The sequence below is a fragment of the Pannonibacter phragmitetus genome (assembly GCF_050510895.1).
In the GTDB taxonomy this organism is placed as follows: domain Bacteria; phylum Pseudomonadota; class Alphaproteobacteria; order Rhizobiales; family Stappiaceae; genus Pannonibacter; species Pannonibacter phragmitetus_B.
This window is the reverse complement of the sequence record NZ_JBNINT010000001.1, coordinates 3595071-3707940: the sequence shown is the minus strand read 5'-3', so window position 1 is coordinate 3707940 and position 112870 is coordinate 3595071. Positions and strand designations below refer to the sequence as shown.

98 protein-coding genes, 2 tRNA genes and 16 pseudogenes (1 of these 116 running past the window's edge) are annotated in these 112870 nt (G+C 62.9%); 42 read left to right on the top strand and 74 right to left on the bottom strand.

Features of this window, described 5'->3' with window-relative positions:
• The 3 genes from rpsA to aroA form a co-directional block, all read right to left on the bottom strand.
• Positions 1 to 1679: the 5' portion of a 30S ribosomal protein S1 gene (rpsA, locus tag ACQB61_RS17795; RefSeq protein ID WP_430513704.1), read on the bottom strand. 19 nt of this gene lie to the left of the window's left edge; only the first 1679 of its 1698 coding nucleotides appear in the window; the start codon lies at positions 1677 to 1679; the stop codon falls past the left edge of the window.
• 332 nt (positions 1680 to 2011) lie between these two features.
• A complete protein-coding gene (cmk, locus tag ACQB61_RS17790) occupies positions 2012 to 2638 on the bottom strand; it encodes a (d)CMP kinase (RefSeq protein ID WP_430513703.1) in 627 nt (208 codons plus the stop codon).
• Complete coding sequence (gene aroA / locus ACQB61_RS17785; protein ID WP_430513702.1) at positions 2635 to 3990, bottom strand: 3-phosphoshikimate 1-carboxyvinyltransferase; 1356 nt, start codon at positions 3988 to 3990, stop codon at positions 2635 to 2637. The genes cmk and aroA overlap by 4 nt, the downstream gene beginning before the upstream one ends.
• 293 nt (positions 3991 to 4283) lie before the next feature.
• Here aroA and ACQB61_RS17780 point away from each other — a divergent pair, with 293 nt between their 5' ends.
• The 3 genes from ACQB61_RS17780 to ACQB61_RS17770 all read left to right on the top strand — a co-directional run bounded on the left by ACQB61_RS17780 (position 4284) and on the right by ACQB61_RS17770 (position 5498).
• A complete protein-coding gene (locus tag ACQB61_RS17780; RefSeq protein ID WP_430513701.1) occupies positions 4284 to 4667 on the top strand; it encodes a TIGR02300 family protein in 384 nt (127 codons plus the stop codon).
• A 298-nt stretch (positions 4668 to 4965) separates the two neighbouring features.
• Positions 4966 to 5041, top strand: a tRNA-Ala gene (locus ACQB61_RS17775).
• A gap of 109 nt (positions 5042 to 5150) precedes the next feature.
• A complete protein-coding gene (locus ACQB61_RS17770) occupies positions 5151 to 5498 on the top strand; it encodes a cupin domain-containing protein (RefSeq protein WP_430513700.1) in 348 nt (115 codons plus the stop codon).
• Between the two features lie 13 nt (positions 5499 to 5511).
• On the opposite strand, the gene ACQB61_RS17765 is transcribed toward ACQB61_RS17770, so the two are convergent.
• The 7 genes and pseudogenes from ACQB61_RS17765 to ACQB61_RS17735 all read right to left on the bottom strand — a co-directional run bounded on the left by ACQB61_RS17765 (position 5512) and on the right by ACQB61_RS17735 (position 13091).
• On the bottom strand, positions 5512 to 6252 hold the full coding sequence (locus tag ACQB61_RS17765; RefSeq protein ID WP_430514405.1) for a FadR/GntR family transcriptional regulator: 741 nt from the start codon (positions 6250 to 6252) through the stop codon (positions 5512 to 5514).
• Positions 6253 to 6293: 41 nt separating this feature from the next.
• Complete coding sequence (yjfF, locus tag ACQB61_RS17760) at positions 6294 to 7274, bottom strand: galactofuranose ABC transporter, permease protein YjfF (RefSeq protein ID WP_430513699.1); 981 nt, start codon at positions 7272 to 7274, stop codon at positions 6294 to 6296.
• Positions 7275 to 7329: 55 nt separating this feature from the next.
• A pseudogene (locus ACQB61_RS17755) lies at positions 7330 to 8304 on the bottom strand (ABC transporter permease); the annotation flags it as partial.
• Positions 8301 to 9875, bottom strand: a pseudogene (gene ytfR, locus ACQB61_RS17750) (galactofuranose ABC transporter, ATP-binding protein YtfR). The pseudogenes ytfR and ACQB61_RS17755, both read right to left, overlap by 4 nt.
• A 94-nt stretch (positions 9876 to 9969) precedes the next feature.
• On the bottom strand, positions 9970 to 10932 hold the full coding sequence (ytfQ, locus tag ACQB61_RS17745) for a galactofuranose ABC transporter, galactofuranose-binding protein YtfQ (RefSeq protein ID WP_430513698.1): 963 nt from the start codon (positions 10930 to 10932) through the stop codon (positions 9970 to 9972).
• Between the two features lie 152 nt (positions 10933 to 11084).
• Positions 11085 to 12813 (bottom strand): annotated as a pseudogene (locus tag ACQB61_RS17740) (Na/Pi cotransporter family protein).
• Between the two features lie 20 nt (positions 12814 to 12833).
• Positions 12834 to 13091 (bottom strand): hypothetical protein, encoded by a 258-nt coding sequence (locus tag ACQB61_RS17735; RefSeq protein ID WP_430513697.1) that lies wholly within the window; start codon positions 13089 to 13091, stop codon positions 12834 to 12836.
• 184 nt (positions 13092 to 13275) lie between these two features.
• Here ACQB61_RS17735 and ugpB point away from each other — a divergent pair, with 184 nt between their 5' ends.
• From ugpB to ACQB61_RS17715, 4 genes are all read left to right on the top strand, one after another.
• Positions 13276 to 14607 carry a sn-glycerol-3-phosphate ABC transporter substrate-binding protein UgpB gene (gene ugpB, locus ACQB61_RS17730; RefSeq protein ID WP_430513696.1) on the top strand — a complete coding sequence of 444 codons (1332 nt, stop codon included), beginning with the start codon at positions 13276 to 13278 and terminating at the stop codon, positions 14605 to 14607.
• Between the two features lie 67 nt (positions 14608 to 14674).
• Complete coding sequence (gene ugpA / locus ACQB61_RS17725) at positions 14675 to 15559, top strand: sn-glycerol-3-phosphate ABC transporter permease UgpA (RefSeq protein ID WP_430513695.1); 885 nt, start codon at positions 14675 to 14677, stop codon at positions 15557 to 15559.
• A gap of 11 nt (positions 15560 to 15570) precedes the next feature.
• A complete protein-coding gene (gene ugpE / locus ACQB61_RS17720) occupies positions 15571 to 16419 on the top strand; it encodes a sn-glycerol-3-phosphate ABC transporter permease UgpE (protein WP_430513694.1) in 849 nt (282 codons plus the stop codon).
• Positions 16419 to 17504, top strand: a complete 1086-nt coding sequence (locus ACQB61_RS17715) for a sn-glycerol-3-phosphate import ATP-binding protein UgpC (protein WP_430513693.1) — start codon at positions 16419 to 16421, stop codon at positions 17502 to 17504. The genes ugpE and ACQB61_RS17715 overlap by 1 nt, the downstream gene beginning before the upstream one ends.
• A 60-nt stretch (positions 17505 to 17564) precedes the next feature.
• Here the strand turns inward: ACQB61_RS17715 and ACQB61_RS17710 are convergent, their stop codons facing one another.
• Positions 17565 to 18191 carry a glycoside hydrolase family 25 protein gene (locus tag ACQB61_RS17710; protein WP_430513692.1) on the bottom strand — a complete coding sequence of 209 codons (627 nt, stop codon included), beginning with the start codon at positions 18189 to 18191 and terminating at the stop codon, positions 17565 to 17567.
• A gap of 176 nt (positions 18192 to 18367) precedes the next feature.
• Positions 18368 to 19159 carry a DUF4394 domain-containing protein gene (locus ACQB61_RS17705; protein ID WP_430513691.1) on the bottom strand — a complete coding sequence of 264 codons (792 nt, stop codon included), beginning with the start codon at positions 19157 to 19159 and terminating at the stop codon, positions 18368 to 18370.
• A 206-nt stretch (positions 19160 to 19365) separates the two neighbouring features.
• Between ACQB61_RS17705 and ACQB61_RS17700 the strand changes: the two genes are divergently transcribed.
• Positions 19366 to 19917 carry a sigma-70 family RNA polymerase sigma factor gene (locus ACQB61_RS17700; protein WP_430513690.1) on the top strand — a complete coding sequence of 184 codons (552 nt, stop codon included), beginning with the start codon at positions 19366 to 19368 and terminating at the stop codon, positions 19915 to 19917.
• The gene (locus ACQB61_RS17695) at positions 19914 to 20636 is read left to right on the top strand and encodes an anti-sigma factor (RefSeq protein WP_430513689.1); all 723 of its coding nucleotides are present in this window, start codon (positions 19914 to 19916) and stop codon (positions 20634 to 20636) included. Before ACQB61_RS17700 ends, ACQB61_RS17695 begins: the two co-directional genes overlap by 4 nt.
• A gap of 8 nt (positions 20637 to 20644) precedes the next feature.
• Here the strand turns inward: ACQB61_RS17695 and ACQB61_RS17690 are convergent, their stop codons facing one another.
• On the bottom strand, positions 20645 to 21049 hold the full coding sequence (locus ACQB61_RS17690; RefSeq protein WP_430513688.1) for an MmcQ/YjbR family DNA-binding protein: 405 nt from the start codon (positions 21047 to 21049) through the stop codon (positions 20645 to 20647).
• Between the two features lie 154 nt (positions 21050 to 21203).
• Here ACQB61_RS17690 and ACQB61_RS17685 point away from each other — a divergent pair, with 154 nt between their 5' ends.
• Positions 21204 to 21632, top strand: a complete 429-nt coding sequence (locus tag ACQB61_RS17685) for an Hsp20 family protein (protein ID WP_430513687.1) — start codon at positions 21204 to 21206, stop codon at positions 21630 to 21632.
• A 42-nt stretch (positions 21633 to 21674) separates the two neighbouring features.
• The gene (locus ACQB61_RS17680) at positions 21675 to 21947 is read left to right on the top strand and encodes a DUF1150 family protein (protein WP_430513686.1); all 273 of its coding nucleotides are present in this window, start codon (positions 21675 to 21677) and stop codon (positions 21945 to 21947) included.
• On the opposite strand, the gene ACQB61_RS17675 is transcribed toward ACQB61_RS17680, so the two are convergent.
• Positions 21911 to 23293: an OpgC family protein gene (locus tag ACQB61_RS17675; RefSeq protein WP_430513685.1), complete on the bottom strand. Its 1383-nt coding sequence runs from the start codon at positions 23291 to 23293 to the stop codon at positions 21911 to 21913. The genes ACQB61_RS17680 and ACQB61_RS17675 overlap by 37 nt on opposite strands.
• 525 nt (positions 23294 to 23818) lie before the next feature.
• On the opposite strand from ACQB61_RS17675, the gene ACQB61_RS17670 reads away from it, so the two are divergent.
• Positions 23819 to 24199, top strand: coding sequence for a hypothetical protein (locus ACQB61_RS17670; RefSeq protein ID WP_430513684.1), 381 nt, complete (start codon positions 23819 to 23821; stop codon positions 24197 to 24199).
• Between the two features lie 75 nt (positions 24200 to 24274).
• Here the strand turns inward: ACQB61_RS17670 and ACQB61_RS17665 are convergent, their stop codons facing one another.
• A complete protein-coding gene (locus tag ACQB61_RS17665) occupies positions 24275 to 24862 on the bottom strand; it encodes an N-acetyltransferase family protein (protein WP_430513683.1) in 588 nt (195 codons plus the stop codon).
• A gap of 191 nt (positions 24863 to 25053) precedes the next feature.
• Here ACQB61_RS17665 and ACQB61_RS17660 point away from each other — a divergent pair, with 191 nt between their 5' ends.
• The 10 genes and pseudogenes from ACQB61_RS17660 (at position 25054) to lpdA (ending at position 38147) form a co-directional block, all read left to right on the top strand.
• Positions 25054 to 25707, top strand: a complete 654-nt coding sequence (locus ACQB61_RS17660; protein ID WP_430513682.1) for a protease inhibitor Inh/omp19 family protein — start codon at positions 25054 to 25056, stop codon at positions 25705 to 25707.
• A gap of 30 nt (positions 25708 to 25737) precedes the next feature.
• Entirely contained in the window at positions 25738 to 26502 is a 765-nt protein-coding gene (locus ACQB61_RS17655; RefSeq protein WP_430513681.1) for a DUF7662 domain-containing protein, read from the top strand.
• 478 nt (positions 26503 to 26980) lie between these two features.
• Positions 26981 to 28156 carry a cell division protein ZapE gene (gene zapE, locus ACQB61_RS17650; RefSeq protein ID WP_430514404.1) on the top strand — a complete coding sequence of 392 codons (1176 nt, stop codon included), beginning with the start codon at positions 26981 to 26983 and terminating at the stop codon, positions 28154 to 28156.
• A gap of 160 nt (positions 28157 to 28316) precedes the next feature.
• Positions 28317 to 29279, top strand: coding sequence for a malate dehydrogenase (gene mdh / locus ACQB61_RS17645; protein WP_430513680.1), 963 nt, complete (start codon positions 28317 to 28319; stop codon positions 29277 to 29279).
• 77 nt (positions 29280 to 29356) lie between these two features.
• Positions 29357 to 30556, top strand: coding sequence for an ADP-forming succinate--CoA ligase subunit beta (sucC, locus tag ACQB61_RS17640; protein ID WP_430513679.1), 1200 nt, complete (start codon positions 29357 to 29359; stop codon positions 30554 to 30556).
• On the top strand, positions 30556 to 31458 hold the full coding sequence (gene sucD / locus ACQB61_RS17635) for a succinate--CoA ligase subunit alpha (protein ID WP_019963709.1): 903 nt from the start codon (positions 30556 to 30558) through the stop codon (positions 31456 to 31458). The genes sucC and sucD overlap by 1 nt, the downstream gene beginning before the upstream one ends.
• A gap of 295 nt (positions 31459 to 31753) precedes the next feature.
• A pseudogene (locus ACQB61_RS17630) lies at positions 31754 to 34740 on the top strand (2-oxoglutarate dehydrogenase E1 component).
• Positions 34741 to 34823: 83 nt separating this feature from the next.
• A complete protein-coding gene (gene odhB / locus ACQB61_RS17625; RefSeq protein ID WP_430513678.1) occupies positions 34824 to 36062 on the top strand; it encodes a 2-oxoglutarate dehydrogenase complex dihydrolipoyllysine-residue succinyltransferase in 1239 nt (412 codons plus the stop codon).
• 62 nt (positions 36063 to 36124) lie between these two features.
• Positions 36125 to 36724, top strand: coding sequence for an HXXEE domain-containing protein (locus ACQB61_RS17620; protein ID WP_430513677.1), 600 nt, complete (start codon positions 36125 to 36127; stop codon positions 36722 to 36724).
• Positions 36725 to 36743: 19 nt separating this feature from the next.
• Positions 36744 to 38147 carry a dihydrolipoyl dehydrogenase gene (lpdA, locus tag ACQB61_RS17615; RefSeq protein ID WP_430513676.1) on the top strand — a complete coding sequence of 468 codons (1404 nt, stop codon included), beginning with the start codon at positions 36744 to 36746 and terminating at the stop codon, positions 38145 to 38147.
• A gap of 117 nt (positions 38148 to 38264) precedes the next feature.
• Here the strand turns inward: lpdA and ACQB61_RS17610 are convergent, their stop codons facing one another.
• The 22 genes and pseudogenes from ACQB61_RS17610 to ACQB61_RS17505 form a co-directional block, all read right to left on the bottom strand.
• Complete coding sequence (locus ACQB61_RS17610) at positions 38265 to 38972, bottom strand: phosphoribosyltransferase (protein WP_430513675.1); 708 nt, start codon at positions 38970 to 38972, stop codon at positions 38265 to 38267.
• Entirely contained in the window at positions 38965 to 40143 is a 1179-nt protein-coding gene (locus ACQB61_RS17605) for a M20 aminoacylase family protein (RefSeq protein WP_430513674.1), read from the bottom strand. The genes ACQB61_RS17610 and ACQB61_RS17605 overlap by 8 nt, the downstream gene beginning before the upstream one ends.
• A gap of 11 nt (positions 40144 to 40154) precedes the next feature.
• A pseudogene (locus ACQB61_RS17600) lies at positions 40155 to 41944 on the bottom strand (adenine deaminase).
• Positions 41941 to 42866 (bottom strand): annotated as a pseudogene (locus ACQB61_RS17595) (nucleoside hydrolase). The pseudogenes ACQB61_RS17600 and ACQB61_RS17595 overlap by 4 nt, the downstream one beginning before the upstream one ends.
• 3 nt (positions 42867 to 42869) lie before the next feature.
• Positions 42870 to 43895: an ABC transporter ATP-binding protein gene (locus tag ACQB61_RS17590; protein WP_430513673.1), complete on the bottom strand. Its 1026-nt coding sequence runs from the start codon at positions 43893 to 43895 to the stop codon at positions 42870 to 42872.
• Positions 43888 to 44667 (bottom strand): ABC transporter permease, encoded by a 780-nt coding sequence (locus ACQB61_RS17585; protein WP_430513672.1) that lies wholly within the window; start codon positions 44665 to 44667, stop codon positions 43888 to 43890. Before ACQB61_RS17585 ends, ACQB61_RS17590 begins: the two co-directional genes overlap by 8 nt.
• On the bottom strand, positions 44664 to 45491 hold the full coding sequence (locus tag ACQB61_RS17580) for an ABC transporter permease (protein ID WP_430513671.1): 828 nt from the start codon (positions 45489 to 45491) through the stop codon (positions 44664 to 44666). Before ACQB61_RS17580 ends, ACQB61_RS17585 begins: the two co-directional genes overlap by 4 nt.
• A gap of 136 nt (positions 45492 to 45627) precedes the next feature.
• Positions 45628 to 46653 carry a polyamine ABC transporter substrate-binding protein gene (locus ACQB61_RS17575; RefSeq protein ID WP_430513670.1) on the bottom strand — a complete coding sequence of 342 codons (1026 nt, stop codon included), beginning with the start codon at positions 46651 to 46653 and terminating at the stop codon, positions 45628 to 45630.
• The gene (locus tag ACQB61_RS17570; RefSeq protein WP_430513669.1) at positions 46643 to 47647 is read right to left on the bottom strand and encodes a LacI family DNA-binding transcriptional regulator; all 1005 of its coding nucleotides are present in this window, start codon (positions 47645 to 47647) and stop codon (positions 46643 to 46645) included. The genes ACQB61_RS17575 and ACQB61_RS17570 overlap by 11 nt, the downstream gene beginning before the upstream one ends.
• 220 nt (positions 47648 to 47867) lie before the next feature.
• Positions 47868 to 48286, bottom strand: a pseudogene (locus ACQB61_RS17565) (MerR family transcriptional regulator).
• Positions 48287 to 48380: 94 nt separating this feature from the next.
• Positions 48381 to 48812, bottom strand: a complete 432-nt coding sequence (locus ACQB61_RS17560; RefSeq protein WP_430513668.1) for a hypothetical protein — start codon at positions 48810 to 48812, stop codon at positions 48381 to 48383.
• A gap of 190 nt (positions 48813 to 49002) precedes the next feature.
• Complete coding sequence (rpsU, locus tag ACQB61_RS17555) at positions 49003 to 49248, bottom strand: 30S ribosomal protein S21 (protein WP_019963693.1); 246 nt, start codon at positions 49246 to 49248, stop codon at positions 49003 to 49005.
• A 422-nt stretch (positions 49249 to 49670) separates the two neighbouring features.
• Positions 49671 to 49877: a cold-shock protein gene (locus ACQB61_RS17550; protein WP_019963692.1), complete on the bottom strand. Its 207-nt coding sequence runs from the start codon at positions 49875 to 49877 to the stop codon at positions 49671 to 49673.
• A gap of 189 nt (positions 49878 to 50066) precedes the next feature.
• Positions 50067 to 51012: pseudogene (locus ACQB61_RS17545) on the bottom strand (tyrosine recombinase XerC).
• Positions 51013 to 51112: 100 nt separating this feature from the next.
• Positions 51113 to 51718, bottom strand: coding sequence for a nucleotide exchange factor GrpE (gene grpE / locus ACQB61_RS17540; RefSeq protein ID WP_430513667.1), 606 nt, complete (start codon positions 51716 to 51718; stop codon positions 51113 to 51115).
• Between the two features lie 203 nt (positions 51719 to 51921).
• Positions 51922 to 52242, bottom strand: coding sequence for a thioredoxin (trxA, locus tag ACQB61_RS17535; protein ID WP_430513666.1), 321 nt, complete (start codon positions 52240 to 52242; stop codon positions 51922 to 51924).
• 96 nt (positions 52243 to 52338) lie between these two features.
• Positions 52339 to 52662 (bottom strand): PD-(D/E)XK nuclease family protein, encoded by a 324-nt coding sequence (locus ACQB61_RS17530; protein ID WP_430513665.1) that lies wholly within the window; start codon positions 52660 to 52662, stop codon positions 52339 to 52341.
• A complete protein-coding gene (locus ACQB61_RS17525; protein WP_430513664.1) occupies positions 52638 to 54203 on the bottom strand; it encodes a 3'-5' exonuclease in 1566 nt (521 codons plus the stop codon). Before ACQB61_RS17525 ends, ACQB61_RS17530 begins: the two co-directional genes overlap by 25 nt.
• Entirely contained in the window at positions 54098 to 55780 is a 1683-nt protein-coding gene (locus ACQB61_RS17520) for a UvrD-helicase domain-containing protein (protein WP_430513663.1), read from the bottom strand. Before ACQB61_RS17520 ends, ACQB61_RS17525 begins: the two co-directional genes overlap by 106 nt.
• A gap of 70 nt (positions 55781 to 55850) precedes the next feature.
• On the bottom strand, positions 55851 to 57554 hold the full coding sequence (addB, locus tag ACQB61_RS17515; RefSeq protein WP_430513662.1) for a double-strand break repair protein AddB: 1704 nt from the start codon (positions 57552 to 57554) through the stop codon (positions 55851 to 55853).
• Positions 57555 to 57624: 70 nt separating this feature from the next.
• On the bottom strand, positions 57625 to 58992 hold the full coding sequence (locus ACQB61_RS17510; protein ID WP_430513661.1) for a hypothetical protein: 1368 nt from the start codon (positions 58990 to 58992) through the stop codon (positions 57625 to 57627).
• Positions 58993 to 59021: 29 nt separating this feature from the next.
• Positions 59022 to 59756: a nucleotidyltransferase family protein gene (locus ACQB61_RS17505; protein WP_430513660.1), complete on the bottom strand. Its 735-nt coding sequence runs from the start codon at positions 59754 to 59756 to the stop codon at positions 59022 to 59024.
• A 295-nt stretch (positions 59757 to 60051) separates the two neighbouring features.
• Here ACQB61_RS17505 and ACQB61_RS17500 point away from each other — a divergent pair, with 295 nt between their 5' ends.
• Complete coding sequence (locus ACQB61_RS17500; RefSeq protein WP_430513659.1) at positions 60052 to 60405, top strand: gamma-glutamylcyclotransferase family protein; 354 nt, start codon at positions 60052 to 60054, stop codon at positions 60403 to 60405.
• Between the two features lie 53 nt (positions 60406 to 60458).
• On the opposite strand, the gene ACQB61_RS17495 is transcribed toward ACQB61_RS17500, so the two are convergent.
• From ACQB61_RS17495 to ACQB61_RS17450, 10 genes and pseudogenes are all read right to left on the bottom strand, one after another.
• Complete coding sequence (locus ACQB61_RS17495) at positions 60459 to 61010, bottom strand: aminoglycoside phosphotransferase family protein (protein ID WP_430513658.1); 552 nt, start codon at positions 61008 to 61010, stop codon at positions 60459 to 60461.
• Between the two features lie 638 nt (positions 61011 to 61648).
• Positions 61649 to 61948, bottom strand: a pseudogene (tsaE, locus tag ACQB61_RS17490) (tRNA (adenosine(37)-N6)-threonylcarbamoyltransferase complex ATPase subunit type 1 TsaE); the annotation flags it as partial.
• An 85-nt stretch (positions 61949 to 62033) separates the two neighbouring features.
• Complete coding sequence (locus ACQB61_RS17485) at positions 62034 to 64556, bottom strand: ATP-binding protein (protein ID WP_430513657.1); 2523 nt, start codon at positions 64554 to 64556, stop codon at positions 62034 to 62036.
• A gap of 226 nt (positions 64557 to 64782) precedes the next feature.
• A complete protein-coding gene (gene ahcY / locus ACQB61_RS17480) occupies positions 64783 to 66171 on the bottom strand; it encodes an adenosylhomocysteinase (RefSeq protein ID WP_430513656.1) in 1389 nt (462 codons plus the stop codon).
• 306 nt (positions 66172 to 66477) lie between these two features.
• On the bottom strand, positions 66478 to 66771 hold the full coding sequence (locus ACQB61_RS17475; RefSeq protein ID WP_430513655.1) for an HPr family phosphocarrier protein: 294 nt from the start codon (positions 66769 to 66771) through the stop codon (positions 66478 to 66480).
• Positions 66772 to 66803: 32 nt separating this feature from the next.
• Positions 66804 to 67208: a PTS sugar transporter subunit IIA gene (locus tag ACQB61_RS17470; RefSeq protein WP_019963681.1), complete on the bottom strand. Its 405-nt coding sequence runs from the start codon at positions 67206 to 67208 to the stop codon at positions 66804 to 66806.
• Between the two features lie 134 nt (positions 67209 to 67342).
• A complete protein-coding gene (locus tag ACQB61_RS17465) occupies positions 67343 to 67525 on the bottom strand; it encodes a hypothetical protein (RefSeq protein WP_430513654.1) in 183 nt (60 codons plus the stop codon).
• Between the two features lie 8 nt (positions 67526 to 67533).
• A complete protein-coding gene (locus ACQB61_RS17460; RefSeq protein ID WP_430513653.1) occupies positions 67534 to 67827 on the bottom strand; it encodes an HPr kinase/phosphorylase in 294 nt (97 codons plus the stop codon).
• Positions 67824 to 69708 (bottom strand): annotated as a pseudogene (locus ACQB61_RS17455) (stimulus-sensing domain-containing protein). Before ACQB61_RS17455 ends, ACQB61_RS17460 begins: the two are co-directional and overlap by 4 nt.
• A 40-nt stretch (positions 69709 to 69748) precedes the next feature.
• On the bottom strand, positions 69749 to 70447 hold the full coding sequence (locus ACQB61_RS17450) for a response regulator transcription factor (protein WP_430513652.1): 699 nt from the start codon (positions 70445 to 70447) through the stop codon (positions 69749 to 69751).
• A 421-nt stretch (positions 70448 to 70868) separates the two neighbouring features.
• Here ACQB61_RS17450 and ACQB61_RS17445 point away from each other — a divergent pair, with 421 nt between their 5' ends.
• The 5 genes and pseudogenes from ACQB61_RS17445 (at position 70869) to ACQB61_RS17425 (ending at position 75819) form a co-directional block, all read left to right on the top strand.
• On the top strand, positions 70869 to 72479 hold the full coding sequence (locus ACQB61_RS17445; protein ID WP_430513651.1) for a phosphoenolpyruvate carboxykinase: 1611 nt from the start codon (positions 70869 to 70871) through the stop codon (positions 72477 to 72479).
• A gap of 261 nt (positions 72480 to 72740) precedes the next feature.
• A complete protein-coding gene (locus tag ACQB61_RS17440) occupies positions 72741 to 73061 on the top strand; it encodes an XdhC family protein (RefSeq protein ID WP_334250518.1) in 321 nt (106 codons plus the stop codon).
• Entirely contained in the window at positions 73051 to 73746 is a 696-nt protein-coding gene (locus tag ACQB61_RS17435; protein ID WP_430513650.1) for an XdhC family protein, read from the top strand. Before ACQB61_RS17440 ends, ACQB61_RS17435 begins: the two co-directional genes overlap by 11 nt.
• Positions 73746 to 75370, top strand: a pseudogene (locus tag ACQB61_RS17430) (NTP transferase domain-containing protein). The gene ACQB61_RS17435 and the pseudogene ACQB61_RS17430 overlap by 1 nt, the downstream one beginning before the upstream one ends.
• 242 nt (positions 75371 to 75612) lie before the next feature.
• On the top strand, positions 75613 to 75819 hold the full coding sequence (locus ACQB61_RS17425) for a hypothetical protein (RefSeq protein ID WP_026355509.1): 207 nt from the start codon (positions 75613 to 75615) through the stop codon (positions 75817 to 75819).
• 187 nt (positions 75820 to 76006) lie between these two features.
• Here the strand turns inward: ACQB61_RS17425 and ACQB61_RS17420 are convergent.
• The 6 genes and pseudogenes from ACQB61_RS17420 to ACQB61_RS17395 all read right to left on the bottom strand — a co-directional run bounded on the left by ACQB61_RS17420 (position 76007) and on the right by ACQB61_RS17395 (position 83397).
• Positions 76007 to 76413: pseudogene (locus ACQB61_RS17420) on the bottom strand (F0F1 ATP synthase subunit epsilon).
• Positions 76414 to 76530: 117 nt separating this feature from the next.
• Positions 76531 to 77954, bottom strand: a pseudogene (atpD, locus tag ACQB61_RS17415) (F0F1 ATP synthase subunit beta).
• A 19-nt stretch (positions 77955 to 77973) separates the two neighbouring features.
• Positions 77974 to 78855, bottom strand: coding sequence for a F0F1 ATP synthase subunit gamma (locus tag ACQB61_RS17410; protein ID WP_430513649.1), 882 nt, complete (start codon positions 78853 to 78855; stop codon positions 77974 to 77976).
• A 37-nt stretch (positions 78856 to 78892) separates the two neighbouring features.
• Positions 78893 to 80422 (bottom strand): F0F1 ATP synthase subunit alpha, encoded by a 1530-nt coding sequence (atpA, locus tag ACQB61_RS17405; RefSeq protein WP_430513648.1) that lies wholly within the window; start codon positions 80420 to 80422, stop codon positions 78893 to 78895.
• A complete protein-coding gene (locus tag ACQB61_RS17400; RefSeq protein WP_430513647.1) occupies positions 80422 to 80982 on the bottom strand; it encodes a F0F1 ATP synthase subunit delta in 561 nt (186 codons plus the stop codon). The genes atpA and ACQB61_RS17400 overlap by 1 nt, the downstream gene beginning before the upstream one ends.
• A gap of 219 nt (positions 80983 to 81201) precedes the next feature.
• On the bottom strand, positions 81202 to 83397 hold the full coding sequence (locus ACQB61_RS17395; RefSeq protein ID WP_430513646.1) for a primosomal protein N': 2196 nt from the start codon (positions 83395 to 83397) through the stop codon (positions 81202 to 81204).
• 231 nt (positions 83398 to 83628) lie between these two features.
• Between ACQB61_RS17395 and fsa the strand changes: the two genes are divergently transcribed.
• The 3 genes from fsa (at position 83629) to ACQB61_RS17380 (ending at position 85828) form a co-directional block, all read left to right on the top strand.
• Positions 83629 to 84282 (top strand): fructose-6-phosphate aldolase, encoded by a 654-nt coding sequence (gene fsa / locus ACQB61_RS17390; protein WP_050473346.1) that lies wholly within the window; start codon positions 83629 to 83631, stop codon positions 84280 to 84282.
• Positions 84283 to 84518: 236 nt separating this feature from the next.
• On the top strand, positions 84519 to 85013 hold the full coding sequence (locus tag ACQB61_RS17385) for a hypothetical protein (RefSeq protein WP_430513645.1): 495 nt from the start codon (positions 84519 to 84521) through the stop codon (positions 85011 to 85013).
• On the top strand, positions 84953 to 85828 hold the full coding sequence (locus ACQB61_RS17380) for a hypothetical protein (RefSeq protein WP_430513644.1): 876 nt from the start codon (positions 84953 to 84955) through the stop codon (positions 85826 to 85828). Before ACQB61_RS17385 ends, ACQB61_RS17380 begins: the two co-directional genes overlap by 61 nt.
• Here ACQB61_RS17380 and maiA read toward each other — a convergent pair.
• From maiA to ACQB61_RS17365, 3 genes and pseudogenes are all read right to left on the bottom strand, one after another.
• Positions 85788 to 86438, bottom strand: a complete 651-nt coding sequence (gene maiA / locus ACQB61_RS17375; RefSeq protein WP_430513643.1) for a maleylacetoacetate isomerase — start codon at positions 86436 to 86438, stop codon at positions 85788 to 85790. The genes ACQB61_RS17380 and maiA overlap by 41 nt on opposite strands.
• A gap of 195 nt (positions 86439 to 86633) precedes the next feature.
• Positions 86634 to 87862, bottom strand: a pseudogene (locus ACQB61_RS17370) (alpha/beta hydrolase family protein).
• Between the two features lie 107 nt (positions 87863 to 87969).
• The gene (locus tag ACQB61_RS17365; protein ID WP_430513642.1) at positions 87970 to 88530 is read right to left on the bottom strand and encodes a helix-turn-helix domain-containing protein; all 561 of its coding nucleotides are present in this window, start codon (positions 88528 to 88530) and stop codon (positions 87970 to 87972) included.
• 69 nt (positions 88531 to 88599) lie between these two features.
• Between ACQB61_RS17365 and ACQB61_RS17360 the strand changes: the two genes are divergently transcribed.
• Together ACQB61_RS17360 and ACQB61_RS17355 are read left to right on the top strand one after the other, a co-directional pair.
• A complete protein-coding gene (locus tag ACQB61_RS17360) occupies positions 88600 to 89334 on the top strand; it encodes an AzlC family ABC transporter permease (protein ID WP_430513641.1) in 735 nt (244 codons plus the stop codon).
• Positions 89327 to 89650 carry an AzlD domain-containing protein gene (locus ACQB61_RS17355; protein WP_430513640.1) on the top strand — a complete coding sequence of 108 codons (324 nt, stop codon included), beginning with the start codon at positions 89327 to 89329 and terminating at the stop codon, positions 89648 to 89650. The genes ACQB61_RS17360 and ACQB61_RS17355 overlap by 8 nt, the downstream gene beginning before the upstream one ends.
• A gap of 115 nt (positions 89651 to 89765) precedes the next feature.
• Here the strand turns inward: ACQB61_RS17355 and ACQB61_RS17350 are convergent, their stop codons facing one another.
• Positions 89766 to 90572, bottom strand: coding sequence for an undecaprenyl-diphosphate phosphatase (locus ACQB61_RS17350; RefSeq protein ID WP_430513639.1), 807 nt, complete (start codon positions 90570 to 90572; stop codon positions 89766 to 89768).
• A gap of 180 nt (positions 90573 to 90752) precedes the next feature.
• On the opposite strand from ACQB61_RS17350, the pseudogene ACQB61_RS17345 reads away from it, so the two are divergent.
• Positions 90753 to 91444 (top strand): annotated as a pseudogene (locus ACQB61_RS17345) (glutathione S-transferase family protein).
• 23 nt (positions 91445 to 91467) lie between these two features.
• Positions 91468 to 92640: a tRNA epoxyqueuosine(34) reductase QueG gene (queG, locus tag ACQB61_RS17340; RefSeq protein WP_430513638.1), complete on the top strand. Its 1173-nt coding sequence runs from the start codon at positions 91468 to 91470 to the stop codon at positions 92638 to 92640.
• Between the two features lie 7 nt (positions 92641 to 92647).
• Here the strand turns inward: queG and ACQB61_RS17335 are convergent, their stop codons facing one another.
• The 16 genes and pseudogenes from ACQB61_RS17335 to rplU form a co-directional block, all read right to left on the bottom strand.
• Positions 92648 to 93199 (bottom strand): RNA pyrophosphohydrolase, encoded by a 552-nt coding sequence (locus ACQB61_RS17335; protein ID WP_430513637.1) that lies wholly within the window; start codon positions 93197 to 93199, stop codon positions 92648 to 92650.
• A complete protein-coding gene (locus ACQB61_RS17330) occupies positions 93180 to 94424 on the bottom strand; it encodes a divergent polysaccharide deacetylase family protein (RefSeq protein WP_430513636.1) in 1245 nt (414 codons plus the stop codon). The genes ACQB61_RS17335 and ACQB61_RS17330 overlap by 20 nt, the downstream gene beginning before the upstream one ends.
• A 122-nt stretch (positions 94425 to 94546) precedes the next feature.
• Positions 94547 to 95899, bottom strand: coding sequence for a S41 family peptidase (locus ACQB61_RS17325; protein WP_430513635.1), 1353 nt, complete (start codon positions 95897 to 95899; stop codon positions 94547 to 94549).
• Positions 95805 to 96878: a murein hydrolase activator EnvC family protein gene (locus ACQB61_RS17320; protein ID WP_430513634.1), complete on the bottom strand. Its 1074-nt coding sequence runs from the start codon at positions 96876 to 96878 to the stop codon at positions 95805 to 95807. The genes ACQB61_RS17325 and ACQB61_RS17320 overlap by 95 nt, the downstream gene beginning before the upstream one ends.
• A 58-nt stretch (positions 96879 to 96936) precedes the next feature.
• Positions 96937 to 97188 carry a hypothetical protein gene (locus tag ACQB61_RS17315; RefSeq protein WP_430513633.1) on the bottom strand — a complete coding sequence of 84 codons (252 nt, stop codon included), beginning with the start codon at positions 97186 to 97188 and terminating at the stop codon, positions 96937 to 96939.
• A 325-nt stretch (positions 97189 to 97513) separates the two neighbouring features.
• The gene (rlmH, locus tag ACQB61_RS17310; protein WP_430513632.1) at positions 97514 to 97996 is read right to left on the bottom strand and encodes a 23S rRNA (pseudouridine(1915)-N(3))-methyltransferase RlmH; all 483 of its coding nucleotides are present in this window, start codon (positions 97994 to 97996) and stop codon (positions 97514 to 97516) included.
• Positions 97997 to 98086: 90 nt separating this feature from the next.
• Complete coding sequence (gene rsfS / locus ACQB61_RS17305) at positions 98087 to 98485, bottom strand: ribosome silencing factor (protein ID WP_430513631.1); 399 nt, start codon at positions 98483 to 98485, stop codon at positions 98087 to 98089.
• A gap of 174 nt (positions 98486 to 98659) precedes the next feature.
• Positions 98660 to 99304 carry a nicotinate-nucleotide adenylyltransferase gene (locus tag ACQB61_RS17300; RefSeq protein ID WP_430513630.1) on the bottom strand — a complete coding sequence of 215 codons (645 nt, stop codon included), beginning with the start codon at positions 99302 to 99304 and terminating at the stop codon, positions 98660 to 98662.
• A 12-nt stretch (positions 99305 to 99316) separates the two neighbouring features.
• Positions 99317 to 100597 (bottom strand): glutamate-5-semialdehyde dehydrogenase, encoded by a 1281-nt coding sequence (locus tag ACQB61_RS17295; RefSeq protein ID WP_430513629.1) that lies wholly within the window; start codon positions 100595 to 100597, stop codon positions 99317 to 99319.
• Between the two features lie 10 nt (positions 100598 to 100607).
• A complete protein-coding gene (proB, locus tag ACQB61_RS17290) occupies positions 100608 to 101759 on the bottom strand; it encodes a glutamate 5-kinase (protein ID WP_430513628.1) in 1152 nt (383 codons plus the stop codon).
• Entirely contained in the window at positions 101747 to 102793 is a 1047-nt protein-coding gene (obgE, locus tag ACQB61_RS17285) for a GTPase ObgE (protein WP_430513627.1), read from the bottom strand. The genes proB and obgE overlap by 13 nt, the downstream gene beginning before the upstream one ends.
• Before the next feature lie 27 nt (positions 102794 to 102820).
• On the bottom strand, positions 102821 to 103387 hold the full coding sequence (locus tag ACQB61_RS17280) for a GNAT family N-acetyltransferase (RefSeq protein WP_430513626.1): 567 nt from the start codon (positions 103385 to 103387) through the stop codon (positions 102821 to 102823).
• On the bottom strand, positions 103387 to 103956 hold the full coding sequence (locus ACQB61_RS17275; RefSeq protein WP_430513625.1) for a GNAT family N-acetyltransferase: 570 nt from the start codon (positions 103954 to 103956) through the stop codon (positions 103387 to 103389). The genes ACQB61_RS17280 and ACQB61_RS17275 overlap by 1 nt, the downstream gene beginning before the upstream one ends.
• The gene (locus tag ACQB61_RS17270; RefSeq protein WP_430513624.1) at positions 103953 to 104558 is read right to left on the bottom strand and encodes a GNAT family N-acetyltransferase; all 606 of its coding nucleotides are present in this window, start codon (positions 104556 to 104558) and stop codon (positions 103953 to 103955) included. The genes ACQB61_RS17275 and ACQB61_RS17270 overlap by 4 nt, the downstream gene beginning before the upstream one ends.
• Before the next feature lie 122 nt (positions 104559 to 104680).
• A pseudogene (rpmA, locus tag ACQB61_RS17265) lies at positions 104681 to 104941 on the bottom strand (50S ribosomal protein L27); the annotation flags it as partial.
• A gap of 58 nt (positions 104942 to 104999) precedes the next feature.
• A complete protein-coding gene (gene rplU, locus ACQB61_RS17260) occupies positions 105000 to 105374 on the bottom strand; it encodes a 50S ribosomal protein L21 (RefSeq protein WP_430513623.1) in 375 nt (124 codons plus the stop codon).
• Positions 105375 to 106162: 788 nt separating this feature from the next.
• Here rplU and ACQB61_RS17255 point away from each other — a divergent pair.
• The 7 genes from ACQB61_RS17255 (at position 106163) to ACQB61_RS17225 (ending at position 112065) form a co-directional block, all read left to right on the top strand.
• A tRNA-Ser gene (locus ACQB61_RS17255) sits at positions 106163 to 106252 on the top strand.
• Positions 106253 to 106817: 565 nt separating this feature from the next.
• On the top strand, positions 106818 to 107801 hold the full coding sequence (locus ACQB61_RS17250; protein WP_430513622.1) for a type I restriction enzyme HsdR N-terminal domain-containing protein: 984 nt from the start codon (positions 106818 to 106820) through the stop codon (positions 107799 to 107801).
• A gap of 5 nt (positions 107802 to 107806) precedes the next feature.
• Positions 107807 to 108877, top strand: a complete 1071-nt coding sequence (locus tag ACQB61_RS17245; protein WP_430513621.1) for an HsdM family class I SAM-dependent methyltransferase — start codon at positions 107807 to 107809, stop codon at positions 108875 to 108877.
• Between the two features lie 46 nt (positions 108878 to 108923).
• On the top strand, positions 108924 to 110255 hold the full coding sequence (locus tag ACQB61_RS17240; protein WP_430513620.1) for a hypothetical protein: 1332 nt from the start codon (positions 108924 to 108926) through the stop codon (positions 110253 to 110255).
• The gene (locus tag ACQB61_RS17235) at positions 110255 to 111046 is read left to right on the top strand and encodes a hypothetical protein (RefSeq protein WP_430513619.1); all 792 of its coding nucleotides are present in this window, start codon (positions 110255 to 110257) and stop codon (positions 111044 to 111046) included. Before ACQB61_RS17240 ends, ACQB61_RS17235 begins: the two co-directional genes overlap by 1 nt.
• A gap of 3 nt (positions 111047 to 111049) precedes the next feature.
• Positions 111050 to 111802: a hypothetical protein gene (locus tag ACQB61_RS17230; protein WP_430513618.1), complete on the top strand. Its 753-nt coding sequence runs from the start codon at positions 111050 to 111052 to the stop codon at positions 111800 to 111802.
• On the top strand, positions 111685 to 112065 hold the full coding sequence (locus ACQB61_RS17225; RefSeq protein ID WP_430514403.1) for a DUF4268 domain-containing protein: 381 nt from the start codon (positions 111685 to 111687) through the stop codon (positions 112063 to 112065). Before ACQB61_RS17230 ends, ACQB61_RS17225 begins: the two co-directional genes overlap by 118 nt.
• A 154-nt stretch (positions 112066 to 112219) precedes the next feature.
• On the opposite strand, the gene ACQB61_RS17220 is transcribed toward ACQB61_RS17225, so the two are convergent.
• Positions 112220 to 112837 (bottom strand): TetR/AcrR family transcriptional regulator, encoded by a 618-nt coding sequence (locus ACQB61_RS17220; protein ID WP_430513617.1) that lies wholly within the window; start codon positions 112835 to 112837, stop codon positions 112220 to 112222.
• Positions 112838 to 112870: the final 33 nt, after the last annotated feature.

Sequence of the window (112870 nt, the reverse complement as noted above, 5' to 3'; positions counted from 1 at the left end):
TTCAGAGCGGCGCTCAGGATGTCGCCGAGCGAAGCACCCGTGTCGGAAGAACCGTACTGTGCCACGGCTTCCTTCTCCTCGGCGATTTCAAGCGCCTTGATGGAGACGGAGATGCGGCGGGTCTTCTTGTCGAACTGGGTGATGCGGGCGTCGAACTTGTCGCCAACCGAGAAACGCTCGGGGCGCTGTCCATCGCGGTCGCGGGCCAGATCGGCGCGGCGGACGAAGGTGGTCAGATCACTGTCCGCAACCTTCACTTCCAGACCGCCATCCTTCACTTCGATGACTTCGCAGGAGACGATGGCGTTCTTGCGCAGTTCGCCAGCGGCGCCAGCTTCGAACGGATCACCGCCGAGCTGCTTGATGCCGAGCGAGATACGCTCCTTCTCCACGTCCACGTCGAGCACCACGGCCTTGACCATGTCGCCCTTCTTGTACTCCTCGATGACCTGCTCGCCCGGACGGTTCCAGTCGAGGTCGGAGAGGTGCACCATGCCGTCCACGTCGCCTTCGAGGCCGATGAACAGACCGAATTCGGTCTTGTTCTTGACTTCGCCTTCGACTTCCGTGTTGACCGGGAAGCGCTCTGCGAAAGCATCCCACGGGTTCTGCAGGGTCTGCTTGAGACCGAGCGAGATGCGGCGCTTGACCGGATCGACTTCCAGGACCATGACGTCGACTTCCTGAGAGGTCGAAACGATCTTGCCCGGATGGACGTTCTTCTTGGTCCAGGACATTTCGGACACGTGGATCAGGCCTTCGATGCCCGGCTCCAGCTCAACGAATGCACCGTAATCGGTGATGTTGGTCACGCGGCCCGAGAACTTGGCGCTGATCGGGTACTTGGCTTCGATGCCATCCCACGGATCAGTCTCAAGCTGCTTCATGCCGAGGCTGATGCGGTGCGTGTCCTGGTTGACGCGGATGATCTGCACGCGGACGGACTGGCCGATGGTGAGAACTTCCGACGGGTGGTTGATGCGGCGCCATGCAATGTCGGTGACATGCAGCAGGCCGTCGATGCCGCCGAGGTCGACGAACGCACCGTAATCGGTGATGTTCTTGACCACGCCTTCCACGGTCTGGCCTTCTTCCAGGCTCTGCACCAGCTCCGAACGCTGCTCGGCGCGGGTCTCTTCCAGCACGACGCGGCGGGACACCACGATGTTGCCGCGGCGCTTGTCCATCTTCAGAATCTGGAACGGCTGCGGGGTGTGCATCAGCGGGGTGACATCGCGCACCGGGCGGATATCGACCTGCGAACGCGGCAGGAAGGCAACGGCGCCATCCAGATCGACGGTGAAGCCGCCCTTGACCTGGTTGAAGATCTGGCCGGTGACCTTCTCGCCCTTCTCGAACGACACTTCGAGACGGACCCAGCTTTCTTCGCGGCGCGCCTTTTCGCGCGACAGCACGGCTTCGCCGAGGGCGTTTTCGACGCGCTCGAGATAGACCTCGACCTCGTCGCCAACCTTCAGATCGCCATCACGGCCCTTGACGCCGAATTCCTTCATCGGAACACGGCCTTCGACCTTCAGACCAACGTCGATGACGGCGAGGTCCTTCTCGATGGCAACGATGATGCCCTTGACGACGGACCCTTCATACAGGTCGTTCGTGCTGAAGGACTCGTTCAGAAGGGCGGCGAAATCCTCGGTGGAGGGGTTCATTGCAGACATAAAAACTCCTGGTGCCATTGCTGGCGTCGCCGGCTGGGCTGGTGTTGATGATGGACCCCCGTTCCTTCCGGGACGCCACCGCAAGGTGGCATCCTTCCACGCAGAACCAGCCCAGAAGGCAGATCCGGCGCGGGCCGGCGGACGGAAGGCGGAGATCCGTAACGTCCTTGGCTCAGGCACTGCATCAGCGGCTGCCCGAACCGGAATTCCTTTATGCGGCCTGTCCCGGTGTAGAAGGGGATGACCCATCTGCCCGTGATAAGGCTGCCTGTTTGATCAAGCCGAAATCCCGCTCTCCGGCATGGCCGGGCGGGTCTTTCCGAGGCTCCTGATCAGGATGCCCGGGCGGCGGTGATGATATCCACAGCTGCCTGGAACGCCGTCTCTATATCCATTCCCGTCGTATCTAGCAAGTGCGCACCCTCCGCTTGACGCAGCGGAGCGACGGTTCTGTTCATGTCCCGCTCGTCCCGGCGCTTCAGATCTTCGAGCACCGAGGCAAAATCCGCCTCCTTGCCTTGAGACTGAATTTCCGCCGTGCGGCGCTTGGCGCGGGCCTCGGGGGCAGCGGTGACATAGAGCTTCACATCCGCATCAGGGCAGACCACCGTGCCGATGTCGCGGCCGTCCAGAACCGCGCCGGGAGGCGTCTGCGCAAAGGCGCGTTGCAGGCGTACAAGCTCATCGCGAAGGCCCGGCAGCACGGCGATGCGTGAAGCTGCCTCTCCAACCTCATGGGCGGAGAGGGCGCTGCGGTCCATGTGGCCAAGGTCCAGGCGCCCAGCGATATCGACGGCCACCTTTTCGTCTCCGAGCGGCAGGCCCTGCGCCAGAAGCGCGGCGGCAACAGCCCGGTAGGTGAGGCCGGTGTCCAGATGCCGCAGGCCGAAATGGGCGGCGAGGCGGCGGGCAAGCGTGCCCTTGCCGGAAGCGGCGGGTCCGTCGATGGCAATGATCATGCGCGCGCGTCCTCCAGTTCGCTGATCTCGGCTCCCAGGCCTGCAAAGAGGCTGGTGAAGGTGGGGAAGCTGGTGGCGATCACCGCGCCGTCGTCCACCGTTACGGCCTTGTCGCTGGCAAGACCGAGCACAAGGAAGCTCATGGCGATGCGATGGTCGAGGTGCGTCGTCACGATGCCGCCGCCGATGCCGGACGCACCGCCCGTTACGGTCAGATCTGCTTCGCCTTCCTTGCAAGGGATGCCATTGGCCTCCAGCCCGCGGGCGACAGCCGCCAGACGGTCGGATTCCTTCACCCGCAGTTCTTCAAGGCCGGGCATGTGGGTGTCGCCCTCAGCAAAGGCCGCGGCCACTGCGAGCACCGGATATTCGTCAATCATGGAAGGCGCGCGGTTCGCCGGAACGGTGACGCCCTTCAGCTTGCTCGCCTTGACGCGGATATCGCCAACGCGCTCGCCGCCGGCCATGCGCTCGTTCTCGATGGTGATGTCGCCGCCCATCTCGATCAGGGTGGTGATGAGCCCGGTGCGGTGCTCGTTCAGCAGCACGTTTTCCACCGTGACGTCAGAGCCCGGTGTGATCAGCGCGGCGACGATCGGGAAAGCGGCGGACGAGGGGTCGCCCGGCACGTCAATATCCTGCGCCTTCAGTTCCGGGCGGCCCTTGAGGCGGATGATACGGGAACCCTGCTCGTCAATCGTGACGGAGATATCGGCGCCGAAGCCGGCGAGCATCTTCTCGGTGTGGTCACGGGTGGCGATGGGTTCGATCACGACCGTCTCGCCCGGCGTGTTGAGGCCAGCCAGCAGCACGGCCGACTTCACCTGCGCCGACGGCATGGGCACCCGGTAGGTGATCGGCAGGGGCATGTCGGCGCCGCGGATGGACAGCGGCAGCCGGTCTCCGGCGCGGGCGACGACCTGCGTGCCCATCTGGCGCAGCGGGTCCAGCACGCGGCCCATCGGGCGTCGGGACAGGGACGCATCACCCACGAAGGTGGCGGCAATCGGATGGGTACCGAAGATGCCCATGGTCAGGCGCACGCCTGTGCCGGCATTGCCGAAATCGATCACGTCTTCCGGCTCCAGCAGGCTGCCGAGGCCAACACCGTCGATGTGATAGGTGCCGTTCTCGTCCCTGTGGATGCGTGCACCCGCCGCACGCATGGCGCCTGCGGTGTTCAGCACGTCCTCGCCTTCCAGCAGGCCGGTCACGGTGGTACGGCCGACAGCCAGGGCGCCGAACATCAGCGAGCGGTGCGAGACGGATTTGTCCCCCGGCACGCGGATGCGGCCCGTGAGGGCGGAACCGGCGCGCGAACGCAAGGGGCGGGGCGTCGAAGCGTGAGACATGGTCAATTCCGGAAGTTGCGGAGCCTGAAAAAGTGGTCACTCCTAACACGGGTCCATGCCCCCGTCATCCGCGAGTGCGGGATGGCACGAATTTTTGCTTGCGCAGCGCCTGAGAATGCTTCAGTCAACGAGGCCGGTCATTTGGCTTTGACATGAAGGCGCGCCGCGGTTAAGGGCCGCGCCTTGAGCAAGACGGCCCCCGGCGTTTGCGGACTGGACAGAGGCGTTCCAGCCCGGAAGTGCCGGAGATAGAATTTGTACAAACCCTCGAGCACGAACAAAGGGTAAGCACGGTGGCAAAACCTGAACTCGGCACAAAGCGGCTGTGCCCTAGCTGCGGCGCCAAATATTACGACCTGAACCGCAACCCCATCACCTGCCCGAAGTGCGGCACCCTGTTCGACATTGTGTCGAGCAGCCGCGCTGCCAAGGCTTCTCGCGTCGTCCAGCAGGAGGACGAGGACGAGGATGAAGAGGATCTGGTGGCTCCCGAGCTGGTCTCCCTGGAAGAGGCTGATGCCGAGGCCGAGGGCGATATCGTTCCGGATCTGGGTGATGACGACGAAGCGGCCATCGACGATGACGCGGATGACGATGTCTTCATCGAGGATGAGGAAGACGAAGACGAAGCCGTCCCGGGCATCGTTGTCGAGATGGACGACGACACCGACCGCTGAGGCGGGCAACTGCTGAAGTGAGCATCCGGCAGGCTGTTCCTGCCGGATCCGTTTCTCCAGTCTTCATGGGGCGGGGCGAAGGCGCTATCGGCAAGACCGGTGCGCCAAAGCTGCGATCCTCGCCATCCCGGGCCTTTGCCAGCTCACGGATGCGCGGATTTATGCGGTGTTTTTCAAGGGGTTGAGTTGTCCACAGGCGGTTTTTGATTTTTCTCGAGAAAGCCTCTTGATCAATTCAAAGACCCCTCTATAACCCGCCTCCACAGACGCCGGTGACCCAAGCCGGTTTAAAAGTTTCGGGGCCATAGCTCAGTTGGGAGAGCGCTTGAATGGCATTCAAGAGGTCGTCGGTTCGATTCCGATTGGCTCCACCACTTCGAGGGTAACCTCGGCGAGGCAGGTTCAGGAAACTGAACCTGCCTTTTTCGTTTCCCCGTCCTGTGCCATGGTCCGGAACCATTTTCGGAACTGCAGCGAGGCCGCATGAAGCATTTTCTTTCGCTCGATCTGGATCAGCTGACACCGGAGCATGATGCCCCTGCACCCGAAAAGGTGATCTCGGGTGATCCGCGCTTCACCACGTGGCTGCTGGAGACCTGTGATGATGAGCGGCAGTTCACCGGCGCCTGGGAATCAACGCCAGGCGCCTGGCGTGTCTCCTATGATGAATGGGAATTCTGTACGATCCTGTCCGGCCATTCCCGGCTGACGGATGCGGACGGGACCGTGCGGGAACTGAAGACTGGCGACAGCTTCATCATCCAGCCCGGCTTTTCCGGCATCTGGGAGGTGATCGAGACCACCCGGAAGCTCTTTGTCATCCGCTTGTGAAGGGGCTTTGACGTCACGCAGAGGCGTCTGTGGCTTCCTGTATGGCGCTGGGCAGCACACGGTCGCGGCCGATGATGATGACGCGCTCCATGGCCTTTGCAGCGGCTTGAGGATCGCGTTGGCCGACGGCATCGGCAATGGCACGGTGCGTGCCAGCGGTTTCGGCAAAGCCTTCCCGGCTGCCTGCAGGCGAGCTGAGGCGGAAGATGCTGACGAGGGCCGCGCCGATGAGGCTGCCGACGGAGCTCATGAAGGGGTTGCGCGAGGCCTCCAGGACGGCCAGATGGAACTTCATGTCCGCTTCGGCGAAGGCGCGGGCATCTTCCGCGTCCCGCATGGCATCGGTCAGCCGGTGCAGGGTGCGGATGTCCTCGGCGCTGGCGTTGAGGGCCGCCATGGATGCGGCTGCTGGCTCCAGTGCCAGCCGTACATCCGACAGATGATTGAAGAGGGCGGCATCGACGCCACCGCTGAAGTGCCAGCTCAGCACATCGCCGTCGAACAGGTTCCAGTACTTGCGGTCCGTCACCTTGGTGCCGATGCGCGCACGGGCCTGCACCATGCCCTTGGCGGCCAGCGTCTTCATCGCTTCGCGCAGCACGGTGCGCGACACCTGGAAGCGTTCTGCCAGCTCGTTGTCACCCGGAAGGACAGCGCCGGAAGGGTACTTCCCTTCCACGATTTCCCGGCCCAGCACATCCACCACGCGCCCATGGCTGTTGCGTGGAGAGAAACTTGCGATACTGGGCTCCATCACGTTCATGTCCGGGTTCCCAAGGCCCTCCGGGGCCTCCTCTAGCTGGCCTGATGCATGCGCCTGTCCGCTCCGCCGGTAAACCAAACCAGGCCCTTCTGCAACAAAATGAAAGCAAAGAGCAGCAATCCGATTACGATCTTGGTCCACCAGCTCGAAAGTGAGCCATCGAAGATGATATAGGTCTGGATCAATCCCATGATCAGGACCCCTGCGAAGGTTCCTGCCACATAGCCGCTGCCACCCGTCAGCAGGGTGCCGCCGATGACGACGGCTGCGATGGCGTCCAGTTCCACGCCCACTGCCGCCAGCGAGTAGCCGGCAGAGGTGTAGAGCGAGAAGACGATGCCCGCGAGGCCCGACAGGAAGCCGGAAAGGGCATAGATCAGCACAGTGGTGCGTCCCACGGGCACACCCATCAGCCGGGCTGTCTGTACCCCGCCGCCCAGCGCATAGACATTGGTGCCAAAGCGGGTGCGGTGGGCAAGGAAAATGCCCGCCGCAACAGTCAGCAGCATGATGCCGCCAATCAGCGTCAGCCGTCCCTTGCCGGGCAGGCGGATGAACATCTCCTGCAAGGTTCCGTAGAACTCGTGGGTGACGGGGATGGATTCGGTCGAGAGTACGAAGGCGAGCCCCCGCGCCAGGAACATGCCTGCCAGAGTGACGATGAAAGCGGGCATGGCAAGAGTATGGATGATGCCGCCCATGGCCGCGCCAAAGGCCGAGGTGAGCACCAGCACCAGCGCGAAAGCCGCCAGCGGGTGAATGGACGTGTCTCGCATCAGCACGGCCAGCAGTACGCCGGTGAAGGCGATGACCGAGCCTGCCGACAGATCAATACCGCCTGACAGGATGACAAAGGTCATGCCAACAGCGGCGATGCCGAGGAAGGCATTGTCGGTCAAAAGGTTGCCCGCAACGCGCGTGGACAGCATGGCCGGATACTGGGTGTAACAGATCACATAGGCCAGCACGAAGACGGCGAGCGTGATGAGAAGCGGAAGCTGGCGGGATGTCATGGCTTGGACAGCTCCTCTTGGCGGTGCTTGCCGGTTGGCGGCGCAGCACGGTGAAAAGGCTCTGGATGGCGGGGGACTGGATCAGCAAAATCACGATGATGATGCTGGCCTTGATCACCAGATTGAATTCCGGCGGGAAGCCGGAGATCAGGATGCCGGTGTTGATCGACTGGATGATGAGCGCGCCAAGGGCCGTGCCGAACAGGGTGAAGCGTCCGCCAAGGAGCGAGGTGCCGCCGATGACGACGGCCAGAATGGCGTCCAGCTCCAGCCACAGGCCTGCGTTATTGGCATCCGCACCCCGGATGTCGGCCGCTGCGATGATGCCAGCCACTGCTGCCGCAAAACCGGAGATCATGTAGACGGCGACAATCAGAACCCCTGCATTGACACCGGCGAGGCTGCTGGCGCGCCTGTTGATGCCCACAGCCTCGATGAGGAGGCCAAGGGCAGTCCGGCGTACCAGCAGAGCCGCGATGATGGCAGCCGCCAGCCACAGCACCACGGGCATGGGCAGCCCGAAGAGTGAGCCGCTGCCGACAAAGATCAGCCCCTCATGGTTGAAGGTGAGGATGGTGCCTTCGGTGATCAGCTGGGCAATGCCGCGCCCGGCGACCATGAGAATGAGGGTGGCAATGATCGGCTGGATGTTCAGGAGGGCGACGAGAATGCCGTTCCACAGCCCGCAGGCAAGGCCGATCCCCAGAGCAACAGTGATGGCCGCCACCGCGCTGCCGCTGCTGGCCACGGTTGCCGCTGCCGCTGCCCCGCAGATGGCCATGACTGCGCCCACCGACAAGTCAATGCCGCGCGTCGCGATGACCAGCGTCATGCCGATGGCAAGCAGGGCCACCGGTGCGCCGCGGTTGAGAATGTCGATCAGGCTGCCATAGAGCCGCCCATTGGCAATGCCGATGTCGAGAAAGCCGGGGAACAGCAGGGTGTTCAGCGTTAGCACCACGGCGAGCGTGATCAGTTGCGGCGCAAAGCGCCGGAGGAAGCCGCCAGTGGCATCGATGAAGGGCGTCATTCGGCTGCTCCTCTGGCCTGGTCCTGAGCGTGGCCTTGTTCTCTAACATGTCCATGCCCGGCCTCCGCGATGGCCTGCATCACCTTGTGCGGGGTCACGTCCTCTCCTGTCAGTTCGGCCACATGCGCCCGGTCGCGCACCACGATCACCCGGTGGCTGTAGACCACCAGTTCCTCCAGTTCGGAGGAAATCACCAGCAGCGACATGCCTTTGGCACAAAGATCCTCGATCAGGCGGATGATCTCCGCATGGGCCCCCACATCAATGCCGCGTGTCGGTTCGTCGAGAATGAGGAACTTGGGATTGAGCGCCAGCCAGCGGGCCAGAAGCGCCTTCTGCTGGTTGCCGCCGGAAAGTTGGCCGATCGGCTTCTCCCGGCTGGTGGTGCGAATATCGAGTGCCTTGATGTATTTATCGGCCAGCGCCACCTGCTCCTTGCGCGGCACGGGCCGCAGCCAGCCGCGCCGCGCCTGCAGGGCAAGGGCGATGTTCTCGCGGATCGAAAGCTCGGCGATGATGCCGTCATGCTTGCGGTCTTCAGGGCAGAAGGCAAAGCCTTCGGCAATGGCCTGACGGGGGAGCCCAGCTTCAGCACCCGCCCATCCATCCGCGCCTCGCCCGTATCGGCAGGAGCCGCGCCGAACAGAACTTCAGCGGTTTCCGTGCGGCCGGAGCCCAGCAGGCCGGCCATGCCGACCACCTCACCTGCATGGACGGAAAGATCGAAGGGGGCGACATGGCCCTTGCGGCCAAAGTGGCGGAACTGGAGCGGCGCGTCACCATCGGGCCTGTCGGAAGCCACCCGCTCCCGGGTCTCTGCCTCTAGGTCGCGGCCCAGCATCAGGGCCACCAGATCAAGACGCGGCAGTCCAAGGGCGGCGCGGGTGGCGACCTTGCGGCCATTGCGCAGGATCGTCACCGTATCGCAGATTTCGTAGACCTGATCGAGGAAGTGCGAAATGAAGACGATGCCGAGGCCGCGTGCCCTCAGCCCGCGCACCACGTCGAACAGCATCTCCACTTCCTGGGTGTCGAGGCTGGCGGTGGGCTCGTCCAGGATCAACACCTTGCCGGAGAGATCCGCCGCACGCGCAATGGCAATGATCTGCTGCACGGCGACAGGATAGGCCGAAAGGCTGCGGCGTACGTCGATATCAAGGCCATATCCGGCCAGCAGCTCCTTGGCCCGCGCTTCCATCTCGCGGGTGCGGACCATGCCAAAGCGCATCGGCTGGCGGCCGAGGAAGAGATTTTCGGCCACCGTCAGGTTTCCCAGAAGATTGACCTCCTGATAGACGGTGCCGATGCCCATTGTCTGGGCGTCCAGCGTGTCGCGCGGGTCGATCCTGCGGCCTTCCAGCAGAATCTCCCCGGTCGCGCCGGTAGGCGCCGGTCAGGCATTTCACCAGCGTGGACTTGCCCGCGCCGTTCTCGCCGAGCAGGGCATGCACCTCGCCCGCCTGCAGGGTGAAATCCACGTTGTCGAGGGCAAGCGCGCCGGGAAAGGATTTGGTGATTCCGGTGGCCTGCAGCAGATGCTGCGGCCCGGCGTGGGTAGATCTGTCTGTCACGGCGCTGCTCCGCAGGCGTTGGCTGCCGCAAGGGCGGTCAGAAGCTGGGTGACCGGCAGGAGGGTGTCTGCCGGCCCCCTTTTTCAGGACCGGCTTAGTAGCCGAGATCCTTCTTTTCTTCGTAGACCTTCTGCGGGTCGTCAGCCTTGGTGAAGAGCTTCGATTCCGTCTGGATGAACTTCGCGGGCATGGTGCCGTCCTTGCGGAAAGCCTCCAGGGCGTCGAAGGCGGGCCCTGCCATGTTCGGCGTCAGTTCCACCGTGGCGTTGGCTTCACCGGCGGCCATGGCCAGGAAGATATCCGGCACGGCATCAATGGAGACGACCAGAATATCGGTGCCCGGCTTCAGGCCCGCTTCCTTGATGGCCTGAATGGCGCCAACGGCCATGTCGTCATTGTGAGCATAAAGCGCACAGATGTTCTTGCCGCCGTTTTCCGCCTTGAGGAAGCTTTCCATGACTTCCTTGCCCTTGGTGCGGGTGAAGTCGCCGGTCTGGCTGCGGATGATCTTCAGGTTGTCATGACCGGCCAGCGCCTGTTCAAAGCCCTTCTTGCGGTCGATGGCAGGGGATGAACCGGTCGTGCCCTGCAACTCCACCACGTTACACGGCTTGCCATTCACTTCCTTCACCAGCCAGTCACCCGCGACAGACCCTTCATGCACCAGATCGGACCCAACAGCCGTCAGGTACAGGTCCTTGTCGCTGTCGACCATACGGTCAAGCAGGATGACCGGGATTTCTGCTTCCTTGGCTTCCTTCAGCACCGCGTCCCAGCCGGTGGCGACGACGGGTGCCAGCAGGATGGCGTCCACGCCCTGCGCGATGAAGGAGCGCAGCGCCTTGATCTGGTTTTCCTGCTTCTGCTGGGCATCGGCAAACTTCAGGTCAATGCCGCGCTTTTCCGCCTGCTGACGGGTCAGCGTCGTCTCGGCGGCGCGCCAGCCGGATTCGGATCCGATTTGCGAAAAGCCGACTGTCAGCGCCATCGCTGAGGTTGAGGCAAGCGCGACCGTTGCGAGCATCGTCATGCCCGCCAGAGCTGTCTTCAATTTCATTGGTTCCTCCCAGAACACGAATGGCCGTGGCCGGAAGTGAAAAAATCATACTATATTATTATTGTAAAGATGGTGTTTGACGCTTCGTGCAACATTGCATTGTGCAGATGCGAAAGAAAACGCCGCCCGGTGATGCGGGCGGCGTGCAAATGTCAGGAATTGTTTGTTTTTTCTGGAAGCCGGTTTCCCTTGCCGCGCTCAGGCGGTTTTTCCTGCATCTGGCTGCTGCGGCCCGCCAGACGGCTTTCAAGGATTAGTCCCTGCTCGGCCAGGATGGGATGGGCGACGGTGACCAGCAAGGAATTGATCTCCTTGAAGGCCCGTACCAGTTCCAGGTGCATGTTGGAGGTTGCCATGCTGGCCGGATTGCCGGTCTGCAGCCGCTTCAGATGCCTGTTCTGGCTGTCGCGCTCCAGCTTGCGCATCACTTCCTTTTCGCGCATCAGCTGCTCCGCCGAGGCTGTGTCGGCAGAGATGAGCACGTTCATGGCCATCTGCATGTTGGCGAGCACGCGCTCGTGCAGGCGGGTGATCTCTGCCCAACCCTCTTCGGAAAAGCGCAGGCCCAGCCGGTTGCGTTCTTCGGCCAGCGGCAGCAGCATCTTTGCGATGATGTCGCCGATATGCTCCAGGTTGATGGCAAAGTCGGTCAGCTCGATGCTGCGGCGGGCTTCCTCCTCCTGCAGTTCGCCTCGGTTTACCTCCGCGATGAAAAGCTTGATCTCGGTGTGGCGGCGATTGACCTCCCCATCCAGAGCCCGCAAAGCGGCGATGCTGCCATCCTGCGCCCCGGCCAGAAGATCAATCACGGGCCGGTACATTTGCTCCACCGTTTCGCCCATCAGCAGAAGTTCGCGCTTGGCAGACGCCAGCGCAAGGCCGGGGTCTTCAGCGTGGAGCGGTCCAGTGCTGTGCGGGGGCGTGTCTGCACCGGATCTGCCACCACGGGCGGGCGCGGCAGGATGAGGGCAGTGAGATTTTGCATGGGGCTGGTGAAGGGCAGGGCCAGCACCAGCAGAACCGCGTTGAACAGCACGTGGGCATTGACGATCTGAACCTCTGGCGCGCTTCCCAGCCAGTTCAGCTGCGGGCTGGCAAGCCAGAGCGCCAGCAGTGCTGCGGCTGCGCCAAGCGCGCGGAACACCAGATTGCCCATGGGAATGCGCCGCGCCTCGATGGTCAGCCCGCGCGTCAGCCAGACGGCAATCAGCCCTGCACCCATGTTTGCCCCCAGAACCATCGGCAGGGCCGCTTCGAGTGGCAAAAGGCCAGCGCTGGCAAGGCTTGCCAGCAGCAGCACCATGGCGACGGAAGAATGCATCGCCCAGGTCAGCAGCGCCACCAGGGCAAAGGCAGTCAGCGGGTCGCCCTGCAGATAGGTGATGACTGCAGGCAGCGCCTCGCTGTGCCGCAGGGGGCGGTGGCTTCGCCGATCATCTTCAGCGACAGCAGCACGAAGCCGATGCCCAGAATGATGCGGCCAAGCTGGCGCACTTGCCGGGCCTCAAACTTGAGGAACAGAACGCAGCCCGCCAGCAGCAGCAGCGGGATCAGTTCGGACAGGTCGAAGGCGAGAATGCGCACCACCAGTGCCGAGCCGAGATCCGCACCCAGAAGTGCTGCAAGGCCCATGGAGGCGCCCAGAAGACCGCTGGCGGCAAAGCCTGCTGCCAAAACACCTACAGCGGTAGAGCTCTGCAGCAGGATGGCCAGCACCAGTCCAGCCATCGCCATGCCGAAGCGCCCGCCCTTTGCCTGCCTCAGCGCATCGCGCAAGGCCGGGCCATGTGCCCGCTCCATACCGGTGCGCACCATCCGCACGGCCCAGAGCAGGAGCATGACGGCCGCAGCCAGATGCAAGATGACGAGAAAGGGGTGCATGGCGTCTCCAGGAAAACCTGTCAGGCGGGAAGGGTGATTGTGTACCGGCGGCGCAGGCAATCAACCCTGATACCCTCTAATGACGGAAATGATAAGGCATGTGTGCAGAAATGTCGCGGAATCGCGCGAATCCGGCGGTTGAAAACAGATAAGCTGGCAAAACGAATGGCAGCCATTGCCGGAACCTTCATTGCGGCGCTCACTGGCGAGGCGATGGTCCATTCACTTTTCATGTTCATGTGACGGCTGCATTGAACAGGGGCGTTGTCCTGCTTCATGAACTGTCGTACAACGTTCATATGAACGACATATGCCGTTCATATGAACACAATAAGAAGCGCAGGGACAAACACGGACCGCCGCAGGAAAGTTCGTCTTTCGGGTGTGGCTGATGTGTTCCAAGCGCTGTCAGGAGCCGGACCCGCAGAGCGGGGCGGCTGCCGTTTAGGGAGCAGGAAACCAATGGCTAAGCGTCATATCGCAGCCGGCCTTTTTGCCGCTGCCGCCCTCATGGGCACCACTTCCGCCTCGTTCGCTGTCACGGAAATTGCCTGGTGGCATGCCATGGGCGGTGAGCTGGGCCAGAAGCTCGAAGAGATCGCCAGCAAGTACAACGCCTCGCAGAGCGAGTACAAGGTTGTACCGACTTACAAGGGCAGCTACGCCGAGACGATGACGGCAGCCATTGCTGCTTTCCGCGCTGGCCAGCAGCCGCATATCGTGCAGGTGTTTGAAGTTGGAACCGGTACCATGATGGCCGCTAAGGGCGCGGTCTATCCGGTCTACCAGCTGATGGCTGATACGGGTGAAGCCTTCGACCCGAAGGCCTTCCTTCCGGCCGTTGTCGGCTACTACACCGACACCGATGGCAACATGCTGTCCATGCCGTTCAACTCCTCCACGCCGGTGTTCTATTACAACAAGAACGTCTTCGAGAAGGCTGGCCTTGATCCGGAAGTGGCGCCGAAGACCTGGGAAGAGGTCGAGAGCTTCTCCAAGAAGATCATGGACTCGGGCGCTGCCAAGTGCGGCTTTGCTTCGCGCTGGATCTCCTGGATCCAGACCGAAAACTTCTCCGCCTGGCACAACCTGCCGATCGGCACGAAGGAAAACGGCTTCGGCGGTCTTGATGCCGAGCTGACGCTGAACGGTGAGTATCAGGTCCGTCATTGGGGCAACCTGAAGAAGTGGCAGGACGAAGGCATCTTCCAGTACGGCGGCCCTGGCGGCGGCAACGATGCTGCTCCGAAGTTCTACTCGCAGGAATGCGCCATGTTCATGGAGTCTTCCGCAGGCCGCGCTGGCATCAACGCCAATGCCAAGGACTTCAAGGTCGGCATCAGCATGCTGCCCTACTATGCCGACGTGAAGGGTGCTCCGCAGAACACCATCATCGGCGGCGCGACCCTCTGGGCGCTGCAGGGCAAGCAGGCTGAAGATTACAAGGGCGTTGCCGACTTCTTCAGCTACCTGTCCTCGCCGGAAGTTCAGGCCGAGTGGCATCAGTTCTCGGGCTACCTGCCGATCACGCAGGCCGCCTATGATCTGTCCAAGGAGCAGGGCTTCTACGAAAAGAACCCGGGCGCGGACGTCTCCATCAAGCAGATGACGCTCAATGCTCCGACCGCCAACTCCAAGGGTCTGCGCTTCGGCAACTACGTCCAGATCCGTGCGATCATCGACGAAGAGTTCGAGCAGATGCTGAGCGGTTCCAAGACCTCGCAGCAGGCCCTCGATGACCTCGTCAAGCGCGGCAACGACCTGATCCGCGAGTTCGAGGCAGCCAACAAGTAAGCCGGAAACGGCAGGCAAGCCCGCGCTTCCCGCGCGGGCTTGCCTCTTTGCGTTCAGGGTGGGCCTTATGCAGACAAAACGCGCCATCTTCCCCAACAAGCTGCTGCCTTATCTTCTGCTGGCACCGCAGCTTGCCATTACCGGCGTCTTCTTCCTCTGGCCGGCAAGCCAGGCCATCTGGCAGTCGTTCCTCCGGGAAGATGCTTTTGGTTTCAAGACGACATTCGTCGGGGTGGATAATTACATCCGCCTGCTGGCGGACCCTACCTATTTGAATTCGCTGTATGTCTCGGCGATTTTCGCCGTCTCGACAGCGCTGCTTTCGCTTGGCCTTGCCCTTGTGCTGGCCGTGGCCTGCAACAACCTGATCCGCTCGCGCAATGTCTATTCCACCTTGCTGGTCTGGCCCTATGCGGTGGCCCCGGCGGTGGCGGGCATCCTGTGGTGGTTCATGTTCAACCCGTCCATCGGCATCTTCCCTTATCTGCTGCATGGGCTTGGCTACAACTGGAACCACAGCACCAGCAAGGTGGATGCGATGCTCCTCGTCATCCTGGCCGCAAGCTGGAAGCAGATCTCGTACAACTTCATCTTCTTCCTGGCAGGGCTTCAGTCCATTCCTCAGTCGCTGCTGGAGGCTGGTGCCATTGACGGCGCGCGCCCGGTGAAGCGTTTCTTCACGATCGTGCTGCCGCTGCTTTCGCCCACCACCTTCTTCCTGATGGTCGTCAACTTCGTCTACGCTATGTTCGACACCTTCCCGGTGATTGACGCGACCACCAAGGGCGGCCCGGCACAGGCCACCAACATCCTTGTCTACAAGGTCTATTCCGACGGCTTCGTCGGCCTCAACCTCGGTTCCTCCGCGGCTCAGTCCGTCGTGCTGATGGCAATCGTGATCGTGCTGACCGTCATCCAGTTCCGCTTCATCGAGCGGCGCGTGGCTTACTGAGAGAGGCGCAAATGGTTGAGAACAAACCCTGGCTGACCGCCCTCACGCATCTCGTGCTGCTGGCTGGCCTCTTCATCGTCGCCTTCCCGGTCTATGTGGCGGTGATTGCCTCCACCCACGGCCCCAATGACTTCATGTCTGGCGTCATCCCCATGCTGCCGGGCAGCGAGACGATAGCCAATTTCAGCACCATGATGACATCTGGCAACAGCTCGGCCGGTGCGCCGCCGCTGGGGCCGATGATGTTCAATTCTCTGGTCATGGCGCTTGCGATTGCCATCGGGAAGATCTGCATCTCGATCCTCTCGGCCTTCGCCATCGTCTATTTCCGCTTCCCCTTCCGCCAGCTTGCCTTCTGGATGATCTTCATCACCCTGATGCTGCCGGTGGAAGTGCGTATCCTGCCCACCTACAAGGTGGTTGCGGATCTGGGCATGCTGAACAGCTACTCCGGCCTGGCCATCCCGCTGATTGCCTCGGCAACGGCAACGTTCCTCTTCCGCCAGTTCTTCCTGACGGTGCCTGAGGAACTGATGGAAGCCGCGCGCGTGGATGGGGCAGGTCCGATGAAGTTCTTCCGCGATATCCTGCTGCCGCTCAGCCGGACAAACATTGCGGCGCTCTTCGTCATTCTCTTCATTTACGGCTGGAACCAGTATCTCTGGCCGCTGCTGGTGACCACTGACACGTCCTATTACACGATCGTCATGGGCATCAAGCGCATGGCTGACGTGGCCGATGCGCATCCGCAATGGCATCTGGTGATGACCACCGTTGTGCTGGCCATGCTGCCGCCGGTGCTCGTTGTCATCTTCATGCAGAAACTCTTCGTCAAAGGTCTCGTGGAGACGGAAAAGTAATGGCTACCATCACTCTTGATAACGTCCGCAAGGTCTATGCCGGCGGCGTCGAAGCGGTCAAAGGCGTGTCCATGGACATTGCCGACGGCGAGTTCATCGTGCTGGTCGGCCCTTCCGGCTGCGGCAAGTCCACCCTGCTGCGCATGATCGCGGGGCTTGAGGAAATCTCCTCCGGTGACATCCGCATCGGTGACCGTGTGGTCAACCGCGTTGACCCGTCCGAGCGCGATATTGCCATGGTGTTCCAGAACTATGCGCTCTATCCGCATATGACGGTCTACAACAACCTCGCCTACGGCCTGCGCAACCGTGGTGTGCCGAAGGACGAGATCGACCGCCGCGTCAAGGAAGCTGCGCGCATCCTGGAAATCGGTGCCTATCTCGACCGCAAGCCCAAGGCACTTTCCGGCGGCCAGCGCCAGCGCGTGGCCATGGGCCGTGCCATCGTGCGCGAGCCGGCAGCCTTCCTCTTCGACGAGCCTCTGTCGAACCTCGACGCCAAGCTGCGCGTGCAGATGCGTGTGGAAATCAAGCGCCTGCAGAAGTCGCTGGCCACCACCTCCGTCTATGTGACGCACGACCAGCTGGAAGCCATGACACTGGCTGACCGTCTGGTGGTGCTCAGCGGTGGTGAGATCGAACAGATCGGTGATCCGATCTCGGTCTATGAGCGTCCGGCCTCCACCTTCGTGGCCTCGTTCATCGGCTCTCCGGCCATGAACCTGATCACGACGGCTTCCGCCAATGGCCGCCTGTCGCTGCCGGGTGGTGCGGGGCTTGACGCTCCGGACATGGGCAAGGGCGCAGAGGTCATCCTCGGCGTGCGGCCCGAGCATCTGGCTCTTGCCAGCGAGCAGCCTGCGGAAGCGGGCGGCCTGACGCTGGATGTGGTGGCCGGTGTGCTGGAGCCGGTCGGGGCGGAGAGCTTCCTTTATGGCACCGTGGGCAGCGAAAGCGGGCCGCAGGTTGTCATCCGCGTGCCGGCCCATGCCCGCTACGAGACCGGCCAGCGCGTCAGCTTCACCGCCCGCGCTGCCAATCTCCATGCCTTCGACAAGGCAACCGGCAAGCGCATCGAAGACTGATCGCGGCACGTCCGCTGATCTGAAGGCCCGGCCATGCGCCGGGCCTTTGCATGTCCGGCTTCAGAACCAGTCAGGCCTTGTCCGCCGTGCGGCAAGCGCGGTGCCCATGACATCGAGATCCACAGCGCCGCTGATGCCGCTGACCGTGCCGCTCTGGCTGTATTGCCAGAAGGCATAGCTCGTCCAGTCTGGCGGCAGGGTGGGGGCCGGAGCTGTGGTGTATTCGGCGACCCAAAGCGGATAGGCCGAGAAATCCGGGTTGCCGACGCTGCTCCAGAAGCCGGGCGAGGTATAGATCAGCGGCTTCACGCGCAAATATATCTCCAGAATGTTCAGGAGCTGCGACAGGGCGTAGCTGAACTCGGAGTTGGTGACACCAGAGGCCACTTCGCAGTCAATGGCCGGCAACAGGTCTGCCGTCCTGTCATAGCCTGCGGTCTTGAGCTGATGAATGAACAGCTCGGCCTGATCCAGGAAACTCACGTTCGGCTCAAAGAAGAGATAGGCCCCGCATTTCAGTCCCGCGGCCTTCGCCCCTCTCCAGTTGGTCTGGAACATGGGGTCGACATAGCTCGTGCCCTGCGTCGCCTTGATGAAGGTAAATGCGGCGCCGCTCGCCGCCACATCCGCCCAGTTGACTGTGCCCTGATAGTGCGAAACGTCGATGCCCTTGACCGTGCTGCTCATGCTTCATCTCCAATGAGGGAGGCTGAAGACTGTGACTCCGGTGGCATCAGTCTGTGAAGCATGCTTGCAGGATGACGGGCGTGCTGCCGGATCGGATTGGATAGGCGCAAAGATGCGGGTGGCCAGTCCGCTGGACCGGCCACTCCGGAGCGAAGGCGATGCTTTGAACCGGCTTGTTACATCGCCGGCTGGATGGTGATGGCGCGCAGCGGCTGGCTCAGGCCCGTGATTTCACCTGATTTCGTGGCAGCGCCGGTCATCAGGTCGACCGTGTAGAGCACATTGTCCGCCACCAGCCAGGCTGTGTTCTGGCCATCTGCGGTGGCTTCGATGTCGAAGGCGTAGGCCGCTGGCTTCCCGTCGATGCCGAGCTTGCCGATTTCCTTCAGCGTGCCGTCATTCGGCTTTGTCTGCTGCACCAGCGCGCCGATGGTGGCGTCGATGTTGTACATGGCTGTCTTTTCGGGCTTGCCGCGTGAATTCGTGTAGGCGGCAGCGGCGATATCCGGCGTTTCGCCCTTGTGCATGCTGCCCTCTTCATAAGCGAGGCTGCCATCTACGGTGACGGCGCCCGTATCCGGATGAACGCGGTGGTTCACCGTACCGGTCATGTAGCGCAGGCGGTCTGCTGCCGGGTTGAAGTTGACGATGACTGGCATCTCGTCAATCGTCAGCGGAATGTCCATCTTCGCCACTTCCGTGGCCTTGCCTGTCTCAAGATCGATGGTGACGATTACATTTTCTGCCGTCACGCCAGTGAGGGCCTGATTGGCCGGGCGGAAGTCGATGCCGGTGAGGCGTCCTGTGCCTGTGATTTCCAGTGTCCGGGTCTGTCCCGGATTGGCCGTGTCGAACAGCACCAGCGTGTTTTCGCCAGAAAGCCCGGCCACCTGCGCAGCTTGTGCGCCGCCGATGGTCAGCGCGGAAACCGCTGCAAGGGTCACAAGTCGGGTCATGGTCATCTGCATCTCCTCAATCTTCGGGATGCACGGCCTTTCAGGACCGTACAGCCTCTAGACACGGGAGGACCCCTGTCTGGATGCAGTGCAGAGAAGATTTTTTCTGCATCCGTTCTGGCCGCCCATGTGTCAACGAAACGGGAGGGACGGTGATGTTGCTCTTGCCATGAAGCGGCAGACGTCTACTCTCGCAGCGGTAACAGGGAAACAGGACGATGGAAGACCCGCAGCAGCGGCTTGAACAGGCCTTGAAAGCCTGCACAGAAGGCAGCCGGGACGGCCTTGCCACGATCTACGAAAGCGAAGCTGCGCGCATGGTGACCATTGCGCTGCGTATCTTGCGCCGCCATGACCTTGCCGAGGAAATCGTGCAGGAAGCATTCCTGCAGATCTGGCGCAAGGCCGGGCAATATGATCCGGCCCGAGGCAGCGCGCGTGGCTGGCTTTACACCATCGTCCGCAGCCGGGCGCTCAATGCCCTGCGCGATTCAGGCCGGGAGGAACTGGCTTCCGCCGAAAGTCTTGATCAGCTGCGCGAAGATGGGGACGAGACGCTTTATACGGACCTGTTCGATGAACTCGACACTTCCAGCCGCCTGAAAGCCTGCCTGTCACGCCTTGATGCCCTGCGCCGCAAGACAATCCTGATGGCCTATGTCTCCGGCTACAGCCACGGGGAAATTGCCGGACGCCTGCGTTTGCCTCTGGGCACGGCCAAGGCCTGGATCCGCCGTTCCCTTCTGGCCCTGCGGGAGTGCATGGCATGACCGGCTTTCTGACGGACGCAGAAAAGGCGGATGCTTATATTCTGGGTCTCATGGACGACGAAGAGCGTAAGGCCTTCGCCGACCGGTTGGAAACCGATACGGAGCTTGCCCGGCTGACGGGAGCTGCACAGGACCGGTTTCTGGAACTGGATCTGGCAGGATCTGCTGCACCGGTATCGTCAGAGCTCTGGCAAAGGATCGAGGCGGGGCTCGAAGCCTTGCCACGGGATACAGCCGGGGCTGAAGAGGTGCCGCCACCGGCGAATGACAACCGGGTCAGAGCGGCTGTTACCCGCTGGAAGCTGCTGGCTCTGACGGGCATGGCCGCATCGGTGTTGCTGGCCGCAGGGCTGACTGCGGCCATGCTGCGCCTGCAGGAGCCGCAAGTGGTGGCCATCCTCATGGATGCGGGCGGCAATCCGGTGGTGATGATCGAGGATTTCGGCGGAGAGCAGGCCAAGGTGGTGCCGCTGGCCGATGTCAGTGTGCCGGCCGGCCAGTCTCTGGAGGTCTGGACCCTGCCGCAGCAGGCTGAAGCTCCGGTGTCCATGGGCGTGCTTACTGCCCTCAAGGGCGCAACCCTGTCTCTTTCTGGTTTGCCCGAACCGCAGGAAGAGCAGCTTTACGAGATTACCTTCGAACCGGCTGGCGGCTCGCCAACCGGCCGCCCGACCGGTCCCATTCTCGGCAAGGGGTTTGCCCGCATTCCCAGATCCTGACCTGCCTCCTATCCCAGCCCCAGTTCCTGCCGGAGCTTGCGGGTGAGTTTGGCGGCAACGAGGGTGTGGGCGGCGCGGATATAGGCGAAGAGGTCTGTTTCGCTCAGGGCGCCGATGTCGTGCAGCTGGATCCATTTCGCCCGGGCCAGATAAGGGGCGGGGGCAAGGCCGGGCTGTTCGCTCAGCATCTGATAGGCCATGTCCGAGCATTTGAAGCTGACGGCGGGCGTGCCTTTCCAGTCTGACCAGATGGCGAAGATCTTGCCGCCGACCTTCCAGACGGAGGCGCCTTCCCACTGGATGACGTGGGTTGTGGCTGGAAGCGAGGCACAGAAGCTGTCGTAGCGGGCTCTGGTCACCCGGCTGGCGGCTTTCTCTGCGATATGCTCTTCATGGGCCTGTTTGTTAGCCATGTCTGGTTTCCCTGTGGAGGGCGTAGCCGCCCCTTGCTTGAAACTGCTGCTGCCAGCCGCCATATTGGACTCAAGCGGGGTGATTGGCACCCCGGCTCCGGATGCCTCAGGCGAGGGTCCGGTTCTCAAGGTCGCTTTGTAGAGGACTTTGACGATGACGCGAATGTCAGCGTTTTCAAGCCCGTTCATGCTCGGCTTCGACGACATTGAACGGGTACTTGACCGGGTGTCTAAAGCCGCGAATGACGGCTATCCACCCTATAATATCGAACGCCTTCCCAAGTCGGACGAGCATGGCGAGGTCATTCGCATCACGCTTGCCGTGGCAGGCTTCACCCGCGAGCAGCTTGATGTCTCCGTCGAGGAGCGTCAGCTGGTGATTCGCGGACGCCAGTCCGAAGACAAGTCCCGTCAGTATCTGCATCGCGGCATCGCCGCCCGCCAGTTCCAGCGCGCCTTTGTGCTGGCGGAGGGCATCGAAATCCTCGGAGCCGATCTCAAGGACGGGCTGCTGTCGATTGATCTTGCCCGCCCGGAGCCGGAGCGCGTCGTGCGCCGGATCGAGATCACCGCAAGGGACTGACTTTCAGGGCAGTGACTGCTGTCCGATCAAGGAGACAACGCCATGACGCGCGATGCAAATGAACGCGCAATGGACCCGCATGACCTGACGCCGGAGCTGTTTGCCCGGCTCGGTGCCGGTCAGGTGGGCTATCTGCGCCAGATGAGTTCCGATGATCTTGCCCGCCTTTTCCCCGGCGCGGCGCATATTGCCCGTGGCCTGCGGCTATGGGCATTGCTTAATGCGGATGGGACGCCGATCATCGTTGCCGACAGCCGCGAAGCGGCCATCGCCAATGCCTATGAGCATGAACTGACGATGCTGTCAGTCCACTGATCACGCTTCGCATTGGATAGAAATGCAAAAGGCGCAGCTTCGGAGGCTGCGCCTTTCGTGTTTGTATGCCCGATGTCAGACGCCCTGCGGCAGCGCGCCCGGTGTTCTGACGGGCCTTGCCGGAGGCCCATAGGCAGACACAGCAGGTTTGCCGGACTGAGCCTTTGCATGCGCCTTGACCGGCAGGGAGCGGCGGCAGGCTTGGTCCTGCTTCGCCAGGGCTGGCTCTTGAACCATGCAGCCAGATAGGCGGCGGCCACGATGGCTGCGAGGCCTGCAAGGTTGGAAACAGCCTGCAGGAACCAGTTGTCCCGGCCGCCTGCCATGTCGCGCAGGATCGCGGTTGCCTGTGCGATCGGCAGGCTGGCGAGGAAGACGGGAAGAGACTGCTGGCCCACCTTGCGCAGCACCGACAGAACCGGCCCGGAGAACCGGCCCTGTGCATGGAGGCGTTCGCCATTGGGGCCAACCGCCACATAGGCGAGATAGGCCAGTGCCAGGAAGTGGACATAGCGCAGGATGCCAAGCTCCGTCTTGACCCAGAGCGGCTTGGCCGCGTCCCGCAGCGCCTGGAAGCCCGGAACAGCCTCGTAGATGCGGAAATTGGCAAAGGGAATGCTGATCAGAACGGCCACAACCGCAATCCAGACGAGGCGGCGGTTGACCGGAGGCACCGGAATCCAGCCCTTCATGAAGGCAAAGCCCGTGAAGAAGACCAGCTGCCAGGCGAAGGGGTTGAAGAACCAGGGACGGTTGGACCAGGGCTCGGCGGGCAGGTTGACCAGATGCATGTTTGCCGCCACCCACATGCCGATGGCTGCGGCAAAGAAGGCAATCCGGCTTCTGGCTGCGATGAAGATCATCACCGGCACCATGGCGAGCATGGCGACATACATGGGCAGAATGTCGAAATAGTTCGGCACATAGGTGAGGCTGAGCAGGCCCGGCAGGTTGCCAAGCGGGTCTTCAAAGAAATAGCGCAGGTTCAGCGCCTGCACATAATCTTCCTTCAGTCCGCAGCAGCGCTCCAGATAGCCGCTGTTCATGAGAGCGGCGAGGCCCGCGGCGATCACGAGAAACTGGCAGATATGCGCCCAGTACACCTGCCACATGCGCTGGCCGATGCGTGCGGTTCCAAGCAGCATGCCGCTTTGGTCAAAGATCTTGCCAAAGGCAAGGGCCGAGGCCATGCCGGAGCAGAAGACGAAAATCTCCGTCGCGTCGGAAAAACCGAATCGCGCCGGGATCCAGTTCGCCCACCAGCTCTGCGGCAGGTGGGAGATGAAGATGATGAACATGCCAAGGCCACGAAACACATCAAGGCGAATGTCCCGGGGTCTTTGCACGGCCTGAGCCGGCAACTGGGGGTCGGATGGAAGGTCAAGGGTTCAGGCTCCCCGCTGGACAGTTGATCGAAAGGACATGTCCGGACGGCGTGGAGCCGCTGGCCGGGCATGGCACACGTGCAACACCGCGCAGCGGCACGGCAGGCAAGGCTCTGCAGGGCGGTGGCGGTGGAGCCTGCGAACGGGTTGCAGGCAGAAGGGCAGGGACAACGGACTGATTCCGCCCGGTATCCCGCGTAAAGTCCGGGTCAGGCCTGCCTGCCTTGATCCGGTGCTCCGTGTCTGAGACAGAAGGGGTGCAGCGGGGGACCGCAGCCCCCTGACAAGAGAGCGGAAGGGCACGCATAGCCCTCCGGACGCCCTGGCTCAACCCCGCAAGGATCTCCTGCTGCCAGGGTCTCCACAGAATTAGCCAGCTCACGATGTTCACAGAACAGCGTTTCCGCATGCTCCGCCCCATTGGCATGGTACCTTCCCTGCATCATTGCAGCCTCCCGCTTGGACAAGCCAGAGTGATTGGTCCTGATGGCGGATCTTGGGATGATCTGTGGCAATCACCGCCCCAATTTGCCGCCGGCCGGGCCTTTGTCTCATGCGGTCTGCAACGCCCTGGGCCGCCATTTGGTTGCCTTTGACGGCCCAGAATCTGCAATCTTCCGCCTCTTTAGTCAAAAGAGTGAACAAATTCAGCGGCTTGCACAAATCCGTCCAGGCTTCCCGCCTGCAGGCGTTTTCAGCGGTTTTTTCTTGCCCCCGTTTCTGTTCGCGGTAAGCTGTTCCTGTCTGCAACTATTGAAAGGAGGTGAGCCCATGTCGAGTGAGACCCCGAGCCTGACCCTGATGTCTGGGCGGAATGGAGCGGTGCTGGAGCAGCCTCTGGCAGTGCGAGGTTTCGCCGGGATCTGATCCGGACACGAGGTCAGCCGATCTCACGGAAGGGCCGCCAGCGCGGCCCTTCTTTGTTTTTGCAGGACCCGACAGTCAGCCTCGGGCTGTGCGGGCGTGTGAGGAAAGGCCCAAGACCTTGCGGGCCACGTCGAAGGCAAGGCGGCTCCAGCCGTCAAGCGGATCGGCAGGCGGGATGCTGACAGGCTGCGGCACCAGATGCCCCACCACATCGCCGCATTCGAAACTGAGGCTGGCCGAAAACTTGCGGGCAAGAGCTTGCATTGAGCGGTTGGTCGCCAGGCAATTCATGTAGATATGCTCGCAGCCGCCTGCTCTGGCGGCAATCAGCAGCAGTTCCATCAATTCGCTGCCAAGCCCCATGTTGCGCCAGCCGTCTTCCACGCAGAAGGCGGCTTCTGCAGATGCAGCGCTGCCGACAGGGCGCAATTCTGCGGCGCCGCGCAGCACGCCGTCCTCGAAATAGCCGTAAATGACTGTATCAAGCGCAAAGCTGGTTTCTACATACGCCCGCAGAAAGCTGTCGCTGACCTGCATGGCGAAGCGGCTGCGGCGGGTCTCTGGGTCCAGACGCAGGAGATGGTCACGGAATTGGTGCTTGTCGGCGCTGCCCAGGAGGCGGATCTGCCCATTGGTGCTGCCATTGTTGTTAAGGTGCGGCATTCCAGCGGTCCTTCGGTGAAGTGACACGCCGCCCTTGGGTCCTCCATAGACTTGGACCATATATGGCGCGGAACGGCACCCGGATCAATCACGTTTGCCCCTTCCGGTGAATTGGGGCATAGCGGGGGAAGAATTTTTCGCCCTTGCGGTTAAATTAAACGTCCCTGTGGGGCAGGAAGGACTGATTCGACATGACACGAGTTGCAACGATCGCTGTACTGGCATTTGCCGTTGGTGTTGCCGGCTGCTCGCGCCTGGGCATGGATGGTGGCCGGTCGGCGGCTCCGCTGCCGGCTTCCCCGACGACGCCGGTGGCCGGTGGTCAGCTGCAGCCGCTCACGCCCGCGCCAGGTATGGTGACGAGTGACCCGTCAATGTCCGGGCAACAGCCTGGCCAGATCACTGGCGAGCCGCTGGGTGCGCCGCAGCCGGGCATGACGGCGCCCGGTGCCATGGCCTCGGCAACACCGCCTGCTGGTGCGGCAGATGTTGGCCGCAATGATATGCTCGGCGGCTGGAAGATTGCCTCCGGCAGCTCCAATTGCATGCTGTTCATGACCTTGACCACCTGGTCCGGTGGCTACCGCGCCAACACCCGGGGCTGCAATGACAGCACACTTGCCGGTATTGCGGCGTGGGATCTGAGCGGCAAGCAGGTCGTGCTCAAGGATGGCACCGGCGCCACCGTGGCCCAGCTCTATGGTGCAGGCGGCGAGCGCTTCAACGGTCAGACCATTGGCGGCATGCCGGTCTCTCTCCCGCTGAGGCCAGAAACGCCTGAGCACGTACGGACTTGCACCTTGAACCCGTTTCCCGGAAATTTCACGGGAAACGGGTACGACTAGCAGGGTGTAACTATCGGATGCTGCTTGCTCATGGCGAAATACGACCCGCTGCGTGAACACCTGGCCCGTCTGGACGAAGTTGTCTGGGCTGCAAAGCTCGACGAACTCGAAAATATCCTCGGCGTCAGCCTGCCAATGAGTGCCCGCGAGCACCGGACCTGGTGGGCCAATTCCGGCGGGAGCCTGGTTCATCAGAACGCCTGGCTCGATGCTGGCTGGCGTGTTGACCATACGGATCTACGCCGGGATCTGGTTGTTTTCCGCCGTCTGCGCATTTCTGGCACTTCGGCTGCTGCCGACACCAGCAGCCCCGTGCGCTCCGGGCGCCATCAGCAAGATCTTGACCAGTTGCGGCGGAATGCCCGCGAAATGAAGGAGCCGGTCAATCTGACCGTGCGCGCCGAGTGGACCGAGGTTGGCATCGTAGCCGAAACCCCGTGCAACAGCCGTCTTGTGCCCGCTCTTCCGGGCCTGTACCGGCTGGCGGTTCTGGCGGACGGCAAGGTTCAGACCTTCATTCTGGATTCGGGTGATCTGGGCGCTTTGCACCGCGATCTTCAACAACTCAGCCACCCGGATGGGCAGGATGTGCCCCGGATCGGGGAGAAGCTCGGCATTGCCGCAGGAACAGCCGCCATGGCCGACATGGTGACGCCTGGCAACATCTGGCTGATTGCGGACGGGCGCGGCAAACCGGCTGATCTGGCAAGCCCGGCCGGCCGTGAGCTTGCGGGACGTCTCCTGTGCCTTCATGAAAGGCAGAACGGCCGTAAATCCCGTTTCGTGCGCCTTTGAAGCCCTGCCGTCCCTGAATGACGTATCATCTGGACGCAACCGCTTGTTCTGCGGTTGCTCTGCCGTGCTCTGTCTGCGGGCTGCCTTCCGCAGCCTGAGCGGTGGCGTGCTCCCGCCAGCCAGCCGTGTGGTCTCTCCTCAAACGGCGCCAACTGCAATCCCTCGGGATATGGCCTTCTGTAATTGCTCCTGATGATTGTGCCTTGAGGAGTTGGAGCAGGGAAAAGGCCGTGGTTTTGCCGCTTTCCTCTCGCAATTGACGAAGAAGCTTTACGTTTGGGTGTCCGCCTTGTGCTAAAAAGCGCCCGCCGGCTGGAGAAGGGGCTTGCGCCAACGTGGCTTTGTCCGTATCGCAACAGCGGAAAATTGTATGCGCTTGTGCGCAGTCGTGCAGCAGATGCCCGTCTGGCAGACCGTACAGGAAGGCGGAAGGCCATTCGGTGCAGGCGGAGAGCCTACATTGAAGCCGACGAAGGACATGGATCTGCCGGTCGAGCATGCGCTGGCCAGCAGATATGAGGCCCTGGTAGCAAGCGGGGCCATTACGCGTGATACCGCCCAGATGGAAGCGGTCCGCAAACTCGATTCCCTGAATGCCCGTCTTGCGGAAGTTCGCCTCGCCTCGAAGAAGAGTGCGCTGGGCTGGCTGTTTGCGCGCAAGAAGAACGAGATGTGGGCCGCCGTGCATGGCCTTTACCTCTGGGGCGGTGTCGGGCGTGGCAAGACCATGCTGATGGATCTGTTCATGGAAGTGACCGTCATCCGCCGCAAGCGCCGGGTGCATTTTCATGAGTTCATGGCCGAGACCCACGAGCGCATCTTTGCCTGGCGGCAAGCCCTGAAAAATGGCGAAGTGAAGGGGGATGATCCTATCCCTCCGGTTGCAGATCAGATCGCTACAGAGACCCGTCTCCTCTGCTTTGACGAGTTCGCCGTGACCGACATTGCCGATGCCATGATCCTTGGCCGGCTGTTCACGCAACTCTTCGCAAGGGGTGTTGTCATGGTTGCAACATCGAATGTTGCACCCGAAAACCTTTACAAGGACGGGCTCAACCGGCAGCTCTTCATGCCCTTCCTCCACCTGCTGCAGAAGCAGGTGGAGGTGCTCATGCTCGATTCGCCAACCGACTACCGGATGGAAAAACTGGGCGGTGCCGAGGTCTATATCAGCCCGCTTGGCGAGGCGGCAAAGGCCGCTGCCGATGGCATCTGGGAGAAGCTGACGAACGGCTTCCCGGAGGAGCGCCAGCAGCTTGACATGAAGGGCCGGCATATTGATGTGCCGCGTGCCGCAAACGGTGTGGCGCGCTTCACTTTCGCAGATCTCTGCGCAAAACCGCTGGGTGCAGCGGACTATCTGCGCATCGCCCATACCTATGATACGGTCTTCATCGAGGATGTGCCTGCGATGGACCAGACCCGCAGGAACGAGGCCAAGCGCTTCATCAACCTTATCGACGCCCTCTATGACAACGGGGTGAAGACGGTGGTCACCGCAGAGGTTCAGCCTGATGGTCTCTACAGGGCGCCAAGCGGGGCCGAGGTGTTCGAATTCGACCGGACGGTGTCCCGTCTCATCGAGATGAGGTCCGAGGCTTACCTGTCTGGAGACAATAGAAGTCATGCACGCGCTGATATGCATTCCGTATAGGTCATGCACGTAGGCGCGCAGAGGGCATCAGATTCTTCAGGTGCCCTAGCGTAATATTCTTTTGATTGGCTTGCGTGAGCGGATCAAAGGGAGTAGTGCCATCCCCAGTCATCGGCGGATGGCATTGAGTTCCATCTTACGTAAAGGGAAACGTTCGGATATGGCGCGCAATAAGATTGCTTTGATCGGTTCGGGTCAGATCGGCGGCACGCTCGCTCATCTTGCCGGTCTCAAGGAACTCGGGGACATCGTCCTCTTCGACATCGCCGAGGGCACGCCGCAGGGCAAGGCACTCGACATTGCCGAGTCTTCCCCGGTGGATGGCTTCGATGCCAAGCTGGCCGGTGCCAACTCCTATGAGGCGATTGCAGGCTCCGACGTGGTGATCGTCACCGCTGGTGTGCCGCGCAAGCCCGGCATGAGCCGCGATGACCTTCTGGAAATCAACCTGAAGGTTATGGAGCAGGTGGGTGCAGGCATTGCCAAGCACGCTCCGGACGCTTTCGTCATCTGCATCACCAACCCGCTGGATGCGATGGTCTGGGCCCTGCAGAAGTTTTCCGGCCTGCCCGCCCACAAGGTTGTCGGCATGGCCGGCGTCCTGGACAGCGCCCGCTTCCGCTACTTCCTGGCTGACGAGTTCAACGTTTCCGTTGAAGACGTTACGGCCTTCGTTCTGGGCGGCCACGGCGACACCATGGTGCCGCTGACCCGCTACTCCACGGTTGCCGGCATTCCGCTGCCGGATCTGGTCAAGATGGGCTGGTGCACGGCCGAGCGTCTGGAGCAGATCGTTCAGCGTACCCGTGACGGCGGCGCCGAAATCGTCGGCCTGCTCAAGACCGGCTCTGCCTTCTATGCTCCGGCTTCGTCCGCCATTGCCATGGCTGAAAGCTACCTCAAGGACAAGAAGCGCGTTCTGCCCTGCGCCGCTGCGCTCAGCGGCCAGTATGGCCTCAAGGACACCTACGTTGGCGTTCCGGTCGTTATCGGTGCCGGTGGCGTCGAGCGCGTCATCGAGATCGACATGAATGCCGACGAAAAGGCCATGTTCGACAAGTCCGTCGCATCCGTCGACGGTCTGGTCGAGGCCTGCAAGAAGATCCAGCCGGCGCTCGCCTGAGCCCGGTTGTAACCTCACAAGAATGACGTCCGCTGCCGGGTTCCCCGGCGGCGGTTCTCCGAACACACGGGGAGAGAATGAACATTCACGAGTACCAGGCCAAAGCGGTCCTGAAGGAATATGGCGCTCCGGTTGCCGAGGGCGTTGCAATCTTTTCGGCTTCTGAAGCCGAAGCGGCTGCAAAGCAGCTCCCTGGCCCGCTCTGGGTCGTCAAGTCCCAGATCCACGCCGGTGGCCGCGGCAAGGGCAAGTTCAAGGAACTGCCTGCTGATGCCAAGGGCGGCGTGCGTCTCGCCTTCTCGCTGGAAGACGTGGTCAAGCACGCTGGCGAAATGCTCGGCAACACCCTCGTCACCGCCCAGACGGGCGATGCCGGCAAGGTGGTGAACCGTCTCTACATCGAAGACGGCGCCGACATCGAGCGCGAGCTGTATCTCTCCATCCTCGTGGACCGTTCCGTTGGCCGCCCGGCCTTCGTGGTTTCCACCGAGGGCGGCATGGACATCGAGGCCGTTGCCGAACACACCCCGGAAAAGATCGTCACCCTGCCGATCGACCCGGACACAGGTGTGACGGATGCCGACGCTGCCAAGCTCTGCGATGCGCTGAAGCTTGAGGGCGAGGCCCGCGCCGATGCCATGAAGCTGTTCCCGATCCTCTACAAGGCCTTCATGGAAAAGGACATGAGCCTTCTGGAGATCAACCCGCTGATCGTCATGAAGAACGGCCGCGTGCGCGTTCTCGACGCCAAGGTCTCCTTCGACGGCAACGCCCTGTTCCGTCATCCAGAAATCGTTGCCCTGCGCGACGAGACGGAAGAAGACGCCAAGGAAATCGAAGCTTCCAAGTGGGAGCTGGCCTACGTTGCCCTCGATGGCAACATCGGCTGCATGGTCAACGGCGCCGGCCTTGCCATGGCGACCATGGACATCATCAAGCTCTACGGCAAGGAGCCGGCGAACTTCTGTGACGTCGGTGGTGGCGCAGGCAAGGAGAAGGTCGCTGCGGCCTTCAAGATCATCACGGCTGACCCGAAGGTCGAGGGTATCCTCGTCAACATCTTCGGTGGCATCATGAAGTGCGACGTCATCGCGGAAGGCGTTCTCGCCGCTGTGAAGGAAGTCGGCCTCAAGGTTCCGCTGGTGGTGCGCCTCGAAGGCACCAACGTCGAACTCGGCAAGAAGATCATCGCCGAAAGCGGTCTGAACGTGATCGCCGCTGATGATCTGGACGATGCCGCCCAGAAGATTGTCGCTGCCGTGAAGGGAGCCGCCTGATGTCCATTCTCGTCAACAAGGACACCAAGATCATTGTCCAGGGCCTGACCGGCAAGACCGGCACGTTCCACACGGAACAGGCGCTGGCCTATTACGGCACCCAGATGGTCGCGGGCGTGCACCCGGCCAAGGGCGGCGAAAAGTGGTCCGGCTCCAAGGGCGAAAGCCTGCCGATCTTTGCATCCGTGGCTCAGGCCAAGGATGCAACGGGCGCTGATGCTTCCGTGATCTACGTGCCGCCTGCCGGTGCGGCTGCTGCCATCATCGAGGCGATCGACGCCGAGATCCCCTTCATCGTCTGCATCACGGAAGGCATTCCGGTTGCTGACATGGTGAAGGTCAAGGCGAAGCTGGAGAAGTCCAAGTCGCGCCTGCTCGGCCCGAACTGCCCCGGCATCCTGACCCCTGAAGAATGCAAGATCGGCATCATGCCGGGCTCCATCTTCAAGAAAGGTTCGGTTGGTATTGTGTCGCGCTCCGGCACGCTTACCTATGAAGCCGTGTTCCAGACCTCCAACGCCGGCCTCGGCCAGACGACGGCTGTCGGCATTGGTGGTGACCCGGTCAAGGGCACCGAGTTCATCGACGTGCTGGAGATGTTCCTGGCCGACGAAGCCACCCAGTCGATCATCATGATCGGTGAAATCGGTGGTTCCGCCGAAGAGGATGCAGCCCAGTTCCTCAAGGACGAGGCCAAGAAGGGCCGCAAGAAGCCGATGGCTGGCTTCATCGCGGGCCGGACTGCTCCCAAGGGCCGCACGATGGGTCACGCCGGTGCCGTGATCTCCGGCGGCAAGGGCGGTGCGGAAGACAAGATTGCCGCCATGGAATCGGCTGGCATCCGCGTCTCCCCGTCTCCGGCCAAGCTCGGCGAGACCCTCGTCGAAGTCCTGAAGGGCTGATACGAATTCCGGGCGGGGCGCATGGCGCCCCGCTTCGGTAACCACCGGGCCCCGGCGGCCACGCGGTGATCCAGGGGATTTCCGCCAGCAAAGTGCCGGAAATGTGTCTTGGTTGCGTAGTTTGTTTACGTATCGTAAGGCATAAGGGATGCCCGAGCGGACGCGGCGTTGCCGTCTCGTTCGCACTCTTGAGCGGGGTCCGCGCTGCAAGGCCGGGCCCGAACGTGCAAACCAAGGGCCTGCCATCTGGCCGGTCCGCCAAAATAAGGGCGGAGTGACCCTCCGCTGATGCAGCATGGCTCGGCAGGACGCGAACAATGTCTTCGCGATGACGTCGTTTCTCTATGGCGCCAACGCAGCCTATATCGAAGAACTCTACGCTCAGTATCAGGAGAACCCGACCTCGGTTGACGCCGAGTGGCAGGACTTCTTTGCTGCGCTGAAGGATGAGAAGGCCGATGTGCTGAAGGAAGCGCGTGGCGCTCCCTGGAAGCGCGCCGACTGGCCGCTCGCCGCGAAGGGCGATCTCGTCAATGCCTGCGACGGCAACTGGGCTCCGGTCGAAAAGGCCGTGGGCGACAAGCTGAAGCAGAAGGGCGATGCCAAGGGCAAGCCGCTTTCGGACGCAGAAGTTCAGCAGGCGACCCGCGACAGCGTGCGTGCGCTGATGATGATCCGCGCCTACCGCATGCGTGGCCATCTGCATGCCGATCTTGATCCGCTGCGCCTCTCGCCCCGGGCGATCACGAGGAACTGCATCCTTCGTCTTACGGCTTCACCGAAGCTGACTGGGACCGTCCGATCTTCATCGATCACGTGCTGGGTCTGGAATACGCCACCCTGCGCAAGATGATGGAAATCCTCAAGCGCACCTATTGCTCGACCCTCGGCGTCGAGTTCATGCACATTTCCGATCCGGCCGCCAAGGCCTGGATTCAGGAGCGCATCGAGGGGCCGGACAAGCACGTCGAGTTTACCCCGCAGGGCAAGCGCGCCATCCTGAACAAGCTGGTCGAGGCCGAAGGCTTCGAGAAGTTCATTGATGTGAAGTACACCGGCACCAAGCGCTTCGGCCTTGATGGCGGCGAGGCGCTGATCCCGGCGCTGGAGCAGATCATCAAGCGCGGCGGCCAGATGGGCCTCAAGGACATCGTTCTCGGCATGGCCCACCGCGGCCGCCTGAACGTGCTGACCCAGGTGATGGGCAAGCCGCACCGTGCCGTATTCCATGAGTTCAAGGGCGGTTCCTACGCTCCGGACGATGTGGAAGGCTCGGGCGACGTGAAGTACCACCTCGGCGCTTCCTCCGACCGTTCCTTCGATGGCAACGAGGTTCACCTGTCGCTGACGGCGAACCCTTCGCATCTGGAGATTGTCAACCCGGTTGTGCTCGGCAAGTCCCGCGCCAAGCAGGACCAGATTTCCGCCGTTGACGGCCACTGGATGATGGACACGGCCCAGATCGACCGCTCTCCGGTTCTGCCGCTGCTGATCCATGGTGATGCGGCTTTTGCCGGCCAGGGCGTCGTGGCTGAATGCTTCGGCCTGTCGGGCCTGCGCGGCCACCGCACCGGTGGTTCGATCCACGTCATCATCAACAATCAGATTGGCTTCACCACCAATCCGCGCTTCTCGCGCTCCTCGCCCTATCCGTCGGATGTGGCGAAGGTCATCGAAGCGCCGATCTTCCACGTCAACGGGGATGATCCGGAAGCCGTGGTCTATGCCGCCAAGATTGCAACCGAGTTCCGCCAGACCTTTGGCCGCCCGGTCGTGATCGACATGATCTGCTACCGCCGCTTCGGCCATAACGAAGGCGATGAGCCGGCGTTCACGCAGCCGATCATGTACCGCAAGATCCGCAAGCACCCGACGACGCTGCAGCTCTACACCGACCGCCTGGTGGCTGAAGGTGTTGTCTCTGCGGAAGAAGTCGAAGGCATGAAGGCTGCCTGGCGCGCCAAGCTCGACACCGAGTTCGAGGCCGGTCAGGTCTACAAGCCGAACAAGGCCGACTGGCTTGACGGCAAGTGGTCTGGCCTGAAGCGTGCGGACGACGAGGAAGATCCGCGCCGCGGCTCCACCGGCGTAGCCATGGATGATCTGAAGGCGCTTGGAAAGAAGCTGACGGAAGTGCCGGAGGGCTTCAACGTCCACCGCACCATTGCGCGCTTCCTCGCCAACCGCCAGACCATGATGGAAACCGGTGAGGGCATCGACTGGGCGACCGCTGAGGCTCTGGCCTTTGCGAGCCTTGTGAAGGAGGGCCACCCGGTTCGCCTGTCCGGCCAGGACTGCGAGCGCGGCACCTTCTCCCAGCGCCACAGCGTGCTCTACGATCAGGAAGACGAAAGCCGCTACATTCCGCTGAACCACGTGAGCGAGGATCAGGCCCGCTACGAGGTCATCAACTCGATGCTCTCGGAAGAGGCTGTGCTCGGCTTCGAATATGGCTACTCGCTGGCTGAGCCGAACGCACTGACCATGTGGGAAGCCCAGTTCGGTGACTTCGCCAACGGTGCCCAGGTGCTGTTCGACCAGTTCATTTCGTCTGGCGAGCGCAAGTGGCTGCGCATGTCCGGTCTCGTCTGCCTTCTGCCGCACGGCTATGAAGGTCAGGGCCCGGAACACTCTTCCGCCCGTCTGGAGCGTTTCCTCCAGCTCTGTGCGGAAGACAACATGCAGGTCGCAAACTGCACCACGCCGGCGAACTACTTCCACATCCTGCGCCGTCAGCTGAAGCGTGACATCCGCAAGCCGCTGATCCTGATGACGCCGAAGTCCCTGCTGCGCCACAAGCGTGCGGTGTCCAAGCTCGTCGAGCTGGGCGAGGACTCCACGTTCCACCGTCTGCTGTGGGATGATGCCGAGTACCAGCCCGATGGCGCCACCCGCCTCGTCGCGGATGACAAGATCCGCCGGGTCGTCATGTGCTCCGGCAAGGTCTACTATGACCTGCTGGAAGAGCGTGAGAAGCGCGGCATCAACGACGTGTACCTGCTCCGCGTCGAGCAGATCTACCCGTTCCCGAAGAAGGCGCTCGCCCAGGAACTGGCCCGCTTCCGCAACGCCGACATGGTCTGGTGTCAGGAAGAGCCCAAGAATATGGGCAGCTGGTTCTTCGTCGAACCTTACATCGAGTGGGTGCTCGACCAGATCGGCGCCAAGTGCCGCCGCCCGCGCTATGCCGGCCGCGACGCCATGGCATCGACCGCAACGGGCCTGATGTCCAAGCATCTGGCTCAGCTTCAGGCGTTCCTGGACGAAGCATTCGCAAGCTGATCCGGTTCGGCCTGCCATCCCCGGGATGGCAGGCTTCCGGTCTATAGAATTGGCCAAGGCAGATTTTTTAAGAGAAGGCGACCATGGCAACCGAAATCCGCGTGCCCACCCTGGGCGAATCCGTGTCCGAAGCGACGATTGCCCAGTGGTTCAAGAAGCCGGGCGACGCCATCAAGGCTGATGAGCCGCTGGTGGAACTGGAGACCGACAAGGTCACCGTTGAAGTTCCTGCTCCCGCTTCCGGCGTTCTGGAAAGCATCGTCGTCAAGGAAGGCGAGACCGTTGGTGTCAACGCTCTCCTCGGCTACATCGCAGCTGGCGAAGGCGCTGCTGCTGCTCCGGCAGCCAAGGCAGAAGCTCCGGCTCCCGCTGCTGCTCCTGTCGCTGCTGCTCCCGCTCCGGCGGCTGCATCTGCTGCTCCGTCCTCCATGCCCCCGGCCCCGGCTGCTGGCAAGCTGCTGGCCGAGACCGGCCTGTCGGCTGATCAGGTTGCTGGTTCCGGCAAGCGTGGTCAGGTGTTGAAGGGTGACGTGCTGGCAGCTGTTGCCGCTGGCGTTTCCGCAGCTCCGGCTGCCGCTGCGGCGCCCGCAGCCGTCCGCGCCGCTGTTCCGGCTGATGACGAGGCCCGCGAAGAGCGCGTGCGCATGACCAAGCTGCGCCAGACGATCGCGCGCCGCCTGAAGGATGCGCAGAACACCGCCGCCATGCTCACCACCTACAATGAGGTGGACATGGGTCCGGTGATGGAGCTGCGCAGCGCCTACAAGGACGTGTTCGAGAAGAAGCATGGCGTGAAGCTCGGCTTCATGGGCTTCTTCACCAAGGCCGTCTGCCACGCCCTGAAGGAAATCCCGGCTGTGAACGCCGAGATCGACGGCACGGACGTGATCTACAAGAACTTCTGCCACATCGGTGTGGCCGTTGGCACGGACAAGGGCCTTGTCGTGCCGGTGGTGCGTGATGCGGACCAGATGTCGATCGCCGAGATCGAGAAGGAAATCGGCAACCTCGGCCGCAAGGCCCGTGACGGCAAGCTTGGCGTTGCCGACATGCAGGGAGGCACCTTCACCATCTCCAACGGTGGCGTCTATGGCTCGCTGATGTCTTCGCCGATCCTCAATGCCCCGCAGTCGGGCATTCTGGGCATGCACAAGATCCAGGAACGCCCGATGGCGGTCAACGGTCAGGTCGTCATCCGCCCGATGATGTATCTGGCGCTGTCCTACGATCACCGCATCGTGGACGGCAAGGAAGCCGTGACCTTCCTCGTCCGCGTCAAGGAAAGCCTGGAAGATCCGCGCCGTCTGGTGCTGGACCTCTAAGCGCTCCACAGTTCATCCGCCGCCGGTCTTCCGGCGGCGGACCTGCAAAAGGGTGGCCGGTCATGAGAGGCATGCTCGAAAGGCTTCAAGCCAACTGGGTCTACGGCGGTTTTCTCGCCGGTCTCGTCCTGCTGGCCATGAACAGTGTCTTCACCAAGACCTGGCCCTTCCCGGAAAAGCTCGTCTATCTGAGCCTTCCCTTCTACATGCTGCATCAGCTTGAAGAGCACGATGCCGACCGTTTCCGCCGCTTCGTGAACTATGTCATCGGCCGGGGGCATGATGTGCTCTCGGTGCCTATGGTTTTCGTTGTCAATGTGGCGGGCGTGTGGGGCGTCGTGGCGCTGTCACTCTGGCTCATGCGCTCCATCGCGCCGGGCTGGGGGCTGATTGCGGTCTATCTGCTGCTGATCAACGCAGCCTTGCATGTGGTGCAGGGAATTGTCCTGCGCCTCTACAATCCGGGCCTCGTCACCGCCGTGGCCCTGTTCATTCCTCTGGGCGTCTATGCAATATATGGCCTCTGGCCTCTGACGACGCCCCTGCAGCACGGGGTTTCGATCCTGCTTGTGCTGGCTCTCCATGGCGTCATTGCTTTGCGCGTGCGCCAGAGGCTGCAACGGTTCGAAGCCGCAGCCGCATCCCCGAACGATTTCACTTAAGAAACCTAGAGGCGACCTCATGTCCCAATACGATCTCGTCGTCATCGGCACCGGCCCCGGTGGTTATGTCTGCGCCATCAAGGCAGCCCAGCTTGGCCTGAAGGTCGCCGTTGTCGAAAAGCGCGCCACCCATGGCGGCACCTGCCTGAACGTCGGCTGCATTCCCTCCAAGGCGCTGCTGCATGCTTCGGAGCTGTTCCATGAAGCCGGTCACGGCTTTGAAAGCCTCGGCATCAAGGTGAACGTGCCCACGCTCGACCTGCCGGCCATGATGCAGCACAAGCAGGCTACCATTGACGCCAATGTCGGCGGTGTGGGCTTCCTGCTGAAGAAGAACAAGATCGATGCCTTCCACGGCACCGGCAAGATCCTGGCTGCAGGCAAGGTCTCCGTCACGGCGGAAGATGGCAAGGTCACCGAGCTTGAGACCAAGTCCATCGTCATCGCCACCGGCTCTGACGTGATGCCGCTGCCGGGTGTCGAGATCGACGAGAAGACGGTGGTTTCCTCCACCGGCGCGCTGACGCTGGAGAAGGTTCCGGGTCATCTGGTGGTCGTCGGTGGTGGCGTCATCGGTCTGGAGCTGGGCTCCGTCTGGGGCCGACTGGGCGCCAAGGTCACCGTGGTCGAGTTCATGGACAAGATCCTCGGGCCGATGGACGGTGACATCTCCAAGCAGTTCCAGCGCATCCTTGCCAAGCAAGGCATGGAGTTCAAGCTGTCGTCCAAGGTGACGGGCGTTGAGAAGAAGGGCGATAGCCTTGCCGTCAGCATCGAGCCGGCCGTCGGTGGCGATGCCGAGGTGCTGGAAGCGGACGTTGTGCTGGTCGCCATTGGCCGCCGTCCCTACACGGCCGGTCTTGGCCTTGAGGAAGCGGGCGTCAAGCTGGACAACCGCGGCCGCGTCGAGATCGACGGCCACTACCAGACTAACGTTCCGGGCATCTATGCCATCGGTGACGTGGTCGTTGGCCCGATGCTGGCCCACAAGGCGGAAGACGAGGGCGTGGCTCTGGCCGAAATCCTCGCCGGTCAGGCTGGCCATGTGAACTATGACGTCATCCCGGGTGTGGTCTACACCTCGCCGGAAGTTGCCTCCGTCGGCAAGACCGAGGAAGAGCTGAAGGCTGCTGGCGTCAATTACAAGACCGGCAAGTTCAACTTCACCGCAAATGGCCGCGCCCGCGCCATGAACCACACCGACGGCTTCGTCAAGGTTCTGGCTGATGCCGCGACCGACCGCGTGCTCGGCGTGCACATCCTCGGCCACGGCGCTGGCGAGATGATCCACGAAGCTGCCGTTCTGATGGAATTCGGTGGCTCCTCGGAAGACCTCGGCCGCACCTGCCACGCGCATCCGACCATGTCGGAAGCCGTCAAGGAAGCCGCCATGGCCACCTTCGCCAAGCCGATCCACGCCTGACCGGCGCTGGACCTGCGGACATGAGAAAGGCCGGAGCGGTGACGCTCCGGCCTTTTTGCTTTACGGGCTGAACGGCCAACTTTTCCGTCATGCCATGACGAAACACAGATATGCCCCTCACCCTTTCGGCACATGCCAGAGCCCGTCCGGTCCCTTTTCCAGCATAGGGGTCTCGAAACAGCCCACGGTGCGGGTGGTCCAGTGGTCCGGGCCTTCTGCGCCCTCGCACCAGCGGCGTGATTGCAGCATGGCGGCGCCGATGACCACGGGGGCAAGGCCAAGACCGGCCAGAAGATCCAGCGCAGCGCGGATGGAAGCGCCGCTGGAGATCACGTCATCAACCAGCGCGATCCGGCGGCCCTGAAGCAGGGGCAGCATGCGCGGGTCTACATAAAGCCGCTTGATCTGGTCCGGCGTGGTGATGGAGGACAGCGGCACCGAAAGGCTATCATCGTACCAGAACTTGCGCGAGGTGCCGAGCGGCACATAGCGGCTGTGGCCAAGCCTGCGGGCGGTCTCTGAGGCGAGCGTCAGGCCAAGGGTCGGCAGGCCCACCACCACATCGGGGGCGAAAGGCGCAAGCCTTTCCGCAAGGCTCTGTGCCAGCGCATCCAGAACGGCAAAGCCTGCTTGATTGACGATGAGCGAGGCAAGTGCATGCTGTCCATCTGCCAGCGGGCGGATGGGCAGGCGGAGCTGTTCACCGCCGGGAAGCGTTGCCGGGAAGAAGTTGCGATGGCCAATGTTGACCGGGAAGCTGCGGGGTGCGTGCAGCTCCTGCCAGAACGCATGTGGTTCAAGCGCGGGCGGGTGCTGCTCAGTCATGGGATGCTTCACCGGAAAGTTCCCGCTCCACCAGCCGCACCCAGAAGCGCACGCCGGGGCCAATGGCGGCGTCATTGAAGTCATAGGCCGTGTTGTGATGCAGCGCGCCATCCACCGCAGGGCCATTGCCGAGCCAGACATAGCAACCGGGTGCTTCACCGGCGAAATAGGCGAAGTCATCGCCCGCCGTGGAGGGCGGGAAGGCGGTGCGCACCTTGGCGCCAAACACATCCCGCGCTGCGCCAAGCGCCCGCTGCGTTGCGTCTGGATGGTTGATCACCGGTGGAATGCGGCGGATGTAGGTATAGTCTGCGGCAATGGCGAACATCTGCGCTGTGCCCTGAGCCAGACGGCCGATTTCCACCTCCAGCTGGTCACGTACCTCAGGCGAATAGGCGCGTGCCGTGCCGCCGATCTCCACCAGATCCGGAATGACATTCAGCGCCTTTGGGTCACCGGCCCGAACAGAACAGGCGCTGACCACGGCAGGCTGCAGCGGATCGACAACGCGGCCCGGTATGGTTTGCAGTGCGCCCAGGAAGGTGCCAGCGGCAGTAATTGGGTCGCGGCCCAGATGCGGCTTTGCCCCATGCGTGCCGGTGCCCCGGAAGGTGACGCGCCAGCTGTCGGAGGAGGCAAGCTGCGGGCCTTCCACAACGGCCATCTCATCCGGCTCCAGCCCCGGCATGTTGTGCAGGCCATAGACCGCATCACAGGGGAACAGGCTGAACAGGCCGTCCTCCACCATGCGCTTTGCCCCGCCCCGGCCTTCCTCGGCGGGCTGGAAGATGAAATGCACCGTGCCGGAGAAATTGCGCGTTTTCGCTAGCGCCCTTGCGGCGCCCAGCAGCAAGGTAGTGTGGCCATCATGGCCGCAGGCGTGCATCTTGCCGGGGACGGTGGACTTCCATGGCCGGTCTGCGGTCTCCGGCATGGCGAGCGCATCCATGTCGGCGCGAAGGCCGATGCTGCGCGGGCCGTTGCCACAGCGCAGGGTGCCGACAACGCCCGTTCCGCCAAGGCCTCTGTGCACTTCCAGCCCCGCTTCTTCCAGCAGGTTTGCAACGATGGCGCTGGTGCGCTCCTCCTCGAAGCCCAGCTCGGGATGGGCGTGCAGGTCGCGGCGCAGGTCTGTCAGAAACGTCAGGTCAGCGTCGATCAGGTCGCTCATGGCTGGCCTCTTCAAGCGAGGATTTCGAGAATGGGGGACTCCAGCACGCGTCCGGTCTCCACATCGGCAATGCCCCGGTCGGTCTGGTGCGGTCCCGCATTGCAGGCAAGCGTGGCGCCGAAACAGGCCTTGAACACCAGATAGGGCGGCTGCCAGGTAACAACCTCATCCATGGCGGCGCGGATGCGGGCAAAGCCTTCCGCCACTTCGCCCAGCGGGGCATCCGACACAAGGCCGGAAAGCGGCAGGGGCAGCACGGCCAGCACCTTGCCGTTGGAGGCCACGGCCATGCCGCCGCCAGCCTCGATCACCGCATTGGCCGCCGTGGCAAGGTCTTCGGCGCTGCCGCCAAAGACCGTCAGGTTATGACTGTCATGGGAAACAGTGGTGGCAAAGGCGCCGTTCCAGCGGCCCCATTCGCGCAGGAACCCCACACGCGGGCGGCTGTCCGCCCGGCCATGCCGGTGGGCAACGGCGATCAGCGTTGTCTCCTCCGGCGGCACCACAAAGCCATCGCGCACGTCTGCTTCCACCGTGCCCCAGCGGGTGAAGCGGGGCCTGTCGATGGTGGCAAGTTTCACGCGGGAGCCCGCTGCGGGAACTCTGAAATCATTCGCACTTAGCTGGCTAATCTTCATCGAGCCGCGAAGGCTGGAGAGAACGCTGGAGCGCGGTTCTGCCAGCATCTGCCTGTCCCGTGCCACCACTTCGCCGCTGACGATCACATGCCGGGCGCTGAAGCTTTCAAGGTCAGCGAAGATGACGAGGTCAGCCCGCCGCCCGGCGGCGATGAGGCCGAGATCCTCGCGGCCAAGGCGTCTTGCGCCGTTGAGTGTTGCTGCCTGCAGCGCCCATTCGGGCTTGAGGCCATAACGCACCAGCCGCCGCACGACGTCGTCAAGGCCGCCTGCTTTCGCAAGGTCGTCCGGGAACACGTCATCGGTGCAAAGCGTCACGGTCTGCGGCAGGTGGCCCAGCGTGTTCAGCGCTTCCACGAATTCCGGCAGCAGGTGGTCGTGAGAGCCGCGCAGCTCGATCGAGAGCCCGGCGCGCAGCTTCTCCATCAGGTCAGCGGCGGAGGTCAGCTCATGATCGGAGGTGACACCGGCAGCCATGAAGGCGGCAAGGTCCGGGCCGGTAAGCCCGCGTGCATGGCCGCAGACCGGCTTTCCGGCGGCAAGCCCTGCCTGCACGATACCGCTCATGCGCGGCTCGCCCGCGATGACGCCGCGCATGTTCATCACTTCCGCGATGCCTGCGATGCCGGGGCGGGTAAGCAAGGCGGTGATTTCTTCCGGCCCGAAGTCGGCCCCGGCCAGCTCCAGCCCCGGCGCGGAAGGCACGCAGGAGGGAGCGAGTACGGCAAAGCGCAAGGGAAGACCCTCACTGGCAGCAAGGGCAGCATCGACGCCCGCAAGCCCGTGCACATTGCCGAATTCATGCGGGTCCCACACGGCGGTGGTGACACCCCGGGGCACAACGGCTGCCGCATAGGCGGCGGGCGTCACCATGGAGCTTTCGACATGCATATGCGTGTCGATGAGGCCGGGGAGAGATAGCCGCCCTGCGCGTCGATGATATCCGCCGCATCACTGCGGCTGCCGGGGGCGTGTACAGAGACAATCAGCGTGCCCGTCAGGCCCACATCGGCGGCGCGGCGTTCGCCGGTCACCATGTCGATGAGGATGCCATTGACGATCAGCCGGTCAAACGGCGCATCACCTCTGGCAGCGGCAACGGCGCGCAGGCGAAGGGCGGGATTGGCGAGGTCGAAGGGCTCGCGTGTCTGGTGTGTGGTCATGGGCGAGCCGCCTCCCGCGTCAGGGCGCCAAGGATCATGCCGCGCACGGCGTCCACATCGCAGGCCGAGGCATATGCGGCGTTGAAGCGGGCATGTGTGGCACGGGTTTCCACCACGGTGCGCCCGCGTGTGTGCTGACCGGCGGTTTCCATGGCGATATGGGCAGGGGTGAAGGCGGCCAGTTCCGGCCGGGCAAAGATGGCTGCGGCTGCCGGATCATAGAGCGCCATGGCGGGCCGTCCCCGGCTGGTGGCGATGGCGATGAAGCCTTCCAGCATGTCCGCCAGAAGCGCCGCATTGCGCCCGCCTGCCGCCCGCACCGGGGCGGCGTCCGCTGGGCTTGCGAGGATCTGGCGGCAGAAATCAAGGTCCACCATTTTCAGCGGCAGGCCCTGCGCCAGCACGATGGCAACTGCTTCCGGATCGGCATAGGCGTTGAATTCGGCAGAGGCGGTGTGGTTGCCTTTCGTCAGCCCGCCGCCCATCCACACCAGCTCGTCAATGCGCGCAGCAAGGGCGGGGCGGGCGAGCGCCAGCGCGGCAAGGTTGGTCAGCGGCCCCAGTGCCAGAATGCGGCGGGGGCAGGGGCGTTCTCCAGCCAGTCACAGAGCGCGGCAAAGGCATCGCCTTCCGGCTGCGGCTGATCCTGCGGCACGGTGAGGCCAATCGTCGGAATGCCGGTCGACCCGAGAATGGCCTCTGCCGTCTCCATATGCCCCATCACGGGCCGGCCAAGGCCGCTGTGCAAGGGCACGCGCCAGCCGAAGGCGGTGGCAGCACCCGCAGCGTTGCGGCGCACCTGATCAAGCGGCGTGTTGCCGAAGACGAGCGAAATGCCGTCTACCTCAAGCCCTGCGTCCATCACGGTCACAATGGCCGCGATGTCGTCAAAGCCCATATCCGTGTCGATCCACACACCCATGGTCTATCCGAACCTGTTGAGTTCCGCCGCACCGGAAACCGGCATGTCGAAGGAAAGGCTTGCCCCCAGCGCATGGGCGGGAAGGGCTGCATCCGTTTCGGCTTTTACCAGCCCCAGCGGCGTTTCCAGCACATATTCGCGGGTGCTGCCTGCGAAGGATACGCCCCGCACGATGCCCTTGTGCGGCCCTGTTTCAAGCTGGATGGCGCGGGGCCGCCAGGCAAGGCCGGCCGCTTGCGGCAGCGGGCCGGACACCTCCAGCGCACCCGCGTCCGTCACGAGCCTGTTGCCGTCGATCCGGGCGATGTTTTCAAAGCCGACGAAGTCGGCGACGAAACTGGAGGCGGGGTGATTGTAGATCTCCTCCGGTGTGCCAATCTGCTCAATTGCGCCGTTGCGCATGACGACGATGCGGTCAGCCAGAGCAAGGGCTTCCACCTGATCGTGGGTGACGAAGATCATCGTCACGCCGCTTTCCTTCTGCACGCGTTGCAGCTCGGTGCGCATTTCAAGGCGCAGGCGGGCATCCAGATTGGACAGAGGCTCGTCCAGCATCAGGAGCTTGGGTTGCATCACCAGCGAGCGGGCCAGCGCCACACGCTGCTGCTGACCGCCGGAAAGCTCCGGCGTCTTGCGGGCGGCAAAGGCGGAGAGGCCCACCGTCTTCAGCCCGGCTTCCACCGTCTGCTTCAGCGTCTCGCCGCTGATGCCCTTCAGCCGCAGGCCGAAGGCGACATTCTCGAACACGGTCAGATGCGGGAACAGGGCATAGGACTGGAAGACGAGGCCGATCTCGCGCTTGTTGGCGCCCACGCGGGTGATATCGCGGCCATCCAGCACGATGCGGCCCGATTGCACCGGCATCAGCCCGGCGATGGCGCGCATGGTCGTCGTCTTGCCGCAGCCGGAGGGGCCGAGCAGGGCCAGCAGCTCGCCGCGCCGGATGGTGAGGTCGAGATCCTTCACTGCCGTGGTCTTGCCATAAGCGAGCGACAGCTTGTCCAGGGTCAGATAGGTGGCGTCAGACATAGCGTGAGAACCCCAGAAAACGTTCGGCGGCAAAGACGATGCCGATGGACAGGAAGGCGAGCAGCGAGGACAGGGCGGCGATGGAGGGATCGAAGACGATTTCCATATAGCCCAGCATGTCGATGGGCAGCGTGCGCACACCCGGGCCGGAAAGGAACAGTGACACCGGCACCTGATTGAAGCTCGTCACGAAGCCGAGGATGAAGGCGGAGAGAATGCCGCCGCGAATGTTGGGCAGCACCACCCGGAAGAAGGCACCGAGCCGCGAGGAGCCCAGAAGCACGGCCGCTTCCTCCATATCGGAGCGCAGGTTGGCAAGGCTGGCGGAAACCACCCGCACCGCATAGGGCAGCACCAGCGCCGTATGGGCCACGAACAGCGCAAGACTGATCGACAGGCCAACCGGCAGCACGAAATAGCGCAGCAGCGCCAGGCCAACGATGATGCCCGGCACAATGATGGGCATCGACACCATGAAGCGCACAGTCTCTGCCCCCGGTAGCCGGTAACGTGACATGGCGTAGGCCGCAGGCACGCCCAGCACCAGCGCGCACAGGGTGCCGCCGATGGCAAGGATCATCGAGGTGATGAAGCTTTGCTGGAAGCTCTCCACCGTGAAGACCTTGGCAATCCAGCGGAGGGAAAAGCCCTGCGGCGGGAAAGCCAGCGTTTCGCCGGCAGAAAAGGACGCGGCGACGATGATGAAGAACGGACCGATGAGGAAGGTCAGCACCAGCGTCAGGATGATCCAGCTGGACAGTCTCTGGCTCATGACTTGCTCCGGGCCGTGGCAATGCGGCGCAACAGGATGTTGGCGGCAAAGCTCATGACGATGAGGATGAGGGCGATGACGCTGGCGGCGACGAAATTGCCTGCCACCGTGACCTGCTGGTAGAGCAGGGTTTCCAGCATCAGCACCTTGGAACCGCCGAGGATGGCCGGGGTGATGTAGGCGGTGAGCGATCCGGTGAAGACCAGCGTGCCGCCAACCACCAGCCCTTCGCGGGAGAGCGGCAGGATCACCTTCCAGAACACCTGGAACCAGTTTGCCCCCAGCACCCGGGCAGCAGGCACCGCATCACGCGGCAGGTTTTCGAGCGCGCTGATCAGCGACAGGATCATCAGGGGCAGGAACAGCTGCAACAGGCCGATGAAGACGGCGGTTTCCGTGAAGAGAATGCGCAAGGGGCCATCCGTCAGGCCAATGCCTTGCAGCGCCTGATTGACGATGCCGGTGCGCCCCAGAATGACGATCCAGGCATAGGTGCGCGCCACCGGCGAAATCATCAGCGGCAGGACGATCAGTCCCGTGACGCGGCCCTTGGAGCCGGGCGGCAGGGTGACAATGGCATAGGCTGCGGCATAGCCGATGACGGCAGCTACCACTGTGACCATGGCGCCCAGCTTCAGCGTGCGCAAGAAAACCGCGCGGTTCAGCGGCTGTGAAAAGAAATCTGTATAGGCCGACAGCGTCCAGCCTTCGGCAGAGCGGAAGCCCTCCGACAGCAGCAGCACGACAGGCACGAGAAAGACCACGGCTGCAAACAGCGCCGCAGGCAGCGCAAGCGCCAGAGCTTCCGCCCGGTTCTGGAACATGGGAACCGCCTTACCTTCTGGATGGGCAAAAAGTCGGGATGCGGCGGCAGAGCGGAGCCCGCTCACCGCATCCCTAGCCTTGGGAGGCATTCATCAGGCAGCGCGTAGCTGCCAATGCTTGTCTGAAAAGCAGGCCTTACTGCCCGACCTTCGCGTTCCACTCGGCCAGCCAGGCGTCGCGGTTATCCAGCATGGTTTCGGAAGGGATCAGCTTCAGCGTGGCTGCCGTCTCTTCGCCATAGGTGATGTTGTCGGCAATGGCCGGGGACACGGTCACTTCCTTGTTGGCCGGGCTGTCGACCAGCTTTTCGGCAAGCTTGGTCTGCACCTCGGTGGAGAGCCAGTAGTCCATGAACTGCAGCGCGAGATCCTGGTTCTTCGAACCCTTTGTCAGCACCATCACGTTCATGCCACCGGTCTGGCCTTCATCAGGCATTGCCCATGCCAGCGGCAGGCCGAGCTTGGTGAAGGGCGCCCAGGAGAAGCGGCCGATGGGGGCTGCCCAGATCTCTTCCTGCTGCATCAGCTGCACGAGCTGCGAGGACTTGACATAGAAGGTGACGATCTCGTCCTTCTTGGCGCCAACGGCCTCGATCGGGCCCTTCAGGTCGGCCGAGTTGTTGCCGAGCGCCTCGCCCAGCATGTAGAGCGCCGGCGGGCCCTGATTGGTGGTCACGTTCGGGAAGGCAATGTGAGAGACATATTCATCCTTGAGCAGGTCAGCCCAGGAACGGATCGTCATCTTGTCGGTGCGGTAGACGATCGACGTGGCATAGAAGGTATAGCCAACGCTCATGCCGTCGCCGTTCGGATCCTTGGCGATATCATAGAGCTTGTCGAAGTTGGAGAGCTTCGAGCTGTCGATCTTGTCGGTCAGGCCCTTGCGGGAGGCCGCCAGCGCATCGGCCATGGAGACAACGGCCATGTCCACCACCGGATTGTCCTTGTTGGCCTCCATCTTGGCCAGGCGCTCGACGCTGTTGCCGGTTTCCACCACCAGCTTGCAGCCGCACTTCTCTTCAAAGGGCGTGTAGAGCAGTTCCTTGAACTCGTCCTGCGCAAAGGCATAGACGGAGATCGTCAGGGTCTTCTCCTGGGCAGCGGCTGCGCCCATGGTCAGGGCAAGCGCGGTTGCCGCGCCGAGCATCAGTTTAACGGTCATTGGCTGTCTCCTGCTGGTGTCTGTCATTGTTCTGCATGTATGCGGGGGATGGGCCGCAGGTCTGGCGGACCACCAGGCTCATGGGCACGCTGGGGCGGCTGGCGCGGGCAATGCCCGGGTCGCGTGGAGCTGTCCCCGTGTCCTGGCTTTCGATGAGGCGGAGGAGGGCCTGAATCGCTTCTTCCGCAATGGCTGGCATGTCCATCCGCACGCTGGTGATGGCCGGCGTGATGGCGGAGGACCAGATGAGATCGTCAAAGCCCGTGAGGCTGGCATCCTGCGGCACGCGCAGGCCTGCCTGCTGCAGTTCGGTGAGGGCGCGCAGGGCCTGAAGATCGGAGAGGGCCGCAAATGCGGTGAAGCCTTCCGCCACACGGGCCGCGAGCCCAAGGCTCGCTCCCGTTCCATGCAAGGCTTCATGTGGCTCGATCCAGAGCACCTCTACCCGGCAGGCCTTGCCAAGGGCTGCACGGATGCCACCCATCCGGTCGTTCTGCACGTTGGAGGCAGGGTTAGTGCCGATGATCACCACATCCCGGTGGCCAAGGGCCGAAAGATGGGCGCCGGCCAGCGCTCCGCCCTGCCAGTGGTCGGCTGAAACCGTGTTGCCCGGTGTGGAGGGGCTATCGATTACCGCGACCGGGCTACCGGTGCTGATAATCCGCGTTCCCCGGCGCGGAACGATGACGATGCCGTCCACACCCCGGTCCTGAAGGCGGGAGATTGCCTGCGTCTGCATGGCTGCATCGCCCCGCGAGTCCGCGATGAGCACACCGTAACCGGCGGCCGCCGCCGCATGTTCGATGGCCTGTGCGATCTGTGGAAACAGAGGATTGGCAATGTCCGGCAGCACGAGGCCCAGAACCTGCGACCGGCCCGTGCGCAGCGCCCGTCCCGCCTGGCTGGGCATATAGCCGAGTTCGGCCGCCTTTGCCCGGATCCGCTCAGCCAGCTCAGTCGAAACACGTCCCTTGCCGGACAGCGCATTCGACACCGTCGCGGCGGAAACATCCAGCAGCGCAGCAATCTGGGTGAGGTTTGGCCGTGACCGGGGGCGTTCATCCTGCGGGCACCTGATTAATCGATTAATCCGAGTGCTAGATGAAGTTCCTGGTGCTGTCGATGACTTTTCCAGCTTGGACCGGCTCTTGCCTAAAAGAAGTGCAACTTCCTATATCGTAATGGTTGAGCTTCGCGTTCTGTGCTTCTTCTGATCAGTGGTCGCCTGCGCAAAGGGCGTGATTGCCGAGTGCGCGCAGCACCTGACAGTCGGCCACCACATGGTCATGTGCGCAGGCGGCGACGATGCGCTTGAGTTCGGATTCCAGCCGCTTGAGGCGGGCAATCTTGTCCTGCACCGCCTTGAGCTGGGTCGCGGCGATTTCGTCGGCCCGGTTGCAGGGGCCTCGGGATGGGCGCTCAGCTCCAGCAGATCGCGGATGGCCTCCATCGGCAGGCCAAGATCCCGGGCATGACGGATGAACTGCAGTCTCTCCAGATCCGGCTGGCCAAAGCGGCGCTGGTTGCCTTCCGTGCGCAGAGGCTGCGGCAGCAGGCCAGCCTGCTCATAGTAACGGATCGTCGGTACCTTGACGCCGCTCAGCCGTGCCAGATCGCCAATCGAAAAGTCCATCGCCACTCTCCCGTCTTGCACTCGCAAGGAGAAGTCTAGGAAGGCCCTGGAGTCTTCGCAAGAGGCTGACTGCTTCCGGGTGGCGGCAGGGTGCCTATCTGCTGCGTGTCAGTATATGGGTGGTGACTGTCTCCACGAGACGCGGATCATGAGGGTCGGCAACTACGGTTGCTTCCATCCGCTGGTCGCCGAACAGGCGCATATCGATGATGCGCACGCCATAGAAACCCTTGAGTTCAACTCTCAGGCTGCCATCTGCCCTGTAAAAGGCATCGGTCCAGCCCCATTTGCAGTCGCGGGGGATGCAGGACGTGAAGGCACGTGCGCGGATGATGACGCGCTCGTCTTCGCAGCGGCTGGTGACATCGATCTGCGTCAGTTCCCGGGGCTTGGCTTTACGTGCGACCCAGGTTCCATGTTCGGGAATCGGGCAATAGCTGCGCTGTTCCTGTGCTGTGGCGGGCACAATCGGCAGGATGAATAGACCGGTCACGAGTGCCAGGGTGGCAAGGCCAGCGTTGAACATCACGTCCTCCTGCCATGAGCCTGAGGCCTGCGCATTAACGTTGCGTTAACGGATTGGCGGGAGGGGCAAAGAGCGTGACGCTCAAAGAAAAACCCCGCTGGCAACAGGAGTATCCCGTGTCAGTCAGGGGTCTTTTCATCCGGTTGTCCGGAGATGCCCTGCCAGATGTTTCCATCCGGCAGATCGGCAATTAGCGGCGCGGACCTGCGGCGGCCTTGCGCTTCGGACCTGCGATCAGGCCTTCGCGCTGAGCCAGCTTGCGCGCAGCCTTGCGGGCGCGGCGAACAGCTTCGGCCTTTTCACGGACGCGCTTTTCGGACGGCTTTTCGAAGGAGCGGCGCGCCTTCATCTCACGCAGCACGCCCTCGCGCTGCAGCTTCTTCTTCAGGACGCGGAGCGCCTGCTCGATGTTGTTGTCGCGAACGAGTACCTGCAAGGTAAATCCTGACGTTGCCTGCGCCGCAGCACTCATGTGAGGGCAGCAGGGGTTAGACCTAAAGCCATATGGCACGAGAAGTGGCGCAACCTAACAGGTTCCACGCAAATTGCACCCCCTTGGGTGCAAAAAATGCTGCGAGCCCGAACTTTCTTTGCGGCGCGCCAGTTCTGACCGGCTTTTCCGGTCCCGATACATGACGTTCCGCGCTGTCTTCTGAACTGCGGTGAAGGTTTCCTTGGCCCGGACAGTACCCTTTCGGGCACAGCTGCTTGCCAAAAGAAACGCCGCAGATGCAGGCTTGCACCATGCTGAATGCAGAAACGGGCACCCCATGGGTGCCCGGTCCTTGTCACTTGCAGAGGAAGCGGGTCTGCTGCCGTGCCCTTTCGGGCTGGCGCAGGGGTTGCTTCCGCCTGAAATCAGGCGATCTGCAGGTTGGCAGCGGCGCTGCGGCCCTGACGGTCGGTTTCCAGCTCGAAGCTGACCTTCTGACCTTCATTGAGGTGGCCGATGCCAGAACGCTCGACGGCACTGATGTGAACGAACACATCGCGCTCGCCGTTATCCGGCTGGATGAAGCCGAAGCCCTTCTGGGTGTTGAAGAACTTTACGGTTCCAGTTTTCATGATGATAGTACCTTGCAAAAGAGTCATACCCGCCCCTCAGGACAGGCGTCGATACATCGCCGGATTTTTCGAAGAAAGATTTGGCGGGTCGATATCGTTGACACCGCAAACAGCCAAGTCAGGCCCAAAAAGACGATGGACTTACTGTGACGGCAGAATGAGGCTTATGCAAGGCATTCTTTTATTTTTTTATTTTCGCGGGTGAGCCTTGTCATAGGCCTCAAGCAATCTCGCCGCATCCACTTCCGTATAAATCTGGGTGGTGGAAAGGCTGGCGTGGCCCAAAAGCTCCTGAATTGTACGCAGGTCCCCGCCTCCGGCAAGAAGGTGGGTCGCGAAGGAGTGGCGCAGGGCATGCGGTGTGGCGCTGTCCGGCAGGCCGAGTGCTCCGCGCAGTTTGGCCATGGCAAGCTGGATAAGGCGCGGATTGAGCGCCCCCTCTTGCACCGAAGAACAGCGGTCCGTTGGGCTCCGGCGTGTAGGGGCAAAGTTTCAGGTAGGCTTCCACCGCCTCGCAGACGACAGGCAGCACCGGCACCACCCGTTCCTTGCCGCCCTTGCCCATGATGCGCAAGCTGCGGGTGCCGGTGCGCGGCGCATTGCGTCCGGTGATCGACAGGGCCTCGGAAATGCGCAGTCCGCAGCCATAAAGGAGCGTCAGAACGGCCGCATTGCGGGCTTCGATCCAGGCCTCGCTTTCCATCGCTAACTCGCCGGAGGCAACAGCCGTTGCATCGGAAGCGGTAAGGGGCTTGGGCAGGGAGCGCGGCTGGCGCGGCGCACGAACGGCACCGGCGGCGGCGGCATTCACCTCGCCCTGTCGTTCCAGGAAGCCAAGAAAGGAGCGGATGCCCGCAAGGCCGCGCGCCAGCGAGCGGCTGCCCGTTCCGCCAGTACGGCGCCGGGCCATGAAGGCGCGGAAGTCTGCAGGCTTCAACTCCTGCACGTCCTTGAGATCCGGCGCCCCGCCCAGATGCCCCGTCAGGAACCGCAGAAACTGGCGTACATCGCGCTCATAGGCGACAAGTGTCTTGTCCGCGAGCCGCCGTTCGTCCCCCAGATGATCCAGCCATGCGCCAACGCGGGCGTTCAGCTCCGGTGTTGCGGTGATCAGCAGGGAATCAGTGTCGCTCATGTCTTGAGCTTACCGTCCTGGAACAGGGTTACCAAAGCGAAAGAGGCGGCCCCGCTGCCGGGAGCCGCCTCCTGAAGATCTTCCGCCCTTGCGAGAGGGGTCAGGCCGTGGTGTCGACGCCGCCCGTTTGGCCATCAGCGGGGCCTGCCTGCGGCGCTTCCTTGGGGCCGCCCTTGGACACGCCGACGAGCGCAGGGCGCAGTACGCGGTCACCGATGACGTAACCGGCTTGTACCACCTGCACGACGGTGTTGTTCGGCACTTCGGTGTTGGGCACCTCGAACATGGCCTGATGGAAGTTCGGATCAAACTTCTGGCCTGCCGGGTCGAGCTTCTTGACGCCATGCTTGTCGAGCTGGTTCAGCAGCTCGCGCTCGGTCATTTCCACGCCTTCGATCAGCGCAGTCAGACCGGCATCGGCGCTCTCGCGGGCATCGCCCGGAAGGGCATCCAGCGCGCGGCGCAGGTTGTCGGAAACGGTCAGGATGTCGCGGGCAAACCCGGTCACAGCATAGACGCGGGTATCCTTGATTTCCTTCTCCGTGCGGCGGCGCAGGTTTTCCATTTCGGCCATGACGCGCAGCGCACGGTCCTTCAGCTCCGCGTTCTCCGCCTGGAGAGCCTCAATGGGATCGACGGTGGTCCCGGCCTCGGGCGCAGCGGCTGCTTCGTTTTCCGCTTCGGGGGTCTTGTTCTCGTCGGTCATCTGGGTTCCATCAATTGGGTCTGCGAACATGAAAACGCAGGCCGTTTCACCGTCAGGCAGGGTGGGTTTCCGCAAGGAAAACGTCTCACCCGTTGCTTGCCCGTGGCTGAAAGCGGCCTGCGGCTGTCTTTATCCATTCCCGCCGCCGCTGCCAACCTCTGCGCGCAGGGTCATGGTGCGTGGCGGGAAACAAAGCTGCTGGATCAGAGGGCGCTCTTGATCCAGTCGGACAGCTTGCTCTTGGGAGCTGCGCCGACCTGAACAGCCATTGGCTCGCCGTTCTTGAACATCACGAGCATCGGAATGGAACGGACGCCATACTTCACGGCCATTTCCTGGTTCTCGTCGATGTTGATCTTGGCGATTTTCACCTGACCGGCCATCTCGTCGGAAATTTCCTCAAGAGCCGGGGCAATCATCTTGCACGGGCCGCACCACTCGGCCCAGAAATCAACCACGACCGGCTCGGACGACTTGAGGACGTCGGCGTCAAAGCTGGCGTCGGTGACTGCGGTGGTAGCCATTTTCGTTCACTTTCCATGCGGTGGTCCCTGAAACAGGCGTTTGCGCGGACTCACCTTGTTGCGTTGAACCGAAGGTAGGAAGGCGGACCTTCTGCGTCAAGTAATCTGGCCCGTGCTCTTCAGGTTTGCCAGCACTGCGTCCAGTGCATCGCCGGGCACGGGCATCAGTTTTGGCGCAGTCGTCCACAGCAGTGCCGCCGTCACCTTGCGGCCGGGATAGATGTCCATCAGCAGCCGCCGGTAGACGGCAAGCTGTGCAAGATAGTCCGGCGGGATGCCGGCGGCGTCCGCCGGTACGTGCCGGTTGGTCTTGTAGTCGGCAATCAGCACTTCATCCGCGCTCACCACCAGCCGGTCAATCTGGCCGGAGACGAAAGCCGTCACTCCGTCTGCCGTCACCATATGCCCGGAAATGGGCACTTCCGCCCGCCCGCCAGGGGCAAAGAGGGGTAGAGATCCGGGTCTTCCAGAATGGCCATCACCTCGCCCAGCAGCTCATCCTTGCGGGCGGCAAAGCGGGCGGGCAGGGAGGTTTCGACAAAGCGGCGCCCGGCGGCGGCACGCTCCGCCTCCGGCAAATCCGGCAGCAGCTCCAGCAGCCGGTGCAGCAGGCGGCCGCGCTCCAGCGGATAGGCTTCGGCCTGCCGGTGCGCTTCCAGCGCCGAAAGCCCGTCCGGCGCCTCGATGCCCTCCTTCATCTCCATCGCTTCAAACACGCGGGAGGGCTGAAGCCGGGGCATGCGGGCGGGCGGTGTCACCGGACGGGTCAGCCACTCCGGCACGGCGGAAGCAGGTTTCTCGGCTTCAGGCTCAGCGTGGGCACTGTGCTTCTTCAACGGCGCTGCCGGATCGGTGCCGGGCTTACGCCACAGCCATGCGGTGACGGTGCCATCAGGGGCTGTCACTTCCTCGGCTTCCGGCTTCAGCGCGCTGGCGGCCAGATCATACCAGCAGCCTTCTTTCGGGCCCTTGGCAGGCTGCCAGCCGCAGACAATCAGCCGGTCCTCGGCGCGGGTCATGGCGACATAAAGCAGGCGCCGGTATTCCTCGGCGGCACTGGCGCGGAACTTGTCGATGGCCTCGGTTTGCCAGCTCATGCGCTCTGCCTTCACCGGCAGCCATACCAGTGCGGGCGCCTGTTCTGCGTCGTCCTTCGGCTTGAAGGGGAGGAAGGACGGATCGTGATGGCTGCTGACGGGGGCGTTGCACGGGTCCACCAGAATGACAATCGGCGCCTCCAGCCCCTTGGAGCCGTGCACAGTCATGATGCGCACCAGCCCGGCGGCATTTGTCAGCTCGCGCTTGATCTCGGTGGGAGCAGCGGCGAGCCAGGCGAGGAAGCCTTCAAGGCCGGGAATGCCGGTCTGCTCATAGCCCATGGCCAGCGCCAGAAACTCGTCCAGCACGTCGTCCACTTCGGGGCCCATGCGGCCCCGGAAGGCCCGCCGCCCGCCATCGACGGACAGCAGCCTTGCGTAAAACTCGAAGGGCGGCATGAAGTCGGCCCGCGCCCGCCAGGCTTCCAGTTGCTGACGCACACGGTCCCAGCGGTTTCCGTCCTCCGCCTTCTTTAAAAGCCCCTGCCACAGGGTGCCGGGGCGCAGCCGCTCCACCGGATCGCGGGCAATTTCCAGCAGGGCATCGTCATCAAGGCCAAACAGCGGGCTCTTCAGCACCGCGGCCAGCGACAGATCATCTTCCGGCAGCAGCATGAAGCGGCCAAGGGCAACCAGATCCATCACCGCGATATGCTCGGTCAGCACCAGCCGGTCACTGCCTGCGGCAGGTACGCCCAGCCGTTTCATCTCCCGGTTCAGCGCTTCCACAAAGGGGCCGCGCTTGCGTACCAGGATCATCACGTCGCCGGGCCCAGCGGTGCCTTCGTCCATCCACCGGCGCAAAGTCGCGGCAATGCGCTTGGCCACCCGCAGCATGGGCGAGCCGGTGCCCAGATGGTCCACCGGCAGGGTCCAGTCCTCTGGCTCCTCGCTCTCAAGCGGCTCTTCCAGCGGCCAGATTTCAACGAGCCCCGGATCGCGGCGGATCGCCTCATGCACCGGGGGCGAAGCTCCTGCGACAGGCCAGCATGGGCTTCGGCGGGCAGGAACACACGGTCCACCGCGCCCAGCACATCGGGTGTCGAGCGGAAGGAAAGCTGCAGCTCCACCGGATGGAACGGCTGGTCCGCCTGCCCGGCGCGCTTGTCGAAATAGCGGCGCATTTCGTCGAAATAGGCGGGGACGGCTCCTTGAAAGGAATAGATCGACTGCTTCTCGTCGCCCACTGCGAAGATGGTGCGCGGCCCGCGCCTTGCGCCCTCGCCGGAGAAGAATTCCTCCGCCAGCGAGCGGATCACCTGCCACTGCCGGGGGCTCGTGTCCTGCGCCTCGTCCACCAGAATGTGGTCAAGGCCCTGATCCAGCTTGAACTGTACCCACTGGGCCGCATCGCTGTTGGCCAGAAGATTGGCGGCGCGCACGACGAGATCTTCGAAATCCAGCAACCCGCGCCGTGCCTTGCCTGCCTCGTAATGGCCGATCACCCCGTCGGCGAGGCGGAAGATGGCGGCGGTGCCTTCCAGCGTGACAATCGCCCGGCGCTTGTCCAGCAGGGCCACAAGCCGGGCCTGCTCGGCCTGCATGTCCTCGGCCACTTGCGGAAACTGCTTGGTGACGCCAGCCGTACACAGGCGCTTGGCCGGTTCCATGGCCTGCGTGAAGAACACCCGCAGCCAGTTGTGGCGGAAGGCGGCGGGATCGCCGCCGGGCTTCAGTCCTTCGGCGGCGGCAGCCAGAAGGTCCGCCTTGTCACCGTCGGTCTTGGTGCCCAGCCGCAAGGCTTCGGCAACGGCCAGTGGATCGCGGATGAGGCGGCCTTCCAGAAGCTCCTTGTCCAGCGCCTCAAGACTTGCGTCCGGCTCCAGCCCGAAATCCCGCGCAAGGGTTTCGAGTGCCGCGTCCAGATCTCCGGCACTGACGATCCAGTTGCGCAAGGCATCGCGCCGGTTGATTGCCTCAGCCAGCACATCTTCCACCGCCGCATCCGGCATCAGCCCGATCAGCCGTTGCAAGGCCGCGCCCAGCGGGCTTTCCGGCTCGGTCTCTGCCGCATGCAGCACAAAGGCGCGGGCTTCCGCCATCAGCTCTGCCGCCAGCCGGTCGTCCAGCACGGAGAAATGCCCGGCCACATTGGCTTCCAGCGGAAACTGGTGCAGCAGCGCCTCGCAGAAGGCGTGGATGGTCTGGATTTTCAGCCCGCCCGGTGTTTCCAGCGCCCGCGCAAACAGCCGCCGCGCCCCGGCCAGACGGGCGCGGGACGGGGGCGTTCCGTCGATGGCTGCAATTTCCTTTGCCAGCTCATCATCGCTCAGCGCGATCCATTGGCCGAGGATCTTGAACACACGGGTTGCCATCTCGGCAGCGGCCGCCTTGGTGAAGGTGAGGCACAGAATGCGCGAGGGATCGGTGCCATCCAGCAGCTGGCGCACCACCCGGCGGGAGAGAACGAAGGTCTTGCCCGAGCCCGCATTGGCGCTCACCCAAGCCGAGGCGTGAGGCCGTGAGGCAAGGTCCTGCCGCTGCAGCGTTGCAAGGGGATCTGTGGCCCGCTCATTCGCTGTCCTCCGAACCGCTGGCCCATTCCTTCACGCGGGCAAGGTGATCATAGGGGCCGTTGAGGTCGCGCTCCTTCTCCACCCTTGCACGGGAGAGATAGCCGCGCCCCTCGTCCTGATAGGCGGCCACCAGCTGTTCCAGGCGTTTCCAGGCATCTTCCGCCAGTTCCTCGATGGTGCGGTCCTTCGGCTGGCGTGATTCCACCTTCAGCGCCGTGCGTCCGCCTTTCAATTCGATGTAGAGCATATCGGACACCGGATCGCCCGCAGGCACGCTGCTGAAGCCGCCGCGCCGGATCATGGCCACTTCCAGCGGCAGCTGCGGCGAGAGCAGCGCTTCCACCTGCTTGATGCTGGGCACGGCGCCGGTCTTGTAGTCGATTACAGCCAGCGTGCCGTCCTGCATCAGGTCGATGCGGTCGGCGCGGCCCGTCAGCCGGAATTCTGCGCCCGGCAGGGTCAACTCGACACCGCCGGAAATTTCGAGGAAACGCTGGCGGATGGATGGCTCGCGCTGGCGTTCAAAGGCCACGAATTCCTCGGCAATGCGCAGGAAGCGTGGCCACCACAGGGCGCGGATGGCGGGGAAGGCATCAAGCGGGGCAAACAGGTCCGCGCCGATTTCGACCAGCCGCGACACGGCCTTGTGGTCCAGATCACCGTGCCATTCGGACAGGAACAGCGCCAGCGCGTCATGGATGATCGAGCCCTTGTCCGCCAGCGTCGGCGAGCCACCGATGGGGTCCACCGGCTCAAGGCCGAGAATGCGGCGGGCAAAGATGGCGTAAGGATCACGCACCAGCCGTTCGACTTCGGTGACGGACAGGCGCACCGGCCTTGCGCTCAGCGGCGGCTTCGGGGCGGGCCGCTCTGCCGGGGTGACCGGGCCTTCCGCAAGGTCGAGGAGGCCAGCAAGCTCCGTCCAGCGGCGCCCGCGTTCCAGCAAGGCAGCTTCCGCTTCAGGTCCGGCCAGTGTCAGCAGCCTTTGCAGCCAGCGTGAGGTGACGGTGGGTGCGCCATCGGCGCGGCTGGCGCGGGAAAGGATCACCCGGCGTGCGCCCAGCCCTTGCACGAAGTCATGGGCTCCAGCCCCAATGCGCCGCTCAGGCGGCTCCAGCCCCATGTCACGCTTCATCGGGCGGTTGAGCCATGGATCGTTGCGGGTGCGCTGCGGCCAGATGCCCTCATTGAGCCCGCCGAGAATGACCAGATCGGGCCGCTGCAGGCGCGCTTCCATGGGGCCGAGGATCTGCACCCGCGGATCGCCCGGCAGGCGCCGTCGCACGGCGGTTCCGGCAATCAGCGCGGCGAAGACGGAAGGCCATTCGCGGGCAGGCACGGCAAGGCCCGCACGGCTGCTGTCCATCAGCCCGGTCAGCATCAGCGCCAGCGCGTCGCCCGTCTCGCCCCGGTAAAGCTCTGCATCCGAGCCGGCGGGGTCGCCAGCAATCTGTTGCAGCACCCTGGCATGGGCACGGGCGAGTTCATCGACGGGAACGGGCTCCTTCCGCTCCAGCAGGCATTCCAGCGGCTCCAGCGCCGTAATCAGCCGGTTGGCAAGATCGCTGACTGCTGCCCAGTCTTCTTCCACCAGCTTCTTCCAGCGGGGCGTATGGGCATCTTCGGCCGCAAGGCGTGCGGCGGCGATCGCATCAGGCAGTCCGCGAGAGCCGAATTTCGGCGCAGGCCCGCGAAGCACGCCGCGCTCCAGCGAGCGGGCGGCAGAGCGGATGTCTTTGTATCCAGCCCGAGGCGGGCCAGCGGATGTTTCAGCAGGGCCAGCAGATCCAGCGGCGCGCAGCCTTCGAGCGCAAGGCGTGCGGCCAGCATGGCCAGCACGGCGGGCGGCGTCTGGTCGAGCGGGCGTCCGGCACTGTCATCCACGGTGATGTTCCAGCGGCCCAGCTCTTCCGCCACGCGGCGGGCGAGCAGGCGGTCGGGGAAACGAGCGCCGCCGTCTCGCCGCGCTCCACCGCTTCGCGCAGGGCGATGGCAAGGCTCAGCGCCTCCCCGGCTTCGTTGCGGGCAATCACCAGCTCCACCCCGTCAAGCGCCGCCTTGCGTTCTTCCGCCGGGGTCTGCTGCAGGAAGGAGGTCCATTCGTCGGTGGTCGATGCCGGGCGCAGGGCCTCGCTCACCAGCGCTTCGCGGGCGGCCAGCTGCGGCGTTTCCGGCAGGCAAAGCTGCACCACCTCGCGCCGGTCCACGCCCAGCCGGTCGAGCAGCTGCTTCAAGCCATATTGCGGATGCCCGTTGGCGCTGGGCTCGTCCTGCGGCAGGGCGGCCTTGCCCGCATTCACCCGCCGCTGCGGGGCGCGGCCAAGGGCTGCCCAGGACGCATCATCCATACGCATGTCCAGCCCCGGCAGCACGATGGCGCCTTGCGGCAGGTCTGCAATGGCTTGCAGCAGTTCGGCGGTGGCAGGCACGGTGCCGGTTGATCCGGCGGCGATTACGGGGCCCTTGGGCGGGTTGAGGCGCAGGCGCTCTGCCTCACGCCGGATCAGCGCCGAACGGCGGGCCTTGGGGTCCATGGCGCCACATTCGGCCAGATACGCAGGCCAGGCAAGGCGCACGATATCGAGGAATTCGAGCGTCACCTGCCAGTAGCGGGCGTGGTCCTCCGGCACGAGGCCGGCGAGCGCCGACCAGTCAGCTTCCTCGGTTTCCAGCTCGTCCATCAGGGTGATGAGGTCACCGGCCAGCCAAGCGGCATCAGCGGCGGAAGCGGGAAGGCCCAGCGGCTCATCCTCGCCAAGGGCCAGCACCTGGCGGCGCAGCGCCGCCTTCCAGCCCATCACCAGCCGCGTCATCGCCAGCTTGCGCTCCAGCGGCGGCAGTTCAGGCGGCAGCGCCTCGCCATCGCCGGGGGCGGAGAGAAGCTGCAAGTCCTCATCCGCGTCACCCAGCGGGCGGATGCGCGGCAGCAGAACGGGACGCCCGCCGAACATTTCCTGCACCAGCGCGGGAAGGGCACGTGCGGCGCGGCGGGTCGGCAGGTAGAGGGTGACATCGGAGAGCAGCAGCGGATCATCAAGCGGGCGGAAGCCCTCGATCAGCCGTCCTTCCACCAGCGCTGCGATCAGCTCCCGGGAAAAATCCGCCGAGGGCGGAATGGAGAAAATCCGCGCTGCCATCTGCCTCTGCCTGCCGTCTGGATCGGGTTTCAGTCCGCGCTTTCGCGCACGGCGAGTTCCGCCTCAGCAATGGCTTCCGGCGTGCCGATATGCAGCCAGATGCCTTCCATCAGCGTGCCATGCAGACGCCCGGCTTCGATTGCCCGGTCAAACAGCACGTTGAGCGAGAACTTGCCTTCTGGCGCATCGCGGAAGAGGCGCGGATGCAGAATGGCCGCGCCCGCATAGGCAAAGGGTGCAACCGAGCGTTCGGGGCGGCGTTCCAGAATGCCGTTCGGGTCCATCAGGAAATCGCCGCGCCCATGATAACCGGCGCTGTTCACCATGTCGGAGAGCAGCAGCAGCGCATCCATGCGCTCCGGGTCAAAGGCGTCGATCAGGTGTTCCAGATTGGGTCTCACCCCTTCCACCCAATAGGCGGTGTCGGCATTCAGCACGAAGAACGGGTCATCGCCCAGCAGCGGCAGTGCCTTGGTGATGCCGCCGCCGGTTTCCAGCAGGGCCTCGCGCTCGTCGGAAATGATGATCTCAAGGTCCTTGCGGCGGCGGGCATGCACCTCCACCAGATCGGCCAGGTAATGCACGTTGACGACGCAACGCTTCACCCCGGCAGCCGCCAGTTTGTCCATGCCATGGTCGATCAGCGCCTTGCCATTCACCTCGATCAGGGGCTTTGGCGTCGTCGCCGTGATCGGGCGCATGCGCTTGCCAAGCCCGGCAGCCAGGATCATTGCGCTATGGGGACGGAAAATGCCGTTCGTCATCAGAAACCTGCAAGCTGCTCCGGTTGAAATCACCCGCCGGAGATAGGAAATGCCGTTGCCCCCGGCAAGCAGGGGCTTCTGCCTAGCAGTGCCTGCTTCGCGCCCTCAAGGCAAGTGGGGCCAGGTGCGGCTTGTGAGCCCTATGCCACCAGGATCCAGCAGTATGGGCAGAGGTTGGCTTAAACTTGATGGCACATGAGCATTTATCACGATGCATCCTTTGACCAGCTTCTCCAGCTGTGTAAAAAACAGGCGTTCGTGGTGGGGGCCTCGAAATTCCGGTCCGGAGTTTGCCATGACAGTGAATGCATCCGTTCTGCTCTTTTCCTATGGCACGCTGCAGCTGCCTTCCGTGCAGCAGTCTTCCTTCGGGCGGCTGCTTTCGGGAGAAGAGGATGCCATGACCGGCTACACAACCAGCATGATCGAGATCACCGATCCCGAGGTTCTGCGCCAGAGCGGACAGCGGTTCCACCCGGTGGTCGTGCCCAGCAGCAATCCGGACGATGAAGTGAAGGGCACCGTGTTTACCATCACGGACGAGGAACTGGCCTCCGCAGATGCCTATGAGGTGGATGATTACATCCGGGTCGAGGCGCAGCTGAAGTCCGGAAAGCTGGCCTGGGTCTACGTCAAGGCCAGATCGTAAGGCATCAGGGATCCGGCGTCTGACGCCTTGCAAATGCCCATGGATGGCGCGGGTTAACTCACCCGTGCCCGGAACCAGTCAGCCAGTTCCGCCAGCGCGGGATGGGCAAGGGTGCGGTCGAGATAGTCTGTCATGCGCGGCATGTGAGCCATGTAGTGCGGCTTGCCATAGGCATATTTCAGCCGCACGAAGGCGCCCAGGATCTTGGCAATGCGTTGCGCGCCCATGACTGCATAGGCGGCCCGGAACAGCTCTTCGTCAAAGCCGGTATCCTGTGCCTTGCGGCGCGCGAGATAGTCGGCCAGCAATTCGTCTTCCAGCGCGGGCGGGATATCCACCCTTGCATCGAGAAGCAGAGAGGCAAGGTCATAGGCGACGGGGCCAAGGACACAGTCCTGATAGTCGATGAGGCCCAGCTTCGCGTGCCCCTCACGTTCCGTCAGCCACAGGATGTTGGGAGAGTGATAGTCCCGCATCACCCAGCCAGTCTGGGCACCTGCGATCCGGGCAAAGGCCATCTGCCACAGCGCGCGGTACTCCGCCCGCTCCTCAGCATTCGGGGTTGCGGGCAGGCCGGCAAGATCAGCTCCGGCGCGCCAGGGCACATACCACTCCAGAAAAGGTCGGCCTCCGTCAGCAGGGCATGTTCCGAATAGGCCGGGATGTTGTGACGTGCGAGCTCCATGCCATCCACGCCGGTAACGGGCAGTTCCTGCGGCCAGTCCGTGGCTGCATGCATGTCCGCCAGAAGCTCTGCGGCGGCGGCATAGCGCTCCGGGATGGGATGGCGGTCCGGCGTGATGATGCCTGCACCGCCAAGGTTCTCCTGCAGCAGCAGGCCCGCCTCCCGGTCGATGGCATAAAGTTCCGGTGCGCTGTAGCCGCGACGGCGCAGCTCGCCGGTCAGCGCGATGAAGGCATCGACTGTGCGGGCGCGGTGCACGGTCTCGCTGTAGCTGGGCATTTCGCCCGGCTTTGCCAGTTCATAGGCGGCGGGAGAGTTCATCAGCACCGCAGATTTTTGCGGCGTGCGTATCACCTCGTAGGCGCGTGCCGAAGCGTCTCCGGTCAGATAGCGCCGCTCTGCGCCTGTGAGACCTGCCTCCTCCGCCAGCGCCCGGATGCGCTGCGTCCGCGCCAGCCGCTGCGCCCAGAGGCCTTCAGCGGCAGGACTGGCAAACGAGAATGTGACCTCTCTGGCGTCATCTGCTCCAGAATGGGCAATGGACAGGATCAGCCGGCTGGCGGGCAGAAAACGGCCGGCCTTTTCCGGCCATTCGATCAGCGCAGCGCCCGTGGCCGTCAAATCTTCCAGCCCCAGTTCCTCCAGCTCCTCCGGCTCTTCCAGCCGGTAAAGATCAAGATGAGAAATGGTCAGACGGCCAAGATCATAGGTCTGAACGAGGGTGAAGGTGGGGCTCGGCACTTCCAGCGCGGGGTCACCGGCAAAGGCGCGCAGCAGGGCGCGGCTGAAGGTGGATTTGCCCGCGCCCAGGTCTCCGCTGAGCGCGATCACATCACCGGGGCCAAGGATGGCCGCCATGTCTTCGGCCAGCCGCACCATGGCGGCTTCATCGGGAATGGTGAGGGACAGGGCAGGCAATGGGGGCAGGGTGCTCATGCCGGGCCTACTCGGCAGCAACCCGGCCGGTCACTTCGGGCTTGGCGGGAAACGTGCAGGTCACGGTCGTGCCGTTCCCCTCCCGTGACTGGATCTCAACATGGCCGCCATGCAGCTCCACGAAGCTCTTGACGATGGACAGGCCGAGCCCTGCACCGCGCCGTCTTGAGCCTGAGTCATGACCGACGAAGCGGTTGAATACGGCCTCGATCATCTCCTGCGGAATGCCGCAGCCATGATCCTTGACGGTGAAGACGACGCTGGCGCCCTGCCGGATGCAGGTTACATCGATGACGCCGCCTTCCTCGGAATAGCGCACGGCATTGGAAATCAGGTTGAACAGCACCTGCCGCAGCCGGCGTTCATCCGCCAGCATGGTTCCGATACCGTCGGGCACATTCGTGCGCAGCACGATCTGCGATTCCACCAGCCGGTCCTTGAGGCCCTCGACGGCAGCAGACACGGTCTGCGCCACATCCACTTCGCTGAGGTCCAGCTCCATGATGCCCGCATCGATGGTGGCAAGGTCGAGAATGTCGTTGATGATGGCCAGCAGCGCCGAAGACGAGGAGAGAATATACTCTGCGTATTCGCCCTGCTTGTCGGAAAGCTCGCCGAATTTCGGATCGGACAGAAGCTGGGCGAAGCCGATGATGTTGGTCAGCGGCGAGCGCAGCTCGTAGGAAACGTGCTGGATGAAGGCGTTCTTCAGATCGTCTGCCTGTTGCAACGCCTCGTTCTTTTCAACGAGCGCACGCTCCATGTTCACGCTGTCGGTAACGTTAACGAAGGTCACCAGTGTGCCGCCATCGGGCAGCGGCACGGTGGCATAGTCCAGCACAGAGCCATTCCGCCGCTCCATACGGCCGGCCAGATGTGTGCGGCTGTCCATCAGCCCGGTGATGGAGCCTGCCAGCTGGCGCCATGCGTCCATTTCGCCGGTGTTGGCCGCGCAGGTGTTCACGATGTCATTGACATGCGGCATCACCGAAAGCTGGTCTTCCGGCATGGCCCAGATTTCGCTGAAGGCCGGGTTCCACAGACGCAGGCGGCCATCAGAGCCGAACACGGCGACGGCTTCGGACAGATTGTCCAGCGTTTCGCCCTGCACGCGGATCAGGGCGTTGTAGCGGCTTTCGAGATCCAGCCGCTCGGTCACGTTCTCGTAGATGTAGGTTACGCCGCCCTGCGGATGCGGGTTGGCGATGACGCGCAGCGTGCGGCCGTCCGGCAGATGCCACCAGCTTTCGCGCGCCTCGAGCGACTGATAGCTTTCCAGCATCTTGGTACGCCAGACGCGGTAATCGGCCTGCTCGGGCAGCTTGCGCCCGGCGCGCAGCGTGTCGAGCACGATGCCGTCTTCCGGCTGCCCGTCGAGGAAGCCGGTGTCCAGATCCCACAGGGCGCGGAAGGCAGCGTTGTAGAACTGCAGCTTGCGGTCGGCACCGTAGATGGCCACCGCCGTTGCCAGTTGATCCAGCGTGCGCCCGTGGAACTCCTCGGTGCGCTTCAGTTCCTTCTTGGTGCGGTCCAGCTCGGAAATGTCGATGGCAATGCCCGCGCTGCCGACGTTGGAGCGAACATCCGTCACTTCAAAGACCCGGCGCTCACCGGCAGCCACAATCGGCATGCGGGAGCGGAAGCAGCCGTCGTCGTTGCGCTCGCGGCCCATGGCTTCGCGGGCCGGCGCATCGAGGAACTCCACGCCGCCGCTGACGGCGGCTTCAGGCGAAGCGCAGTCCACGGCACGGGCATAGGCGCGGTTGGCCCAGCTGACGCGGCCTTCCGCATCGCTCTGCCAGGCAGGGGCAGGCATGGCCTCCAGCAGGGCGTGCAGCATGTACAGCTCGCCGGAAAGGCGGGCATTGCGGGCAGCAAGTTCGGCCTGCGACTGGCGGTCGCCGGTCAAATCGCGCAGACGCAGCACAGAAGCGGCGCCCGCCGTGCGGCCCACAGCCTCGATATAGGTTCGCTGGCGGGTTTCCAGCGTGATGCAGAACGCCTCGCCGATGCTGCGCAGGCGGGCGAGATGATCTTCCAGCAGTTCGGCCGATTTCGTATCCAGCCAGCTGCCAAAGCTCAAAAGCTGGGCTGCGCTGCGCGGCGCGCCACAGGTGTCTGGCAAGTTGCCCCAGACATGGGGTGTGAGGCCGGGGCGTTCACCCAGTCCGGTCCAGGCGATGATCCGCTGCTCTTCGGTGTTGAGCATGGATTCGAGCCGGTCGACGAAAAGCTTGAGATCGCGGTTTTCGCGCGAAAGCGCACTGATGCGGGCAGCGCTGGTGCGGCGGTTGCGCAGGAAGGCGAAGGAGGCTGTTACGGCAAAGGCGCAGGCGCCACCAAGGGCGGCAAGCCAGACCATCTGGTCGGCGCCGAATTGTCCGGTTGGGGTGCTTGCGGCCTGAGCCAGGCTGCCACCCATGCTGGCGGCGAGGGCAAGGGCGCTCACGCCCGAGAGGGAGAGCGTTTTCAGAATCCGTCTCCGCCGCCCTGCGCCCTTGCGCAAGCGTGAACCGCCGCCTACCGGCATCTGTGTACCTCTTTTGCCGCCATTCAGTCCGGCCGGAGGCCGGAGTCGTCAGGGAGCTGCCTCAATTCCCTGATTCGTCTTGACCATACCTTGTTCGGGAATCGCGCTAAAGAGTCTGTTGATGAAAAGTTAACAGGCCCCGTCCGGGTGGACGGGGCCTGTATTTGTGCTTCTACGCAGGTCAGATTTCGCAAGGCACAAGATATGGTGTGCCGCTTGCGTGAAATCAGTACTTGTAGTGCTCCGACTTGAACGGACCGGTCTTGTTAATCCCCAGATATTGGGCCTGATCGTCCGACAGTTCGGTTAACGTGACGCCCAGCTTGGCGAGGTGCAGGCGTGCGACCTTCTCATCCAGATGCTTCGGCAGCACATAGACCTCGTTCTTGTACTGATCGCCACGGGTGAAGAGCTCGATCTGGGCCAGCACCTGGTTGGTGAAGCTGGCGGACATCACGAAGCTCGGATGGCCGGTGGCATTGCCAAGGTTGACGAGGCGGCCCTGCGACAGAAGGATCATGCGCTTGCCGTCCGGGAAGACGACCATGTCGACCTGATCCTTGACCGGGCGCCACTGCAGGTTCTTCAGCGCGGCAACCTGGATCTCGTTGTCGAAGTGGCCGATGTTGCAGACGATGGCCATGTCCTTCATCGCCCGCATGTGGTCGAGGGTGATGATGTCCTTGTTGCCCGTCGCGGTGACGAAGATATCAGCCGTGCCAGCCACCTGATCCAGCGTCTTCACATCGAAGCCGTCCATGGCGGCCTGCAGGGCGCAGATCGGGTCGATTTCGGTGACGATGACGCGTGCGCCAGCGCCAGCCAGCGACTGGGCCGAGCCCTTGCCCACATCGCCATAACCGCAGACCACGGCGACCTTGCCCGACATCATCACGTCGGTGCCGCGGCGGATGCCGTCCACCAGCGATTCACGGCAGCCATAGCGGTTGTCGAACTTGGACTTGGTGACGCTGTCGTTCACGTTGATGGCCGGGAAGGGCAGCTGACCCTTCTTCTGCATCTCGTAAAGGCGCAGCACGCCGGTGGTGGTCTCTTCGGTGACGCCCTGGATCAGATCGCGCTGCTTGGTGAACCAGCCCGGGTTCTTGGCCATGCGCTTCTTGATCTGGGCAAAGAGGTATTCTTCCTCTTCCGACTTCGGGTTCTCGATGAGGCTGGTCTCACCGGCTTCGACGCGGGCGCCGAGCAGGATGTAGAGCGTGGCATCGCCGCCATCGTCGAGGATCATGTTGGCGCCTTCCGGGAAGTCGAAGATCCGGTCGGCATAATCCCAATACTCTTCCAGCGTCTCGCCCTTGATAGCGAAGACCGGAATGCCGGCAGCGGCAATGGCAGCAGCAGCCTGATCCTGGGTGGAGTAGATGTTGCAGGAAGCCCAGCGGACTTCGGCGCCCAGGGCCACCAGCGTCTCGATGAGCACGGCCGTCTGGATGGTCATGTGCAGGGAACCTGCAATGCGGGCACCCTTCAGCGGCTGGGAAGCGGCGAATTCGGCGCGGCTTGCCATCAGGCCCGGCATTTCGGTTTCGGCGATCTCGATTTCCGTCCGGCCCCAGTCGGCGAGCTTGATGTCCTTGACGATATAGTCGGTCATGACCTGATCCTGTTCTGATCTGTTTCAGCAGCCGCCCGCTGGCGGCACGAAGGCGCGATGCGCCCGGCCAGGCCTGCTTGCCTCACGGCAACAGCCCCGGAATCCCATTCCGCCCCTTATATAGCGGCCTTTCAGCCCTATCAATGCGGATATAAAGATTTCTTTATATGAAGGCAGGAATGCAGGAACGCGGTTAAGGGAGTGTTGGCGCGGCGCGCGCAAATGCCCGGCGCACTCAAGCGTGCTCGGCTGGCTCTCGAATTCAGAGGGAGATTTTTGCAGACGGGGGACGAAGGAGCTTTGCCTTCAATCCTCCTCGCCGAACCTGTCTGCCACAAGCGCGGCGATGGCGGTCATGGCGGCTTCGGCTTCGGGGCCGGTCACTTCCACGTGAATGCAGCAGCCCGGCGCCGCGGCCAGCATCATCAGGCCCATGATCGACGTGCCGCCCACCGTCTGCCCGTCCTTCGACACGCGCACATCCGCGTTGAACGTATCCACCAGCTTCACAAGCTTGGCAGAAGCGCGGGCGTGAAGGCCCCGCTGGTTGACGATCAGCAGGCTGCGTTCGAGGCGGTTCATTTGCGGTGCGGCATCCATGTTGGTCAGGGTCTTTCTTCGGGGCGCTGGCGTCAGCCGTTGCCAGACAGAACCTGGCTGGCAACGGAGATGTATTTCTGGCCGGCCTTGCGGGCTTCTTCCACCGCATCGGCAAGGCCCCGGTCGGCGCGCACGCTGGCCAGCTTGATCAGCATCGGCAGGTTCACCCCGGCAATCACCTCAATGGTCTTGCCGTCCATAACGGAGATGGCAAGGTTCGAGGGCGTGCCACCGAACATGTCGGTCAGAAGGACGACACCAGCACCAGTGTTTACTTCCTCGACGGCGCCGAGAATATCCTGACGGCGCTGCTCCATGTTGTCTTCCGGACCGATCGCAATCGTTGCGACCTGCGTCTGCGGGCCAACCACGTGCTCAAGTGCCGCCTTGAACTCTTCCGCCAAGCGGCCATGGGTCACGAGTACCAGTCCAATCATGCCTTGCCGACCTGTGTCTTTCGTCGTGGGTCCGGTCTGTCCGGTTTCCCGGGGCTTGCGCCGGATCTGAACGCTGTTGCCGCAATGTCGGCAAGCGTGGCGCCCAAAGCAAGCAGTTTTCTCATTAACACGGCCTAAACAGGCGGCCGCTTTCCCGGATAAATTGCGCGCAAGGCCTCCCGGATCAAGGCCACTGCGCCTGCTGCATCGCCGGAGGGCAGCGGCTGGCGGGCAATCCTGCGGTCAAGCAGCAGGGTATAGAGGGCGTCTGCCTCCGGCATGCGCTCGATTTTTGCTGCCGGCTCAAGATCAGCCACGAGGCTGATCAGCGCCGCGGGCTCATGGACGACAGGGACGATCCCCGCCCCCGCAGCTCCGCCAGCCCGGCGATGGACTGCGGTGCCCGCGCTCTCAAGCCAGCCACCGTCGCGTCCAGCAGGCACTGGTCATCGGCCACATGGGCGGCGAAATGCCCGTTGCGGCCTGCCCGCTCCACCAGCTCCGCCGCCAGCCGCGACTTGCCGGAACCGGAAACACCCCTGATCAGAATGCCTGCCGTGCCGAGGATGACAGCGCAGCCATGCACCAGCAAGCCGCCGTGGTGAATGGTTTCGCTCATGCGCCTTTGCCCGCTGGCAGTGTGATGATGAAACGGGCGCCCAGGATGGTCTTCTCACCGGTTTCCGGGTCTGTTTCCGTGCGGTTCTCCGCCGTGATCGTGCCCCGATGCGCCTCGATGATCTGCCGGGAGATCGACAGGCCAAGGCCGGAGTTGTTGCCGAAGGCCTCGCCGTCAGGCCGGTCGGTATAGAAACGCTCGAAGATCTGCTCGATCTTCTCAGCCCGGATGCCGGGACCGTCGTCGTCGATGGTGATGACGACTGCGCTGCCCTTGCGGCTGGCGCCGATGCGCACGGTGCCGCCTGGGGGAGAAGGAGCGGGCATTGTCGATCAGGTTGTTGATCACCTGCGCCAGCCGGCTGTCATGGCCGAGGATCAGGTAGCCTTTGTCCTCTGCCTTGTCGGCCGTCTTCTCGGCGTGCCGGTCCTGCCGGGTGCTGCTGCCCTTCACATCGGCACTCTTCACGTCTGCGATGGTCAGGATCACCCGTGGGGCGTCTTCGGCAGCACGCTGGTTGGCCATGTCGGCAACATTTCGCAAGAGCCGGCTGGCATCCAGCGCTTCCGCACTTCCGCGCGCCAGTTCCGCGTCCAGCCGTGAGGCATCGGAAATATCCGTGATCAGCCGGTCAAGGCGGCGCACGTCATGCTGGATCACCTCCAGCAGCCTTGCGCGGGAATTGTCCGACTTTGCCAGCGGCAGCGTCTCCACGGCGCTGCGCAGCGAAGTCAGCGGGTTCTTCAGTTCATGCGCCACATCGGCTGCAAAGCGCTCGATGGCGTCCATGCGGTTATAGAGTGCGTTGGTCATGTCGCGGAAGGAGCGCGCGAGATGTCCGATTTCGTCCTGACGGTCTGAGAATTCCGGGATTTCCTGCCGCGACTTGCCGCCGCGCCGCACCCGTTCTGCCGCCGCTGCAAGACGGCGCACAGGGCCGGCGATGGTGCCTGCCGTCAGGATCGACATGACCAGCATCACACCGGCCGCCACCATGAACACCCGGATGATGCCGATGCGTTCGGCGCTGACAATCGCGTCAATGTCTCCGCCTTGCGTCGAGAGAAGCAGTGCACCCACCACCTGCCGGAAGCGCTGGATCGGCACGGCCACAGAGACGATCAGTTCGCCGCGCGGCGACAGGCGCACGATGCTGGCGGGCGACCCCGAAACGGCGGCCTCCACTTCCGGATAGATCAACCCGTCACCCGCTCCGGCTTCCTGATAGACCGGAAGATCCCCGCGCCGCAGCCACAGCTTGACCGATTGCCAGATCCTGTCGAAGAAGCCGTCTTCCTCCGCTGTGGGCGGAGAAAGATCGTAGCGCATGACCTGACTGTAGAGCTGGCGTGAATCGAGGATCAGCATGCCTTGCGGATCATAGATCCGGGCGCGGGTCTTGGTTGGTGAGATCAGGCGCCGCAGAACGGGGCCGACACGCTCCGGGTTGACAGGAAAATCGAGCGAATCCAACGCAGACGTGCTGGGCATCAGGGTCTCGCCCGCCTGCATCTGCAACAGGCGCTCCGGATCCACGGTGATGGCGCCCGTGTCCACAGTGGCGGAAGCCGCGATGGCGCCGGCGATAATTTCGCCCTGCGTCAGAAGGCTCTGCACGCGTGCGTCGATCAACCCGGCGCGAAATTGGTTCAGATAGAGAATACCGGACACCAGCGCGATGAGCCCGGCAAGGTTCAGCACCACGATGCGCCGGGTCAGCGAGGAGAAGACATAGGTGCCGAGAAGCGTGCCGGCCCGGTTCAGGAACCTTCGGCGCAGGCGTGGATTGCCCAGGTGCCGCAAGGCAGCCGGAGACGCACGTTCGCCCGCGCTGTCTTCTGCGCGGGCGCTGCCGTCTTGCTCCTTCGTGCGAAGGGGCATGTCTTCCCCGGTGTCAGTTGCCATCTGGCGTCAGGAACCCTCAGGTCTCCCGGAACCGGTAGCCGACGCCATAAAGGGTCTCGATCATGTCGAAGTCGTCGTCCACCATCTTGAACTTCTTGCGCAGGCGCTTGATGTGGCTGTCGATGGTCCGGTCGTCCACATAGACCTGATCGTCGTAGGCCGCGTCCATCAGCGCATTGCGGCTCTTCACTACGCCCGGGCGCTGGGCCAGCGCCGAGAGAATGAGGAACTCGGTCACGGTCAGCGTCACCGGCTTGCCGTTCCAGGTGCAGGTGTGGCGCTCCTGATCCATCAGAAGCTGGCCGCGTTCCAGCAGCTTGTCGCCATCCTCGCGCGGGGCGGAGGCATCGCGCGGCTGGACCCGGCGCAGAACGGCGCGCACCCGCTCGACCAGCAGGCGCTGGGAGAAGGGTTTGCGGATGAAATCGTCCGCGCCCATCTTCAGGCCGAACAGTTCGTCGATCTCATCATCCTTGGAGGTGAGGAAGATGACCGGAAGATCGGAAGACTGGCGCAGCCGCCGCAGCAGTTCCATTCCGTCCATTCGCGGCATCTTGATGTCGAAGATCGCAAGATTGGGCGTGTCGCTGAGAAGACCATCCAGGGCGGAAGCGCCATCCGTATAGGTCTGGACCCTGTATCCTTCCGATTCCAATGCAATGGAAACCGAAGTCAGGATGTTACGGTCATCGTCGACAAGTGCAATAGTCGGCATGATGCGGGTCTTCGTCCTTTGATCCGTCAATGTCGTAACTCACCTTCAGCCTTTGGCCCCGCAATTGCGCATAAAATAAGGCAAAGGCAATTGCATACCAACTCTTTAATCTTCTGCCGGTTCCATTAGCCTCCGTTTTTATACGGTTGGAACCTGGGCACCCGTCTGTCATGTGGGTGTGTTCTGCGAAAGACAAAGTGTTCTGCGTCACAGTTTTGCTTAAATTCACGATCCAAAATAATTCACTGTGCCAAGTCTTTGTTTTTTAATCGATTAAATGGTCAAATCATCCTTTCTGTTCTCTTGTTGCGCAGCAGCAGATCAACTAGGGTCCGCCTGCGCCGGGACTTGAGGGGCAGCAGATCAGATGCGATACCCCGGCCCTCTGGCGCGTGTAGACAGATTAAGGGACTGCGCGATCATGAAAGAGACAGGTGTCCGGAACCCGGCCTGCGGCCTTGAAACAATTGGCCTGACGGGACTCGGTGCGATTTATTGGAACCAGAACGAGCCGTCTCTTTACGAATACGCGCTGCAGCGCGGTGAGGCGCGGCTGTCGGCCGGCGGGGCTCTGGTGGCTGACACCGGGACCCACACGGGCCGTTCGCCGAAGGACAAGTTCGTCGTCTGTGATGCTTCGACCGAAGATCAGGTCTGGTGGGACAACAACGCAAAGATGACGCCGGAGCAGTTCGACGTTCTGCTGGGCGACTTCCTCGATCATGCCAAGGGTAAGGATCTGTTCGCGCAGGATCTCTACGGCGGCGCCGAGGCAGCTTATCGTCTTCCCGTGCGTGTCTATACCCAGTTTGCCTGGCACTCGCTGTTTATCCGCAACCTGCTGATCCGCCCGAAGGCAGAAGAGCTGGCCACCTTCGTGCCGAAGATGACCATCATTGATCTGCCGGACTTCAAGGCTGATCCGGCCCGTCATGGCTGCCGCTCCGAAACGGTCATCGCCTGCGACCTGTCGCGCATGATCGTGCTCATCGGCGGCACGTCTTATGCCGGCGAAATGAAGAAGTCGGTCTTCACCTTCCTCAACTATCTGCTGCCGCCGCAGGGCGTCATGCCGATGCATTGCTCGGCAAACGTGGGCAAGGATGGCGACACGGCTGTCTTCTTCGGCCTGTCAGGCACCGGCAAGACCACGCTCTCCGCTGATCCGGAGCGTACCCTCATCGGTGACGACGAGCATGGCTGGGGCAAGACCGGCGTCTTCAACTTTGAAGGCGGCTGCTATGCCAAGACCATCAAGCTGTCGAAGGAAGCTGAGCCGGAGATTTTCTCCACGACGCAGCGTTTCGGCACCGTTCTGGAGAACGTGGTGCTGGATGAGGCCCGCGTGCCGGACTTCGACAACGGCTCGAAGACCGAGAACACCCGTGCAGCCTATCCGATCCACTTCATCTCCAACGCCAGCGCCACGGGCGTTGCACCGCAGCCGAAGACGATCATCATGCTGACCGCCGATGCCTTCGGTGTGATGCCCCCGATCGCCCGTCTGACGCCGGCGCAGGCCATGTACCACTTCCTCTCCGGTTACACCGCGAAGGTGGCTGGCACGGAAAAGGGCGTGACCGAGCCGCAGGCGACCTTCTCGACCTGCTTCGGCGCCCCCTTCATCCCGCGTCACCCGAGCGAGTACGGCAACCTGCTGCGTGATCTCATCGCCGAGCAGGGCGTTGATTGCTGGCTGGTGAACACCGGCTGGACGGGCGGTGCCTATGGCACCGGCAGCCGCATGCCGATCAAGGCAACCCGCACGCTGCTGCGTGCGGCGCTGGATGGCTCGCTGAAGAGCGCCGCCTTCCGCATGGACCCGAACTTCGGCTTTGCCGTGCCGGAAGCCGTGCCGGGCGTCGACGGCGCCATCCTGAACCCGCGCGAGACCTGGGCTGACAAGGCCGCTTATGACGCGCAGGCCAAGAAGCTGGTCCAGATGTTCATCGACAACTTCGCCAAGTTCGAGGATGCGGTGGACAGCTCCGTTCTGGCTGCGGCTCCGGCTTCGCGCAACGCGGCTGAGTAATCCGCTTCCCGGCTGGGAATGACGGAAGAACAACAGAGACAGCCGCAGCAACCGCTGCGGCTGTCTCGCGTTTTACAGCTTTTCAAACGGGCCCGGGCATGCGCACCCATCATGCCTGGTTCCGCTGCAGCGCCCCGGCCCTCCGGGGCGCTGTTCTTTTCCGGCTTGCGTTCCTGCGCCCGGCATAGGGGAACGGGTTTTGCTTTCCAGCGGCTGCCTCATCCCTATATCCTTACGGGAAAGACCATGAGGGAGAGAGCCATGGCGGATGAACTGGCAGTGGCAGAAGCCTGGGTGAAGGCAGGCCGCAAGGTGGCGGTGGCGACGGTGGTGGAGACTTGGGGCTCCGCGCCCCGGCCGGTTGGCTCCCATCTCGTCATTGATGCAGAGGGCAACTTTGAGGGCTCCGTCTCCGGCGGCTGTGTCGAAGGCGCAGTGGTGGCCGAAGCGGCAGACGTGATCGCTTCCGGCAAGGCCTCCATGCTGGAGTTTGGTGTCGCCGATGAAACCGCCTGGCGGGTTGGCCTTTCCTGCGGCGGGCGCATCCGCGTCTATGTGGAGCCGGTGACCCATGCAGCTTGACCTTCTTGCCGCCCTCAATGAGGAACGATCGGCCCGCCGGGCAGCCATTCTGGTGACGCAGCTTGCCAGTGGCACGCAGCGGCTGGTGAAAAAGGGTGCGGTCGCATCTGCGGATCCCCTTGCCGCAGAGCTCGAAAAGCGGTTCCTTTCCGGCGCGTCCGGACTGGTGGCAGCTGATGATGGATCGCAATCCTTCCTCACCGTTTCCGTACCATCACCGCGCCTTGTGATCATTGGAGCCGTGCATATCTCGCAGGCGCTTTTGCCCATGGCGCAGATTGCCGGGTTCGACGTGACGGTGATTGACCCGCGCACGGCCTTTGCCAGTCCGGAACGTTTTCCGGCGGATGTGTTGATGGCCGAATGGCCACAAGATGCCTTGAGCGCTCATCCGCTTGATGCCTATACGGCGGTGGCTGCTGTCACCCATGATCCGAAGATTGATGACTTTGCCCTTGAAAGCGCCCTGAGGGCCGGGTGTTTCTATGTCGGCGCACTTGGCAGCCGCAAAACCCACGCTGCCCGCCTGCAGCGGCTGGCGGCAGCGGGTGTTTCGCAGGCGGATCTTGCCCGCATCCGTGCTCCAATCGGCCTGGATATCGGCGCAGCCTCCCCGGCGGAGATTGCTGTTGCCGTTCTGGCGGAGGTGATCGCAGCGCTGCGCAAGCCGGGTGGAGACCGCTGATGCAGTTCGGCCCCGTCCCCTTGGCACAAGCCGAAGGCGCGCTTCTGGTCCACGCCACGCGCACGGCAGACGGTTTGCTGAAAAAGGGGCATCGCCTCACCGTTGCTGACATTGCCGCGCTGGAAGCAGCGGGGCTGACGCAGGTGACGGTTGCTCGGCTGGAGCCGGACGATGTGGATGAGAATACGGCGGCCCAGCGTCTGGCAAAGGCTGCCGCGGGCAGTGGCTTGATCCGTGACGGGGTGCAGACCGGCCGGGTGAATCTTCATGCTGAGGTGAATGGCGTACTGGTGATCGACCGGAAGAAGGTCGATGCCATGAATCGCATTGATCCGGCACTGACTTTCGCCACCCTGCCGGAGTTTGCCGCCGTCAGGGAGGGCCGGATGGTGGCAACGGCCAAGATCATCCCTTATGCGGTTGCTGAACACCATCTGGCTGCAGCGGAGGCGGCCGGAGCAGGGGCCATCCGCGTCGCGCCTTACCACGCCCGCCGGGTAGGGCTTGTGGCAACTCTGCTGCCGCAGCTGAAGCCGGTCACCATGGACAAGACCCGAAAGGTGCTGGAGCGGCGGCTTGAAGCCTCTGGCAGTGAGGTGATTGCCGAACACCGGGTCGCCCATGACAGTGAGGCAGTCGCAGAGGCACTCATGGCTCTTAAGAGCCAAGGTGCAGATTTCTTCGTGCTCTTTGGCGCTTCGGCCATTGCTGACCGGCGCGATATTCTGCCTGCGGCGATCGAAATGGCCGGTGGCAGGGTCGTTCACTTCGGCATGCCGGTGGACCCTGGCAACCTGATGCTCCTGGGAGAGCTGGATGGCATGCCGGTGATCGGCGCGCCGGGTTGTGCCCGCAGCCCGGCGGAGAACGGCTTCGACTGGGTGTTGAACCGCCTGCTGGCCGGACTTCCCGTGACGCCAGAGGTGGTGAGTGGGCTTGGTGTCGGCGGTCTTCTGATGGAAATCGCCAGCCGCCCGCAACCCCGCCAGCAGGGGGCGGGCAAGTTTTCAGCCGCGAGTGCCAGCGGGCGCTATGGCGGCATCATTCTGGCGGCCGGCAGTTCCAGCCGCATGGTGGGGGCAACAAGCTTCTGGCGCAGCTGGCAGACAAGAGCGTCGTGCGCCATGTCATTGAGGCAGCAGGTGCCAGTCAGCTCGAAAAGGTGATCCTGGTCACCGGGCACATGGCGGAGCGGGTGAGCAAGGAAGCGGACGGAACCAGTGTGCGGGCGGTGATCAACCCCGGTTTTGCGGAGGGCATGGCCAGTTCCATCCGGCTTGGGCTGCAGGCCTTGCCGCAGGATCTCGATGGTGTGGTGATTCTGCTGGGGGATATGCCGCGCATCACCGGCGCCATGATTGATGCGCTGATTGCGGCTCATGACCGCAGCGAAGGGCATTTGATCGTGGTGGCGACGGCAGAAGGCAAGCGCGGAAATCCCGTGCTCATCGATACGCGCTTCCGTGAAGACCTCATGCAACTTCAAGGTGATACGGGTGCCCGGCGTCTCATCGCCGCCCATGATGACGTCTGTGCCGAAGTTGAACTGGGCTTGGCGGCGCGGCTTGATCTCGACACGCGTGAGTCTCTGGCGGCAGAGGGCGGAGTATTGACAGAAGGTTAACTGCAGTTTCAGCCATGCTTTGCCTGCAGGTCTTCCATGACGGCTAAGCTCTTGCGCAAAGTCTGCAAGGGCATTATGTAACCTGCACTTGATTTGCGGTTGCTGACCTGACCTTGTTCCGGTCTGGCGCCGCCATGAAATTCCAGCACGAGAATGCGACGTCTGGCCGCCCGGCATGTTCCGGAGGAGCGGCCAGTCTTTTGCATTTGCGTGCGGCAGAGACCGCCAAGAAGGAAAAGAAGATGGATAATGCTCTGAGCCTCCCGCGTCCTGGCCGCTGCAAGTGGGCCGAAGGCGACAGCGGTAACTACACGTTCCCGTGCAATGTGCGCGTCGAGTCCGGCACGTCCTACTGCACCGATCACCGTGCGCTGGTCTACATGCCGCCGGAAGAGCGCCGCCGTTCCAAGAGCGCGTCCGCTCCGGCGTTCAAGCGCATTGCGGCCTGAGACAAGCAGACTCTAGACAAGGCAGCTTCCTCCCTGCTGTCTTTTCTTTCTCAACCCGGCTCCCTGTTGAGCCGGGTTTTTCTTGGCCAGACGTGTGCTTTGAGCTGCGATCAGGCAAACAAAAAACGCGGCTCCGGAGAACCGCGTTTCGAAATGCATACGGTATGAGCGTGACCGTTCGCTACCCTCAGGCTGCCTTGAGCGCCGCCTGGATTTCGATCAGCTGGGCCAGCGTTGCTTCGGCCTTGGTGCGGGCCTCATCGTCGCGGGCGTCGGCAACGTCCTCACGGGCGTCCTGCACCTGCTGCGCGATGACGTCGGCCTTCAGCTCGGAAACAGGAATGGCCTGCTCGGCCAGAACGGTGAGACCGCTGGTGGACACGTCGGCAAAGCCGCCGCGCACGAAGTACTCGACCAGCTTTCCTTCGCCGGTGCGAACCTTCAGCAGGCCCGGACGCATGGTGGCCATGAACGGGCTGTGATCCTTCAGGACACCAAACTCGCCTTCGCTGCCGGGAACGGTGACCTCAAGAACCTTGTCCGACAGGAGAAGGCGCTCAGGGAGACAAGCTCAAACTGAAATGGCTGTGCCATCTGGCGTGTCCTTTGTTCGTCGCAATGCGGGCGGCAAAGCCGCCCTGCAAGAGGCGGCGCCACACGGGCGCCCGCCGGTTACAGGCCGCTGCCGGGTTCCGGCAGCGGCAGATCGCATCAGGCAGCTTCAGCAGCCAGGCGCTGGGCCTTTTCGATCGCTTCCTGGATGTTGCCAACCATGTAGAAGGCAGCTTCCGGCAGGTGATCGTATTCGCCTTCGACCAGACCCTTGAAGCCCTTGATCGTGTCTTCGAGGGCGACGAGCTTGCCCGGCGAACCGGTGAAGACTTCGGCCACGAAGAACGGCTGGGACAGGAAACGCTCGATCTTGCGGGCGCGGGCCACGGTCAGCTTGTCTTCTTCAGACAGCTCGTCCATGCCCAGGATCGCGATGATGTCCTGCAGGGCCTTGTAGCGCTGCAGGGTCTGCTGAACCTGACGGGCTACATTGTAGTGCTCGTCGCCGATGATGCGGGCGTCAAGCATGCGGGAGGTCGAGTCCAGCGGGTCCACGGCCGGGTAGATGCCCTTTTCGGCGATCGAGCGGTTGAGAACCGTCGTAGCGTCGAGGTGGGCGAAGGTCGAAGCCGGCGCCGGGTCGGTCAGATCGTCGGCGGGCACGTAAACGGCCTGCACCGAGGTGATCGAACCCTTGGTGGTGGTGGTGATGCGTTCCTGCATGGTGCCCATGTCGGTCGCCAGCGTTGGCTGGTAACCCACGGCCGACGGGATACGGCCGAGCAGAGCGGACACTTCGGAACCAGCCTGGGTAAAGCGGAAGATGTTGTCCACGAAGAACAGCACGTCCTGGCCCTGGTCACGGAAATGCTCGGCGACGGTCAGACCCGTCAGAGCAACACGTGCACGTGCCCCGGGGGCTCGTTCATCTGGCCGTAAACGAGAGCAGCCTTGGAGCCTTCGCCGCCGCCCTTCTTGTTCACGCCCGATTCGATCATTTCCCAGTAAAGGTCGTTGCCTTCACGGGTACGCTCACCCACGCCGGCGAACACGGAGTAACCGCCGTGCGCCTTTGCGACGTTGTTGATGAGTTCCATGATCAGAACGGTCTTGCCGACGCCGGCGCCGCCGAACAGGCCGATCTTGCCGCCCTTGGCGTAAGGAGCCAGCAGGTCCACCACCTTGATGCCGGTGACCAGGATCTGGGCTTCGGTCGACTGCTCGATGAAGCTCGGAGCTTCCTGGTGGATAGCACGCTTGGCGTCATGGGGGATCGGGCCGGCTTCGTCAACCGGCTCGCCGATCACGTTCATGATGCGGCCGAGGGTACCATCGCCAACCGGCACGGCAATCGGGGCACCGGTGTCGGTGACCTTCTGGCCGCGCACGAGGCCTTCGGTGGAGTCCATCGCAATGGTGCGAACGGTGTTTTCGCCGAGATGCTGGGCAACTTCGAGCACCAGACGGGTGCCCTGGTTGTCCGCTTCCAGGCTGTTCAGAATCTGCGGCAGGTGGCCGTCGAACTTAACGTCGACCACGGCGCCGATGACCTGGGTGATCTGTCCGACTTTATTGTCAGCCATCCCTCAATCCTCGATCCGGTCAGAGCGCTTCGGCGCCCGAGATGATTTCAATCAGTTCCTTGGTGATCTGAGCCTGACGCTGGCGGTTGTAGCGCAGTGTCAGTTTCTTGATCATGTCGCCTGCGTTGCGGGTCGCATTGTCCATGGCGGACATGCGGGCGCCCTGCTCGGAGGCGGCGTTCTCAAGGAGCGCACGGAAGATCTGCACCGACACGTTGCGGGGCAGAAGGTCGGTGAGAATAGCGGCCTCGTCGGGCTCGTACTCGTACACCAGCGACGCACCGTCGGCAGCCTTGGTCGTCTCCGGCAGCTTGGCCGGGATGAGCTGCTGCGCGGTCGGCACCTGGCTGATCACCGACTTGAATTCGGCAAAGAACAGGGTGCAGACGTCGAACTCGCCGGCCTCGAACATCTTGAAGACAGTGTCCGAGATTTCAGTCGCATTGGTATAGCCAATGGACTTCACGCCGCGCAGCTCGATGGTGCGGATGACGTACTTGCCAAGCTCGCGCTTGATGGCATCGAAGCCCTTCTTGCCGACGCAGAGGATTTTCACCTCTTTGCCCTGTGCAATCAGGCTCCGGGCCCGCTCGCGCGCCAGCTTGGCGATCGAGGAGTTGAAGCCGCCGCACAGGCCGCGTTCGGCGGTGGCAACGATCAGGAGATGTACCTGATCGCGCCCCGTACCGGTCATCAGCTTCGGCGCATCATCGCGGCCTTCAAAGGCAGCGGCAATGTTGGCCAGCACCTGCTCCATGCGTTCCGCATAGGGCCGGGCCGCCTCCGCAGCGTCCTGGGCGCGACGCAGCTTCGCCGCGGCCACCATTTTCATGGCCTTGGTGATCTTCTGCGTCGCCTTGACCGAGGCGATACGGTTTCTTAGGTCCTTCAGGCTCGGCATGGCCGCCCCTGCTCCTTATCCCGACAGCGTTTCTGGTTTACGAGAAGCTCTTGGCGAAAGCTTCGATCGCGGCACGAAGGCGCGCGGTCAGCTCATCGTCGAGGGCCTTCTTCTGCCAGATGGCGTCGAGGAGGTCGGCATGCTCACCACGCAGGGAGAGCAGCAGGCCAGCCTCGAACTCGCGAACGCGTTCCACCGGGATCTTGTCCAGGTAGCCGTTCACGCCGGCGTAGATGACCGCAACCTGCTCCTGCGTCTTCAGCGGCGAGAACTGCGGCTGCTTCAGCAGCTCGACCAGACGTGCACCGCGGTTCAGCAGGCGCTGGGTGGTGGCGTCGAGGTCGGAGCCGAACTGGGCAAAGGCCGCCATTTCGCGGTACTGAGCCAGCTCGCCCTTGATCGGGCCTGCCACCTGCTTCATCGCCTTGATCTGGGCCGAGGAGCCGACGCGCGACACCGACAGACCCACGTTCACGGCCGGGCGGACGCCCTGGTAGAACAGGTCGGTTTCAAGGAAGATCTGACCGTCGGTGATCGAGATCACGTTGGTCGGAATGTAGGCCGACACGTCGTTTGCCTGGGTCTCGATGACCGGCAGCGCGGTGAGCGAACCGAGGCCGTTGTCCTCGTTCAGCTTGGCCGCACGCTCCAGCAGACGGGAGTGCAGGTAGAACACGTCGCCCGGGAAAGCTTCGCGCCCGGGCGGGCGGCGGAGCAGCAGGGACATCTGACGGTAAGCCACGGCCTGCTTGGACAGGTCGTCATAACCGATCACGGCGTGCATGCCGTTGTCACGGAAGTACTCGCCCATGGCGCAGCCAGCGAACGGAGCCAGGAACTGCAGGGGAGCAGCATCCGAAGCGGTCGCGGCGACGACGATGGAGTAGGCGAGAGCACCGCTGTCTTCCAGGGTCTTCACGAACTGGGCAACGGTGGAGCGCTTCTGGCCGACTGCAACGTAGATGCAGTACAGCTTGTTGCTCTCGTCCGAGCCTTCATGAAGCGGCTTCTGGTTGAGGAAGGTGTCGAGGAGAATCGCGGTCTTGCCGGTCTGGCGGTCACCGATGACAAGCTCGCGCTGGCCGCGGCCGATCGGGATCAGGGCGTCAATCGCCTTGAGACCGGTGGACATCGGCTCATGCACGGACTTGCGCGGCAGAATGCCGGGAGCCTTGACGTCGACGCGGCGCATTTCGGCAGCTTCGATCGGGCCCTTGCCGTCCAGCGGGTTGCCCAGCGGATCGACAACGCGGCCGAGCAGGCCCTTGCCAACCGGGACTTCCACGATGGCGCCGGTACGCTTGACAGTGTCGCCTTCCTTGATGTCGCGGTCGGAACCGAAAATCACGACACCGACGTTGTCGGTTTCAAGGTTGAGCGCCATGCCCCGGATACCGCCCGGGAACTCGACCATTTCACCGGCCTGGACATTGTCCAGACCGTAAACGCGCGCAATACCGTCACCGACGGAAAGCACTTGACCGACTTCGGACACTTCGGCTTCTTGGCCGAAACCCTTGATCTGGTCCTTGAGGATAGCGGAAATCTCCGCGGCCCGAATATCCATCAGCCGACCTCTTTCATTGCGAACTTGAGAGTATTGAGCTTGGTGCGCAGCGACGTGTCGATCATGCGGCTGCCGACCTTGACGACAATGCCGCCAATGAGGGCAGGATCAACGCTCGCGGCGATCTTGACGGACTTGCCCGTGGAAGCAGAGAGCGCTTCCTTCAGGGCAGCGACATGCGCATCCGACAGGGGAGCAGCGGAAACGACTTCAGCAGTCGTCTCGCCACGCTTCTCTGCGAGAAGCGCCCGGAAGGCCTTGATCATGTCGGGAAGAACGAAGAGGCGGCGGTTCTTTGCAGCCAGCTTCACGAAATTCGCGGCAAGACCGGTGATACCGGCCTTGGTGAGCAGCGCGTCCAGAGCCGCAAGCTGCTCATCGGCGCTGAATACGGGGCTGCGCACCAGACGGACGAGATCCGCGCTTTCGGCAAGCATGCCTTCAAACGCGTTGAGATCACGCTCGACGTCTGCGGTCACGCCGCCGTCCCCGGCAAGGTCCAGCAGGGCAGAAGCATAGCGCTTCGCGACGCCGGATACGAGAGATACGTTGTCAGTCACCAGGTCCGAGCTCTCTGACACATTTCTTGGCACCGGCAAGGGGCAAGCCCAAGTCAATGCCTTGAAAATTATTGGTTTTTCAGGGTCATAAGGTTTGACGGCAGAACCGCACCCCCAGAAGCCGCGCCTCGAATAACACAGCCCACCGAGGTGTGCAACTTTGCCAGTGGGCAGAATTGCTGCATTTTCGCGGAATCTTGCCGCAGCGCGCAACAGCGGTCACAAAAACTGCTGCGGGTCGATATCGATCTGCAGCCGCAAGCCGCCACGGGCGGGCGGCACAAGGCTCATCCAGTGCCGCAGATAGCCCTGAAGGTCCACCTGACGCGGCGCCATTGCGAGCAGCCGGAACCGGTGCCGCCCGCGCACCAGCGCCATCGCCGCTTCGGCCGGTCCGAGCACCGTGATCCCCTGGTGCGGTGGTGCGGCGCGCAGCACGGCGCGGGCGAACCCTTCTGCCTGAGATTTTTCAGGGCCGGAGATGATCAGTGCCGCCAGCCGGCCGAAAGGCGGCAGCCCGGTGACGCGGCGTGTTTCGATCTCGGCCTGATAAAAGGCCTCGCGGTCGGCGGAAACCAGCGCTTTCAATACCGGGTGATCAGGAGAGTAGCTTTGCAGCAACCCGCGCCCGCCACCAGTCATGCGTCCGGCGCGGCCCGTTACCTGCGCCAGAAGCTGGAAGGTGCGCTCGGCCGCGCGTGGGTCGCCATGGGCAAGGCCAAGGTCCGCATCCACCACGCCAACGAGCCGCATCAGCGGAAAGTTGTGGCCCTTGGCGACAAGCTGTGTGCCGATGATGATGTCGGCTCCGCCGTCCTCGACGATTTTCATTTCCCGCCGCAGCCGCTCCGGGCCGCCGCTGATATCCGACGAAAGGATGAGAGTGCGCGCCTGAGGAAAAAGCCCTTCGACTTCTTCGGCGATTCTCTCCACGCCGGGGCCGCAGGCCACCAGCGCATCCTGAGTGCCGCAGGAGGGGCAGGCGCGGGGCACGGGTTCCTGATGGCCGCAGTGGTGGCACACCAGCTTGCCCTTCATCCGGTGCTCCACCAGCCAGGCGCTGCAATGGCCGCACTGGAACCGGTGACCGCAGGAACGGCAGAGCGTCAGCGGAGCATAGCCGCGCCGGTTGAGGAACAGGAGCGACTGATGTTTTTCGGCAAAGGTCTGGCGGATGGCCTCGATCATGGCAGGCGCCAGCCAGCGTCCGCGCTCGGGCCCTTCGGTGCGCATGTCGATGAGCCCCAGTTCCGGCAGGGCAGCGCCCGTGGCGCGCTCTGGCAGCACATGGCGCACGTATCGGCCCGTATCCGCATTCACCCGGCTCTCGACCGAAGGCGTCGCAGAAGCCAGCACCACGGGAAAGCGTGCCAGATGCCCGCGTACCACGGCCATGTCGCGGGCGTTGTAGGACACCCGGTCATCCTGCTTGAAGGCGGTGTCGTGTTCTTCGTCCACGACAATCAGCCCCAGATTGGCAAAGGGCAGGAATAGCGCCGATCGCGCGCCCACCACCACGGGGATCTCGCCCTTCGCCACGCCGCGCCAGACGCGGGCGCGCTTCTTCGGCGTGATCTCGGAATGCCATTCGGCCGGGGGCACGCCGAAGCGCTGCTCGAAGCGGCGCAGGAACTGTTCCGTCAGGCCGATTTCCGGCACCAGAATCACCGCCTGCCGCCCGCGCCGGATGGCTTCTGCAACTGCCTCGAAGTAAACCTCCGTCTTGCCCGAGCCGGTAACGCCGTCGATGAGCGACACCACGCCGCCCTTGTCAAAGCTCTCCACAAGCGCTGAAGCGACGGCACTCTGGGCAGGTGTCAGCTGCGGCGGGGCAAAGGCAGGGTCCGGCGGCAGGGGCAGGGGATTGGCGGTCATCGCCACGGTTTCCAGCACGCCCTGCTGCAACAGCCCGTCGATAACGGAGGCGCTGACACCCGCCGTGGCGGCAAGCCCCGGCTTCGTCCAGGCCAGGCCGTCTTCCATCAGTGCCAGCACCTTGGTGCGGGCTGGCGTCGCCCGGTCAGGCGCTGCGCCCTCGACGCGGATGACGCCAGACACCGGGGCTTCCGGCTCCAGCGCGTCCTCAGAGCGCAGCACCATGCGCGCCACCATGCCCGGTGCTGCCAGCGTCCAGTTCGCCACCCAGTCAATGAAGCGGCGCAGCTCATCGCCCAGCGGCGGGGCGTCATAGACATGGGTGATGGACTTCAGCTTGCGCGGGTCGATGCCCGCTTCCGGCTCCACGTCCCAGACGACACCCACCACTTCGCGCGGGCCCAGCGGCACACGCACGATCGCACCCGGACGCACGCTCATCTCCGCCGGTACCTTGTAGGTATAGGGCGCAGGCACGGCGACCGGCACCAGCACGCTGACGATGGTTTCATGGTTGCGTGGCAGATCGTCAAACAGCATGGGCCCTCGCTTCGCGGCGGGCCGTGCCGCACGCGTCATAAGGCCGGGTCAGTTGCTGAGGGACGTATCGCAATCGCTTGTCACATTCCGAATCGGGGGTGTTGCTCGGCGCAATCCTACGCTAAAGAGGCAGGGACGGGACAGACGCACGGCATCCTCCATGGCCTGCGTCTCAACTCATGCCTGATTGCCCCAGAGGGCAAGCCGGGCGCAAGGGGAGTGGATACTCGCATGAAATTCTTTGTCGATACCGCAGACACCGCCGAGATCGCCGAGCTGGAATCCACCGGCCTGCTCGATGGCGTCACCACCAATCCGTCGCTTGTGATGAAGGCCGGCCGCCCGATGAAGGAGGTCATTGCCGAGATCTGCAAGATCACCAAGGGCCCCGTGTCCGCCGAAGTGGCCGCCACCGACTATGAAGGCATGATGCGCGAAGCCAAGGTGCTGGCCGCCATTGCCGACAACGTCGTCATCAAGCTGCCGCTGACCATGGACGGCCTCAAGGCCTGCAAGGCGTTGACCTCTGCCGGTCACAAGACCAACGTCACCCTGTGCTTCTCTGCCACGCAGGCGCTGCTGGCTGCCAAGGCTGGCGCCACCTACATCTCGCCCTTCATCGGCCGCCTCGATGACATCAACATCGACGGCATGGAGCTGATCCGTGAGATCCGGGTGATCTACGACAACTACGGCTTCCAGACCGAAATCCTGGCTGCGTCGATCCGCACCATCAACCACGTCAAGGATTGCGCCATCGCCGGTGCCGACGTTGCCACCATTCCCCCGGCAACGCTGAAGGCGCTGGTCAAGCATCCGCTGACCGACAAGGGCCTTGAAACCTTCCTGGCCGACTGGGCCAAGACCGGCCAGTCGATCGCCTGATTGACGGGTTTTCTGAGCTTTTGAAGATGCACGGCGCCCCCACCGGGCGCCGTTTGCGTTTCTGGGGGCTTGCCGCGTTCCTATGAGAGCGCTAGGGTTTGGTCTGGCTCCAGTGCGTGCCTCCGGTCCGCGGAAAGACGTTTCGTCAGCACTCATGCGTTGCGCATTGCTTATGCCATCCTGATTCCCGCTCCCTTCGGTCCTGCGGACACCGTTCTGACGAGTGAGGAGTCCCCATGACCGGTGAATCTGGTTCCCCTTCGGCCGTCCTTTTGAGTGAGGCCGACCTTTCCCTCAATCTTGACCGCCAGAAGCGCGAAGCCAAGCGGCTGCGTGACGGGCTGCATGCGGGCAATTCTGCAGCGCTGGCGCGCCTGCAGGCGCATCATCCCCGGGCTGCCCGGCTTGATCCGGCGCGAGCGAAGCTTGCCGATGCACAGCTGGTCATCGCCCGTGAGGCAGGCCTGCCCAGCTGGCCTGCGCTCAAAGCCCATGTCACGGGTCTTGATGCGGCCTGCAACGCCATTCGCCACGGCGCGCCTGCTCCGGACGGAGATCTGCCTACACTGCATATCCGCTGTGGGCATGACATCGAAGCCAGTCTGCGGCAGGCCGGATTTGAGGGGAGTTCCTCTGCCATGACGATCCCTTGTGCGACGGGCCGGTGCGCATGGGGGCAGATCACCTTCCGGCCCGTGTGGCATATCTTGGCAGCACGTATCCGGGTGTGACGGCTGAGGATGCAAGGCAGCGGATGGCTGCCAGTGAAGCCATGCTGTCGCGCATGACGGAATTTGCGCGGATCGTCCTTTGGTTTGAACATGATCCGTATGACCAGTTCTGTCTTGCCGATATTCTGGCCCGGCTTGCGCCATTGCCGCGCCGCAAGGTGGAGATGGTGGCACTGGACCGCTATCCCGGCCTGCAGCACTTCATCGGTCTTGGTCAGCTCGCGCCTGCTGCGCTGCGCCATGTCTTCGCGGCCCGCCGGCAAGTGCCTGAACCGGCCTTTGCCGTGGGATTGGCGGCGCGTGCGGCGCTGGCAGCTTCTGACCCGTTGGCGCTGATGGCACAGGCGGACAGTCCCTCGCCCGCACTTCCCTTCCTCGCAGGCGCCATCCGCAGGCATCTGGCGGAATTGCCCGATCTGGCTTCCGGCCTGGGCTTCAGCGAGCGGGCAGCGCTGCAGCTCATCGCAGATGGGGCGCAGACATGGGGCCGTGTCTTCCACGGGTTCATGACCGGGATCGATCCACTGCCGTTCTTCGGAGACCTCATGTTCCTTGCCCTGCTGTTGCGGCTGTCGCGGGCGGGCGATCCGCCGCTGCGGTTTCGTGATGACCCGATGCAAGGGGAGTGGGGCAAGGCACAGGTGGAACTGACCGGAACCGGGCGCGGGCTTCTTGCCGGAGCGCTGGACTTCAGCACCTGCGCACCTGAGGTCCGGCATGTCGGCGGCATCACCTGTTTTTCAGGGGCAGACTGGCGTTGGGATGGGCAGGCACCTATTCCGCGTCAGGCTGATTCTGCGGCGCGGCAGCGGTGAAGGCGGGGAGCTCCATGGCGGCGGCGTGGATGCGGGAGATCACCGGATAGGGGCTCATGTCCACGCCGAAGCGGCCATTGTTGGCCACTTGTGCCACAAGGCAGAGATCGGCCATGGTCACCGCATCGCCGTGGCAGAAGCGGCCTGTTTCCGGGCTCTGCGCCAGCAGCGCCTCCAGCGGGCCAAAGGTCTCAGCCACCCATGTGCGGAACCAGTCCGCGACAGCCGCATCATCAGCGCCGAAGCGGCTGCGCAGGGCGTTGAGAATGCGCAGGTTGTTCACCGGGTGAATGTCGCAGGCAATCATCTGCGACAGCATCCGCACCCGCGCCCGGCCTCTGGCATCCTCCGGCAGCAGCCGGGGCTCGGGCACCATCTCGTCCAGAAACTCGATAATGGCCAGCGACTGGCTCAGCACCGTGCCGTCGCTCCATTCCAGCGTGGGCACAAGCCCTTGCGGGTTGACGGCAAGATATCCGGGCTCCCGGTGCTTGCCGAGGCGCAGGTGGTGGAACACCGGCTCATAGGCAATGCCCTTCATCGCCAGCGCAATGCGCACCCGGAAGGACGTGGAACTGCGGAAATAGGTGTGAAGGACAACGCGGCCCATAAGCCCCTCCCAAGGCGGACTGGAAATGCAATTGATTGCAAATGCAACTATATGCCGTCAAGCGGGAAGGGGAAAATCCGCGCCGGGGGATGAAACCGTTGTTTCGTTCAGGTCCCTTGCCACTCCCAACAATGCCGTGTGGCGTTGTTGGGAGTGGCCAATCAAGCATTGGTCAATATGCAGGCGGAAACGCCCTCACAGCCCGTCGAACCAGGCCTTCCACTGCGGGGTGGCGCGGGCGAAGGTGCCGCGGTGGGTGGTGTCACCGGTGGAGACGGCTTCCACAGCCGGGTTTCCGGCGCCGATGGCCTGCTGATAGGTCATGGCCATGCGGCCGATCCCGGTGGAGATAGCTTCGTCCGTTTCGCCGTAATAGTTGCGCACGGGGGTCTTGTAGATCCAGCGGAAGACTTCGTTCTGTGCCGCAAGGCGTCCAAAGGCGGAGGCGGCGAAGAACTGGGTGTCGAAATATTCCGGCTTCAGCAGCTTGTGCAGGTCGCCCGGGATCGTGGACGGATCAATGGGCTCGCGCAGATAGGCCTTCTGCGCCACGTCATAATACTCCTCCGCGATCATCGAACGGGCGAGGCCGGGCAGGCCATAGTAGTGCTCGTAAGAGAAGGACGACAGAATGAACAGGCTGTTGACCCAATCCGCATCGAACTTGCGCGGGAAATTCAGGAAGCCGTTGAGGGCCGCGAAAATGTCGATGGGCGCGCTGGCAGTGGCCGCTGCCGTGACGGGCACGCCGGCCTGTTCCAGCTTCTGCACCATGGCCATGGTGACATAGCCACCCTGCGACCAGCCGGCGAGGAACAGCTTGCTGTCTTCCAGCTTCATGGCCTTGAGCACGGACTGGCTGGCGGTAAGCATGTCATAGGTGGCCTGCTGGTGGCTGGCCTTGACCATGTAGCCTTCCGTCTCGGGCGAATCGCCGAGGCCGAAATAGTCCGCACCGATCAGCAGATAGCCCTGCCCGGCGAACTGGGCGATCATCAGCTGGGTTTCCGGCGACTGATCCGGATAGGACGGCACCTGCTGCTTCAGGTAGACCGTGCCGTGCTGGTAGGACACGAGGGGAAGCTGCTGCCTTCAACGTCCGGAACGGCAAGCAGGCCGGTGGCGACGGTCGGCTTGTTGCCGCGCTCCGGGATCACGGACGGATAGGTGACCCGGTAGAGCTTCACCGCATTGCGGGCTGGAGTGTAGGTCTCGGTGATACCGGCAAAGGCGGGCGTATCCTTGGTCAGGATTTCGTTCAGCTTGTCCACGTCCCAGCGGTCGAGATATTCGTAGCTCACGCCCTGTTCGACGGAGACAGGGCCGTTATCTGCGGCGTGAGCTGCGGGCGCCACGGCGAAAATGGCTGCGCAGAAGCTGGCGGCGGCCAGCAGATGACGGAAAATCGAAAGCTGCCCTTGCACGGAAGGTCCCCTTCATGACTGCGGCGCACACCGCGCCGGATGCCATGTTCTACCGCAGGGGAAGCGAAAAAAGCGTTAGGACCGGAGGACGCTGCGCGGCCTTCATGTCACGCGTGCTCCATCACCAGCATTAGCACCGTGCCGGGCTCAAGGGCTTCATAGAGATGGGCCGTATCGCCGGGGTAGGCGTAATAATCGCCGGGCGAGAGTTCCTCGGTCTCCGCCTCCGGGCCAACACGGGCACGCCCGGTTGCGACCAGCACATGTTCCGTCGTGCCGGCAATATGCGCTGGAGAGCGGCGCGCACGGCCGGGTTCGAGATCCATCCGGTAGATGTCCCGCCGAACGCCATTGCTGCCAGTGGACAGAAGCGTCGCACGGACGGCGGCTTCTTCGGAAAACGTCGCGGAGCCTTCGCCCGCCCGCACAAGGCGTGTGGTGCGCTCCGGCCGGTCCACAAGGCGGCTGAAGGGAATGTTCAGCGCCACCGCCAGCATCCACAGGGTTTCAATGCCCGGATTGCCGCTGCCTGCTTCCAGCTGAGACAGTGTGGACTTCGAAAGACCGGCCCGTCGTGCCAGTTCGCTGAGGCTCAGTCCCGCCTTTTCCCGCTCGGTCTTGAGGGCAATGCCAATCCATTGCCTGAGGGCTTCGGCGGTGTCGGTCATGCGGGGCTTTCGCGTCTCTTGAATGTTCTTGATATCGAACGATTGTTCGTCTTGACGAACGATCTGTTGTTGTCCATTTTATCGCACATGCGGACGATATTTCAAACACTCACGCGCCGCGACTGGATGGACGTGCTGCTGGTTTGCGGCGCAACCACCATCGCCGGTGTTTCCTTCGGGGCCATAGCGACGGGCGGCGGATTGCCGTTCTGGGTGCCTTTGGCCATGTCTACCATCGTTTTCGCCGGTGCTTCGCAGTTTGCAGCGGTGGGGGTGGTGCTGGCGGGCGGGGGACCGGTTGCGGCGGTTCTGGCTGGACTGGTGCTCAACGCGCGGCATCTCCCCTTCGGCTTTTCAGTGGCAGGTCTCCTGCGCGGCGGGCTGCTGCAGAAGCTTGTCGGCTCGCATCTTCTCACCGACGAGGCACTGGCTTTTTCGTTGAAGGACAGCAATCCGGAGCGCGCCCGTGCGCTTTACTGGGCCTGCGCCGTGGGCCTCTACATCCTGTGGAACATGGGGACAATCGCCGGGGCCGTGCTCGGGCAGGCAGTGGGGGATGCGTCGGCGCTGGGCCTTGATGCGGCCTTTCCGGCCGTGCTTCTGGCGCTGGTTCTGCCAGCCCTGAAAGACGCACGGCTGCGGCTTGCCGCCGGCCTCGGTGCGGCCATTGCCTTTGCACTGACGCCGGTTCTGCCCGCAGGTGTCCCGGTGCTGGCAGCGCTTGGCGGGCTGGTCGTTTTCATTCGCAGGCCGCGTCGGGACGCGTCAGCCCGTGAACTGGCAGGGGATTGCGCAAATGACTGAGAACCTGATGCCGCTTGCCGCCATTCTGGCGCTGGCAGCGGGCACCTTTGCCTTCCGTGCCACGGGGCCTTTGCTGCATGGACGGCTGGTGCTCTCCGGCGGCATGCAGCAGCTGTTTCAGGCGGCTGCCGTGGTGATGCTGGTGTCGCTGATGGCCAGTTCCGCGCTGCTGGATGGCGCCGCATTCGCGGGCTGGGCAAGACCGGCAGGTGTTGCCGCCGGTCTTGGGCTTTATCTGCTGCGGGCACCGTTTCCCGTCATCGTCATTGGCGCGGCTGCCATGACGGCGGCATTGAGAGCCTCTGGCATTGCCTGAGGCTTGATACCAAGGCTTTAGATGCTGACGCATCACGCCTTAAAATTGCTCATGCGCTGCACGTGCTTGGCCAACACGCAATGAGGCAAGCTCATCGAGTGTTGGTATGAGCCGCTTATCCGAAGAAATAGAGACCGGCAAAACCGGCAAGGCCAACGGCAATGCGCCACCAGGCGAAGGGGGCGAAGCCGTGGCGGGACACGAAGTCCAGCAGCTTGCGCACCACAAAGACAGCCGCCACGAAGGACGTGACAAAGCCGATGCTGATGAGCGCGGCATCGTCCATCGAAAGCGCATCCCGGTTCTTGTAAAGATCATAGGCAAAGGCGCCTGCCATGGTCGGCATGGCGAGGAAGAACGAGAACTCAGCCGCAGAGCGCTTGTCCGTGCCCATCAGCAGCGATCCAACGATGGTGGAACCGGAGCGCGAAACACCCGGCACCATGGCAAGGCACTGAAAGAAGCCGATGGCAAGGCACAGCGGCAGCGGATAATCCATGACGTTGTGATAGCGCGGCTTCAGCGGCAGCCTGTCGATCACCAGCAGTACGATACCGCCCAGCAGCAGCGTGGTGCAGATCAGCATGGGCGATTCAAACAGCACCGTCTTGATGAAGCCATGTGCTAGCACGCCGATGATGGCGGCCGGCAGGAAGGCCAGAAGAATGCCCGTAACAAAGCGCTGGGCACGCCGGTCGTGCGGCAGGGCTGTTGCGATAGACCAAAGCCGCCCGAAATAGACGCTGAGGATGGCGAGGATGGCGCCAAGCTGGATCAGCACCTCGAAGGTGCGGCCCGTGTTCTCGAAACCCAGAAAATGCCCGAGCAGCAGAATGTGACCGGTGGAGGATACCGGGATGAACTCCGTCAGGCCCTCGACGATGCCCAGAATGAAGGCACTGATGATCGTATCGCTTGTCATCGCAAATGAACTCCTGAAAAGACCTGTTGAGAGCCTATTGAATCCCGCTGCGGGGCATGATCTATGCGAGCGCGCTGTCTCGCGGGAAAAGAGGGCGGCAGCAAGAGGATGCTAACCATATCCTACTAGAGTTGTGACGGGCGCTTGGGGGCACCCGGCGCTGAAGGTCCAAATCACTGAATGCTCACGCTTTATCACCATCCGTTCTCGCCGTCTTCCCGTTTTGTGCGTCTCATCCTCGGTGAGTACGGCGCAAATTACGAGATGCACACGCTCAACCCCTGGGAACGGCGCCGGGAATTCCTGATGCTCAATCCGGCAGGGACTGTGCCGGTTCTGGTCGAGAACGGCGGCACGCCGGTCTGCGGCCCCTATGCCATCATGGAATATCTCGATGAAACGCGCGGCTATGCGATGGGTGACCGGCGGCTGATGCCAGATCACCCGGAACTGCGCGCCGAAACCCGGCGTCTGGTCGAATGGGGCCTGCGCAAGTTCGACGACGAGGTTGTGGGCCATTTCGTGCGCGAGCGTATCTACAAGCAGGATATGCCCCGTTCCGTGGGGGCGGTGAGCCGGATTCGGCCATTCTCCGCGTGGCGCGCGCCAATATTCACCATCATATGCGCTATTTCGGCTATCTTGCGGCTTCACGCAAATGGCTGGGCGGTGACCGGCTGAGCTTTGCGGATTTCGCGCTCGCCGCAGAAATGTCCTGCGCCGATTATCTGGGCGAAGTGCCATGGGACACCGAGGAAAACGTCAAGGCCTGGTATGCGCGGGTAAAGTCGCGTCCGAGTTTCCGTCCGCTCCTGAGCGAAAAGATGCTCGGCATGCCGCCGTCGATGACCTACGCGGATCTGGACTTCTGACGGAGAGCCGGAACAGCCCGGTTGTGCCTTCAAGCCCGGCGCTTTCGGCAAAGGCCCTGGACCGCCTTTGCAGCCAGCTCAGGGAAAAGGCGGCCCAGCTGGGCTTTGATGACCTCGCCATCACCCGGCCCGGCGCCATCCCGCAGGCCCCGCAGCGGCTGGCGCAGTTTCTCGCCGATGGCCATCACGGCACCATGGGCTGGATGGAGGAGACAGCGGACCGGCGCGGCAGCCCCAGCGTGCTGTGGCCGCAGGTGCGCTCTGTCATCATGCTGGCCATGAACTATGGCCCCGCCGGGGATGCGCTGGAAAACCTCGCCCATCCGGACCGGGGCAACATCTCCGTCTATGCCCGTCACCGGGATTATCACGATGTCACCAAGGGCAAGCTGAAGGAGCTGGCGAGCTTTCTCGTCTCGCGCGCGGGCGGCGGCGATGTGAAGGTCTTCGTTGATACGGCGCCGGTCATGGAAAAGCCGCTGGCGCAGGCTGCGGGTCTTGGCTGGCAGGGCAAGCACACCAATCTGGTGTCGCGGCGGCTTGGCTCTTGGTTCTTTCTCGCCAGCATCTTCACCACGCTGGATCTGTCCGCCGCAGAGCCGGAGCGGGACCATTGCGGCTCCTGCCGGGCCTGCCTCTCCGCCTGTCCGACAGGCGCCTTCCCGCAGCCCTACCGGCTCGACGCCCGCCGCTGCATTTCCTATCTGACCATCGAGCACGCCGGACCCATCCCGGCAGAGTTCCGTGAACCCATGGGCAACCGCATCTATGGCTGTGACGATTGCCTTGCCGCCTGCCCCTGGAACAAATTTGCCGTGGAGGCCCGTGAGGCCAAGCTTAAGGCGCGGGCGGATCTGGAGGCGCCATCCCTGGATGCGCTTCTGAAGCTGGATGATCCGGCCTTCCGCCAGCTGTTTTCAGGATCTCCGGTCAAGCGCATCGGCCGGGACCGCTTCATCCGCAATTGCCTGATCGCGGCAGGAAACAGCGGCGATACCAGTCATCTGTCACAGATCGTTACGCTGCTGGGTGATGATGCTGTGATTGTGCGCGGGGCCGCCGTCTGGGCCCTTTCGCGGCTGCTTGCGCCGGAGGCCTTCATGGTGCTGGCGCAGGAGCGTCTCGCCTTTGAGGCAGATGCAGAGGTGCGCGGCGAGTGGCTGGCATGTTTGCAGCGTCAAGCCAGTCAGAACTGACCCTGTTTCATATCCCGGGCACCAGCCTGGTGAAGGCATCGACCACCTGTTCATAGACATGCCGCTTGAAGGGCACGATCAGCGCCGGAAGCCTTGCTGCTTCCTCCCAGCGCCAGCCATCAAATTCCTGCGAATGGCCTTTGGGCGGAGTGAGGATGTTGATCTCACTGTCCTCACCTTCAAAGCGCAGGGCGTACCATTTCTGGGCCTGCCCGCGGTACTTGCCATGGCGGGTGCTGGCAAGCACTTCCGGCGGATAGTCGTAGGTGAACCAGCCGGGGGCTTCGGCAATCAGTGATGCGGAACGGACGGAGGTTTCTTCGTAGAGCTCGCGGAAGGCTGCTGCCAGCGGATCTTCGCCTGCGTCGATGCCACCCTGCGGCATCTGCCAGGCGTATTCTTCCTCGATCTTGCGCCCCTTGTGGGCGGCTTTGGGATCGAACCGGTGACCGGCCCAGACACGGCCATCCCGGTTGACAAGCATGATGCCCACACAGGGGCGGTAGGGCAGCTGGCCGGGTGCACCCGCACCCGGAAAATCATGCAAGGCCTTGCTCACGTCTTACTCCACATACCGTCAGCCGGGACACTCTATCACATATCCGCAGCTTGACCTCCGCTGAAAAACGGATGGTCTCTCCGGTATCAGTCTTGTGGAGCTCTGTCGATGGTGGCGCTGACGGGAACCAGCTGCAAGCCGCGCCGTTCCAGATCTGCCGACCATTCCTGCAGCATCTTGACGGTAACGGGCAAGGCCGTGCCTGACGCGACAGCCACGCCGCGTGCACGGGCCAGAGCTTCAAGCTGCAGAAGCTGGCTGTTGATGTCTTCTGCCCGCGGGTTGGCATCCAGCACGACATCAACCCGGCTGAAGGGGTGCGGGCCGCAGAGGCGGCTGCCGGTGCCACTGTGCGCGAGGATGAGCCATCATCCACATACATCAGGCCGCGTTGAGTGATCTGGTCCAGTAGCAATTGCATCGAGGGCTCGGCTGCGGTGAAACGGCCACCCTGGGTGTTGATCACGCCAGCATAGTTCGTGGTTCGCGATAAAAGCCAGCTCAAGCGGTCGAGGAGCTCGGGGCCTCGCAAGCTCACCAAGAGCGTGTGGGGGCCAGGGTCATTGTCCGGATAGTCGAAGGGTTCCAGCGGCAACTGCATCAGCAGCTCATGGCCAGCCGCCCGTGCCTGTTTCATCCAGCGGTCGGGTGCGGCGGCATAGGGAGCGATAGCCAGCGTGATTTCAGGCGGCAGGCTTTTCAGCGCATTCTGGCTGCCTGCTTCCGACAGGCCGATGCCGCCGATGACAACGGCAATGCGCGGTGCGGACAGAAGATCACCTGACAGGGGCCTTGCATACAGGTCCAGCGGGCGTATGCCATCACCGCCAACCTTGGGCAAATAGCCATACTCGACGCGCTCCGTGACACGCTGATCCGGTGTGGTCGACAGGCCTTCGCCTGTTCGGGCTGGCTGGTTGGCCTCGTCATCGAAGCGGGGCCCCAGGGTGGCAGGTTCCTTGCCTGCCTCGCCTTCCTGATCGGAACTCAGATCCTGCTGCACGCTCAATGCGGCGATGTCGCGGGCGGCGAGCCCCTCAACGGTGCGCTCCAGCGGCAACACGGCCGTGGGTTCCCCGCCCAGAGGGTCGTCCACCACGCCCATCCATAGCAGCCCGGTGGTGATGACCACCGTAATCAGGCCCATGCCGATGAGCCCGAACGGCAAACGGATCAGCTTCCGCTTGCCCATGCCCAAAGGCGCTGTGAGGTCCTTCGCCGCCATGACGTTCCACAATGTCCTTGCGCCGCCTTCCGGTTTACGGAACGCGGCGCTTGCTGCTGGTTCAGAGAGTGCGGATTTCCGGCAAGCCTACACGCGACGAAGGGCCTGCCGGAGAACCGGTATCAGTTCGGAACGGCCGCCTTCTGCTGATCAGACGCCGGCGGGAAGGCACTGTTGGCCTGCACGCCGCGCAGAAGATCCAGCGCAAGGTTCAGCTGCTTGTCATCCTTCGCGTCAGCCGGGACATAGGCCTGGCTGCCGGATTCTTCCTTCACATCCTCGCCTTCCGGCTTTTCTGAGGACAGATGGCCGCGCAGGCCGGCCTCACCGGTCGTTTCGGCGCGGCCCTTCATGTCTTCCGGCAGATCCTGCAGGGAAACGATGTCCGGCTCGATGCCCTTGGCCTGGATCGAAGTGCCCGACGGTGTGTAGTAGCGGGCCGTGGTCAGGCGGATTGCACCATTCGCGCCGAGCGGAATGATGGTCTGCACGGAGCCCTTGCCGAAGGACCGGGTGCCGAGCACGGTGGCACGGCGGTGATCCTGCAGGGCGCCAGCCACAATCTCGGAGGCCGAAGCCGAACCGCCGTTCACCAGCACGATGACAGGCTTGCCGCGCGTCAGATCTCCGGCGCGGGCATTGTAGCGCTGGGTTTCTTCTGCATTGCGGCCACGGGTCGAGACGATCTCGCCCCGGTCAAGGAACGCGTCAGAAACGGCAATTGCCTGGTCCAGAAGGCCGCCCGGGTTGTTGCGCAGGTCCAGCACATAGCCCTTCAGCTTGTCACCACCGATCTTGGTGGAGATTTCGTCGATGGCTTTTTGCAGCCCGTCATAGGTCTGCTCGTTGAACTGGGTGACGCGGATGTAGCCGACGTCACCTTCTTCACGCCAGCGGACGGAGCGGATGCGGATGGTGTCGCGGGTCAGTGTCACGTCGAAAGGCTCGGCGCGTCCTTCACGGCGGATGGAGACCTTGATCTGGGTGTTGACCGGGCCGCGCATCTTTTCGACCGCCTCGTTCAGCGTCAGGCCCTGCACCTGCTCGCCGTCGATCTGCACGATGAAGTCACCGGCCATCAGGCCTGCCTTGGCAGCGGGGGTGTCATCAATGGGAGACACGACCTTCACGAGGCCTTCCTCCATCGTCACCTCGATGCCGAGGCCGCCAAACTCGCCGCGTGTCTGCACCTGCATGTCGCGGAAAGCCTTCGGCGGCATGTAGCTGGAATGGGGATCCAGCGAGGTCAGCATGCCATTGATCGCAGATTCGATCAGCTCGGCATCATCCGGCACCTCGACATAATCCGAGCGCACCCGCTCGAATACGTCACCAAACAGGTTCAGTTGACGGTACGTGTCCGAAGCCGCTGCATTTGCGTCACCGCTCAGGCGAATGGGCAGGTTTGAAAAGGATGTTACCGCTACAGCGCCGATCAGTGCGCCAGTGAACAGCAGAGAAGCTTTCCGTATCATCCGCGAGCCTTTTCTTCCTCTGTGCTGGCCCACCAGGGGTGGGGTCAATCGCACTGCCATCTTTTCTGAATTCAACATATAGGACCGGGCTGGTCGATCCCAAGCCATAGGTCGAAGCACTCGCCCACTGGGTGGAGCCCATCACACCGATAGGCTCTCCGGCAAGAACAAACTGCCCCAGTTCGACGTCGATCCTGTCCATTCCGGCAAGCAGTACATGATAACCGTCGCCTGCGTTCAGGATCAAGAGTTGGCCGAAGGACCGGAAGGGGCCGGAATAGACCACCCATCCGTCACCGGGGGCAGTCACCTGCGCGCCTGGACGGGTGGAGAAGGTCTGGCCTTCCGTCTGTCCGCCGTAGTCGTCGCTTTGGCCGTAGTCCTTGAGCAGATCGCCGGCAACTGGCCGTGCCAGCAGGCCTTTTGTGTCGGCGAACGCAATCGCCGGGCTCAGGCGGCCGGGGTCGAGAGGCGCGGTTCTCGAAGGCTGCTGGCCACTCTGGCGCAGCGCCGTTGCGGCTGCCGCTGCCTCTGCGGCCTTGCGCGCGCTCTCGATTTCGTTCTCCAGCGAGGCGATCAATTCCTTGAGAGAACCTGCCTTCGCAGCCAGTTCTTGCGCTTTCTGGCGTTCTGCCGCCAGTTCACCGGCTGTCTTGTCCCGTTCCTGCCGCTTGGCGGCCATCAGCAGTTCCAGACGTGATTTCTCTTCTGCCAGGCGTGTGGCATCCGCCCGCAGCCTGTCCTTTTCGGCGACAATGCCGGACTTGAGGCGGTTCAGTTCCTCAAGATCGGAGGCCAGAGCCTCGGCTTCGATGCGCAGGCCCGGCATCACTGCATTGAGCAGGATCGCGCTGCGCACGGCGGCAAGGGCGTCACTCGGCTGCACCACCAGAGCAGGCGGCGGACGGCGGCCGATCCGCTGCAGCGAAGCCAGCACTTCAGCCAGCGTGCCCCGGCGCTGCCACAGGGAGGCGCGCACGGTGTCCTCATTGGCCGTCAGCCGCTCCAGCCGACGCTCTGTATCGGCAATGTTGCCTTCAAGCCCCTTGATCTCGCCCGGCCGTGCTCAGGATCGAATTGGTCAGGGATTCGCTGTCCCTGTCGAGCGAGGCAATTTCCTGCTCGATTTCCTGCTGGCGTCCCGAGGACAGCTCGATATCCCGCGACAGGGCAGCCAGTTCCGCTTCGCGCTCCAGCTTGCGCTTCAGGACTTCTGCTGCGGGGCCGGAAACGGTGGCTTCCACCGCTGTTGCGGTTTGGGCTGCTGCAGCATGCGGCAGTGCGGACATGAGGGCAAGCAAACCCGCCAGCGCCAAAGGGCGCCGTGACTGAAAGGCTTTGCTGCTTCCCGCCATTCGCAAGGGCTGCACCACGATAGTCCTGTCAGATGTGCCGGAGGCACCTGTCTTGCCATATCCCGGACCCCAGAATGATTCTTCTGGAGCAGTGAGATATTTGAGACGAGGATGCGGCCTTGTCATTAACGAAGCGTTTACCGTCCTGAACGCTCCACAGCAGGGAAACTAGAGCGTAAATGCGGCGGGATCCGGGCTGGAAAAGCCCGCGCAGATTATCATTTTGTCATCTTGCGCGAAGCTGTAAGGCAACCTGTGCTCAAACCCGGTGATAGGGGTGGCCGGACTGGATGGTCAGGGCCCGGTAAACCTGCTCGGCAACCAGGATGCGCACGATCTGATGCGGCCATGTCATGGCACCAAATGCAAGCTTCAGGTCGGCCCGGGCCAGCAGGTCAGCGCCATGTCCGTCCGCACCACCGATGGCCAGCACGATCTCGGGACTGCCCTCGTCCATCCAGCCGCGCAGAACGTCCGCGAATGCAGGGCTGTTCATCGTCTTGCCGGTTTCATCGAGGGCAATCAGCCTTGCACGGGGATGCAGGCCGGAGAGGAGCACCTGCGCCTCTTCCGCCTTGCGGTCCTCGCTGCGCTGGGCGCGGCTTTCCACTGTTTCGGTGACATCAACCGCAGTCACGCCAAGGGCCCGGCCCGTCTTGCGGGCACGGTCGACGTAGCGGTCCAGCAGCTCGCGCTCCGGACCGGATTTCATGCGGCCGACAGCCGCAATGACATAGCGCATGATTTCCGTTCCCCCGGCGCCTGATGCCGGGAGCTCCAGAGACCGTCAGGCCAGATGCCTTTCACGCATCTGGCCGGGTCAGCTTTGGCCTTACTGCACGTCGTTCGCGTCGGCGGACCACATCTTCTCAAGATTGTAGAAGCCGCGGACTTCCGGACGGAAGACGTGGACAATCACGTCACCGGCGTCGATCAGCACCCAGTCACAGTGGGTCTGGCCTTCGATACGGGCATTGCCGAAGCCCAATTCCTTGATGTCACGCAGCAGATGGTCGGCGATGGCGCCAACATGCCGGTGCGAACGCCCGGAGGCGATCACCATGAAATCGGCCAGCGAGCTTTTGCCCGCGATGTCGAGGGAGACGATCTCTTCCGCTTTCGAAGCGTCGAGACTGGAAAGGATCGCGTCGATCAGTTTGCCTTTGGGAGCTACGTCCAAAGACGGCTGAGTGGGAGAGGACACGTGTGCCTCTCCGGAGTGCAAGGTCATGCTCAGGTGTTTCGCCTTTCGCCACAGGTTGGATAGGGATGCCCGGGCATCCCCGTTTCGCACCACAAGGACGGCAGAGTTTCAGACCCTGGATCTGCCATCTGCCCCAAGAATAGTGCTTCATATCTGTCATTTTCAAGACACATGCCGTGTCAGTGTTAATTCTTTGCCGTCTCAGCGCGCTTCCTTCTGTCTGGCGCGCAGGGCTGTTGAGGAGACCGGATCCAGCGGCGCATGGAGAAACACCCAGTGCGGCGGCTTCATGGACAGCGCCAGTGGCGCATCCACTTCCGCCAGCCGGTAACGGGCATAGGCCCGTGCGGCTGGTGCAAAGAGAGGTGACAGGGACGCGCCGGGGCGGTTGACCACGGCAACGGTGACCTGATTGAGAATTCCCCGCCAGTCCTGCCAGCGGTGGAAACTGGCGAGATTGTCCGCTCCCATGATCCATGCGAAGGAAAGATCTGGCCGCAGGCCCTTCAACCGCGCCAGCGTCTCAGCCGTATAGGCTGTGCGCAGCCGCGCTTCAATGGCCGTCACCTTCATGCGCGGATGGCGCGCAAGGGCCGCAGCCTGTTCCAGCCGCTGGCTCAGGGGCGCTAGGTCCGAATGATCCTTCAACGGGTTTCCGGGTGTCACCAGCCACCAGACCTGATCCAGCTTCAGCCGGTTCAGCGCCGTTTCTGCCACAAGGCGGTGCCCGGAGTGCGCCGGATTGAACGAACCGCCGAAAAGGCCGATCCGGTTGCCCGGCTCAGCATGCGGCAGTCTGGTCCAGCGGGGATCGGCCTCGAACCGGCCGGTGGCGGATGATGTCACGTCAATGGTCCGTTACGGGCGAAGCTGGCCTTTGCCGTGCACGCGGTATTTGAAAGAGGTCAGCTGCTCGACGCCCACAGGCCCGCGTGCATGCATGCGGCCCGTAGCGATACCGATTTCCGCGCCCATGCCGAACTCGCCACCATCGGCAAACTGGGTAGAGGCATTGTGCAGCACGATAGCCGAATCCACCTCGGCAAAGAAACGGCGTGCTGCCTCCTCGTCCTCAGTCAGGATACAGTCGGTGTGATGTGAGCCATAAGTCTCGATATGTTCGATTGCCTCATGCAGCCCGCCAACGATGCGCACGGAGAGGATCTTGTCGAGGTACTCCGTCGTCCAGTCCTCGTCCGTTGCTGCAATCGTGCCGGGGCACAGGTGCTGCACCTCTGCATCGCCCCGCACCTCGCAGCCCTTGTCCTGAAGCGCGGCGATGATGCCGGGCAGCAGGTCACCGGCGATGGCGCGGTCGACCAGCAGGGTCTCCAGCGCGCCGCAGATGCCAGTGCGGCGCAGCTTGGAATTGACGATCACATCCGTTGCCTTGGCCGGATCTGCCGCCTTGTCGAGGAAGATGTGCACAATGCCTTCCAGATGCGCGAATACGGGCACGCGGGCATCATTCTGCACGCGTGCGACAAGGCTCTTGCCGCCACGCGGCACGATCACGTCCACATTGCCGCCAAGGCCTTTCAGCATTTCGCCGACGGCATCGCGGTCCGCCACCGGCACAAGCTGGATGGCATCGCCGGGCAGACCGGCCGCTTCCAGCCCCTTCTGCAAGGCGGCATGAATGGCAAGGTTTGACTGCAGCGTATCGGACCCGCCGCGCAGGATCACCGCATTCCCAGCCTTCAGGCACAGCGCACCGGCATCGGCCGTCACGTTGGGGCGGCTTTCGTAAATGACGCCGATGACGCCGAGCGGCGTGCGCACGCGCTCGATCTTCAGTCCGTTGGGGCGCTCCCATGCGGAGATAACGCTGCCAACCGGATCGGGCAGGGCGCCAATGGCTTCAAGCGCCTGGGCAATGTCCTCGATCCGCTCCACCGTCAGGGTGCCGCGGTCCAGAAAGGAAGCCGTCTGGCCATTGGCGGTCATGGTCTCCACGTCCTGCGCATTGGCGGCAAGGATCGCGGGCGTTGCCTCGCGCACGGCCGAGGCCATGGCGCGCAGGGCGCGGTTCTTCTGTTCCTCTGGGGCAAGGCTGAGCTTGCGGGCTGCGGCGCGGGCACGCTTGCCCAGATCCGCCATCAGTGCCGTAATGCTGCTTGCTTCAACCTTGTCCTGCATCGGATGTTCCTTAGGCTTCTCTCTCAAACTGGGCGTCGTCCAGCGCCAGATCATCGCGGTGGATCATCTCGGCGCGGCCTGGATAGCCCACGATGGCTTCGATCTCACGGCTGTTGCGGCCCGCGATCATGCGGGCCTCGGCGGCGTCATAGGCAATAAGGCCGCGCCCCAGCACCCGGCCTTCCGGGGAGAGGATCTTGACCGTATCCCCGCGTGAGAAGCCACCCGAAATGTGAGTGACACCTGCGGGAAGCAGGCTCTTGCCGGACTTGAGCGCTGCAACGGCCCCTTCATCCAGCTGCACATCGCCGCGAGGCTCCAGATGGCCGTTGATCCAGGCCTTGCGGGCCGTTGCGGGCGTGGATGCGGCGAGAAACCACGTGCAGCGCACGCCTTCATCAATGGCGCGCAGCGGGTTCATGCGCTTGCCCGAGGCAATCGCCATCACCGTTCCGGCAGATGTTGCGATCTTGGCCGCGTCGATCTTGGTCTTCATGCCGCCGCGTGACAGCTCCGATCCGGCGCTGCCCGCCATCGCCTCGATTTCAGGCGTGATGCGAGGCACTTCGGGCAGGAACACGGCGTCCGGATTGGTGGCCGGAGGGGCGGTGTAGAGCCCGTCGATATCCGACAGCAGCACGAGACAGTCGGCGGTCGTCATGGTGGCGACGCGGGCGGCCAGCCGGTCATTGTCGCCGTAGCGGATTTCCGAAGTGGCGACCGTATCATTCTCGTTGATGATCGGCACCGCGCCCATGCGCAGCAGCGTGCCGATGGTGGCGCGGGCGTTGAGATAGCGGCGGCGCTCTTCCGTGTCACCCAGCGTCAGCAGAACCTGTCCTGCCTTCAGTCCCTTGCGGCCGAGGCACTCGGAATAGGCCTGAGCCAGCGCGATCTGGCCGACAGCGGCAGCCGCCTGGCTTTCTTCCAGCTTCAGCGGCCCGCGTGGCAGGCCGAGCACGCCGCGCCCCAGCGCGATGGAGCCGGAGGACACGACCAGCAGCTCGCAGCCCTTTTCAGCCAGCGCGGCGATGTCATCCACGATGGCTTCCAGCCATTCGCGCCGCAGCTTGCCGTTCTCGACAAGCAGAGCCGAGCCGATTTTCACAACAATGCGCTTGAACTCGCCAAGCTGCCGGGTTGCCTGCTTCACGGACGCCATCCCTCTTCAGGACGGGAGGGAACCTCGTTTGCGGCGTCCTCCTTGTCCTTGTCGATTGCTCTGATGATCATGCGCAGCGCCGTATCCACATTCTCGCGGCTGGCCGACGAGAGAATCAGCGGCTTGCGGCCGCAGGCTGCTTCCAGCGAGGCCGCCCGTTCGGCACGCAGCTCCGGCGACAGGGCGTCTGCCTTGGACATGGCGACGATCTCCGGCTTGTCTTCCAGCCCGTTGCCATAGGCCTCCAGCTCGCCGCGGACCACACGGTAGGCTTCAGCCGGATCTTCGACGCCCGAGCCATCGACCAGATGCAGCAGCACGCGGGTGCGCTCGATATGGCCAAGGAAGCGGTCGCCCAGACCTGTGCCCTCATGTGCGCCCTCGATGAGGCCCGGAATATCGGCCAGCACGAAGCCCCGTCCGTCCAGCTCGACCACGCCGAGGTTCGGATGCAGCGTGGTGAAGGGATAGTCGGCGATCTTCGGCTTGGCCGCAGATACGGACGCCAGGAACGTGGACTTGCCTGCATTGGGCAGGCCGACGAGGCCCGCGTCTGCGATCAGCTTCAGGCGCAGCCAGATCCACTTCTCGATGCCTTCAAGGCCCGGATTGGCATGGCGCGGTGCCTGATTGGTGGAGGACTTGAACTGGGCATTGCCGAAACCGCCATTGCCGCCGCGCAGCAGCAGCAGGCGCTGGCCGGGCTCGGTCAGGTCGGCAATGACCGTCTCGTTGTCTTCTTCAAGGATCTCCGTACCCACCGGCACGCGCAGCACCACATCGTTGCCCTTGGCGCCCGTGCGGTTGCGGCCCATGCCGTGGATGCCGGTTCCGGCTTTGAAATGCTGCTGGTAGCGGTAGTCGATGAGTGTGTTCAGGCCCTCGACGCATTCAACCCACACGTCGCCGCCGCGTCCGCCGTCGCCGCCATCGGGGCCGCCGAACTCGATGAACTTCTCCCGCCGGAAGGAGACGGCACCGGCGCCGCCATTGCCGGAGCGTACATAAATCTTGGCCTGGTCGAGGAACTTCATCTCATGTCCATTTCTGCTGCCCGCGCGTCAGGCATCACTAGATTCCATAAAACGCGCGCGCTCAAGGCGTGTGCGGATTGAAGCCGCCGCCGTGCCGGTGGCAAGACTGGCGCAAGTGCCGGTGCCCGTCTCGCGGAACCCGAGCCTGCGCAGCGCAGCCAGCGACGCGGCATTGCCTGTCATGACCTCTGCCTCCAGAGCCTCATGATCTGTGACGGCAAAGAACCAGCCAAGCGCAGCCTTCAGGGCTTCGCTCATCAGGCCCTGACCCCAGAAGGGGCGGCCAAGCCAATACCCGATCAGGGGGCTTGCGTGCAACTCGCGAAACGTGATCGAGCCAATGAGGGCATCATTCCGGTCAATGACCAGATTGACAATCGTCAGATCCGTCCCATCCATCGCCGCCTGCAGCCATGCTTGCGCATGGGCAGCCGTATAGGGATGCGGCACACGGGCCAGCGTGCGGGAGACTTCGATATCTCCCGCAAGCGTGACAATATCAACGGCATCGGAGGGCCGCGCCGGGCGCAAGGTCAGCCGGGGTGTGGCGAGCGGCAGGCCCTGCCATTTGCCGCTGCTGTCCGCCGCGCCCATCAGGCTGCTGCCTTGCGCTGGCGGAAGGCCTTGCCATCCAGCCGCACAACGATGTTGCGGACCTTGCGGTCCAGTGCCCTTGCATAGCGCTCGGTGATGGCTTCCGGCTGGAAACCAAGCTTGCGCAAAAGTGCCCGCGAGGCGGCATTTTCTTCGAACACCCGCGCTGCGACAGCGGGGCAGCCATGGGCGGCAAAGGCCCAGTCGAGTGCCGCCTCCGCGGCTTCTCCGGCATAGCCGAAGCCCTGGAAGGGGCGGCCCAGCCAGTAGCCGATGGTCGGGCAGCCTGCCGCTTCCGCCAGTTCGCCCGGCGCGTCGATCGCCATGACGCCGATGAAGACGCCGCCCAGCGTGATGGCGAAGACGGCAGCCTCCTCCACCGGATCGCAGGTCATGGCCCTGGCGGTGAAAGCTTCGGCCGAGCCCTCTTCATAGGGCCAAGCCATGCTTGTCAGCCAGCGGACAACCTCGAATTCCTGCCCGCACAGGCGGGCGATGGCTTCCGAGTCCTCTCCGCGCAAGGGGCGAAGGATGAGACGGCGGGTACGCAGTTCCGGCAAGCGGCTCATGACCGGCCTCCCCATTGCTTCAGCGAACGCCAGACGGAGCGCTCCAGCACGAAGCGCTCGATGGGCACATTGCCGCCAGCCCCCAGCGAACGGGCCATGCCCTGATCACGGTACTGGAAGCCGCTCTTGATCAGCACCCGGCGTGAAGCCGGGTTGGTGACCCGGCAGCTGCCGTGCAGTTCATACATGTCACCGTTGCTAAAGGCGTGATCGACCAGCCGGTGCAGCGCTTCTGTGGCAAAGCCGCAGCCCCAGAAGGGCTCGCCCAGCCAATAACCGACCTGGATCGGACCGCCGGGTTCGGCTGCGGCATACTTCGCCTGGCCGATGAAGCGCCCGGTGGCCTTCAGACGGATGGCGAAACTTGCGTAATGGGGAGTTGCCATCTGGCTCTTCTGCACCAGCGCCCGCGCATCCTCCAGAGCGAAGGGATGGGGCATGGTGGCCAGATGTGAGGCAATCTTGCGGTTGTTGGCGAGAAATACAATGTCTGCCAGATCGTCCTTGCGCGGCGTATCGAGCCGGACACGAACCCCTTCCAGCGGCATCCGGGCCGCAACCAGACTGCTTTCGTCTAAGTATCCTTCACTCTCGACAACCATAACTTCCTCCGGTCAAAGAAAAACGAAAAGGGAGATGGCGTCCCATCTCCCCTTTAACTTTGACCGGTTCACCAGAACCGCCGGGTCGATCAGGACGCCGGCGAACATGGTTTCACTCGGCTTTACTCCGCTGCTACCGCTGCCGGCAGCACGTTAATGAAGGTTCGGCCGTTGGATTTGGCCTGGAATTCCACTTTGCCCTCTACGGTCGCAAAAATGGTGTGATCCTTGCCCATGCCAACGCCGTTGCCCGGATGCCAGGTGGTACCGCGCTGACGTGCAATGATGTTGCCCGGAATCACGGCTTCGCCGCCGAACTTCTTGACGCCGAGGCGGCGGCCAGCGGAGTCGCGGCCGTTGCGGGATGAACCGCCTGCTTTTTGTGTGCCATGACGAAACTCCTCGTCTTTCGCTGTTCAAGTTGCGCTGAGGTGGCGGCGATTATTCGCCAGCAGCTTCCTCAGCCTTTGCCTTCTTGGTGGTCTTCTTCGCCGGCTTTGCGTCGCCGGTGGAGATGGCCGTCACCTTGACCAGCGTATAAGACTGACGGTGACCGTTGCGGCGCCGGGAATTCTGACGGCGGCGCTTCTTGAAAATGATGATCTTGCGGGTGCGGGCCTGGTCGACCACTTCCGCAGTCACGGTGGCGCCAGCCACGAGCGGCGCGCCAACGGTGGTCTCGGAACCGTTGCCGACCATCAGGACCTCTTCAAAGGTCACGGTGGCGCCAGCTTCGGCGTCGAGCTTTTCGACCTTCAGGAGGTCGTCCTGTGCGACGGTGTACTGCTTACCGCCGGTCTTGATCACTGCGAACATGTCTTGCACGTCCTTTTTTCGTTCTGTTGCCGTATCTCCCGGTCCCTCCCGCCAGTCAAAAACACGCCTCAGGCCTTTTGGCCCATGCCGGGATTTCTTTCCTGGGGAACAGCCAGCCCTGCGGAAAAACCGGCAGCAATGCTGGATGGTTGGAGGTTGGGAGACAGCACAATGCACAGAGCCTATTGGCCCCATTTCACTGAGCAGAGGCTGTATAACGCCGTGATAAAAGAAAAGTCAATCCGCAACCCGCCGCAAACCGCCATTTTTCCTGCTCCGGCAAACGGGGCAGGTATGGTGCGGCAGCTTTTCCCCGCTGCTGCTCTCCTGACCGTCAGGTGCGGCGCCGCCAGGACGCACCGGGTCGCCCCGGCCAAGCGCAGCGCGAGCCGGCGACTACTCGCTTGTAGAGAGGTGCCATCGTCCTGAGCCTTGGCAACGGGTTGCCGCCGGAAGCTCCACCGGCCGCTCCACCGGCCGCTCTGCGAATGAGTGGTTCCCGGATCTCCGCTGCGCTTCGTCCGGGACGGCGCCTCGTGTGCCGGTCCCGTACAGTCTGCACCGGGGCGCGTGCGGCTCCGGCAAGTGGCGTCTGCTGTCTTTCTTGCATGCGCCCCTGCCGCCGTACGGCCAGCGCCAAACACCTTCAACCCCTTGCCGCTCAAGGCTTTCTGCCGGTCCCGGCTGTGCATGGCAAAAAACCGGCAAAAGCCGAAATTGCCTCTTGCGGGGGTCGGAACGCTTGTCTATGTTCCGCGCCACTTGAGACCACGTTTGACGTGTGCCGCGGAGAGGTGCCGGAGTGGTTGAACGGGACGGTCTCGAAAACCGTTGTGCGGGCAACCGTACCGTGGGTTCGAATCCCACCCTCTCCGCCATTTTATTCGTCTGATTGGCTGCTATTATTATTTTAGCCTAAAAATGTACCTACCAAAATAATCTCACACTTCGATAAGCCTTGCTTTGCGGGCGCCGGAACGCTGGCCCGTACGGTCATGCGTCGCAACGTGCCGCCGTGGGTGTTGCCCGCCGGTGCCCAGCGGCTTTTGCGGCAGGAGTTCCGGCAATAGAGCGCGTCTTATTTAAAGTGGCCGGTCAGGCCATCGCCGCACCACTGGCAGCGCCACGACGCTCTGTGAAACCGGCAGCAGGCCAGTCTTCACCATCCTGCGCGACCGCCTCAACGGGGCGGAATTCGACCCCAAGGCGGCCTATGGCTACGCCTCGGACCTGATTCTCACCCGCTATAGGAGAGGTGCTGGGGCGACGGCAACGCAGCTGGGGCGCTATTGTGATTGAGGCGGTGTGCCACGCATTTGAAAAACCTCACGGATTGACCCTCCAGCCTTGTTAAAACGGCAATCTGGAGAGTAGAAATGGACAAAACAGGCCGGACGCCCAAGCGCGGGGGATCGTGGCGCAAGGAAGTGTGAGTTGTATCCAATGAATAAGATCGCGGCAGAATTCAGCGAATTCGTTTTGTTTTCCGAAGAAGAGGTTCGTGCGCTCGATGCCCGCGTGGTAATGCGCGAGAACCGGGGCAAGCAAGTGCCATATGTGACCTGCCTCGTCCGCGACAAGGAAGTGCAACTCAAGCCCGAGGAACGCACCCGCCAGCTTTGGCTGGCCCGCCTGATTGACAAGCTGGGCTATGTCCGGTCTCGCATCGCCATCGAATACCCGATCACCTTCGGGCGTGACAGTTCCAAGCGAGCCGACATCGTGGTGTTCGACGCTGACCGCCCGACCGTCCCCTACATCATCGTCGAGGTGAAGCAGGCCAAGTATAAGGATGGCAAGGAACAGCTTCGGTCCTACGCCCATGCCACCGGCGCACCGCTGGCCGTGTGGAGTGACGGCATTCTGGCCGAGGTCTGGCACCGCAAGAACCCCAATTACTTCATGCCGATCCATGAACTGCCCCGCGCAGATCAGACCATCGAACAGGTCGTGGATCAGCCCTGGACCATCCAGACTCTGATCGACCTTGAGGAAGAGCGGGTGAAGGAAGGCAAGTTCGCCCGCTCCCTGCGCGATCTGATCGAGGACATGGAAGACGAGGTTCTGGCCAACGCCGGGGTCGATGTCTTCGAGGAAGTCTTTAAGCTGATCTTCACCAAGCTCTATGACGAGATGAACTCGCACCGGCTGGGCAATGCCCTGCGGTTTCGCAACCAGAACACGGCGGCGCAGTTAAAGGTGGCGATCCAGAGCTTGTTCGACGAAGCCAAAAGGAAATGGCCCGGCGTCTTCCTTGACGATGAACGCATCCGTCTGTCGCCAGACCACCTGCAAGTCTGCGTCGGCTCGCTGGAAGAATGGAAGCTGTTCAATTCCAACCTCGACGTGATCGACGACGCTTTTGAATACCTGGTCTCCAAATCGTCCAAGGGTGAAAAGGGCCAGTACTTCACCCCCGCTGGGTGATCGACATGTGCGTCAAGATGATGAACCCGAAAGAGGGTGAGACGGTGATCGACACCGCCTGCGGCTCGGCGGGGTTCACCGTGCACAGCATGTTCCATGTCTGGCGGCAGATCATGCGGGCCATGGGGCGCGAGGAAAGCCACCTTTTCACCATGGAGGCCAAGCCGAACCGCTGCATCGACTATGTGCGCGACAACGTGTTCGCCATCGATTTTGACGAGAAAAGCGTCCGCGTTTCGCGCTGCCTGAACCTGATCGCGGGGGACGGCGAAACCAACGTCCTGCACCTGAATACGCTCGACTGGACGAAGTGGGACGAGACCGCAAAGCAGAACGAATGGCTCGACACCTACGGCGATGGTTGGCGGCGGCTGCGGAAGCTGCGCGTGAAGGAAAAGGGCGAGGCTGCAGACAGCCCCAGCTATCGCAGCTTCGGCTTTGATGTGCTGATGGCGAACCCGCCCTTCGCGGGGGACATCAAGCAGTCCGACATGCTCGCGCCCTATGATCTGGCCGAAAAGGCCAACGGCAAGCGCGAAACTGCCGTTGCCCGTGACCTTCTGTTTGTTGAACGCAACCTTGATTTCCTTCGGCCCGGTGGGCGGATGGCCGTTGTCCTGCCGCAGGGGCGGTTCAATAACTCGTCCGACAAACGGATGCGCGAGTTCATCATGGAACGCTGCCGCATCCTCGCCGTGGTGGGGCTGCACCCGAACACTTTCAAGCCGCACACGGGCACCAAGACCAGCGTCTTGCTGGTGCAGAAGTGGAATGACGATGCTTCCAAGGGGCCGCTGTGCCCGAAGGTCGAGGATTACGACATCTTCTTCGCCACTCAGCAGGTGGAAAGCGTCGATAACTCGGGCCGCAAGGTCTATCGCAAGAACCCGGACGGCACGTTCATGCGCGACACGCACGGCCATTTCGTCGTGTCGCATGACCTGTTCAACCACGATGGCCTGACCGAGGACGGGATCGCGGAAGCCTTTGAGGAATTCGCCCGCAAGGAGGGCTTCAGTTTTTTCCGGACGCCCCTTCGACCAAGGCCGCCTAATCGGTCTGTTGGAGGGGCTTGAAGCGTCGATACTGCGGCTATCCGCCGTAGGAGACCTAAACCCCGGATTGCGCTTCGACGCAGAATTCTTTTCTCGGCCAGCGATGATGGCATTGAAAGAAATTCGGCGTGCTCGTCACGACCCCTTGCGCGAATTGTGCGAAAAAATTCAGCATCCTATCGAAGTGGTGCGCGAGTATGAAGATGAGGGTCTCCTCACCGTTATGGCGAAAAACGTTCGGTCCAACCGCGCTGAAATGTCGGACCCGCGTTTCATGCCCTCGCAATTGCGCTCGGTCGTTGCTCGAAACAAGCTGAATAGGAATGACGTTCTTGTTACGCGGACGGGCGCGAACTTTGGCCAAGCCGCGCCATGGAAGGAGGACTTCGAGGCGTTCGCCTGTGCTGATATTCTCGTATTGCGGGAACCATCAATTCCGTCTGGATACCTAAGTAGTTTCCTTGAAAGTGCGAAGGGCAAGCCGCTTGTTCTTAGGGGTGGCTACGGCGCTGGCCAGCCGCACATTGCCCCGCCTTATTTGGCAGACATGCTCATTCCCCGCTTTGGCGCTCTCGAAGGGCGCGTTGATGCAGTTGTCGACAGATCGGTGCAGATGGAGGTTGGAGCAGCTTTGACAGTGCAGGCCGCCGAGGAGGTCTTGCTTGCCGCCCTCGACCTTGCCAACTGGACCCCACCCGAACCGCTCGCCTACACCGCCCGTGCGTCGGATGTCTTCGCCTCGGGCCGGTTTGATGCACAGTACTTCAGGCCGTTGTTCGCCGAGGTGGCAGGCAGACTTCAAGCAACGGGTAGGGCAGTCGAACTTGGCGCGATCCTTTCCGTTAATGCCAGAGGTAGGCAGCCGCAGTATGACGAAACGGGACTGCCTGTTATCAACTCAAAGCATGTCCGCACCCATCGCGTGATCCTTGAAGACAACAGAGCCGCCTCGGAAAGTGGTTCGCCAGTTATTATTGAGACTGGCGACGTGCTGTTGAACGGCACAGGGGTTGGAACCATTGGCCGTGCCGCGCCGTATCTGCATCAAACACGGGCACTACCAGACAATCATGTAACGGTGCTTCGGGCGGATGCCGTTGACCCGGTATATCTGTCGGTATTCCTGAACAGCCCGCTTGGGCAGTGGCAGATCGAGCGGCACATCAAAGGGTCGTCAGGGCAAATTGAACTTTACCCGACCGACATTGCCCGGATCATGATTTGGGACGCACCGGATACGGTGCAGCAGTCGGTAAGGGCCGCAATCCTGTCCGCATTCGATGAAGAACGCCGCGCCAATGACTTGTTGGAGGCGGCGAAACGAGCCGTCGAGATTGCGATTGAGGACGGGGAACCCGCCGCCATGGCCTACCTTGACCAAGCAGAGGGGGCGATCTGATGGCGCTGCCTCCCCACGCCGCCGACTGGATGAACCGTGCCGAAATCGACTACATCGGCCCCTTCGTCAAAGCCTGGGCCGCGTTCAATGCTTGGTTCCGTCATGCGTCGGCACAGGCGCAGGAACGGGCGATGCTGGATTGGGTCAAGGGTCAGCCGAACCCGGTTCGCCGTGGCGTCTTGGCTCTGCTGCGTAACGACAACGACACCGCAGAGGCGCAGGCGTTGAAATTGGCGATCTCGGACCTGCAAATCCGTCTGGATGATATCCATTTCGAAGTGACGCGGAAGGGCGTGAACGAGCAAATCTCGCTCCGCAGCGTCTGCATCGCGCCCAAGCATTTCAACCGCGAACGGATCGAGCGCAGCGGGCAGGAATACAAAGCCGAGAAGATTGCAGGCGGGAACATCCAGATCACTGTCACCTCGGTTCGCAGTGGCAACCTGAAGTTCCAGCATGTGCAGGCGCAATATGAACCCAACTTGGTCTATGGCCACGCCGACTTTGCCGCGAACCTGTCGGAAGCCCAGCAAACGACCCTGCGGCAGTTCTATGACGGCTGCAACCCGCGCCCCATGCGCGACCTGCTTCGCGGCGGGGCCGACCGCCTGCAAGTTGGGGCCATGGAGTTTCAATGCACGCCAGAGGAATTGCTCTCAGGGCTGATCGAAACGATCTACGCCATGCGCAACGCCCTGTTGCACGGGGAAGTGGACCCCGACCCAAGGGTGCTGGCCTGCTACGAACCGGCCTATCGGATCGTGATGATGTTTCTGGGCTGCGTGAGGTAAGCGATGCGGTTGGGCAAGATCGAAACCGTCGATATTCGCACCGTCTGGCGCAACGAGGCCGGGGATTTCACCCCATGGCTGGCGCAAGAAGAGAACCTCGCGGCGCTTGGCGAGGCGCTGCATTTGGGCGAATTGACGCTGCAATCGACGGAACTCAGCGTCGGGGATTTCTCGGCGGATATCGTCGCGGTGGACGAGGGCGGGGCACAGGTTCTGATCGAGAACCAGCTTGAACCGACCGATCACCGCCACCTTGGGCAGGTGCTGACCTATCTCGCGGGGCTGGGTAACAACGAGGCAACCATCGTTTGGGTCTCGATCCGGTTCCGTGAAGAGCACCGTGCCGCCATCGACTGGCTGAACCGCAGCACCGTCGACGGCTATGACTTCTTTGGGGTGGAGATCGAGGTGCTGCGGATCGGGGGCAGTGACCCGGCCCCTCGCTTCAACGTGGTGGCCATGCCGAACGACTGGGCGCGACAGGCAAGGCAGGCTGTGCGGCGGGCTTCCAGCGAGGCTGTAAGCGAGACAGGGGCACTGTATCAGGAATACTGGCTGGCGATGCGCGAGGTCTACGAGGCATCGGGGAGAAGCATCGCTTCCCCAAGGCATGGCCGCGCCAGTGGCTGCCGTTTCGGATCGGTCGCACCGGGTTCCAGATTTCCGCTGTGGCGAACCGAACAGAAAAGACGCTGCGTGTCGAACTTTATATGCGGCAGAAGGGAATGCCACCCAATCAGGCGTTCAATGCGCTGATGGCCGAGCGTTACATCATCGACACGGCCTATGATGGGGCTTTGGATTGGCAACCTCTACCCGACCGGGTGGCGGCCCGGATCGCTGTTCACCTTCCCAATGCCGATGTGGCGGATCGGGCTGACTGGCCCCGCCAACATGCATGGATCGTGGGCGAGCTTGCCAAGTTCCGCCGCGTGTTTGCTGATCGAGTAAAGGCATTGCGGCTTGACGAGGTTCCGGGCGGCGATGATGCAGACGCAGACCTACACGAGCTGGCTTAAACCTTGGAGCCAGCTGTCCCATGAATTTCGGCGTGGCGACGATTTGGCCTTGGGAGCGAAACGTCTAGTCGCCCGACATTTGACGTGATTTTTTGCTGGCCCCTCCCTTTAGCCGAAGCCCCTCAATGGGCCAGCGCTTGCAGCTCCCCGCCCTCTACGCCCGCAACCCCGCCATCACCAGATCCAGATGCCCGGCGATGTGGGTGTCGAGGTCGATGGGCTGGCGGCCGGCGAAGATGAGCTGTTCGACCATCATGGCCAGCACTGGACTTGCGATGACGCTGGCGGTGGCGGCGGGGCTCTTGCGGAATTCGCCTGAGGCGATGCCTTCGTCGAGAAGGTGCTGGATCTGCTCCATCAGCGGATTGATGAACTGGTCGTGGTGCATGTCGATGACCTGCGGAAAACGGCTGCTCTCCGAAATGACAAAGCGCATCAGCTCGCGCATTTGCCGGTCCGTCACCACCTTCTCATAGCAGAGCAGAATGAGCTGTCTCAGTCTCTCCGTGCAGGTGCCGGTGAGGCTGCGGGTCTCTGCTGCCAGATCTTCCAGCGGCACCGCGATGTGATTGAGCATTGCGGTGAAGAGCTCGTCCTTGGTGGGAAAGTAGACATAAACTGTGCCCTTGGTCACGCCGATGCGCTCGGCGATGTCTTCCACCCTTGCGGACGTGAAGCCGTGTGTCACAAATTCCTCAAAGGCCGCATCCAGAATCTGGGCGGGGCGCAGGGCCTTGCGTTCGGCGCGGGTCAGTTTGGCCTTTGGCGTCATTGTTCCAGGTCCGGATCTCTGTCTTGGCGCAGC

Excerpts from the sequence above, each read along its gene's own strand:
- cmk (WP_430513703.1), bottom strand. The coding sequence starts at position 2,638 with ATGATCATTGCCATCGACGGACCCGCCGCTTCCGGCAAGGGCACGCTT.
- aroA (WP_430513702.1), bottom strand. The coding sequence starts at position 3,990 with ATGTCTCACGCTTCGACGCCCCGCCCCTTGCGTTCGCGCGCCGGTTCC.
- ACQB61_RS17770 (WP_430513700.1), top strand. The coding sequence starts at position 5,151 with ATGAAGCATTTTCTTTCGCTCGATCTGGATCAGCTGACACCGGAGCAT.
- ACQB61_RS17765 (WP_430514405.1), bottom strand. The coding sequence starts at position 6,252 with ATGGAGCCCAGTATCGCAAGTTTCTCTCCACGCAACAGCCATGGGCGC.
- yjfF (WP_430513699.1), bottom strand. The coding sequence starts at position 7,274 with ATGACATCCCGCCAGCTTCCGCTTCTCATCACGCTCGCCGTCTTCGTG.
- ytfQ (WP_430513698.1), bottom strand. The coding sequence starts at position 10,932 with ATGAAATTGAAGACAGCTCTGGCGGGCATGACGATGCTCGCAACGGTC.
- ACQB61_RS17735 (WP_430513697.1), bottom strand. The coding sequence starts at position 13,091 with ATGAAGCAGGACAACGCCCCTGTTCAATGCAGCCGTCACATGAACATG.
- ugpB (WP_430513696.1), top strand. The coding sequence starts at position 13,276 with ATGGCTAAGCGTCATATCGCAGCCGGCCTTTTTGCCGCTGCCGCCCTC.
- ugpA (WP_430513695.1), top strand. The coding sequence starts at position 14,675 with ATGCAGACAAAACGCGCCATCTTCCCCAACAAGCTGCTGCCTTATCTT.
- ugpE (WP_430513694.1), top strand. The coding sequence starts at position 15,571 with ATGGTTGAGAACAAACCCTGGCTGACCGCCCTCACGCATCTCGTGCTG.
- ACQB61_RS17715 (WP_430513693.1), top strand. The coding sequence starts at position 16,419 with ATGGCTACCATCACTCTTGATAACGTCCGCAAGGTCTATGCCGGCGGC.
- ACQB61_RS17710 (WP_430513692.1), bottom strand. The coding sequence starts at position 18,191 with ATGAGCAGCACGGTCAAGGGCATCGACGTTTCGCACTATCAGGGCACA.
- ACQB61_RS17705 (WP_430513691.1), bottom strand. The coding sequence starts at position 19,159 with ATGCAGATGACCATGACCCGACTTGTGACCCTTGCAGCGGTTTCCGCG.
- ACQB61_RS17700 (WP_430513690.1), top strand. The coding sequence starts at position 19,366 with ATGGAAGACCCGCAGCAGCGGCTTGAACAGGCCTTGAAAGCCTGCACA.
- ACQB61_RS17695 (WP_430513689.1), top strand. The coding sequence starts at position 19,914 with ATGACCGGCTTTCTGACGGACGCAGAAAAGGCGGATGCTTATATTCTG.
- ACQB61_RS17690 (WP_430513688.1), bottom strand. The coding sequence starts at position 21,049 with ATGGCTAACAAACAGGCCCATGAAGAGCATATCGCAGAGAAAGCCGCC.
- ACQB61_RS17685 (WP_430513687.1), top strand. The coding sequence starts at position 21,204 with ATGACGCGAATGTCAGCGTTTTCAAGCCCGTTCATGCTCGGCTTCGAC.
- ACQB61_RS17680 (WP_430513686.1), top strand. The coding sequence starts at position 21,675 with ATGACGCGCGATGCAAATGAACGCGCAATGGACCCGCATGACCTGACG.
- ACQB61_RS17670 (WP_430513684.1), top strand. The coding sequence starts at position 23,819 with ATGGCGGATCTTGGGATGATCTGTGGCAATCACCGCCCCAATTTGCCG.
- ACQB61_RS17665 (WP_430513683.1), bottom strand. The coding sequence starts at position 24,862 with ATGCCGCACCTTAACAACAATGGCAGCACCAATGGGCAGATCCGCCTC.
- ACQB61_RS17660 (WP_430513682.1), top strand. The coding sequence starts at position 25,054 with ATGACACGAGTTGCAACGATCGCTGTACTGGCATTTGCCGTTGGTGTT.
- ACQB61_RS17655 (WP_430513681.1), top strand. The coding sequence starts at position 25,738 with ATGGCGAAATACGACCCGCTGCGTGAACACCTGGCCCGTCTGGACGAA.
- zapE (WP_430514404.1), top strand. The coding sequence starts at position 26,981 with ATGGATCTGCCGGTCGAGCATGCGCTGGCCAGCAGATATGAGGCCCTG.
- mdh (WP_430513680.1), top strand. The coding sequence starts at position 28,317 with ATGGCGCGCAATAAGATTGCTTTGATCGGTTCGGGTCAGATCGGCGGC.
- sucC (WP_430513679.1), top strand. The coding sequence starts at position 29,357 with ATGAACATTCACGAGTACCAGGCCAAAGCGGTCCTGAAGGAATATGGC.
- sucD (WP_019963709.1), top strand. The coding sequence starts at position 30,556 with ATGTCCATTCTCGTCAACAAGGACACCAAGATCATTGTCCAGGGCCTG.
- odhB (WP_430513678.1), top strand. The coding sequence starts at position 34,824 with ATGGCAACCGAAATCCGCGTGCCCACCCTGGGCGAATCCGTGTCCGAA.
- ACQB61_RS17620 (WP_430513677.1), top strand. The coding sequence starts at position 36,125 with ATGAGAGGCATGCTCGAAAGGCTTCAAGCCAACTGGGTCTACGGCGGT.
- lpdA (WP_430513676.1), top strand. The coding sequence starts at position 36,744 with ATGTCCCAATACGATCTCGTCGTCATCGGCACCGGCCCCGGTGGTTAT.
- ACQB61_RS17610 (WP_430513675.1), bottom strand. The coding sequence starts at position 38,972 with ATGACTGAGCAGCACCCGCCCGCGCTTGAACCACATGCGTTCTGGCAG.
- ACQB61_RS17605 (WP_430513674.1), bottom strand. The coding sequence starts at position 40,143 with ATGAGCGACCTGATCGACGCTGACCTGACGTTTCTGACAGACCTGCGC.
- ACQB61_RS17590 (WP_430513673.1), bottom strand. The coding sequence starts at position 43,895 with ATGTCTGACGCCACCTATCTGACCCTGGACAAGCTGTCGCTCGCTTAT.
- ACQB61_RS17585 (WP_430513672.1), bottom strand. The coding sequence starts at position 44,667 with ATGAGCCAGAGACTGTCCAGCTGGATCATCCTGACGCTGGTGCTGACC.
- ACQB61_RS17580 (WP_430513671.1), bottom strand. The coding sequence starts at position 45,491 with ATGTTCCAGAACCGGGCGGAAGCTCTGGCGCTTGCGCTGCCTGCGGCG.
- ACQB61_RS17575 (WP_430513670.1), bottom strand. The coding sequence starts at position 46,653 with ATGACCGTTAAACTGATGCTCGGCGCGGCAACCGCGCTTGCCCTGACC.
- ACQB61_RS17560 (WP_430513668.1), bottom strand. The coding sequence starts at position 48,812 with ATGTTCAACGCTGGCCTTGCCACCCTGGCACTCGTGACCGGTCTATTC.
- ACQB61_RS17550 (WP_019963692.1), bottom strand. The coding sequence starts at position 49,877 with ATGAAAACTGGAACCGTAAAGTTCTTCAACACCCAGAAGGGCTTCGGC.
- grpE (WP_430513667.1), bottom strand. The coding sequence starts at position 51,718 with ATGACCGACGAGAACAAGACCCCCGAAGCGGAAAACGAAGCAGCCGCT.
- trxA (WP_430513666.1), bottom strand. The coding sequence starts at position 52,242 with ATGGCTACCACCGCAGTCACCGACGCCAGCTTTGACGCCGACGTCCTC.
- ACQB61_RS17510 (WP_430513661.1), bottom strand. The coding sequence starts at position 58,992 with ATGGCAGCGCGGATTTTCTCCATTCCGCCCTCGGCGGATTTTTCCCGG.
- ACQB61_RS17505 (WP_430513660.1), bottom strand. The coding sequence starts at position 59,756 with ATGACGAACGGCATTTTCCGTCCCCATAGCGCAATGATCCTGGCTGCC.
- ACQB61_RS17500 (WP_430513659.1), top strand. The coding sequence starts at position 60,052 with ATGACAGTGAATGCATCCGTTCTGCTCTTTTCCTATGGCACGCTGCAG.
- ACQB61_RS17485 (WP_430513657.1), bottom strand. The coding sequence starts at position 64,556 with ATGCCGGTAGGCGGCGGTTCACGCTTGCGCAAGGGCGCAGGGCGGCGG.
- ahcY (WP_430513656.1), bottom strand. The coding sequence starts at position 66,171 with ATGACCGACTATATCGTCAAGGACATCAAGCTCGCCGACTGGGGCCGG.
- ACQB61_RS17475 (WP_430513655.1), bottom strand. The coding sequence starts at position 66,771 with ATGGATGCCGCACCGCAAATGAACCGCCTCGAACGCAGCCTGCTGATC.
- ACQB61_RS17470 (WP_019963681.1), bottom strand. The coding sequence starts at position 67,208 with ATGATTGGACTGGTACTCGTGACCCATGGCCGCTTGGCGGAAGAGTTC.
- ACQB61_RS17460 (WP_430513653.1), bottom strand. The coding sequence starts at position 67,827 with ATGAGCGAAACCATTCACCACGGCGGCTTGCTGGTGCATGGCTGCGCT.
- ACQB61_RS17450 (WP_430513652.1), bottom strand. The coding sequence starts at position 70,447 with ATGCCGACTATTGCACTTGTCGACGATGACCGTAACATCCTGACTTCG.
- ACQB61_RS17445 (WP_430513651.1), top strand. The coding sequence starts at position 70,869 with ATGAAAGAGACAGGTGTCCGGAACCCGGCCTGCGGCCTTGAAACAATT.
- ACQB61_RS17440 (WP_334250518.1), top strand. The coding sequence starts at position 72,741 with ATGGCGGATGAACTGGCAGTGGCAGAAGCCTGGGTGAAGGCAGGCCGC.
- ACQB61_RS17435 (WP_430513650.1), top strand. The coding sequence starts at position 73,051 with ATGCAGCTTGACCTTCTTGCCGCCCTCAATGAGGAACGATCGGCCCGC.
- ACQB61_RS17425 (WP_026355509.1), top strand. The coding sequence starts at position 75,613 with ATGGATAATGCTCTGAGCCTCCCGCGTCCTGGCCGCTGCAAGTGGGCC.
- ACQB61_RS17410 (WP_430513649.1), bottom strand. The coding sequence starts at position 78,855 with ATGCCGAGCCTGAAGGACCTAAGAAACCGTATCGCCTCGGTCAAGGCG.
- atpA (WP_430513648.1), bottom strand. The coding sequence starts at position 80,422 with ATGGATATTCGGGCCGCGGAGATTTCCGCTATCCTCAAGGACCAGATC.
- ACQB61_RS17395 (WP_430513646.1), bottom strand. The coding sequence starts at position 83,397 with ATGCTGTTTGACGATCTGCCACGCAACCATGAAACCATCGTCAGCGTG.
- fsa (WP_050473346.1), top strand. The coding sequence starts at position 83,629 with ATGAAATTCTTTGTCGATACCGCAGACACCGCCGAGATCGCCGAGCTG.
- ACQB61_RS17385 (WP_430513645.1), top strand. The coding sequence starts at position 84,519 with ATGACCGGTGAATCTGGTTCCCCTTCGGCCGTCCTTTTGAGTGAGGCC.
- ACQB61_RS17380 (WP_430513644.1), top strand. The coding sequence starts at position 84,953 with ATGGGGGCAGATCACCTTCCGGCCCGTGTGGCATATCTTGGCAGCACG.
- maiA (WP_430513643.1), bottom strand. The coding sequence starts at position 86,438 with ATGGGCCGCGTTGTCCTTCACACCTATTTCCGCAGTTCCACGTCCTTC.
- ACQB61_RS17365 (WP_430513642.1), bottom strand. The coding sequence starts at position 88,530 with ATGACCGACACCGCCGAAGCCCTCAGGCAATGGATTGGCATTGCCCTC.
- ACQB61_RS17355 (WP_430513640.1), top strand. The coding sequence starts at position 89,327 with ATGACTGAGAACCTGATGCCGCTTGCCGCCATTCTGGCGCTGGCAGCG.
- ACQB61_RS17350 (WP_430513639.1), bottom strand. The coding sequence starts at position 90,572 with ATGACAAGCGATACGATCATCAGTGCCTTCATTCTGGGCATCGTCGAG.
- ACQB61_RS17330 (WP_430513636.1), bottom strand. The coding sequence starts at position 94,424 with ATGGCGGCGAAGGACCTCACAGCGCCTTTGGGCATGGGCAAGCGGAAG.
- ACQB61_RS17325 (WP_430513635.1), bottom strand. The coding sequence starts at position 95,899 with ATGATACGGAAAGCTTCTCTGCTGTTCACTGGCGCACTGATCGGCGCT.
- ACQB61_RS17315 (WP_430513633.1), bottom strand. The coding sequence starts at position 97,188 with ATGTCCGCACTGCCGCATGCTGCAGCAGCCCAAACCGCAACAGCGGTG.
- rlmH (WP_430513632.1), bottom strand. The coding sequence starts at position 97,996 with ATGCGCTATGTCATTGCGGCTGTCGGCCGCATGAAATCCGGTCCGGAG.
- rsfS (WP_430513631.1), bottom strand. The coding sequence starts at position 98,485 with ATGACCTTGCACTCCGGAGAGGCACACGTGTCCTCTCCCACTCAGCCG.
- ACQB61_RS17295 (WP_430513629.1), bottom strand. The coding sequence starts at position 100,597 with ATGCAGGACAAGGTTGAAGCAAGCAGCATTACGGCACTGATGGCGGAT.
- proB (WP_430513628.1), bottom strand. The coding sequence starts at position 101,759 with ATGGCGTCCGTGAAGCAGGCAACCCGGCAGCTTGGCGAGTTCAAGCGC.
- obgE (WP_430513627.1), bottom strand. The coding sequence starts at position 102,793 with ATGAAGTTCCTCGACCAGGCCAAGATTTATGTACGCTCCGGCAATGGC.
- ACQB61_RS17280 (WP_430513626.1), bottom strand. The coding sequence starts at position 103,387 with ATGGGCGCGGCGGACAGCAGCGGCAAATGGCAGGGCCTGCCGCTCGCC.
- ACQB61_RS17275 (WP_430513625.1), bottom strand. The coding sequence starts at position 103,956 with ATGAGCCGCTTGCCGGAACTGCGTACCCGCCGTCTCATCCTTCGCCCC.
- ACQB61_RS17270 (WP_430513624.1), bottom strand. The coding sequence starts at position 104,558 with ATGGTTGTCGAGAGTGAAGGATACTTAGACGAAAGCAGTCTGGTTGCG.
- rplU (WP_430513623.1), bottom strand. The coding sequence starts at position 105,374 with ATGTTCGCAGTGATCAAGACCGGCGGTAAGCAGTACACCGTCGCACAG.
- ACQB61_RS17250 (WP_430513622.1), top strand. The coding sequence starts at position 106,818 with ATGAATAAGATCGCGGCAGAATTCAGCGAATTCGTTTTGTTTTCCGAA.
- ACQB61_RS17245 (WP_430513621.1), top strand. The coding sequence starts at position 107,807 with ATGTGCGTCAAGATGATGAACCCGAAAGAGGGTGAGACGGTGATCGAC.
- ACQB61_RS17235 (WP_430513619.1), top strand. The coding sequence starts at position 110,255 with ATGGCGCTGCCTCCCCACGCCGCCGACTGGATGAACCGTGCCGAAATC.
- ACQB61_RS17230 (WP_430513618.1), top strand. The coding sequence starts at position 111,050 with ATGCGGTTGGGCAAGATCGAAACCGTCGATATTCGCACCGTCTGGCGC.
- ACQB61_RS17220 (WP_430513617.1), bottom strand. The coding sequence starts at position 112,837 with ATGACGCCAAAGGCCAAACTGACCCGCGCCGAACGCAAGGCCCTGCGC.